Source organism: Ruicaihuangia caeni (assembly GCF_040536845.1).
Lineage (GTDB): Bacteria > Actinomycetota > Actinomycetes > Actinomycetales > Microbacteriaceae > Ruicaihuangia > Ruicaihuangia caeni.
The window spans coordinates 860633-974494 of sequence record NZ_CP159582.1; the positions used below are offsets into that span (position 1 = coordinate 860633).

The 113862-nt window shown below is 68.4% G+C and carries 105 protein-coding genes, 1 tRNA gene, 1 pseudogene and 1 riboswitch (2 of these 108 only partly in view); of the genes and pseudogenes, 49 read left to right on the forward strand and 58 right to left on the reverse strand.

The window, feature by feature from the left end; genetic code table 11:
- The 6 genes and pseudogenes from ABV606_RS03910 to ABV606_RS03935 all read right to left on the reverse strand — a co-directional run.
- Positions 1–1075 carry the 5' portion of an LCP family protein gene (locus ABV606_RS03910; RefSeq protein ID WP_353988433.1) on the reverse strand. Its footprint begins 305 nt before the window's first position, so the window shows 1075 of its 1380 coding nt (coding positions 1–1075); it begins with the start codon at positions 1073–1075; the stop codon falls past the left edge of the window.
- Between the two features lie 109 nt (positions 1076–1184).
- Positions 1185–1649: pseudogene (gene purE / locus ABV606_RS03915) on the reverse strand (5-(carboxyamino)imidazole ribonucleotide mutase); the annotation flags it as partial.
- A 160-nt stretch (positions 1650–1809) separates the two neighbouring features.
- Positions 1810–3042, reverse strand: coding sequence for a 5-(carboxyamino)imidazole ribonucleotide synthase (locus ABV606_RS03920; RefSeq protein WP_353988434.1), 1233 nt, complete (start codon positions 3040–3042; stop codon positions 1810–1812).
- Positions 3043–3264: 222 nt separating this feature from the next.
- A complete protein-coding gene (locus ABV606_RS03925) occupies positions 3265–4560 on the reverse strand; it encodes a UDP-glucose dehydrogenase family protein (RefSeq protein WP_353988435.1) in 1296 nt (431 codons plus the stop codon).
- 124 nt (positions 4561–4684) lie between these two features.
- Positions 4685–5227, reverse strand: a complete 543-nt coding sequence (locus ABV606_RS03930; RefSeq protein WP_353988436.1) for a PH domain-containing protein — start codon at positions 5225–5227, stop codon at positions 4685–4687.
- Between the two features lie 4 nt (positions 5228–5231).
- Entirely contained in the window at positions 5232–6095 is an 864-nt protein-coding gene (locus ABV606_RS03935; protein ID WP_353988437.1) for a biotin--[acetyl-CoA-carboxylase] ligase, read from the reverse strand.
- 96 nt (positions 6096–6191) lie between these two features.
- On the opposite strand from ABV606_RS03935, the gene ABV606_RS03940 reads away from it, so the two are divergent.
- The 8 genes from ABV606_RS03940 to ABV606_RS03975 all read left to right on the forward strand — a co-directional run bounded on the left by ABV606_RS03940 (position 6192) and on the right by ABV606_RS03975 (position 14298).
- Positions 6192–7040 (forward strand): polyprenol monophosphomannose synthase, encoded by an 849-nt coding sequence (locus ABV606_RS03940; protein ID WP_353988438.1) that lies wholly within the window; start codon positions 6192–6194, stop codon positions 7038–7040.
- A gap of 262 nt (positions 7041–7302) precedes the next feature.
- A complete protein-coding gene (locus ABV606_RS03945; protein ID WP_353988439.1) occupies positions 7303–8151 on the forward strand; it encodes an ABC transporter ATP-binding protein in 849 nt (282 codons plus the stop codon).
- Positions 8148–8981: an ABC transporter permease gene (locus ABV606_RS03950; protein WP_353988440.1), complete on the forward strand. Its 834-nt coding sequence runs from the start codon at positions 8148–8150 to the stop codon at positions 8979–8981. The genes ABV606_RS03945 and ABV606_RS03950 overlap by 4 nt, the downstream gene beginning before the upstream one ends.
- The gene (locus ABV606_RS03955) at positions 8978–10354 is read left to right on the forward strand and encodes an amidohydrolase family protein (RefSeq protein WP_353988441.1); all 1377 of its coding nucleotides are present in this window, start codon (positions 8978–8980) and stop codon (positions 10352–10354) included. The genes ABV606_RS03950 and ABV606_RS03955 overlap by 4 nt, the downstream gene beginning before the upstream one ends.
- Positions 10355–10493: 139 nt before the next feature.
- The gene (locus tag ABV606_RS03960; protein WP_353988442.1) at positions 10494–11663 is read left to right on the forward strand and encodes a hypothetical protein; all 1170 of its coding nucleotides are present in this window, start codon (positions 10494–10496) and stop codon (positions 11661–11663) included.
- The gene (locus ABV606_RS03965; RefSeq protein WP_353988443.1) at positions 11660–12319 is read left to right on the forward strand and encodes a hypothetical protein; all 660 of its coding nucleotides are present in this window, start codon (positions 11660–11662) and stop codon (positions 12317–12319) included. Before ABV606_RS03960 ends, ABV606_RS03965 begins: the two co-directional genes overlap by 4 nt.
- A 4-nt stretch (positions 12320–12323) precedes the next feature.
- A complete protein-coding gene (locus ABV606_RS03970) occupies positions 12324–13316 on the forward strand; it encodes an LLM class flavin-dependent oxidoreductase (RefSeq protein WP_353988444.1) in 993 nt (330 codons plus the stop codon).
- Positions 13317–13341: 25 nt separating this feature from the next.
- A complete protein-coding gene (locus ABV606_RS03975) occupies positions 13342–14298 on the forward strand; it encodes an LLM class flavin-dependent oxidoreductase (RefSeq protein ID WP_281489161.1) in 957 nt (318 codons plus the stop codon).
- 145 nt (positions 14299–14443) lie between these two features.
- Here the strand turns inward: ABV606_RS03975 and ABV606_RS03980 are convergent, their stop codons facing one another.
- A complete protein-coding gene (locus ABV606_RS03980) occupies positions 14444–15313 on the reverse strand; it encodes an LLM class flavin-dependent oxidoreductase (protein WP_353988445.1) in 870 nt (289 codons plus the stop codon).
- A 358-nt stretch (positions 15314–15671) separates the two neighbouring features.
- Here ABV606_RS03980 and ABV606_RS03985 point away from each other — a divergent pair, with 358 nt between their 5' ends.
- Together ABV606_RS03985 and ABV606_RS03990 are read left to right on the forward strand one after the other, a co-directional pair.
- A complete protein-coding gene (locus tag ABV606_RS03985; RefSeq protein ID WP_353988773.1) occupies positions 15672–17243 on the forward strand; it encodes an acyl-CoA carboxylase subunit beta in 1572 nt (523 codons plus the stop codon).
- Complete coding sequence (locus ABV606_RS03990) at positions 17240–17524, forward strand: acyl-CoA carboxylase subunit epsilon (RefSeq protein WP_353988446.1); 285 nt, start codon at positions 17240–17242, stop codon at positions 17522–17524. Before ABV606_RS03985 ends, ABV606_RS03990 begins: the two co-directional genes overlap by 4 nt.
- A 491-nt stretch (positions 17525–18015) precedes the next feature.
- On the opposite strand, the gene ABV606_RS03995 is transcribed toward ABV606_RS03990, so the two are convergent.
- The 4 genes from ABV606_RS03995 to ABV606_RS04010 all read right to left on the reverse strand — a co-directional run bounded on the left by ABV606_RS03995 (position 18016) and on the right by ABV606_RS04010 (position 22630).
- Positions 18016–19056, reverse strand: coding sequence for a hypothetical protein (locus tag ABV606_RS03995; RefSeq protein WP_353988447.1), 1041 nt, complete (start codon positions 19054–19056; stop codon positions 18016–18018).
- Positions 19053–20567: a sensor histidine kinase gene (locus ABV606_RS04000; RefSeq protein WP_353988448.1), complete on the reverse strand. Its 1515-nt coding sequence runs from the start codon at positions 20565–20567 to the stop codon at positions 19053–19055. Before ABV606_RS04000 ends, ABV606_RS03995 begins: the two co-directional genes overlap by 4 nt.
- 21 nt (positions 20568–20588) lie before the next feature.
- Positions 20589–21281 (reverse strand): response regulator transcription factor, encoded by a 693-nt coding sequence (locus ABV606_RS04005; RefSeq protein ID WP_353988449.1) that lies wholly within the window; start codon positions 21279–21281, stop codon positions 20589–20591.
- 95 nt (positions 21282–21376) lie between these two features.
- A complete protein-coding gene (locus tag ABV606_RS04010; protein ID WP_353988450.1) occupies positions 21377–22630 on the reverse strand; it encodes a class I SAM-dependent RNA methyltransferase in 1254 nt (417 codons plus the stop codon).
- A gap of 102 nt (positions 22631–22732) precedes the next feature.
- Between ABV606_RS04010 and ABV606_RS04015 the strand changes: the two genes are divergently transcribed.
- Together ABV606_RS04015 and ABV606_RS04020 are read left to right on the forward strand one after the other, a co-directional pair.
- Complete coding sequence (locus tag ABV606_RS04015; RefSeq protein ID WP_353988451.1) at positions 22733–23431, forward strand: Maf family protein; 699 nt, start codon at positions 22733–22735, stop codon at positions 23429–23431.
- A 151-nt stretch (positions 23432–23582) separates the two neighbouring features.
- Entirely contained in the window at positions 23583–25331 is a 1749-nt protein-coding gene (locus ABV606_RS04020) for an acetyl/propionyl/methylcrotonyl-CoA carboxylase subunit alpha (protein ID WP_353988452.1), read from the forward strand.
- A gap of 94 nt (positions 25332–25425) precedes the next feature.
- Here the strand turns inward: ABV606_RS04020 and ABV606_RS04025 are convergent, their stop codons facing one another.
- On the reverse strand, positions 25426–26892 hold the full coding sequence (locus ABV606_RS04025; RefSeq protein ID WP_281489143.1) for an NAD(P)H-quinone dehydrogenase: 1467 nt from the start codon (positions 26890–26892) through the stop codon (positions 25426–25428).
- Between the two features lie 94 nt (positions 26893–26986).
- Between ABV606_RS04025 and ABV606_RS04030 the strand changes: the two genes are divergently transcribed.
- Both ABV606_RS04030 and ABV606_RS04035 read left to right on the forward strand, forming a co-directional pair.
- Positions 26987–27811, forward strand: a complete 825-nt coding sequence (locus ABV606_RS04030) for a purine-nucleoside phosphorylase (RefSeq protein ID WP_353988453.1) — start codon at positions 26987–26989, stop codon at positions 27809–27811.
- Positions 27808–29586 carry a phospho-sugar mutase gene (locus ABV606_RS04035; RefSeq protein WP_435415390.1) on the forward strand — a complete coding sequence of 593 codons (1779 nt, stop codon included), beginning with the start codon at positions 27808–27810 and terminating at the stop codon, positions 29584–29586. Before ABV606_RS04030 ends, ABV606_RS04035 begins: the two co-directional genes overlap by 4 nt.
- Here the strand turns inward: ABV606_RS04035 and ABV606_RS04040 are convergent.
- The 3 genes from ABV606_RS04040 to ABV606_RS04050 form a co-directional block, all read right to left on the reverse strand.
- On the reverse strand, positions 29583–29900 hold the full coding sequence (locus ABV606_RS04040) for an antibiotic biosynthesis monooxygenase family protein (RefSeq protein WP_353988454.1): 318 nt from the start codon (positions 29898–29900) through the stop codon (positions 29583–29585). The genes ABV606_RS04035 and ABV606_RS04040 overlap by 4 nt on opposite strands.
- Positions 29901–29993: 93 nt before the next feature.
- Positions 29994–30434: a PTS sugar transporter subunit IIA gene (locus ABV606_RS04045; RefSeq protein WP_353988455.1), complete on the reverse strand. Its 441-nt coding sequence runs from the start codon at positions 30432–30434 to the stop codon at positions 29994–29996.
- 3 nt (positions 30435–30437) lie between these two features.
- Positions 30438–31697, reverse strand: a complete 1260-nt coding sequence (locus tag ABV606_RS04050) for an adenosine deaminase (RefSeq protein ID WP_353988456.1) — start codon at positions 31695–31697, stop codon at positions 30438–30440.
- A gap of 42 nt (positions 31698–31739) precedes the next feature.
- Between ABV606_RS04050 and ABV606_RS04055 the strand changes: the two genes are divergently transcribed.
- Positions 31740–32687, forward strand: coding sequence for a nucleoside hydrolase (locus tag ABV606_RS04055; protein ID WP_353988457.1), 948 nt, complete (start codon positions 31740–31742; stop codon positions 32685–32687).
- A gap of 7 nt (positions 32688–32694) precedes the next feature.
- On the opposite strand, the gene ABV606_RS04060 is transcribed toward ABV606_RS04055, so the two are convergent.
- The 9 genes from ABV606_RS04060 to ABV606_RS04100 form a co-directional block, all read right to left on the reverse strand.
- Positions 32695–33642 (reverse strand): carbohydrate kinase family protein, encoded by a 948-nt coding sequence (locus tag ABV606_RS04060; RefSeq protein ID WP_353988458.1) that lies wholly within the window; start codon positions 33640–33642, stop codon positions 32695–32697.
- A complete protein-coding gene (locus ABV606_RS04065) occupies positions 33639–34562 on the reverse strand; it encodes a pseudouridine-5'-phosphate glycosidase (protein ID WP_353988459.1) in 924 nt (307 codons plus the stop codon). Before ABV606_RS04065 ends, ABV606_RS04060 begins: the two co-directional genes overlap by 4 nt.
- A 56-nt stretch (positions 34563–34618) precedes the next feature.
- A complete protein-coding gene (locus tag ABV606_RS04070; RefSeq protein ID WP_353988460.1) occupies positions 34619–35920 on the reverse strand; it encodes a thymidine phosphorylase in 1302 nt (433 codons plus the stop codon).
- Entirely contained in the window at positions 35917–36363 is a 447-nt protein-coding gene (locus ABV606_RS04075; RefSeq protein ID WP_353988461.1) for a cytidine deaminase, read from the reverse strand. The genes ABV606_RS04070 and ABV606_RS04075 overlap by 4 nt, the downstream gene beginning before the upstream one ends.
- A gap of 51 nt (positions 36364–36414) precedes the next feature.
- Complete coding sequence (locus ABV606_RS04080) at positions 36415–37713, reverse strand: ABC transporter permease (RefSeq protein ID WP_353988462.1); 1299 nt, start codon at positions 37711–37713, stop codon at positions 36415–36417.
- The gene (locus tag ABV606_RS04085; protein WP_353988463.1) at positions 37710–38996 is read right to left on the reverse strand and encodes an ABC transporter permease; all 1287 of its coding nucleotides are present in this window, start codon (positions 38994–38996) and stop codon (positions 37710–37712) included. Before ABV606_RS04085 ends, ABV606_RS04080 begins: the two co-directional genes overlap by 4 nt.
- Positions 38993–40513, reverse strand: a complete 1521-nt coding sequence (locus ABV606_RS04090) for an ABC transporter ATP-binding protein (RefSeq protein WP_353988464.1) — start codon at positions 40511–40513, stop codon at positions 38993–38995. Before ABV606_RS04090 ends, ABV606_RS04085 begins: the two co-directional genes overlap by 4 nt.
- Positions 40514–40672: 159 nt before the next feature.
- On the reverse strand, positions 40673–41779 hold the full coding sequence (locus tag ABV606_RS04095; RefSeq protein ID WP_435415394.1) for a BMP family lipoprotein: 1107 nt from the start codon (positions 41777–41779) through the stop codon (positions 40673–40675).
- A gap of 252 nt (positions 41780–42031) precedes the next feature.
- Positions 42032–43153, reverse strand: coding sequence for a mannose-1-phosphate guanylyltransferase (locus ABV606_RS04100; RefSeq protein WP_353988466.1), 1122 nt, complete (start codon positions 43151–43153; stop codon positions 42032–42034).
- Between the two features lie 109 nt (positions 43154–43262).
- Here ABV606_RS04100 and ABV606_RS04105 point away from each other — a divergent pair, with 109 nt between their 5' ends.
- The 5 genes from ABV606_RS04105 (at position 43263) to ABV606_RS04125 (ending at position 48020) form a co-directional block, all read left to right on the forward strand.
- Positions 43263–44402, forward strand: coding sequence for a glycosyltransferase family 4 protein (locus ABV606_RS04105; protein ID WP_353988467.1), 1140 nt, complete (start codon positions 43263–43265; stop codon positions 44400–44402).
- A gap of 194 nt (positions 44403–44596) precedes the next feature.
- On the forward strand, positions 44597–45016 hold the full coding sequence (gene sdhC, locus ABV606_RS04110; protein ID WP_422785389.1) for a succinate dehydrogenase, cytochrome b556 subunit: 420 nt from the start codon (positions 44597–44599) through the stop codon (positions 45014–45016).
- Positions 45017–45031: 15 nt separating this feature from the next.
- The gene (locus ABV606_RS04115; protein WP_281489127.1) at positions 45032–45475 is read left to right on the forward strand and encodes a succinate dehydrogenase hydrophobic membrane anchor subunit; all 444 of its coding nucleotides are present in this window, start codon (positions 45032–45034) and stop codon (positions 45473–45475) included.
- Positions 45475–47274, forward strand: a complete 1800-nt coding sequence (gene sdhA, locus ABV606_RS04120; RefSeq protein ID WP_353988468.1) for a succinate dehydrogenase flavoprotein subunit — start codon at positions 45475–45477, stop codon at positions 47272–47274. The genes ABV606_RS04115 and sdhA overlap by 1 nt, the downstream gene beginning before the upstream one ends.
- Entirely contained in the window at positions 47274–48020 is a 747-nt protein-coding gene (locus ABV606_RS04125; RefSeq protein WP_281489125.1) for a succinate dehydrogenase iron-sulfur subunit, read from the forward strand. Before sdhA ends, ABV606_RS04125 begins: the two co-directional genes overlap by 1 nt.
- Before the next feature lie 101 nt (positions 48021–48121).
- On the opposite strand, the gene ptsP is transcribed toward ABV606_RS04125, so the two are convergent.
- The gene (gene ptsP, locus ABV606_RS04130; protein WP_353988469.1) at positions 48122–49771 is read right to left on the reverse strand and encodes a phosphoenolpyruvate--protein phosphotransferase; all 1650 of its coding nucleotides are present in this window, start codon (positions 49769–49771) and stop codon (positions 48122–48124) included.
- 118 nt (positions 49772–49889) lie between these two features.
- Between ptsP and ABV606_RS04135 the strand changes: the two genes are divergently transcribed.
- Positions 49890–50960, forward strand: coding sequence for a YihY/virulence factor BrkB family protein (locus tag ABV606_RS04135; RefSeq protein ID WP_353988470.1), 1071 nt, complete (start codon positions 49890–49892; stop codon positions 50958–50960).
- A 10-nt stretch (positions 50961–50970) separates the two neighbouring features.
- Positions 50971–51930, forward strand: a complete 960-nt coding sequence (locus ABV606_RS04140) for an exodeoxyribonuclease III (protein WP_353988471.1) — start codon at positions 50971–50973, stop codon at positions 51928–51930.
- Between the two features lie 36 nt (positions 51931–51966).
- Here the strand turns inward: ABV606_RS04140 and ABV606_RS04145 are convergent, their stop codons facing one another.
- Positions 51967–53595: a RecQ family ATP-dependent DNA helicase gene (locus ABV606_RS04145; protein WP_353988472.1), complete on the reverse strand. Its 1629-nt coding sequence runs from the start codon at positions 53593–53595 to the stop codon at positions 51967–51969.
- 292 nt (positions 53596–53887) lie between these two features.
- Between ABV606_RS04145 and trpS the strand changes: the two genes are divergently transcribed.
- The 6 genes from trpS (at position 53888) to ABV606_RS04175 (ending at position 60423) form a co-directional block, all read left to right on the forward strand.
- On the forward strand, positions 53888–54898 hold the full coding sequence (gene trpS, locus ABV606_RS04150) for a tryptophan--tRNA ligase (protein WP_353988473.1): 1011 nt from the start codon (positions 53888–53890) through the stop codon (positions 54896–54898).
- A 201-nt stretch (positions 54899–55099) separates the two neighbouring features.
- Positions 55100–55215, forward strand: a riboswitch (FMN riboswitch).
- A 64-nt stretch (positions 55216–55279) separates the two neighbouring features.
- Complete coding sequence (gene ribD, locus ABV606_RS04155; protein WP_353988474.1) at positions 55280–56359, forward strand: bifunctional diaminohydroxyphosphoribosylaminopyrimidine deaminase/5-amino-6-(5-phosphoribosylamino)uracil reductase RibD; 1080 nt, start codon at positions 55280–55282, stop codon at positions 56357–56359.
- Positions 56360–56363: 4 nt separating this feature from the next.
- Positions 56364–57002 (forward strand): riboflavin synthase, encoded by a 639-nt coding sequence (locus tag ABV606_RS04160; RefSeq protein ID WP_281489118.1) that lies wholly within the window; start codon positions 56364–56366, stop codon positions 57000–57002.
- Complete coding sequence (ribA, locus tag ABV606_RS04165; RefSeq protein ID WP_281489117.1) at positions 56999–58270, forward strand: GTP cyclohydrolase II; 1272 nt, start codon at positions 56999–57001, stop codon at positions 58268–58270. Before ABV606_RS04160 ends, ribA begins: the two co-directional genes overlap by 4 nt.
- 88 nt (positions 58271–58358) lie before the next feature.
- Positions 58359–58835 carry a 6,7-dimethyl-8-ribityllumazine synthase gene (ribH, locus tag ABV606_RS04170; RefSeq protein WP_281489116.1) on the forward strand — a complete coding sequence of 159 codons (477 nt, stop codon included), beginning with the start codon at positions 58359–58361 and terminating at the stop codon, positions 58833–58835.
- A gap of 199 nt (positions 58836–59034) precedes the next feature.
- Positions 59035–60423, forward strand: a complete 1389-nt coding sequence (locus ABV606_RS04175; protein WP_353988475.1) for an MFS transporter — start codon at positions 59035–59037, stop codon at positions 60421–60423.
- 7 nt (positions 60424–60430) lie between these two features.
- On the opposite strand, the gene ABV606_RS04180 is transcribed toward ABV606_RS04175, so the two are convergent.
- From ABV606_RS04180 to ABV606_RS04190, 3 genes are all read right to left on the reverse strand, one after another.
- Positions 60431–61249, reverse strand: coding sequence for an ABC transporter permease (locus ABV606_RS04180; protein WP_353988775.1), 819 nt, complete (start codon positions 61247–61249; stop codon positions 60431–60433).
- A gap of 62 nt (positions 61250–61311) precedes the next feature.
- Entirely contained in the window at positions 61312–62229 is a 918-nt protein-coding gene (locus tag ABV606_RS04185) for an ABC transporter permease (protein ID WP_353988476.1), read from the reverse strand.
- A 7-nt stretch (positions 62230–62236) separates the two neighbouring features.
- Positions 62237–63163: an ABC transporter ATP-binding protein gene (locus ABV606_RS04190; protein ID WP_353988477.1), complete on the reverse strand. Its 927-nt coding sequence runs from the start codon at positions 63161–63163 to the stop codon at positions 62237–62239.
- Positions 63164–63327: 164 nt separating this feature from the next.
- Here ABV606_RS04190 and ABV606_RS04195 point away from each other — a divergent pair, with 164 nt between their 5' ends.
- Together ABV606_RS04195 and ABV606_RS04200 are read left to right on the forward strand one after the other, a co-directional pair.
- Complete coding sequence (locus ABV606_RS04195; protein WP_353988478.1) at positions 63328–64701, forward strand: aspartate aminotransferase family protein; 1374 nt, start codon at positions 63328–63330, stop codon at positions 64699–64701.
- Positions 64702–64747: 46 nt separating this feature from the next.
- Positions 64748–66682, forward strand: coding sequence for an ABC transporter ATP-binding protein (locus tag ABV606_RS04200; protein WP_422785388.1), 1935 nt, complete (start codon positions 64748–64750; stop codon positions 66680–66682).
- Positions 66683–66935: 253 nt separating this feature from the next.
- On the opposite strand, the gene lhgO is transcribed toward ABV606_RS04200, so the two are convergent.
- The 10 genes from lhgO to ABV606_RS04250 all read right to left on the reverse strand — a co-directional run bounded on the left by lhgO (position 66936) and on the right by ABV606_RS04250 (position 77832).
- The gene (gene lhgO / locus ABV606_RS04205; protein ID WP_353988479.1) at positions 66936–68165 is read right to left on the reverse strand and encodes an L-2-hydroxyglutarate oxidase; all 1230 of its coding nucleotides are present in this window, start codon (positions 68163–68165) and stop codon (positions 66936–66938) included.
- Positions 68166–68328: 163 nt separating this feature from the next.
- Complete coding sequence (locus ABV606_RS04210; RefSeq protein WP_353988480.1) at positions 68329–69342, reverse strand: Lrp/AsnC family transcriptional regulator; 1014 nt, start codon at positions 69340–69342, stop codon at positions 68329–68331.
- Between the two features lie 118 nt (positions 69343–69460).
- Entirely contained in the window at positions 69461–70510 is a 1050-nt protein-coding gene (locus ABV606_RS04215; protein WP_353988481.1) for an ABC transporter ATP-binding protein, read from the reverse strand.
- Positions 70510–71310: an ABC transporter permease gene (locus ABV606_RS04220; RefSeq protein WP_353988482.1), complete on the reverse strand. Its 801-nt coding sequence runs from the start codon at positions 71308–71310 to the stop codon at positions 70510–70512. Before ABV606_RS04220 ends, ABV606_RS04215 begins: the two co-directional genes overlap by 1 nt.
- A gap of 3 nt (positions 71311–71313) precedes the next feature.
- On the reverse strand, positions 71314–72138 hold the full coding sequence (locus ABV606_RS04225) for an ABC transporter permease (protein WP_353988483.1): 825 nt from the start codon (positions 72136–72138) through the stop codon (positions 71314–71316).
- A gap of 62 nt (positions 72139–72200) precedes the next feature.
- A complete protein-coding gene (locus ABV606_RS04230; protein ID WP_353988484.1) occupies positions 72201–73274 on the reverse strand; it encodes an ABC transporter substrate-binding protein in 1074 nt (357 codons plus the stop codon).
- Between the two features lie 60 nt (positions 73275–73334).
- Positions 73335–73805 carry a DUF3830 family protein gene (locus tag ABV606_RS04235; protein WP_281489103.1) on the reverse strand — a complete coding sequence of 157 codons (471 nt, stop codon included), beginning with the start codon at positions 73803–73805 and terminating at the stop codon, positions 73335–73337.
- 103 nt (positions 73806–73908) lie between these two features.
- Positions 73909–74670, reverse strand: a complete 762-nt coding sequence (locus tag ABV606_RS04240; protein ID WP_353988485.1) for a gamma-glutamyl-gamma-aminobutyrate hydrolase family protein — start codon at positions 74668–74670, stop codon at positions 73909–73911.
- Positions 74667–76166, reverse strand: a complete 1500-nt coding sequence (locus ABV606_RS04245) for an aldehyde dehydrogenase (RefSeq protein ID WP_353988486.1) — start codon at positions 76164–76166, stop codon at positions 74667–74669. The genes ABV606_RS04240 and ABV606_RS04245 overlap by 4 nt, the downstream gene beginning before the upstream one ends.
- Before the next feature lie 220 nt (positions 76167–76386).
- Positions 76387–77832, reverse strand: coding sequence for a PucR family transcriptional regulator (locus tag ABV606_RS04250; protein WP_353988487.1), 1446 nt, complete (start codon positions 77830–77832; stop codon positions 76387–76389).
- 118 nt (positions 77833–77950) lie between these two features.
- On the opposite strand from ABV606_RS04250, the gene ABV606_RS04255 reads away from it, so the two are divergent.
- The 12 genes from ABV606_RS04255 to ABV606_RS04310 all read left to right on the forward strand — a co-directional run bounded on the left by ABV606_RS04255 (position 77951) and on the right by ABV606_RS04310 (position 89268).
- The gene (locus tag ABV606_RS04255; RefSeq protein WP_353988488.1) at positions 77951–79048 is read left to right on the forward strand and encodes a Zn-dependent alcohol dehydrogenase; all 1098 of its coding nucleotides are present in this window, start codon (positions 77951–77953) and stop codon (positions 79046–79048) included.
- A gap of 107 nt (positions 79049–79155) precedes the next feature.
- Positions 79156–80601: an APC family permease gene (locus ABV606_RS04260; protein ID WP_353988489.1), complete on the forward strand. Its 1446-nt coding sequence runs from the start codon at positions 79156–79158 to the stop codon at positions 80599–80601.
- Between the two features lie 121 nt (positions 80602–80722).
- The gene (locus tag ABV606_RS04265; RefSeq protein ID WP_281489097.1) at positions 80723–81487 is read left to right on the forward strand and encodes an IclR family transcriptional regulator; all 765 of its coding nucleotides are present in this window, start codon (positions 80723–80725) and stop codon (positions 81485–81487) included.
- Between the two features lie 211 nt (positions 81488–81698).
- Entirely contained in the window at positions 81699–82472 is a 774-nt protein-coding gene (gene pcaH / locus ABV606_RS04270; RefSeq protein ID WP_281489096.1) for a protocatechuate 3,4-dioxygenase subunit beta, read from the forward strand.
- Positions 82469–83056, forward strand: coding sequence for a protocatechuate 3,4-dioxygenase subunit alpha (gene pcaG / locus ABV606_RS04275; protein WP_281489095.1), 588 nt, complete (start codon positions 82469–82471; stop codon positions 83054–83056). The genes pcaH and pcaG overlap by 4 nt, the downstream gene beginning before the upstream one ends.
- An 18-nt stretch (positions 83057–83074) precedes the next feature.
- On the forward strand, positions 83075–84415 hold the full coding sequence (locus ABV606_RS04280; RefSeq protein WP_353988776.1) for a lyase family protein: 1341 nt from the start codon (positions 83075–83077) through the stop codon (positions 84413–84415).
- A complete protein-coding gene (locus ABV606_RS04285) occupies positions 84412–85197 on the forward strand; it encodes an alpha/beta fold hydrolase (protein ID WP_353988490.1) in 786 nt (261 codons plus the stop codon). Before ABV606_RS04280 ends, ABV606_RS04285 begins: the two co-directional genes overlap by 4 nt.
- Complete coding sequence (gene pcaC / locus ABV606_RS04290) at positions 85194–85646, forward strand: 4-carboxymuconolactone decarboxylase (protein ID WP_435415407.1); 453 nt, start codon at positions 85194–85196, stop codon at positions 85644–85646. Before ABV606_RS04285 ends, pcaC begins: the two co-directional genes overlap by 4 nt.
- A 199-nt stretch (positions 85647–85845) precedes the next feature.
- Positions 85846–86565 carry a 3-oxoacid CoA-transferase subunit A gene (locus ABV606_RS04295; protein ID WP_353988491.1) on the forward strand — a complete coding sequence of 240 codons (720 nt, stop codon included), beginning with the start codon at positions 85846–85848 and terminating at the stop codon, positions 86563–86565.
- The gene (locus ABV606_RS04300) at positions 86562–87194 is read left to right on the forward strand and encodes a 3-oxoacid CoA-transferase subunit B (protein WP_353988492.1); all 633 of its coding nucleotides are present in this window, start codon (positions 86562–86564) and stop codon (positions 87192–87194) included. Before ABV606_RS04295 ends, ABV606_RS04300 begins: the two co-directional genes overlap by 4 nt.
- Positions 87195–87196: 2 nt before the next feature.
- Positions 87197–88369: a thiolase family protein gene (locus ABV606_RS04305; protein ID WP_353988493.1), complete on the forward strand. Its 1173-nt coding sequence runs from the start codon at positions 87197–87199 to the stop codon at positions 88367–88369.
- A 20-nt stretch (positions 88370–88389) separates the two neighbouring features.
- The gene (locus ABV606_RS04310) at positions 88390–89268 is read left to right on the forward strand and encodes an IclR family transcriptional regulator domain-containing protein (RefSeq protein ID WP_281489090.1); all 879 of its coding nucleotides are present in this window, start codon (positions 88390–88392) and stop codon (positions 89266–89268) included.
- An 11-nt stretch (positions 89269–89279) separates the two neighbouring features.
- On the opposite strand, the gene ABV606_RS04315 is transcribed toward ABV606_RS04310, so the two are convergent.
- The 8 genes from ABV606_RS04315 to ABV606_RS04350 are packed head-to-tail and all read right to left on the reverse strand — an operon-like array spanning position 89280 to position 97146.
- Entirely contained in the window at positions 89280–89861 is a 582-nt protein-coding gene (locus ABV606_RS04315; protein ID WP_353988494.1) for an isochorismatase family protein, read from the reverse strand.
- Positions 89862–89890: 29 nt separating this feature from the next.
- On the reverse strand, positions 89891–91771 hold the full coding sequence (dacB, locus tag ABV606_RS04320) for a D-alanyl-D-alanine carboxypeptidase/D-alanyl-D-alanine endopeptidase (protein ID WP_353988495.1): 1881 nt from the start codon (positions 91769–91771) through the stop codon (positions 89891–89893).
- A gap of 60 nt (positions 91772–91831) precedes the next feature.
- On the reverse strand, positions 91832–92677 hold the full coding sequence (locus ABV606_RS04325) for an EamA family transporter (protein ID WP_353988496.1): 846 nt from the start codon (positions 92675–92677) through the stop codon (positions 91832–91834).
- Positions 92674–93558 (reverse strand): energy-coupling factor ABC transporter ATP-binding protein, encoded by an 885-nt coding sequence (locus ABV606_RS04330; protein WP_281489086.1) that lies wholly within the window; start codon positions 93556–93558, stop codon positions 92674–92676. The genes ABV606_RS04325 and ABV606_RS04330 overlap by 4 nt, the downstream gene beginning before the upstream one ends.
- Positions 93555–94406, reverse strand: a complete 852-nt coding sequence (locus ABV606_RS04335) for an energy-coupling factor ABC transporter ATP-binding protein (protein WP_281489085.1) — start codon at positions 94404–94406, stop codon at positions 93555–93557. Before ABV606_RS04335 ends, ABV606_RS04330 begins: the two co-directional genes overlap by 4 nt.
- Positions 94403–95182 carry an energy-coupling factor transporter transmembrane component T family protein gene (locus ABV606_RS04340; RefSeq protein ID WP_281489084.1) on the reverse strand — a complete coding sequence of 260 codons (780 nt, stop codon included), beginning with the start codon at positions 95180–95182 and terminating at the stop codon, positions 94403–94405. Before ABV606_RS04340 ends, ABV606_RS04335 begins: the two co-directional genes overlap by 4 nt.
- Positions 95183–95188: 6 nt before the next feature.
- Entirely contained in the window at positions 95189–96016 is an 828-nt protein-coding gene (locus tag ABV606_RS04345; RefSeq protein WP_281489083.1) for an ECF transporter S component, read from the reverse strand.
- A 23-nt stretch (positions 96017–96039) separates the two neighbouring features.
- Positions 96040–97146 (reverse strand): nucleoside hydrolase, encoded by a 1107-nt coding sequence (locus tag ABV606_RS04350; protein ID WP_435415413.1) that lies wholly within the window; start codon positions 97144–97146, stop codon positions 96040–96042.
- 282 nt (positions 97147–97428) lie between these two features.
- Here ABV606_RS04350 and ABV606_RS04355 point away from each other — a divergent pair, with 282 nt between their 5' ends.
- Positions 97429–98349 carry an LLM class F420-dependent oxidoreductase gene (locus ABV606_RS04355; RefSeq protein ID WP_281489080.1) on the forward strand — a complete coding sequence of 307 codons (921 nt, stop codon included), beginning with the start codon at positions 97429–97431 and terminating at the stop codon, positions 98347–98349.
- Positions 98350–98359: 10 nt separating this feature from the next.
- Here the strand turns inward: ABV606_RS04355 and ABV606_RS04360 are convergent, their stop codons facing one another.
- Positions 98360–99352: a helix-turn-helix transcriptional regulator gene (locus tag ABV606_RS04360; RefSeq protein WP_353988498.1), complete on the reverse strand. Its 993-nt coding sequence runs from the start codon at positions 99350–99352 to the stop codon at positions 98360–98362.
- Positions 99353–99519: 167 nt separating this feature from the next.
- On the opposite strand from ABV606_RS04360, the gene ABV606_RS04365 reads away from it, so the two are divergent.
- Positions 99520–99930, forward strand: a complete 411-nt coding sequence (locus ABV606_RS04365) for a hypothetical protein (protein ID WP_353988499.1) — start codon at positions 99520–99522, stop codon at positions 99928–99930.
- A gap of 75 nt (positions 99931–100005) precedes the next feature.
- Here the strand turns inward: ABV606_RS04365 and ABV606_RS04370 are convergent, their stop codons facing one another.
- A complete protein-coding gene (locus ABV606_RS04370; protein ID WP_353988500.1) occupies positions 100006–100596 on the reverse strand; it encodes a PRC and DUF2382 domain-containing protein in 591 nt (196 codons plus the stop codon).
- A gap of 233 nt (positions 100597–100829) precedes the next feature.
- On the opposite strand from ABV606_RS04370, the gene ABV606_RS04375 reads away from it, so the two are divergent.
- Positions 100830–101264, forward strand: coding sequence for a VOC family protein (locus tag ABV606_RS04375; RefSeq protein WP_353988501.1), 435 nt, complete (start codon positions 100830–100832; stop codon positions 101262–101264).
- Positions 101265–101293: 29 nt separating this feature from the next.
- Here ABV606_RS04375 and ABV606_RS04380 read toward each other — a convergent pair whose 3' ends face one another.
- The 3 genes from ABV606_RS04380 to ABV606_RS04390 form a co-directional block, all read right to left on the reverse strand.
- Positions 101294–102256, reverse strand: coding sequence for an NAD(P)-dependent alcohol dehydrogenase (locus tag ABV606_RS04380; protein WP_353988502.1), 963 nt, complete (start codon positions 102254–102256; stop codon positions 101294–101296).
- On the reverse strand, positions 102253–102480 hold the full coding sequence (locus tag ABV606_RS04385; RefSeq protein ID WP_353988503.1) for a helix-turn-helix transcriptional regulator: 228 nt from the start codon (positions 102478–102480) through the stop codon (positions 102253–102255). Before ABV606_RS04385 ends, ABV606_RS04380 begins: the two co-directional genes overlap by 4 nt.
- Positions 102481–102574: 94 nt before the next feature.
- Positions 102575–103018, reverse strand: a complete 444-nt coding sequence (locus tag ABV606_RS04390; RefSeq protein ID WP_353988504.1) for a hypothetical protein — start codon at positions 103016–103018, stop codon at positions 102575–102577.
- 215 nt (positions 103019–103233) lie between these two features.
- Between ABV606_RS04390 and ABV606_RS04395 the strand changes: the two genes are divergently transcribed.
- From ABV606_RS04395 to ABV606_RS04410, 4 genes are read left to right on the forward strand one after another with little or no spacing between them, the layout of a single operon-like run.
- Complete coding sequence (locus ABV606_RS04395; protein ID WP_353988505.1) at positions 103234–104415, forward strand: ABC transporter substrate-binding protein; 1182 nt, start codon at positions 103234–103236, stop codon at positions 104413–104415.
- Complete coding sequence (locus ABV606_RS04400) at positions 104412–105641, forward strand: ABC transporter ATP-binding protein (RefSeq protein WP_353988506.1); 1230 nt, start codon at positions 104412–104414, stop codon at positions 105639–105641. Before ABV606_RS04395 ends, ABV606_RS04400 begins: the two co-directional genes overlap by 4 nt.
- 4 nt (positions 105642–105645) lie before the next feature.
- Positions 105646–106506 carry an ABC transporter permease gene (locus ABV606_RS04405; RefSeq protein WP_353988507.1) on the forward strand — a complete coding sequence of 287 codons (861 nt, stop codon included), beginning with the start codon at positions 105646–105648 and terminating at the stop codon, positions 106504–106506.
- A 14-nt stretch (positions 106507–106520) separates the two neighbouring features.
- Positions 106521–107375, forward strand: coding sequence for an ABC transporter permease (locus ABV606_RS04410; RefSeq protein ID WP_281489070.1), 855 nt, complete (start codon positions 106521–106523; stop codon positions 107373–107375).
- Between the two features lie 46 nt (positions 107376–107421).
- Here the strand turns inward: ABV606_RS04410 and ABV606_RS04415 are convergent, their stop codons facing one another.
- The 6 genes from ABV606_RS04415 to ABV606_RS04440 form a co-directional block, all read right to left on the reverse strand.
- Positions 107422–108501 carry a hypothetical protein gene (locus ABV606_RS04415; RefSeq protein WP_353988508.1) on the reverse strand — a complete coding sequence of 360 codons (1080 nt, stop codon included), beginning with the start codon at positions 108499–108501 and terminating at the stop codon, positions 107422–107424.
- Positions 108502–108638: 137 nt separating this feature from the next.
- On the reverse strand, positions 108639–110093 hold the full coding sequence (locus ABV606_RS04420; protein ID WP_353988509.1) for a P-loop ATPase, Sll1717 family: 1455 nt from the start codon (positions 110091–110093) through the stop codon (positions 108639–108641).
- 254 nt (positions 110094–110347) lie between these two features.
- Positions 110348–110420 (reverse strand) — tRNA-Thr (locus ABV606_RS04425).
- A 90-nt stretch (positions 110421–110510) separates the two neighbouring features.
- The gene (locus ABV606_RS04430; protein WP_353988510.1) at positions 110511–111128 is read right to left on the reverse strand and encodes a TetR/AcrR family transcriptional regulator; all 618 of its coding nucleotides are present in this window, start codon (positions 111126–111128) and stop codon (positions 110511–110513) included.
- Positions 111129–111197: 69 nt separating this feature from the next.
- The gene (locus ABV606_RS04435) at positions 111198–112718 is read right to left on the reverse strand and encodes an alpha/beta hydrolase (RefSeq protein ID WP_353988511.1); all 1521 of its coding nucleotides are present in this window, start codon (positions 112716–112718) and stop codon (positions 111198–111200) included.
- A protein-coding gene (locus ABV606_RS04440) for a DNA polymerase III subunit delta' (protein WP_353988512.1) crosses the window boundary here: on the reverse strand, positions 112715–113862 show its 3' portion. Its footprint extends 40 nt past the window's final position; the window shows 1148 of its 1188 coding nt (coding positions 41–1188); its start codon lies off the right edge, out of view; it ends in the stop codon at positions 112715–112717. The genes ABV606_RS04435 and ABV606_RS04440 overlap by 4 nt, the downstream gene beginning before the upstream one ends.

Genomic DNA, 113862 nt, shown 5'->3' on the forward strand with positions numbered 1-113862 from the left:
TGTAACGGCTGCGCGCGTACCAGAGCGCGGTGGCACCGTCCATGTGCTGCCGCCCGGCCTCGATCACGCCGATAGGAGGCTGCCCGTTCACGCCCAACTGCAGCGGAGTGGCGACGTCGATGGTGACCCCGCCGAGCGCGTCGACCAATTGCGCGAAACCCTGCATGTCGATGAGCACGGCGTACTGCACCGTGAGCCCGGTGACCCCTTCGACCGCGTCGCGCATGGCTTCGACCCCGGCCGTGCTTCCGCGTTCAGCAGCGTCGGGGTACAGGTCGGGGTGCTCCTCGCCGTACATGTACAGGTAGCTGATGAGGCAGTCGTCGCCGCAGTCGTACCCCGTCGGGAACGGGCCCCACAGGGGTGAATCGTCGGAGAACGGTGCGTTGTAGAGGTTGCGTGGGATGCCGATCAGGGTGCTCGCACCGGTCTCGGCGTCGACGCTCACGAGTGAGATGCTGTCGGGCCGCAGCCCAAGCCGGTCGGGTCCAGCGTCACCGCCGAGCAGCATGATGTTGTAGCGGCCGTCGACGGGCTCGGCGATGTGACCGTCACCGAAGAGGCTGGCGATCGCGTCACGGCCGACGCCGGTGAGGTACCCGAGGTACGCCGCACCGCCCACAGTGGCCAGCAGTGAGAGCACAGTGAAGCCGGCGATCAGCGGTCGGGCACCCGGTGCGGCGCGCACGATGCGCGCGAGCCTGAGCGCGTCGACCGTCAGCACCAGCCAGAGCACTGCGTAGGCGAGCGCGAGCAACTGCACGGCCCAGAGCACGATGATGTTCGTCGCCATCGTGAGCAGGAATGCGCGAGCGGCGAACCACAGCACCAGCGCAATGACGAGGAGGGTCCACAGCAGGAGCGTGGCGCCCAGGCCGAAGCGCCCGAGCCGACGGTTGCCGGCGAGCACCTGCGCCGAGCCGGGGATCACGAGGTTGAGGACGACCAGCCACCACGCGCGTCCGGTCATGATGCGGGGCGAACCGGTATCGGGCTGACGAAGCGGCGTGCCGAAGGTCGCGGCACCGTCGAACGGCGTCGCTGCCGGTGGGGCGTGCGTGGTGTGCGGGGTCACTGTCCGCGGGTCACTGGTCCTGTGCGCGCTCGGTGGCGGTGGTGGGCTGAGCGGTGGTGACAGGCTGAGCAGTGGTGACAGCCTGAGCAGAGGCGGCCGGCGAGCCGGTCAGCGTCTGCTGCAGCGCCGCGTTCTTCTCGGCCACCAAGTGCTCGAGCTCGGCGGCGTAGTTCGCCAGGCGCTGCTGCAGGGCGGCATCCGTCGTTCCCAGCATGCGAGCCGCGAGCAGTCCGGCGTTGCGCGCGCCGCCGATCGAAACGGTCGCGACCGGGATGCCTGCCGGCATCTGCACGATCGAGAGCAGCGAGTCGAGGCCGTCGAGCTTCGCGAGCGGCACGGGCACTCCGATGACCGGCAGCGTCGTGACCGAGGCGACCATTCCAGGGAGATGAGCCGCTCCCCCGGCGCCCGCGATGATGACACGGATGCCGCGGTCGGCTGCTCGAGCGCCGAACTCGATCATCTTGCGGGGCGTGCGGTGCGCCGAGACGACCTCGACCTCGTGGGCGATGCCGAACTCAGCGAGCACTGCCGAGGCCTGCTGCATCACCGGCCAGTCGGAGTCGGAGCCCATGATGATCGCGACCAGCGGGCCGCCGACGTTTGGCTCGCCCGCGGGAGTGTGGTGCGGTCCAGGCTGCACGGGAAGGTGCTCCGGCTCGTGCGAGAGGTGGTGCTGGGCCTGCTGCGATTGCGGCTGCGACGGTTGCGACACGTGGTCCATGGTAGGCACCTCAGGCGAAGTGAGCGGCGGCGGCGCGCGCCCGCTGGAGCACGTCGTCGAGGCGATCGCCCGTGACCGTGACGTGCCCGACTTTGCGCCCGGGTCGCGGGTCTTTGCCGTAGTTATGGATCTTCGCGGTCGGCTCGGCTGCGAGCGCCGCGCCGTACCGGCTGTCGAGCGGGCCGTCTTGCGGGCCGCCGAGGATGTTCACCATGACGCTCCACGGAGCGAACGGCGAGGTGTCTCCGAGCGGCAGGTCGAGCACCGCACGCAGGTGCTGCTCGAACTGGCTCGTGGTGGAGCCGTCGATGGAGAAGTGCCCCGAGTTGTGCGGGCGCATCGCCAGTTCGTTCACCAGCAGGCGCCCGTCGCTCGCCTCGAAGATCTCGACCGCGAGCACCCCCGTGACACCGAGGCCCTCGGCGATCGCGCGGCCGAGCTGCTCGGCGCGTTCGACGAGGTCGGCCGATGCGGGTGACGCGAGGTGGCGGCCGTGCCGTGCCGCGGCGGTCCCATTCGCCTCGACCGTGGAGGCGCCGGCATCTGTGTGCTCATCGGCGGCGGGTGCGGATGCCGGGGCCGGGGCGATGACCTCGACGCACACGCCGTCGCGCTGCAGGGTCTCGACCACCGGCCACGCGGCGATGTCGCCGCTCGGGCGGCGGGCCACGAGCTGCGCGAGCTCGCGGCTGAAATCGACGAGCTCCTCGGCGAGCAGTGCCCCGCCTCGAGCATCTTCGGCGAGGGCGGTGAACCAGTCGGTCGCCTCGTGAGCCGCGCGCACGACGCGCACGCCCTTGCCGTCGTACCCGCCACGCGCGGTCTTCACGACGGCTGCGCCGCCGTGCGCGTCGATGAACTGCTGCAACTCGTCTTCAGTCTCGACCGCGGCCCACGCGGGAACCGGCAGCCCCAGTTCGGTGAGCCGCGCGCGCATGTCGATCTTGTCCTGCGCGTACTGCAGGGCGTCGGGACCCGGGTGCACCTCGACGCCGCGCTCCACGAGGGCGCGCAGCACCGGCTGCGGCACGTGCTCGTGATCGAAGGTGACCACGTCGACCGTCTCGGCGAAGGCGAGCACGGTGTCGAGGTCGCGGTAGTCGCCGACCTCCGATGCTGCGAGCGCCGCCGACATGCCCTCAGTCTCGGCGAGCACGCGGATGTCGAGGCCGAGGTTGATGGCCGCGGGGATCATCATGCGCGCGAGCTGCCCGCCACCGATCACGCCGACTTTCAAGGTCATGTCGCTCCCGCTGGATTGTGGGGTTGTGGTCTCGGGCGGCGTTCGCTCGGATCGCGGCCCGATCCATTCTGCCCTAGGCACGCTTCACTTCATGCCCACTGGCGACGCCGCCAACAGCATCCGCGCCAATTGCTCGTGAGCGCGCCACTTCCTCGTGGCGCGCACTCGAGGGACTGGCGCGGACACCGGAGAGAAGTGGAAGTCGGAGGATGCGCGCACTGCCTAGGGGCGCCCGAGGGCGCGATAGTGCCATCCGGCGGCCCGCCAGACCGCGGGGTCGAGGCAATTGCGGCCGTCGATGATCACTCTCGCCGCGACCAGCGGTGCAAGGCCGTGCGGGTCGAGCGTCTTGTACTGCGCCCACTCGGTGACCACGACGATCGCGTCTGCGTCGCGGGCGGCGGTCGCGGCATCCGGCGCATAGTCGAGCCCGGGGCACTTCGATCGGGCAGTCTCGATCGCCTTGGGGTCGGTGGCGACGACGTGCGCGCCCTCGTCGAGCAGGTGCATGGCGACGTCGAGCGCGGGAGAGTCGCGCACGTCATCGGAGTCGGGCTTGAAGGCGAGGCCGAAGACCGCGATGTTCTTGCCCTCGAGCGACCCTCCGACCGACTCGCGCGTCAGGTCGACCATCCGGCTGCGGCGCCTGAGGTTGATGGCGTCGACCTCGCTCAAGAAGCTGAGCGCCTGGTCGACGCCGAGCTCTTCGGCGCGGGCCATGAAGCCGCGGATGTCTTTGGGCAGGCATCCCCCTCCGAACCCGAGCCCCGCGTTCAGGAAGCGGCGGCCGATGCGGGGGTCGTGACCGATCGCATCCGCGAGTTGAGTCACGTCGGCGCCAGTCGCCTCGGCGATCTCTGCCATGGCGTTGATGAATGAGATCTTGGTGGCGAGAAATGCGTTCGCGGCGACCTTGACGAGTTCAGCGGTGGCGTAGTCGGTGACGATGCGGGGGGTGCCGCCCTTGATCGCGCCCGCATAGACCTCGTCGAGCACTGTGACCGCCGCTTCATCACCGGGGGCGATGCCGTACACGAGGCGATCGGGGCTCAGCGTGTCGTTGATGGCGAACCCTTCGCGCAGGAACTCGGGGTTCCACGCGAGCCTTGCGCCAGTCGTTGCGACGCGTTCGGCGAGACGCGCGGCGGTGCCGACGGGAACGGTCGATTTGCCCACGACCAGGTCACCGGCGCTGAGGTGCGGAAGCAGGCCGTCGATCGCGGCTTCGACATAGCGGAGGTCTGCCGCGTTGCTATCGGGTTGCTGGGGCGTCCCGACCGCGATGAAGTGCAGGTCGGCATCCCGCACCGCGCCCATATCGACGCTGAAGCGCAAGCGGTCCCGGGCTTCGACGAGCAGCTCGCTCAGCCCTGGCTCGAAGAAGGGCGCGATTCCTCGGGCGAGGGTCTCGACCCGCGCCGGATCGACGTCGATGCCGACGACGTCGTGGCCCAGTTTCGCCATGCTGGCGGCGTGGACGGCCCCCAGGTATCCACAGCCGATGACCGAGATCCGCACGTCTGCACACTAGCGGCGGCGAAGCGCCCGCGTCACCCCTTTTCGCCGAAGCGACACGCAGGCGACGCAGAGCGTTCACGATAGGGCGTCGCGGTTGCCGGCTTGCGCAGCGCGGCCCGACGACCTATCGACTGCCCCAGACGGTCGTCTCGTCATGGGGCCGAGCCTGCTCGCGCTGACGGATCCCGGCCATCATCGTCTGCCCTTGCTCCATCAGATCGTGCAGCGCGGCCTGCACGAGGTCGGCGTCGGGCACATCGCGCAACACGGTCGCATGCTCGAGCCCTGTGTTGATCAGCACGTCTCCGGTGCGGAACAGCGTCTGCAGGCCGTTCTTCCTCACGGTCACGTCATAGCCGCGGCTGTGAAGGAGTTCTTGGCGCACTCGTACCAGGAACCCGCTGCGCAGCACGATCCTGCGCGTCGTGATGGTGTAGTACCTGGCGAGCCACGCGAAGTACGGCAGCACCCAGAGCAGGACGGCCAGCAGGGCCGCGCCGGCCAGCACGATCCACGGCGACCACGGCTCCGGGAACTTCCCGATGAAGTATCCGGTTGCGGCGCAGATCGCGATCAGTGCGATGGTCGGCCAGAACATCGCCCGCGCGTGCGGCCTGAGCCGGGCGATGACGACCTCCGGCTCTCGGGTCACGGGCTGCTGCGACATGCCCTCATTCATACCGCAGGTGCGTGATGTCACCGGCGGCGACAGCGTGCTCGACACCGTCCTCGGCGCGCACCAGCAGCCGACCCGAGTGGTCGATGCCCTCGGCCGTGCCCCGCAGGCGCTGGTCACCGGGAAGGTGCACGAGCACTGGCTCGCCGACCGTCGTGCAGGCTTCGGTGACCTCGGCGCGCAGGCCGGCGGCATCCGCGTCGCCACCGTGGGCGCAGTACCGCCGGTACAGCTCCTCGAATCGCTCGAGGAAGGCGAGGAGCGCGATGTCGCAGAGTTCCGCAGTGCTGGGTCCGAACGCACTGGGGGCTGCGTCGCTGGATGCCGCAGAGCTGACGCGGCCCGCACCGCTGCCCGTTGCGCGGCCCAGGTGAAGCGCGAGCGATGTCGAGACAGGCGTGGGCAACGATTCCGCGGGAATGGCGACATTCAGGCCGGCACCGACGACGACGGCATCGCGGTCGAGCTCCGAAAGGATGCCGCTCGCCTTCAGCCCGGCGATCTGCACGTCGTTCGGCCACTTCAGCCCGACGCGAGCTGCCGATCCGTGCGCTTGCAGCGTCGCCTCGACCGCTTCGGCCATCGCGAGACCGGCCAACAGCGGCAGCCAGCCGATGTGATCGAGGGCGACCGGCCGGCCTGCACCGTCGCGCGGGCGGAGCAGCACTGAGACCGCGAGCGTCTGTCCCGCGGGCGAGATCCAGCTGCGGCCGAGGCGGCCGCGGCCCGCGGTCTGGTGATCGGTGACCACGATGCTGAAGTCGGGCGCTTCCGAACCGCGCAGCTCGTCGTTCGTCGAGGGTGACGAGTCGACGACGCGCAGCTGCGGGAATCGCTGCCTCGACCGGGAGAACTGCATGCGCCCAGGCTAACGCGGTGCGAGTCCATCGCGGCGGCGCCTTGCGACGGACTCCCTGCACGGGCGGAATAGCGCGAGGGCTGGCACAATGTGCCGGTGGCTTCAGTCGGCGCGCGCCTGCTCGTGATCACGCCGACGTACAACGAGGCGGACAGCCTCGAGCGCGTGATCGCCCTGCTGCTGCAACAGCAGCCGGACGCCGATGTGCTGGTCGTCGACGACTCCAGCCCCGATGGAACCGGCGCGCTCGCCGATGCGCTGGCCGAGCACGATCCGCGAGTGCACGTGCTGCACCGATCGAGCAAGACAGGGCTCGGCGGCGCCTACCTGGACGGCTTCGCGTGGGCCCTCGACCGCGGCTACGACGTGATCGTGCAGATGGATGCCGACGGCTCGCATCCGGCATCCGCTCTGCCTGCGATGCTCGAGCGGTTAGGGCCTGTCGCCGCGACCGAGGCGAGCGAGACAGGTTCGACCGGAGGAGCGGGCCTCGACGATGCGCTACCCGCAGCCGGGCACCACACCGCAGCCCCCGCTCAGGCGGTCGACACGCCGGGGCTCGTCATCGGATCGCGTTGGGTGGCCGGCGGCACGATCGCTCATTGGCCGAGGCACCGCGAGTGGCTGAGCCGTGCCGGCAACAGCTATGCGCGGGCGATGCTCGGCCTGCCGGTGCGCGACACCACGGCGGGTTACCGTGTCTGGCGCGCTGATGCCCTGCGCCGCCTGCCCCTCGATCGTGTCGTGTCGCGCGGCTACTGCTTCCAGGTCGACCTGGCACGCAGGGCGCAGGACGCCGGCATCGGCATCGACGAGGTGCCCATCACGTTCATCGAGCGCACGCAGGGCCGGTCGAAGATGAGCTCGGCGATCGTCGTCGAAGCGATGCTCCGCGTCACGTGGTGGGGGCTTCTGAAGCGCTTCCGCCGAACCACACGAGCGTAGGGACTCCGGCGCGATCGCGCCACGACATCGCGTCATCCAGCGAAGCAGAACGTCATACGACGGCACACGCGGTCACATGGCGAAACCTGGCGCGGCAGCGCCGCCCGTCGCGTCTACCGTTGCCGCCACGACACCGTTCCGAAGTCGGCCAGAGCGCACCGCGCAACACTCGCCGCCGCGACGCCCCGCCCTGACGGGGCGTCGCGGCGGGTGGAGCGCAACGGCATTTCAGGGCGACGAACGACGCAGAGGGGGAAGCAGCATGCCGGTCATCGACACGCAGCGCGAGGAGCGCATCGCGCCGACGTCGGCCGCGCACGCCTCGGCCGACCACAGCGTGCAGCCGGGCCGTCCGGCACATGTGCAGCCGTTCGAAGAGCCCACCGCAGAGGGCATTCGCTTCCGAAAGGCAGCGAAGACGTATCGAGGCGGCACGGAAGCGCTGTCGTCCACGAGCTTCGCCGTCGCACCGGGCGAGTTCGTCTCCCTCGTGGGGCCCTCGGGCTGCGGAAAGTCAACGTTGCTCCGGCTCGCCTCAGGGCTCGACACCGTGTCGAGCGGGAGCGTCGAGGTCAACGGCGAAGTCGGCTACATCTTCCAAGACGCGAGCCTGCTGCCCTGGCGCACGGTGCAGCGCAATGTCGAACTGCTGGCCGAACTCGAAGGCATCGACCGCGCGACCCGGCGGGCGCTCGCCGCCGACGCGATCGCGTTGACCGGGCTCGCCGGGTTCGAACAGCACCGGCCCCTCGCTCTCTCGGGCGGCATGCGGATGCGGGTATCGATCGCGCGGGCCCTCACGCTCCGCCCGGGGGTGTTCCTGTTCGACGAACCGTTCGGCGCACTCGATGAGATCAGCCGTGAACGGCTCAACGACGAGCTCCTCGGCATCTTCGCGCGTGAACGCTTCGCCGGGCTCTTCGTCACGCACTCGATCGCGGAGGCCGTGTACTTGAGCACGCGTGTGCTCGTCATGTCGGCCAGACCCGGCAGGATCGTCGCCGAGCTCGAGGTTCCGTTCGACCACGACCGTTCGCCCGCCCTGCGCTTCGACGCCGCCTTCTCCCGGGTCGCCTCCGAGGTCTCCGAAGCCTTGCGAGCGCACTCATGAGCGCGCCGCTGAGCCGCGGGAGGCGAACCGCCGACGCTCCCGCGAAGCGCGTTCGGCGCATCGCGGCGCCGTTCATCGTCTTCGCAGCGGTCGTGACGCTCTGGTGGCTGTTCAGCACGTATGGGCTCGAACAGCACAAGCGCTTCCTGCTGCCACCGCCGGGGCAGGTGGTCGCGGTCGGGCTGCTCGACCCCCGGAACCGCGGTGAGATCATCGACGGGCTGCTCGCGACCGCGCAGGTCGCGCTCGTCGGCCTCGTGCTGTCGATAGTGATCGGCACCGTGCTCGCGCTGGTGATGAGTCAGGCGGTCTGGGTGGAGCAGTCGATCTACCCCTGGGCGGTCGTGCTCCAGACCATTCCCGTGCTCGCGCTCGTGCCCCTCATCGGGTTCTGGTTCGGTTACGGGTTCGGCAGCCGAGTGCTCGTCTGCGTGCTCATCGCGCTGTTCCCGATCATCACCAGCACGCTCTTCGGCCTGCAATCGGCCGAACGCAATCACCGCGACCTGTTCAGGCTTCGCCGCGCCGGGCGCTGGCACACCGTCACGAAGCTGCTGCTCCCCGGGGCGCTCCCCGCGATGACGACGGGCTGGCGCACCTCGGCCGGCATGTCGGTCACTGGCGCGATCGTCGGCGACTTCTTCTTCAGGCAGGGGCAGGCCGGCATCGGCCGTCTGCTCGACGGCTACACGCAGCGGCTCATGCCTGAACAGCTCTTCGCCGGCGTCTTCATCACCTCTGCCTTCGGGCTGCTGGTGTTCTGGGGCTTCGGTCTCATCACCCGGCTGCTGATCGGCTCATGGCACGAGTCGGCGAGGACGTCGCAATGAGCGCACCCGGCCGCGCGCTCCTGCTGGGGGCGCGCACGATCGATGGCGAAGCGATCGACATCGGCGTCGTCGACGGGGTCATCGACGAGGTGGGCGCGCCGGGCTCGTTGTCGCACTCGCGCACGGCGATCGACGATGCTGCCGAGCGGCTCGACGGCACCGAACTGCACGATCTGAGCGGCTTCATCGTGCTGCCCTCCTTCGTCGAACCGCACACCCACCTCGATAAGACGCTCACCATCGATCGGGCTCCGAACCCCACCGGAGATCTCGATGGTGCGATCGCCGCCTGGCTGCGAGAGCGTCCGCTGCTCACCGAAGACGACGTCTACCGTCGAGCGGAGTCGACGCTGCGGCGAGCGCTCGCGAGCGGGGTCACAGTGCTGCGCACTCACGTCGATACGGCAGCCGACACCGGCCTCGCGGCAGTGCGTGCGTTGCTCGCCCTGCGCGAGCAGTTCAGCGGGCTCGTCGAACTGCAGGTCATCGCGGGCCATGCCCTTCCGACGAGCGGGTCGGATGCCGTCGCCCACACGCGCGCGCTGCATGGCGCGATCGAACTCGGCGTCGACGGCGTCGGCGGCGCTCCCAGTCTCGACGTCGACCCGCCCGCCGCGCTGGCGCGCGTTGCGGCCCTTGCCCGTGACGCAGGGCTCCCGCTCGATCTGCACATCGACGAGACGACCGACCCGGGTGTGTTCCTCCTGCCGCTCGTGACCGAGCTCGCCGAGCGCTTCGACCACCCGATCACCGTCGGCCACATCGTGAGCCTCGCATCACAAACGCCTGCGGTGCAGCGAGACGTCGCACGCCGACTGGCCGCAAGCGGCGTCGGGGTGGTGACCCTTCCGCAGTCGAACCTCTACCTTCAGGGCCGCGCGGCCGTGTCGGGCACCGCGAGGCACCCGCGCGGGATCACGGCGCTCGACTCGCTGGGCGACGCCGCGGTGACGGTCGCGGCGGGCGCCGACAACATCGCAGATCCGTTCAACCCGGTTGGAAGAGCCGACCCGCTCGAGACCGCGTCACTGCTCGTCACCGCGGGCCACCGCCCATTGCACACGGCGCTGAGCGCGATCACCGACGCCGCCCGCGCGGTGGTCGGGGCGCCGCCCGTCAATCTCGTCCCGGGGTCCGACGCCGATCTCGTCGCAGTACGTGCCACCTCGCTCGCCGACCTCATCGGCCGGGCTCCGGCCGAGCGCATCGTGTTCCGGCGGGGCCGCGTCGTGTCGCGCACGGCCGTCACCGAATGGCAGGCGCCCCTCGACCCGTCCGGCGGCACGCGCCGCCTGGCAGGCGAGCACGGTGGGCACCGCCGGAACCGGCGACCCGTGACCGCCACCGACCGAATGCCGACAGCCGGCCGCTGACCGCCGCACCCCGCCCACGACAGACCGAGCACAGCAGCCTGCTGCGGTCGAACGAGCGGCGCGGCGGTCGCCGGCATCCCGCGCAGCCGTGCTCCACGACCGACGACCTGAACGACCTCTCTGATTGACAAGGACTCCCATGAAGAAACGAACCACCGCGGCGGCTGTGCTGACCGCAGCCGCGCTCACCGCCTCACTCGCCGCGTGCGCCACCCAGACCGACAGCGGAGCCTCGGCGCCCGAGCAGAACGCGGTCATCGAGGGCAGCGCCGCCGCGCGCTACACCACACCGCTCGCCGACGTCTGCCCATCGACCATCAGCATCCAGTGGAACTGGTGGCCACAGGCGGACCACGGCTGGACGTACCAGCTCATCGGCGAGGCCGGTGAAGTGGACGCAGAGAAGTACACGTACACGGGGCCGCTCGGCAGCACGGGCGTCGACCTCGAGATCCGGGCCGGCGGACCGGCGACCGGCGGTCAGCTGCCGCTCGCCCAGCTCTACTCCGACGACTCGATCACGTTCGGCATCACCACCACCGACGACTCGATCGGCGCGTCACAAGATTTCCCGACGGTGTCGGTATTCACCTACGCGGTGAAGACGCCGCTCGTCTTCTTCTGGGGTGACGACGAGTGGGACTTCAAGAACCTCACCGAGGTGAAGGAGTCGGGCGAGACGGTGCTCGCATGGGAGGGCGCGCCCTACCTCGACGTGCTGACCAGTCTCGATCTGCTCGACCCTGCGCAGATCGACGCCTCCTACAAGGGAGACCCCGCCCGATTCGTGCTCGAAGAGGGCAAGGTGCTGCAGCAGGGCCTGCTCACCAGCGAGGTCTACAAGTACGAGCACGACGTTCCCGCGTGGGGAAAGCCCGTGAAGTACGTGAGCGTCGGCGATGAGTACGACGCCTACACGAGCCAGGTCAGCATCCGCGCCGACCAGCTCGAGGCCCAACGACCCTGCCTCGAGAAGCTCGTACCGCTGTTCCAACAGGCTGCGGTCGACTACGCCCACGACCCGGCGCCCACCAACCAGGTGCTGCTGGATGTCGTCGACCAGCTCGACGGCTCCGGCTGGGAGCTGACCCCGGGCATCGTCGATTGGTCGTCGACCATCGCTGTCGAAGAGGGCATCGTGGCGAACAGCCCAGACGGCGTGTTCGGCAGCTTCGACCTCGACCGCTTGAACGAGTACATCAAGGTCGTCGCACCGCTCCTCAGCGAACGCGGACAGAAGGTCGCGCCAGGACTCACCGCGGAGGACTTCGTCACCAATGAGTTCCTCGACCCGGAGATCGCCCTGTGAGCGCCCCGGCAGGAACCGTGCACGCGGGCGCGCCGCGCGCCGAGGTGAACGAGCCGGCCACGACCGCGCGCAGTGGCCGCTATATCGACGCCTGGGTCGATGTGGTGCCCCCGGCATCCGCCTCCGGCACGCTGAAGCAGGCGTACGACTGGCAGGCGGCGAAGCTCGGCGAGCCCACGGAGTACACGCAGCTCGGCAGCCTCATCCCCGAGCTCGTGCTCGAGCGGCTGCAGCTGTACAAGGTGGTCGACGCCGCTCGCGGCGAGCTCGATGAGCTCGAGTGGCGTGTGATCGCGTTCGTCACGTCACGGCTGAACGAGACGCCGCACTGCTCATCGGGGCTGGAGGTCAAGCTCGGCGAGCTCGGGCTCGGCCACGAGGCTCGTGAGCGTCTCGTCGCCCAGCACGCCGACCCCGACACGGGCGACGCGCGCCTCGACGCGCTCATCGCATACACGTCGAAGCTGACGCTCGCACCGGGGAGCATCCGCGAGCGCGACATCGAGCGCCTGCGCACTGCCGGCCTGAGCGATCGCGACATCGTGGCGGCGAACAACCTCTCGGCGTACTTCTCGTACACCAACCGCGTTGCGACCGGTCTCGGGCTGCGCACCGTCATTCCCACGGCTCACGCGCATGATGCGGTTCCCGAGTGACGTGATGGCGCCCAGTACAGCGGATGCTGCTTCATCCGGTCGCACCTCACCCCGCCGGGGCGTCTGGGTCTTCCCCAGCGCCCCGGCGCCCGCGCTCGTCGACGCCATCGTTGCGGCCGAAGCGCTCGGCGTCGACGAGTTCTGGATCGGCGACGAGGGACCCGCTCGCGACCCGTTCGCGGTGCTCGCCGCCGCAGCGCGGCTGACGTCGCGCATCCGCCTCGGCATCGCGGTCACGAACCCGTACCTGCGGCATCCCATGACCACCGCGATCGAGGCGATGACCATCGATGAGCTCTCGAACGGGCGGATGCTGCTGGGCCTCGGCCCTGGCGGACATGTCGCGCTCGGTCCGGCCGGCGTCGAACGGTCGCGTCCGCTCGCCGCCGTGCGAGAGGCGCTCCGCCTCATCCGGGCGGTGTCGCGGGGCGAGTCGACTGAGGGGTACGACCCTCCGCCAGGAGCCTTCACACGGCCTGGACTGCAGGTGCACATCGGCTCGCGCAGTCGACGGTTTCAGGAGCTGGCCTCACGCGAGGCCGATGGGGTGTTTCTCGGCGGCATACCCCGCTCAGCGCTCGGTCAGACGATCGCGTGGGCGCACTCGGTGCGGACGATACCGCTCGGTGTCTACAGCACCGGCGTCTTCGGTGAAGCGGATGCCGAGGCGCTCCGCCCGCGAATGATCATGCCGCTCGCGGACTCCCCCGACCACACCCTCGACGCGCTCGGGCTTGAGCGCGTCGCTGTGCGCGCAGCCGCCGAAGCCCTCCTCGAGGGCGACGCGACCGCGGCGCAGCGGCTCATGACCGACGAGATCTTCGACGACCTCATCATCTCGGGCACCCCTGACCGCATCGGCGGCGAACTGGCCGCTCGCGTCGAGCGCTTCGCGCCCTCGACCATCGGTCTCACCTTCACCACCGCCGACCCGCTCAGGGTCGTGGAGCACAGCGCCTCAGCATTCGAGGTCATGAACCGTCGGCTGCACCGCTGAAGCGGCGAACCGGAAGGGAAACCGCATGACGATCGGCGTCATCCTCCACGTCGACAACCCCGCGCTCGACGACGCGGTGCAGATCGCACTCGCGGCCGAAGACGCGGGCGCGACCTGGATCGGCCTGCCCGACGCATTCTGGTGGCGAGACACCTGGATGATGGCCCTCGAAGTCGCCCGGGCCACCCGGCGCATCGCGGTCGGGCCGCTAGTGACGAACCCCTTCATGCGCCACCGGTTCCACACGATCTCAGCGCTGGCGACGCTTCACGAAGCAAGCGATGGCCGGGCCATGCTCGGGCTCGGGGCCGGCGGGAGCGAGATCACGGATGCCGCAGGCATCAGTCGCGGCGGCGCGGGCCCCGCGATCGCCGACCTCGTGCGCGGCATGCGTGCGGCGGCATCCGGCGCGCCCCTTCACGAGCCGAGCAAGCGGCATCTCTCAGTGCCGTTCACCTCTGCGCCACGGGTGATCGTCGCCGGGCGTGGACGGGGCGTGCTGCGCGCCGCCGGAGCGGTGGCCGATGCCGCTCTGCTCTGGGCGTTGCCGGCGCGTGAACTATCAGCGGCCGTCGGCACGGTTCGGGATGCCGCTCGTGCACGTGATGCCGAGCCAGCTGTCATATGGGCCCCGCTCGTCGACCACACGGGTGATGCGCGCGAACAGACCGCGTATGCCGTGGTGAACAGCAGCCAGGAGTCGCACCGCGCGTGGGGGCTCGACGCCGACGCGGTGGCGGAATTGCGCAGCATTGCGGTCGCGGAGGGCAATCGTGTCGCGAGCCGGCTCGTGCCCGGATCGATCGCCAAGGAAATCGTCGTACCGGGCGACGATCCCAATCGCGCTGCACAGCTCGCGGCAGGAATCGGTGCCAACGAGATCGCGGTGCGCGCGGATTCCGCCGACGGGGTCGGGGCGCGGGTCGATTGGGCTCGCCGTGCGCTGCTCGCCGCCGCTGCTGACGTCACGTCTGCGCGCTGAGTCCGCCGAGACGGCACTCGGCCTCCCCGAACGCCGCCGCCGAGGAAGTCGGCGCGCTCAACGGCGCTCCGCTGCAACGCCTCGGCTGACAAGAACGCCCCGTCACCGTCGCACCATTCGGTGCACGGTGACGGGGCTTCGTGGTTCACGCCGCGTCGCGTGCGAGCAGCTCGCCGAGCGCGGGCAGCACCTCATTCACGAGAGCGCGCGTGGTGCGCAGCGACGACTCGTCGTCGTTGCCGGGAATGAGGGAGACGTCGTCGACGCCGATCCGCGCGTAGGCGCGGAGCTGATCGGCGATGTACTGCGCCGGTCCAACGATCTTGCTGCCGGAGAGATGCGCGGCGTGCTGCGGGAGCTCGGCGAGCTCGACTGCGATGCGAAGCCCGAACACCCCGCCGCCCCGCGCCTTCCAGCCCTCGACCGTCGGGGCCAGCTCGGCAGGCGTCGCCGCGCGCGCTTGGAACGGGAGGCCTCGGGCGAGCGCCTTGCGCTGGGTGCCTGCAGCACCGGCGAGCCAGAGTTGCGGGTGCACGCCGTCGAGCGGGCGAGGCGAGAGCCTATGCCCCGGCGCGAGCCGAAGATGTTCCGAGGAGTACTCGTCACCGGCGAACGCGGCGATGAGCCCGTCGAGCAGCTCACCGAAGATCGCCCCGCGCCGGTCGAAGTCGACGCCTCGGTACTCGAACTCGTGACGCCAGAATCCCGGTGCCACCGCGAGCACGTGGTTGCCACCGGTGAGGTTGTCGAGCGTCGACGACTGCTTCGCCAGCCATTGCACATCACGCAGCGGCAGCACGCTGGCGCCCAGGCCGACACGAACGCCGGGGTATCGCCCGGCGAGGAACGCGAGCCAGGTGAGAGGCTCCATGCCGCCGGACCAGCGTGGGAACTGCTCCATCTCGAGCAGGCCCTCTCCGAGCCAGAACGTGTCGATGCCGCCTTCGACGGCGGCGTCCGCGACCGCGAAGGAACCGTCGCGGGTGTGACCGAAGGGCGAGATCCCGATGCGCATGGGTGAGTCTCCTGATCGACGTGCTGAGAGGCGCCGGGCGTGAGCCGGTGCCCGTGCGGCGAGGTGCTGATCGACGCGCGGCAAGCCTAGACAGCGGGTGGCGCGCGGCATCCGTTCGTGTCGGAAAGCGACGTCCTGTTGCGGCATGTGACGTGGCCACCGCTTCGGCGCCGACGAATCGGCGACGCCGATCTTGTGCCCTCTCGACAACAGGGTCGGCGTATTCCTCGTAGGTAGAGTGAACTGCGTGACCGCCGACACCGCCACACCAGCAGCCGACTCAGCATCGACCGACTCAGCAGCGACCGCCTCAGCAGCCCAGCCTGCGGAGCCCGCTGGAGGCCCCGCCGCCCCCGATCTGACGACGACCGCGGGCAAGATCGCCGACCTCAAGCGGCGCTACCACGAGGCTGTCACCGCCAGCGGCGAGGCGGCCACCGCCAAGCAGCACGCGAAGGGCAAGAAGACCGCCCGGGAGCGCATCGAGCAACTGCTCGACCACGGTTCGTTCGTCGAGCTCGATGAGTTCGTGCGGCACCGCACCCACGCCTTCGGCATGGAGAGCAAGCGCCCCTACGGCGACGCGGTGGTCACCGGGCTCGGCACCATCCACGGACGTCAGGTCGCCGTGTACTCGCAGGACTTCACGATCTTCGGCGGTTCGCTCGGTGAGGTCGCGGGCGAGAAGATCATCAAGGTCATGGACCTCGCCCTGAAGACGGGGGTGCCGATCATCGGCATTCTCGACTCGGGTGGCGCCCGCATCCAGGAGGGCGTGGTCGCCCTGGGCAAGTACGGCGAGATCTTCCGGCGCAACACCCAGGCATCCGGTGTGATCCCCCAGATCTCGATCGTCTGCGGCCCGGCCGCCGGCGGCGCGGTGTACTCGCCCGCGCTCACCGACTTCGTGATCATGGTCGACAAGACCAGCCAGATGTTCGTCACCGGCCCCGACGTGATCAAGACCGTCACCGGCGAGGACGTCGGCATGGAGGAGCTCGGCGGGGCGCTCACCCACAACAAGACCTCCGGCGTCTCGCACTACCTCGCCAGCGACGAGGACGACGCCCTCGACTACGCGCGCACCCTCATCAGCTACCTGCCCGACAACAACATGGCGGACGCGCCCGTGTATCACTCCGAGGCCGAGCTCGAGATCACGGATTCCGACCGCAAGCTCAACGCGGTCATCCCCGACTCGCCGAACCAGCCCTACGACGTCATCTCGATCATCGAGCACGTGATCGACGAGGGTTCGTTCCTCGAGGTGCAGCCGCTCTTCGCCCCGAACATCGTGATCGGCTTCGGCCGCGTCGAGGGCCGCACCGTCGGCATCATCGCGAACCAGCCGAGCTCGATGGCCGGCACGCTGAACATCGACGCCGGCGAGAAGGCATCCCGCTTCGTGCGCTTCTGCGACGCGTTCTCGATCCCGATCCTCACGCTCGTCGACGTGCCGGGCTACCTGCCGGGCACCGACCAGGAGTGGACGGGCGTCATCCGGCGTGGAGCGAAGCTGCTCTATGCCTACGCGGAAGCGACCGTTCCTCTGGTGACCGTGATCACCCGCAAGGCCTACGGCGGCGCGTACATCGTCATGGGATCGAAGCAGCTGGGCGCCGACATCAACCTGGCCTGGCCGACCGCCGAGATCGCGGTGATGGGCGGACAGGGCGCGGTGAACATCCTGTACCGCAACGAGATCCGCGAGGCGGAGGCGAACGGCGACGACGTCGCTGCAGTGCGCACACGGCTGGCGAACGAATACACCTACAACGTCGCGAGCCCGTTCCTCGCTGCCGAGCGAGGCGAGCTCGACGGAGTGATCGAACCCGCTGCCACCCGCGTGGCGGTCATCAAGGCACTTCGTGCGCTGAAGACCAAGCGCGCGGCGCTGCCCGCGAAGAAGCACGGAAACATCCCGCTGTGACGACTGCGGAGCGTGCTGAGGCCGGGGCCGGCAACGGGGCGAGCGCGGCGGATGCCGGCATCGCCCCGCCTGCGCCCGAGCTCGACCTGCGCCTCGTCGGCGGATCGCCCAAGCCCGAGGAACTCGCCGCCGCGCACGCTGTGCTCGAGCAGGCCGTTCGCGAGCTTCACGCCCATCACGAGGACGCGGACGCCGGCAGCAGCGCCTGGCAGCGCAGTCAGCGCTCGATGCGCACGCCGATCACGCCGGGCCCCGGGCGCTGGCAGGCCTTCGGTCGCTGACCCGGTCGGCTGGCATGGGTCGCTGCTGTCGAGCCGCAACCCGACTGCCACGGCTTCAACCGCAATGCGCGGCATGCGATGCGGAGCATGCTCGACACCACGCGGAGCGGAAATGAAAGGAGGGGCCGTGTGATCAGCACGGCCCCTCACTAAACCCCGAGCCAGAGTCATAACCCGAATATCACCCTGACTCGCCCCCAAGCCATTAGCACGCTTACCCTAGTCAGCTAATGGCCTGTCGGCGCCCGGAGGCGCCTGGCACTATCTATTGTGGGGCACCTCGAGCATAGGCTGCAGTCGTCATTTCGGGGGACGACCGGGGGACAATTGCGGCCAATTCGCAACAAACTCCCGCGTAATCTCGCGGTTCTTCGCAGATCACTGGCCCAATAACGGGGTACAGCCGACGACCAAATCGAGGACATCGGCGTCTCGAAATCGGTCCAACCAGCGGCACAAGCGGGACGAACTGGACTTTCCGATGCCTGTACTCAGGTCGTGAGAACCGGCCGAGGGATCTCCAGCCAGAGCGCCACCTCGTCCTCATGGTCGAGGCCCAGCGCGAGCGCTGAACCGTCATCGGAGACCTTGATCCCGACGACGGTGACGGCGACGTCAGCGGCATCCGGCACGGAGCGCACGATGATCCGGTCGGCATCCGTCTTGCTCAGCGCGTCGGCGAGAGTCGACAGCACCCGGTCGAGTTCGGCGGCCGGCATGCCATCGAGCCCGCCCTCGTCGAGCAGCGTGACGGTCGCGCCGCGCTGGCGGGCCGCCATCACCTCGCGCCTCACAGCGTCGTTGAGCAGCAGCCGCCCGCGGATCTCATCTCGGATCGCGGCCTCGAGGTGGCGGCACTCAGCGCGCTCGCTCTCGCTGAGCTCCCCACCCGCCTCGGCGATTCGCTGCAGCATCGGCAACGCGGTGCGGCTCGTCTGCGCGAGACGGAATTGCCGCTCGTACAGGTGCGCCTCCTGCGCCGCCTGCCATTCGGCCGCTTCTCGCTCGGCGAGCGCGAACTTCGACGCGTCTTGAGCCGCACGGCTGAGGCCGCTGCTGAGGATGTGCGACACCGCGACCCAGACGACACTGCCGACCACTCCGATCGCGCCGAGCGCTCCAGGCCCGGCCCAGAGCACTGTCTGCACGACGAGCGTGGAGATCCCAACCCACGCGTAGCTGTGCCGACGGCGCGTCGACGTGATCGTCATCAGGGTGCCCACGGCAGCGACGTACCAGGTCGCGTACCCGTTCCCTCCCTGTCGCTGCGGGTCGAGCTGCGAGGTGACGAGCAGGGGCAGCGCGATCACCACGGCGACGTTGAGGGCGGCGAGCCAGTGCGGCATCCGCATGCGCCCGGTCCGCACCAGACTCAGCGCCGTGGCGACCGAGTACAGCCCCATCGCGACGAAGATCGGAAGCGCACTGGCGGCGTAGCCCCGGGTGAGCGAGTGGAACGCGAGCACGAGGTGATACGCCGAGAACAGCGCGCCGGTGCCGACGATCAAGACGCGGGGCACTCCGAGCTTCATTGGCGCTCCTCTCCCCCGACGGTCACGTCCAACTGCGGCACCTCCGGCTGGGTGGCGGCGTCGCCGCCCCACACGAGCCTGATGACCGTGCCACGTCCGGGCGTGCTCAGCACCTCCGCTGCGCCGCCGACCTTCGCGAGGCGTTCGATGATCGAGACGCGCACTCCCAGACGCTCGCGGGGCACCGCTTCGAAACGGAACCCGGTGCCGTCGTCACCCACCTCGACCACGACGCCGCCCGGGTCGATCGCGCTGATCGACATCCAGCGGTGCACGGCCTTGCCGGGCCGAAGCCCTTTCCCAGCGTGCTGGATCGAGTTGACGAGGGCCTGCAGCGCGGCCGACCGCACGGCCTCCACGACCACGGCGGGAACAGCGCTGTCGCCGAGCCCGGTTGCGACCACTCGTACCGGCTCGGCGAGCGCGGCCGCCGCTTCAGAGAGCTCGCACGCGAGCGTGGTGAGCTGCACCGGCGCTTCGACGCCCGGAGCATTCTCGGCGGCATCCGCGAGGTGTCCAATGGCCGCGCGCGCCATGCCGGCGGCGAGCGCCTTCGCCGAGGGCGTCTCCGCACTCGCGGCTGAGAGCAGTGTCGTGAGCACACTGTCGTGCACGATGGCGTCGACCTCGACGCGTTCGAGTTCGGTGGCGTGCTGACGCACGGCTGCGCCGTACTGCTGCAGCGCGGTGCCCTGCGCGACGTCGACAGAGTCCGCCGCCTGCCGCAGCATCGTGACGATGATCATGACCGCGCCCCCGAGGATGATGGCGTAGATCACGTCGAGCACGGCGAGCAGCGGGTCACGCGCACCGCCGACTGGCAGCATCCGGAAGACTCCGTAGAGCACCGGAACCGCCACGAGGTAGACCCCGGCGACGCGACGCGAGAATCCGATGGCGGCGGTCGCGGTCGCGACCGTGAGCAGGAAGTACAGCCAGTGGTTGTCCTCCCCGTCGGGGAAGGGCTGATCGACCATGGTCATGCGCGCCAGCATGGTCAGCACGTAGGCGATGGCTACTGCGGCGTGACCGATGCGCACGAAACGGCGCACCATCGACGCGACGAACGCGACGACGAGCATCGCGAAGAGCGCGATCGCGAGCGCACCGAAGGGCGAGCTCCACTGCCCGTCCATCTGCGCGAGCATCGCCGGGACCGTCTGAGCGCCGAAGACCAGACCAAACACCGCGACGCTGCGTGAGATCACCGACTCGACTGCGCGCCGGCTGATCGGCGATCGCACCTGCCGCGGGTCGCTCCCCTTGGGTGCGGCTTGGCGCGCGCCGTGCATGCCGCCCGCGCCGGGATCGCTCATGCCGTCGACAGGCGAAGCAGGAGTTTGAAGCGCGGCGCGCCCCTGCTTCCCCGCGCGCCGGCCCGAGTCGGCTCGGGCCACGGTCGGGTTGCCGGTGCTCGCCTCATGCCCGGTCACGGGACCGCGCCCGGCGGCATCCCGGTCGCTCACGGCCCGGTGCTTGCGCGCACCACGGCGACGGGGCGGCCACGCCAACGCGCCTCCCACGTCGCTCGACTACCTCGCGCCGTCGGCGTCGAGGTCGAGCCCGGGCAGGATGCCGTCTTCCACTGCGCGGCGCAGGAGATCGACCTTGGTGGGTGCCGGTCGGCCGACCTGCACGTACTTCTCTCGGATGCGGTCGAGGTACTCACGGGCGGTCGAGTACCCGATGCCCAGCCTTTCGGCCGCCAGCTTCAACGGCAGTCCGGAGGCGTAGAGATGAAGGATCTCGCGCTCGCGGCGACCGAGCTGCGCTTTCGCGAAGTCGCGATCGGCGTCGATCGCGCTCGCCCACTCGAGGTTGTTCAGCACTTCGCCGCGCGCAACAGTCTCCGCTGCAGCGAGCACCGTCTTCGTGGAGGACGACTTGGGAATGACTCCTGCCGCGCCCGCGGCAAGCGCCTCTCGAACGCTCGCGACCCGGTCAGCGATGCTGTGCACGAGCACGGCTGAACCGGTCGCCTGCACGTTCTTCACGTTCTCGGTCACGGTCGATCCGTCGCCGAGCGACAGATCGAGCACGACGACGTCGCATTCCCGACCGTCGAGCTGTTCCGAGAGCTGCCGCACATTGGGCGCCTCGACCAGGAACTCGAAACCGGCCTCGATGAACGCCGCTTTCAGGCCGAGCCTCACCGACTCGTGATCATCGACCACCGAGACGCGCACCGTGCGGGTCGCCTGGGGTGAACTTGCGTGGAGAGTCACAGTCCTCCTGACGAGTGTTCGAAACGGTCATCACGCGGGCGCGTGCGCGTGCGCCGTGCCAGCCCCCGGCATCCGCGGAACAGTCTATTCCGCAGTCACTCGCGAACCAGCGAGGCGACGGCCTCGACGTGGTGCGTGTTGGGGAAGAGATCGAAGCTCCGAAGCGAGGCCAACCGGTACCCCCGCTCTCGAAGCGCACCCGCATCGCGCGCGAACGCCACGGGGTCGCAGGCCACGTAGACCAGCTGTGCGGGGCGCAGTGAGGCGAGCGCGTCCACGACATCGAGCCCCGCTCCAGCACGCGGAGGGTCGAGCACCACCGTCGCCGATTCGAGACGTGCGCGCTCGGGGGCCGAGCCCGCGGCCAATTGCCTCAGGAACGCCTCCACTCGCGAGGTGACTGCCCGGGCACCCACCCATTCGGCAAGGTTCTCTGCCGCGTAGTCGGTGGCGATGGCGTCGGACTCGACGCTGGTGATGCGCAGCCCCGAGCCGAACCTGTCGCCGAGCGCTGCGGCGAGCAGGCCGACACCGCCGTAGAGATCGAGATTCGCGGATGCCGGGTCGAACTGTGCTGGGTCGACCGCCTGCTGCACCGCGGCGGTCAGCGTGGATGCGGCGTGGCGGTGCACCTGCCAGAATCCGGAGTCAGCCAGGGCGAACTCACGCTCCCCCACGCGCTCGGTGATGGTCGAGCGGGCCTGCTTGCCGATGATCAACCGCGCCGAGCCGACGCTGGGCGCAAGCACATCGACGTGAGGCTCGCCGGCGAAGCGCTCGCCGAGCGGCGCGGCAGCCTGCACCTCGGGGGTCGCGAGCGGCAGGTCGTTCACTGGGATCACCCGATGCGAACGCGCTGCGTACGGCCCCAGGCGCCCCTGCTCGTCGACATTGAGCCGCACCCGGGTGCGCCACCCCGTGCCGTCCGGCTCGCCGGGCAGGCCCTCGATCGTGAGCCGATCTGCACCGAGCGCGTCAGCGAGCGTGTCGGCGTCGATTCCGCCCGTGCGGTCGAGCGCTTCCATGAGCACTTGCGCCTTGAGCTCCCGCTGGTGAGCGAGCTCAATATGGCCGAACTCCGCGCCGCCCGCTCGCTCTGCCGGGTCGCGATCGACGGATGCCGCACCCCACACGTGCTCGCGCCGATGCTCACTCGCCTCGATCACCCGGACGGTGTCGGCGCGCCAGAAGCGCTTCTTGCGGTCATCGCTCACCCGCGCCACGACGCGTTCCCCGGGGATCGCGTCGTTCACGAAGATCACGCGTCCTTCGTGCCTCGCGACCGAGATGCCGCCGTGCGCGATCTTGCCGACCTCGACTTCGAGTTCACGACCGATATCGTCGCCCATGCCTGCTCCTCGCCCGCTCGATGCCCGCCAGCACTACGCTGGCACGGCGCCCTCGAGTTTAGGTGGGCGGCTTGGGCAGACAGAGTGAGTGCAGGAGTCGTCGTGGGAGCACCGGTTCGTCTCTATCTCGCCTCGACTTCACCCGCTCGGCTCGCGACGCTCCGCGCTGCGGGCATCGAGCCGGCCGGATTGATCAGTCCCGGGGTCGATGAAGACGCTGTGGTCGATCGGCTCCGAGTCGAGCGGGCAGCCTCTGGCGGTTCGCTCACGCCCCACGACATGGTGCTCGAGCTCGCCAGGGCGAAGGCCGAAGCGGTGCAGGGACAACTCGTCGAAGGCGAGCCGATCGACGGCTTCGTGCTCGGCGGCGACAGCGCGTTCGAGTTCGACGGCGAGGTCTACGGCAAGCCGCATGAACCGGCCGTTGCCCGCGAACGCTGGCTCGCGATGCGCGGGCGAAGCGGCGTCCTGCACTCCGGGCACTGGATCCTCGACCACAGAAGCGCCAGCCTTGGCCCGGATGCGGGTGGCTCAGCCGTCGAGTGCGCGGGCGCCGGTGTGGTCGACTCCGCCGAGGTGCACTTCTCGGCATCCGTCGGCGATCACGAGATCGACGCATACATCGCGACCGGTGAGCCGCTCGAGGTGGCCGGCGCGTTCACGATCGACAGTCGAGGCGCCGCGTTCATCGACCGGGTGTCGGGATCGCCGAGCGCCGTGGTGGGCCTGTCGGTGCCGGCAGTGCGCTCGTTGTTGCGGGATGCGTTCGGCGTCTCGTGGCATGAGCTCTGGAACCGCTGAGCGTCGATCGCCGTGGTCGCTGGCATCGCTTCGACTCGCCGCGTCCGACCGCCGCAGGGCCGCGGCTTGTAGGGCTCGACCAAACAAGGCTGCTGGTTCTTGGTGCTGTCAGCCAAAAACACCCTGCCGATCGGCTTTAGGCTTGGACACCGTGGCACGCATCAGCAAGGTACTCATCGCCAACCGAGGCGAAATCGCCGTCCGTGTCATCCGCGCAGCGCGGGACGCGGGAATCGCGTCGGTCGCGGTCTACGCAGACCAGGACCGTGACGCGGTGCACGCGAAGCTCGCGGATGAGGCGTACGCGCTCGACGGCACGACCAGCGCCGAGACATACCTCGTCATCGAGAAGCTGCTGTCGGTCGCGCGACGCTCCGGCGCCGACGCCGTGCACCCGGGATACGGCTTCCTGGCCGAGAACTCCGACTTCGCTCGCGCGGTGATCGGCGCAGGGCTCATCTGGATCGGGCCCTCCCCCGAGGCGATCGAGCGTCTGGGCGACAAGGTCTCGGCGCGCCACGTGGCGGAGAAAGTCGGGGCTCCGCTCGCACCGGGGACCCTCAACCCGGTGAAGGATGCCGGCGAAGTGCTCGACTTCGTCGACGAATACGGCCTTCCGGTCGCGATCAAGGCGGCGTTCGGTGGTGGCGGTCGCGGGCTGAAGGTGGCCCGTGAGCGCGAAGAGGTGGCAGAGCTCTTCGAGTCGGCGACGCGCGAGGCCGTCGCCGCGTTCGGCCGAGGCGAATGCTTCGTGGAGAAGTACCTCGACAAGCCGCGTCACGTCGAGACTCAGTGCCTCGCCGACGCGCACGGCAATGTGGTCGTCGTGTCGACGCGTGATTGCTCGCTGCAGCGTCGTCACCAGAAGCTCGTCGAAGAGGCGCCCGCGCCATTCCTGACCGACGAGCAGGTCGCCGCGATGTACGACGCCTCGAAGGCGATCATGCGCGAGGTCGGCTACGTGGGCGCCGGCACCTGCGAGTTCCTCGTCGGCCAGGACGGGACCGTCTCGTTCCTCGAAGTCAACACTCGCCTGCAGGTCGAGCACCCGGTCTCGGAGGAGATCACGGGCATCGACCTCGTACGCGAGCAGTTCCGAATCGCCGAGGGCGGCGTGCTCGACTACGGCGACCCGATCGCGCGCGGCCACTCGTTCGAGTTCCGCATCAACGGTGAGGACCCGGGCATGAACTTCATGCCCGCCCCGGGCCCGGTGCACGTGTTCAAGGCACCTGGCGGCCCCGGGGTGCGGGTCGACTCCGGTGTAGTCGCCGGCGACGTCATCAGCGGCGCGTTCGACTCGCTGCTGGCGAAGCTCATCGTCACGGGCGCGACGCGCGAAGAGGCGCTCGAACGCTCCCGTCGCGCTCTCGACGAGTTCGAGGTGGCCGGCCTTCCCACAGTGCTTCCGTTCCACCGCGCGATCGTGCGCGACCCCGCGTTCGTCGATGCCCCCTTCTCGGTGTACACCCGATGGATCGAGTCGGAGTGGCAGAACGACCTCGAGCCATGGAGCGGCCAGGACGAGGAGACCGCCACGGTGACGCGACGTCACGCGGTTGTGGTCGAGGTCGGCGGCAAGCGCGTCGAGGTCACCATGCCGGCGCGGCTGCTTCCGCAACACGGGATGCCCGTGCAGCAGGCGCCCAAGCGCAAGACCTCCGCTTCGGTCGACACCGCGACCGGCGACTCCGTAAAGGCGCCGATGCAGGCCACCGTCGTCAAGCTCGCCGTGAGCGAGGGCGACCGCGTGGTGAAGGGCGATCTCGTGCTCGTGCTCGAAGCGATGAAGATGGAGCAGCCGATCACGGCGCACAAGGACGGCGTGATCAGCGGCGTCAACGCGCTGGTCGGCGCGACCGTCTCATCGGGTCACCAGTTGCTGAAGATCGTCGACTGACCGGGTCGCCTTCGCTGCGATCACCCCGCGGGTTGCTGCGGGTCACTGGGCAGCGACAGCGACACCTGTCAGTGCGCACTCAGTCGCCGCGCGCTCAGTCGCCTGGGTCGAGCTCCGGCGCTGTCGACTGCACGACGACGTGCATCGCGCGCGCGGCATCCGTGATGCTGCCGGAGATGGACGGGTACACGGCGAATGCGCGGGCGATCTGATCGACCGTGAGCCCGTGCTCCACCGCCATCGCGATCGGCAGGATGAGCTCTGAAGCGCGGGGCGCGACCACGACACCGCCGATGACGGTGCCCGATCCGGTGCGTGCGAACAGCTTCACGAAGCCGTCCTTGACGCTCTGCATCTTCGCTCGCGCGTTCGACTTCAACGGCAGCTTGTAGACCACGCCCTGCACGAGGCCGTCGTTGATCTGCTGCTCGGCCCAGCCGACCGTGGCGATCTCGGGCTGGGTGAAGATGTTCGAGGCGACATTGCGCAGCTCGATCGGGTTCACCGCTTCGCCCATCGCGTGGAAGATCGCGGTGCGACCCTGCATCGAAGCCACCGACGCGAGCGGCAGGAAGTTGCTGCAGTCGCCGGCCGCGTACACGGAGGGAAGCGAGGTGCGGGCGACCCGGTTCACGAAGATGTGCCCCGACTTGGTCAGCTGCACGCCGGCCTCTTCCAAGCCGATGCCCGAGGTGTTCGGAACAGAGCCCACCGCCATCAAGCAGTGGCTGCCCTCGACCTTGCGCCCATCGCTCAGCGTCGCGACGACGCCATCGGCGGTGGCCTCGACGGATGCCGCGCGGCTCTTCGACAGCACCTGCATGCCGTTGCGCTTGAACACCTGCTCGATCACGTGCGCAGCGTCGGCGTCCTCCCCCGGAAGCACCTGGTCACGGCTCGAGATCAGCGTCACCTGGGCGCCCAGTGCCCGGTAGGCCGAGGCGAACTCCGCACCGGTGACGCCCGACCCGACGACGATCAGGTGCTCGGGCACCGCCTTCAGGTTGTACAGCTGCGTCCAGGTGAGGATGCGCTCGCCATCCGGCCTCGCGGTGTCGAGCACGCGAGGGCTCGCTCCGACGCTGATCACGACCGTGTCGGCCTCGACCGAGTCGAAGTCGGTGCCGTTGCTGCTGTCGGTGGAGACCACGAGGCGGTTCGGCCCGTCGAGGCGCCCATCGCCCTGCACGAGGTGCACACCCGCGCGCTCGAGCGAGGAGCGCATGTCTTCCGACTGCTGACGCGCCAGGCGCAACAGGCGCTGGTTGACGGCGCGCAGGTTCACAGCGACCTCGGCGCGAGTCGGGGTGCCGGCATCCGTGCGTGCGAAGAATTGCACGCCCACATCGCCTGACGACGCGATCGACGTCGCGGCTTCCGCGGTGGCGATGAGGCTCTTCGACGGCACCACGTCGGTCAGCACCGCAGAGCCGCCGATGCCCACGCGCTCGACCAGCGTGACCTCGGCTCCGAGTTGGGCGGCGGTCAGTGCCGCCTCGTACCCGCCGGGACCGCCGCCGAGCACGGCGACGCGCTGCTTGCGCTCGAAGAGGTTGGCCATGAGTCCAAGTCTGGCAGGTCGCGCGCAGCGGTGCTGCGTGCCCGGGCAGCACTTGCCTCGCGACGGCGCGTGCGGCCCCGACTAGTGTGTCTTCATGGCACAGCACCCCCTCGATGACCCGGCCGTCAACCCGTTCGAGATCGCTACCAAGGCAGCCGAGCAGCTCGCCGAACGCACCGGCGTCGACCAGCACGACGTCGCGCTGACGCTCGGCAGCGGGTGGGCGAAGGCCGCCGAGCTGATCGGCGAGACGGTCGCGGAGTTCCCGGCCAGTGAGATCGTCGGATTCGGCGAGCCGGCGGTGGAAGGCCACATCGGCAGCATCCGCTCGATCCGCGCCGAGAACGGCACCCGCGCGCTCGTGCTGGGAGCCCGCACCCACTACTACGAGGGGCACGGGGTGCGCCGAGTCGTGCATGGAGTGCGCACCGCCGCCGCCGCTGGTGCGAGCACCATGATCCTCACCAACGGTGCCGGCGGCATCAAGTCGACATGGCGGCCCGGGCAGCCGGTGCTCATCAGCGATCACCTCAACCTCACCGCCGACTCGCCGATCGAGGGCGCCACCTTCGTCGATCTCACCGATCTCTACTCGAAGCGCCTCCGCGACGTCGCGCGTTCGATCGACCCTGAACTCGATGAGGGCGTGTACGTGCAGTTCCGCGGCCCGCACTACGAGACCCCCGCCGAAGTGCAGATGGCGAAGACCCTCGGCGGTCACATCGTCGGCATGTCGACCGCCCTGGAGGCGATCGCGGCTCGTCAGTCGGGCATGGAAGTGCTGGGCATGTCGCTCATCACGAACCTGGCCGCGGGTATTCAGACGACGCCGCTCAGCCACGCCGAGGTCATCCAGGCGGGGCGCGAGGCCGAGCCGGTGATCAGCGGGCTGCTCGCGAAGATCGTGGGTGCGCTGTGACGCCCGACGATCGCGCACGACACGAGAACGGAGACGCCGGGCCGGCGCCGTTCGATGCCGACGCACTGCTCACCGCCGCTCGCACCTGGCTCGCGCAGGACCCCGACCCGGCTACGCGCGCCGAACTCGAACAGCTGATCACCGACACGGATGCCGGCGATGCCGCCGCCCGGGCCGAGCTCGCCGACCGCTTCGCCTCGCGCCTCGCCTTCGGCACCGCGGGCCTGCGGGGCGAGCTCGGCGCCGGCCCGAACCGCATGAACCGGGTGCTCGTCGCCCAAGCCGCTGCGGGACTCGCGGCGTATCTCACCTCGCGGGAGCCCGCGCCCACCGTGGTGATCGGCTATGACGGCCGGATGAACTCGGATGTCTTCGCGCGCGACACCGCCGAGATCATGGCCGGGGCGGGCGTGCGAACGCTGCTCATGCCGCGCTTGCTCCCGACCCCGGTGCTGGCCTTCGCCGTGCGCCACCTGGGCACGAGCGCCGGCGTCATGGTGACGGCCAGCCACAACCCGCCTCGCGACAACGGGTACAAGGTGTACCTGGGCGGCGCGGACGGCGGCTCGCAGATCAACACCCCCGCCGACTCGGACATCGCCGCGCAGATCGAGCGCGTCGCCGAGCATCCGATCGCCGACCTGCCTCGCTCTGAGCGGTACGACCTCGTCGACGACACCGTGATCGACGCATACGTCGAACAGACGGCCGCGCTCGCCGGTACGCCGCCGCACGGCCTCCGCTTCGTCTACACCGCGATGCACGGCGTCGGATGGGAGACCTCTCAGCGCGTCTTCGAGCGCGCGGGCTTCGACGCCCCCGTGGTCGTGCGCGAGCAACTGCTGCCAGACCCGGCCTTCCCCACCGTCGCGTTCCCGAACCCTGAAGAGCCCGGTGCGCTCGACCTCGCGTACGAAGCGGCGCGCGATTCGGGGGCGGATCTCATCGTCGCCCACGATCCGGATGCCGACCGGCTCGCGATCGCGATTCCCCTGATGCCGGGCACTGCGCCGGAGGGCTCGACGGATGTCGCTGACGCTGCAGACCCGGCCCGAGGCTGGCGACGGCTGACTGGGAACGAGGTCGGTGCGTTGCTCGGCTGGCGCGCGGCAGAGCGGCTGCAGCATCTCGACCGTCCCGGCACGCTCGCGGCATCACTGGTGTCATCGCCGGCACTCGCCGCGGTCGCGCGGAAGTACCGCCTCGACTACGCCGACACTCTCACCGGCTTCAAGTGGGTCTCTCGAGTCGGCGGGCTGGCGTTCGGCTACGAGGAGGCGTTGGGCTACCTCGTCGATCCGAAGAAGGTGCGCGACAAAGACGGCATCTCAGCAGCGGTCGATTTTCTGGCGATGGCGAGCGAACTGAAGGCGGCGGGATCGAGCGTGGCCGAACGGCTGCGCGAGTTCGATGCTCGTATCGGCGCGTTCGCCTCCACCCAGGTCTCGCTGCGATTCGAGAAGCGCAGCGAACTGCCCGCCATCATGCGCTCCCTGCGGGAACGGCCGCCCGCACACGTCGGCGAGCTGCGCGTCGAGCGCATCGATGACTTCAGCGGCGGATTCGGCCCGTTCCCGCCGAGCGACATCCTCCGGGTGTGGATCGAAGGCGGCTCGCGCGTCATCGTGCGTCCGAGCGGAACCGAACCGAAGATCAAGGTGTACATCGACGCCGCGGGCTCAGACGGCACCGCCGAGGAGCGTCGGGCCACCGCGGATGGCATCGTCGCGCGACTCGAGGCAGGCGTGCGGCAACTGTTGCAGGGCGAACGCTAGCCGCGCTGCTCGTAGTGCCGCACGTGCAGGTCGCGTTCGATGAGATATCGATCGTCTTCGGGGTAGAAGACGGCCAGCGTCGGCTCTGAACCCGCGAATCGCTTCACCGCTTCCATCGATTCCCATCGGGAGACGGTTGTGACCTCCGTGCGACCGTCGCCGAGATCCCGAGTGAGCAACCAGGCGTCGAGATTGCCGGGAGTGGTGCGGTAGGCGTCGATGCCCGTCCCGGTGATGTACTGCACGTAGTCGTCACGGTCCTCGGTCCGCACTGCACCGGTCCAGATCCGCACGATCGAGGTGATGGCCGCCATGGGTCAAGCATGCTCCGCCATGATTCGGGCGCACACCAGGGCCGGGTCATGCTGCAACGAGCCGCCCGACCAGCTTGGAAGCCCCGGATCGGATCAGCTGCGGAGCAAGGCCCGCACGTCGGCCGGGCGCTCCGCGGCAGCGATGCTCGCGATCACCGATTCGTCGTTGAACACATTCGCGAGTTCGGCGACGGCGCTGATGTGCCGCTCGGGGCTCCGCACCGCCAGGCCGAGCACGACGCGCACCGGATCGTTGTACGGGTGCCCGAACGAGACCGGCTCCTCGAGCGTCACCACGCTGAGTCCCTCGGTGAGCACGTCCCGGCCTGGCCGGGCGTGCGCGAGCGCGAGACCTGGAGCGATCACGATGTACGCGCCGTGGTCCTCGACGGTTCGCACCATGCGCTGCGTATAGGTCGCTCGGGTCACCCCTGCGCGCTGGAGAGCGTCGCCGGCGCGGGTCACCGCGGCCCGCCAATCGCGCACGCGTGCCCCGATGACGATCGCGCGTTCGGGGAGTGCTGGTAGCGGCATCCGTCAGCTGTCCTGCACCGACGTACCGCCGAACAGTTCTTCGCCCAGCACGCTGTCGTAGGCCTCGATGATGCGGCCGGCGAGCGCGACTCGGTCTTCGATCGGCAAGAACGCCGCGGCGACGGCGTTCAGCTGGAACTGCTCGAGGTCTTCGAGGCCGTACCCGAACGTCTCGGCGAGAAGGCCCAGTTCGCGCGTCAGCGTGGTGGCGCTCATGAGGCGGTTGTCGACGTTCACGGTCACCCGGAATCCGAGCTGGTACAGCAGGTCGAAGGGGTGCTCGGCGAGCGATTCGCCCCACGCCTGGATGGCGCCGGTCTGCAGGTTGGACGATGGGCTCAGCTCGAGCGCGATCTCGCGGTCCTTGACCCACCGCGCAACCGGTCCCAGCGAGACGTAGGTGGCTTCGTCGTCCTGGCCCTCGAAGTCGATGTCCTCCGCGAGGCGCACGCCATGGCCGAGCCGCAGTGCACGGCCGTCGAACAGCGCGCCCTCGATGCTCGCGAGACCGTCGGCCTCTCCCGCATGCACGGTGACCGGGAAGTGGTTGGCCGCGAGCAGGTCGAAGGCGTCGCGCGCCTTGCTCGGCGGAAAGCCCGCTTCGGCGCCGGCGAAGTCGAAGCCGACCGCGCCAGTGTGGCGGTGACGCAGCGCGAGCTCCGCGATCTCGAGCCCCCGGTCAGCGTGCCGCATCGCGGTCACCAGCTGGCCAATACGGATCTCGTGACCGGATGCCGCGGCATCCGCCATGCCGAGCTCCAGGCCCGACTGCACCGCCTCGACCGCCTCGTCGAGGGTGAGCCCACCGGCGAGGTGCTGCTCCGGCGCCCAGCGCACCTCGGCGTAGATGACGCCGTCGGCGACCAGGTCTTCGACGAACTCGCGGGCGATGCGCTCGAGCGCAGGAGCCGTCTGCATCACGGCGACGGTGAGATCGAACGTCTTCAGGTACTCGACGAGCGACCCCGAGTCGGCGCGCTCGGCGAACCAGCGCCGAAGCGACTCAGCGTCGTCGGCGGGCAGGGCAACGCCCGCTTCGCCGGCCAGTTCGATGATGGTCTGGGGCCGCAGGCCACCGTCGAGGTGATCGTGCAGCGACACCTTGGGCAGCAGTGCGATGTCGATGCCGTCGACCAGGAAGACCGCTGCCGCCGACTCGCCACTCTCTGCAGCGCCTGATCGGTGCAGCGCATCGGCCTCGGCGTGAGTGCCGCCGTCTGGTTCGGCGGACATGTGCGTCTGGTCGTCGGCGCGGGCGATCATGTCTCAAATCTAGCCGGGGCCCCTGGCCGCTAGTCTCGGAATGTGCCCAAGAAGATCATTCTCGACTGCGACCCCGGCCACGACGATGCGATCGCCATGCTCTTGGCCCATGGCAGTCCAGAGATCGAGCTCCTCGCCGTCACCACAGTGATGGGCAACCAGACCCTCGAGAAGGTGACGCGCAACGCGCTCTCGGTCGCACGCGTCGCAGGGATCACCGGTGTTCCCTTCGCTGCGGGGGCACAGCGCCCGCTGGTGCGCGAGGTCGAGACAGCGCCTTCGATCCACGGCGAGTCAGGGCTTGACGGCCCGGTGCTGCCCGATCCGGTGCTCGAGCTCGATTCGCGGCACGCCGTCGACCTCATCATCGACACGATCATGTCGCACGAGCCCGGCACGGTGACGCTAGTGCCGACCGGGGCGCTCACGAACATCGCGATGGCGGCGCGCAAGGAGCCGCGCATCGTCCCGCGAGTGCGCGAGGTGGTGCTCATGGGCGGCGGCGTGCACGTCGGCAACTGGAGCGCGGTCGCCGAGTTCAATATCGTCATCGACCCCGAGGCCGCCCACATCGTGTTCAACGAGGAATGGCCGCTCGTGATGGTCGGACTCGACCTCACGCACGAAGCCCTCGCCACCACCGAGGTGGCCGAGCGCATCGCGGCCGTGAACACGGCCCCGGCGCGCTTCGTCGGCGAGCTGCTCGAGTTCTTCGGCGAAACCTACAAGCGCGAGCAGGGCTTCGAGTACCCGCCCGTGCACGACCCGTGCGCAGTGGCGTATGTGATCGACCCGACGGTGATGAAGGTGACCAAGGTACCGCTCGACGTCGAGCTCACGGGCGCACTCACGCTCGGCATGACGGTCGCCGACTTCCGGGCGCCCGCCCCGGCGGAATGCACGACGCATGTCGCGACCGATCTCGACCACGGCAAGTTCTGGGGTCTCGTCGTCGACGCGCTCAAGCGGATCGGCGACCCCGAGCAGTAGACCGGGCTCAGGGTCGCGCGCCGGTGCGCGCGAGAGCCCGCGCGGCGAGCCGCCCGCCGGCGAGGGCTGCCGAGACGGCATCCGCTGTCCGCAGCCAGTCATCGAGGAATGCTGCCGTGAACGCGTCTCCCGCACCGATCGGGTCGCCGTCGTCGACAGGCCGCACCGGCACGTGTGTGGCGTCGAGGCCAGGAGCGCACACCACGACGCCCTCTCGGCCCATGGTCATGGCGACGACGTCGAATCGAGGTCCGAGCGCGCGCACGACCTCCAGCGGGTCGTCGAGTCCGGTGAGCACCCGGCCCTCATCGAGGTTCGGCAGCAGCACGGACGCCCCGGCGACCGCGTCGAGAAAGCGCTCCACGCCGAAGTCGGTCAGCGAACCGGCTGAACTCGCGTCGACCGATACCGTGATCCCGGCGTCGCGGCAGCGGGCGATGAACGCCTGGTAATCGACGACCGCGTCGGCATCGTTGAAGACGCTGTAGGCAGTGAAGTGCACCAACGCGGGAAGCGGCCGATCTCCCGTCGGGTCTTCGCCCCACAGCCATTCGCCGACCTCAGCCGTGGTGAGCACGGCGTTCGCGCCGCGCTCGGTGAGCATGGTTCGCCGACCCTCCCCCTCGAGCAGCACGACGATGGTGCCGGTGGGCAGTCTTGGGTCTTCGACCAGTTCGGCCTCCACGCCGATCTCGCCCAGGAGCGCGGCATGATGCGCGCTGTCGCCGCGCCCGACGCGGCCGTAGAACCGCACAGGAGCACCGATGCTGCCCAGCCACGCGGCGACATTCGCCGCTGACCCGCCGGCTCGCCGTTCGATGCTCGCCGGGGTGTCGGTGTCAGGCCGGATGGCCGCGAGGGGCCGCACGACGATGTCATCGATCACATCGCCGAAGACCGCGATCGAGGCGCGTCGCGAGTCGGCGACAGCAGCGCCGGAGCCGGCGTCGGTCACGCCCCCGACCCAGCCGCCCAGGCGGTCGCGATCTCGCCGGCCAGCGCCACATTGTTCCGCGCGATGTCCAGGTTGACCTCCAGGCTCACACCACCGGAGGCCTCCACGATCGTGTTGAGCAGGAACGGCGTCACGGCCTTCCCGTGCACCCCCTGGTCGTCCGCAGCGGCCAGGGCTTCGGCAAGCACCCGGTCATGCGTGGCCGGGTCCCACTGCTGGCCCTCGGGAAGCGGGTTGGCGACCAGGATGCCGGCACGCTCTCCCAATGCATCCTGCTGCCGCATCACTGCCGCGATCTCGTCGGCCGACTCGACCCGCCAATCGAGTGCGTGCCCTGAAGTGCGCAGCCAGAAGCTCGGGAACTCATCGGTGCGGTAGCCGAGCACGGGCACGCTGAACGTCTCGAGACGTTCGAGCGTCGCGGCGATGTCGAGCACCGACTTGACCCCGGCGGAGACGATCGTGACCGGGGTACGGGCCATCACCGAGAGGTCGGCTGATTCGTCGAAGGTGCTGGACGCTCCGCGGTGCACTCCGCCGAGACCACCGGTGGCGAACACTCTCACGCCGGCCTTGTCAGCCAGGAAGGCGGTGGCGGCCACCGTGGTGGCGCCGCTCGCGCCCTTGGCCGCGAGCACGGCCAGGTCGCGCACCGACGCCTTGAACATGGCCTCGTCTTCGGCGATGCGACGCACCCCCTGGTCGTCGAGCCCGACGTTCGGCACACCGTCGATGACGGCGATCGTCGCGGGCGTCACACCGGCATCGCGGAGGATCGCCTCGAACTCCTGAGCCGCTTCGAAGTTGCGAGGGCGCGGGAGGCCATGGCTGATGATGGTGGACTCGAGAGCGACAACCGGCTTGCCTGCGGCGAGCGCAGAGCTCACCTCGTCGGAGATGCGAATGGATAGCGAGGACATGACCCCAGCTTGCCGCACTCTGCGGGTCCGACGCACCCATGTGCGTCGTCCGAGATTCAGCCGATGCGGTCGGCGATGAGCGGCCCGCCGTCTTCGACGGCATCGCCCTCGTCGCCGATGGCCCAGGCACTGTCGAGCACCTCGAGCGCGCGCGCGAACCGGGCCGGCTCGTCGGCGCTCAGGGTGAACAGCGGGTCGCCCTCGCGCACCCGGTCGCCTGGTTTGGCGTGCAGGTCGATACCCGCCGCGTGCTGCACGGGGTCGTCCTTGCGCGCTCGTCCGGCACCCAGACGCCAGGCCGCGACGCCGAATGCGAGAGCCTCCTGCTTGGTGAGCACCCCGGAACGCGGTGCCGTGACCACGTATGTCTCGCGCGGGGCGGGCAGCGCGGCATCCGGGTCACCGCCCTGCGCCGTGATCATGGCCCGCCAGGTGTCCATGGCCCGGCCGTCGCGCAGCGCCTCTTCGACATCGGCCTCCGGCTGCCCGGCGAGCGAGAGCATCTCACGGGCAAGCGCGACGGTGAGCTCGACTACATCGGCGGGTCCGCCGCCGGCCAGCACCTCGACCGACTCGCGCACCTCGTTCGCGTTGCCGATGGCGAGGCCGAGCGGCACGTTCATATTCGTCAGGAGCGCCGCAGTGGCCACGCCCGCGTCCTGCCCGAGCTGCACCATCGTCTCGGCGAGCTCGCGGCTGCGCGCCTGATCCTTCAGGAACGCGCCTGACCCGAACTTCACATCGAGCACGAGCGCTCCGGTCCCCTCGGCGATCTTCTTCGACATGATCGACGACGCGATCAGCGGAATGGACTCCACAGTGCCGGTGATGTCGCGTAGGGCGTAGAGCTTCTTGTCGGCCGGCGCCAGGCCGGACCCCGCGGCGCAGATGACGGAGCCGACCGACTCCAATTGCGCGAAGAACTCGTCATTGCTGAGGTCGGCGCGCCACCCGGGGATGCTCTCGAGCTTGTCGAGGGTGCCGCCGGTGTGGCCCAGCCCGCGGCCGGAGAGTTGCGGCACAGCGACGCCGAACGAGGCGACGAGCGGCGCCAGCGGAAGGGTGATCTTGTCGCCGACGCCGCCGGTGGAGTGCTTGTCGGCGGTGGGCTTCTCGAGCGAGTCGAATCGCATGCGCTCACCGCTTGCGATCATCGCGAGGGTGAGGTCGCGGATCTCGCGTCGCGACATGCCGTTGAGGAAGATCGCCATCGCCAGCGCGCTCATCTGCTCGTCGGCCACGAAGCCTCGCGTGAAGGCGTCGATCAGCCAGTCGACCTGGGCGGTGGTGAGCTCGCCGCCGTCGCGCTTGGCGCGGATGAGGTCGACCGTGTCGAATGCCTCGAGCGCCCCGCTCATGCCCGGTACTCCTCGAGGGTGCGGGGCCCGAACGCATCCGGCAGGACCTCGTCGATGGTCTTGATGCCCGACACCGTCTCGAGGAGCATTCCCTCAGCCGAGTGCTCGTACAGCAGCTGGCGGCAGCGACCGCACGGCATGAGTGTGTTGCCGTGACCGTCGACGCAGGTGAATGCGACGAGCTTGCCGCCACCGGTCATGTGCAGCGCGCTGACCAGCGAGCACTCCGCGCAGAGCCCGACACCGTACGACGCGTTCTCGACGTTGCACCCCGCGATGATGCGGCCGTCGTCGACGAGCGCGGCGACCCCGACCGGGAATTGCGAGTACGGCGCGTAGGCCTTGGACATGGCGTCGTTCGCCGCGTCACGGAGAGCGGTCCAGTCGATCGCGCGCGCGGCCGACTTGGTCTCCGCGCTATCGGAGTCGCGTTCTGCAGTCATGGCCGATCCTCTCGTTCTCGGCGGGCTCCGCTGCGGTCTGCGGATGCCGCGCTACGACTTGATGTACGGTTTGCCGTCTGCGGCGGGGGCTCTTGAGACACCGACGAGCCCGGCGACCGCGAACACCGTGACGACGTACGGCAGCATGAGCATGAACTCGCTCGGCACGGGCGAGCCGATCACGCCGAGCACGTTCTTCAGGTTCGTCGCGAATCCGAAGAGCAGCGCCGCGAAGGTGGCCTTCACCGGGTGCCACTTGCCGAAGATGACGGCGGCGAGGGCGATGAAGCCCATGCCGGCGGTCATCTCCTTCTGGAACGCGCCGACCGAGCCGAGCGTGAAGTACGCGCCGCCGAAGCCTGCGATCGCGCCGCCGAGCGAGACGTTCCAGAAGCGGGTCGCGGCCACGTTGATGCCCACCGTGTCGGCTGCCGTCGGGTGCTCGCCGACCGAGCGGAGGCGGAGGCCCCAGCGTGTCTTGAAGAGGGCGAACGCGATCACCGCGACGGCCACGTACATGACGTAGACGATGATCGTCTGGCTGAACAGCACGGGCCCGATGATCGGGATGCCGCTGAGCACCGGGATGTCGATGCGGGCGAAGCGCTCCGGCGAGTTCAGCGTGGCCGCATCCGCCTGGAGCACCTTCGAGTACAGGAAGCTCGTGAGCCCGATGACGAGCACGTTGAGCACCACGCCGACGATGATCTGGTCGACGAAGTACTTGACCGCGAAGGCTCCCAGCACGAACGAGACGAGGAGCCCGGCGACCGCCGCCCCGAGCAGGCCCAGGTAGGGATTGTTCGTGACACTGGCGATCAGCGCCGAGGTGAAGGCGCCGGAGAGCAATTGCCCTTCGATGGCGATGTTGACCACGCCTCCGCGCTCTGAGATGACACCCGCCATCGCCCCGAAGATGAGCGGCACGCTCAGCGACACCGTGCCGATCAGGAGTCCGGGCACCGGAACCGTCTCGCCGGCAGCCGCCCACGCCAGGAATCCCACCATGAACAGCACCGCGAACACGATGACCGCCCAGAGCGGCGTCTTGCGGCGCTGGCGCACCAGGATCGCGCTCCACAGGGCGATCGCGAAGAGCGCGACGGTGATGACCACGCCCGTGAGGAACGACGGAACGACGACGTCGGGGATCTGGATGAAGTCGCGGCCGGTGGAGAGCCGGAAGCCGGTCTCCGCTTCGGCGCGCGGGTTCAGCACGAAGAGCACCAGGGCGAGGAGCGCGAACACGCCGAAGGCGATCGGCGCCTTCCAACTCACGACCGCGGCACGGGCGACGGCGACCGCTCCGTTCGAGGTCTCGGCTGCTGGAGCCTGCGTCGCGGCGCTCATGCGGCCGCTCCCTTCTCAGCGCGACGATCGGAAGCGCGCACTCGGCGGCGAGGCGCGGTACCCGGCGTCGGCAGCCTGAAGATCGCGCGCACCAGGGGCGGCGCCGCGATGAAGAGCACGATCAGCGATTGCACGACGAGCACGATGTCGACGGGAACCTGGGCCGCGGCCTGCATGGTGAAGCCGCCCGCCTTGAAGGCTCCGAAGAGCAGCCCCGCGGCGAAGATGCCCCACGGACGGGAGCGGCCCAGCAGCGCGACGGTGATCGCGTCGAACCCGATGCCGGCGTCGATGCCCGAGCTGAAGCCGCTCGTCACCGTGCCGAGCACCTGGTTCACCCCAGCGAGCCCGCACAGGGCGCCCGAGATGGTCATCGTCCAGATGTAGACCGATGACACGCTCATACCGGCGGTGCGTGCAGCGTTCGGGTTGATGCCCACCGCGCGGAACTGGAACCCCATGCTGGAGCGATTGAGCAGCCACCACACGTACACGGTCGCCGCGATGGCGGTGAGGAAGCCCCAGTGCACGTTGTGCCCGGGGAACAGCGGGGGGAAGATCGCCGTCGGCTCCATCGGGGGCGTCTTCGGCGTGTTGCCGCCGGGCGCCTGCAGCAGCCCGGGCGTGCGCAGCATGTACATGAGGAAGTACAGCGCGACGAAGTTCAGCATGATCGTCACGATCACCTCGTGCGCGCCGGTCTTCGCCTTGAGCAGCCCGACGATGCCTCCCCAGATGCCACCGGCGATGAGGCCGGCCGCGACGGCGACGATCACGTGGATCACCGGCGGCAGGTTGAACGAGAATCCAACCCAGCCTGCGGCCGCGGCCGCCATAATCATCTGCCCGCGCCCGCCGATGTTGAACAGGCCCGCCCGGAACCCGAGTCCGACCCCGAGGCCGGCTGCGATCAGCGGGGTGGCGAACACGAGCGTGTCGGTGAGCGAGGTGAGCGCCGAGCCGACATCGTCGCGTGCGAAGTTGTAGATCGAACCGCGGAACAGGGCGAGGTAGGCCTTGGACACCGCGTTCCAGATGGCGCCGAGCATGTCGCCGGGACGGGCGAAGAAGTACCCGGCCGCCTGCTGCACGCGAGCATCGGTGACGGCGATCAGGATGCCGCCAGCGATCAACGCGAGCAGCACAGCCAGCACCGAGATCATCGCGCTGCCACCGACGATGTCGCGCATCGCCTGCTGCCAGCGCGACGACTGCTCGACCGTGCGGTCGCGCTGCTCCGGCGCGGGCTCGGGCTGGGTCACGACTTCGGTCTGCTCGCTCATGCGGCCTCCCCCGCTCCCGCGGGCGTCTCGCCCGCCATCATGAGACCGAGCACCTCTCGGGGCGTGTCGCCCGGCACGATGCCCACGATCTTGCCGCGGTACATCACCGCGATACGGTCGGCCAGCGCCGACACCTCGTCGAGCTCAGTGGAGACGACGATCACGGGGATGCCGGCATCCCGCGTCTGAATGATGCGCGAGTGCACGAACTCGATCGAGCCGACATCGAGACCGCGGGTCGGCTGCGCCGCGACCAGCAGACGGAGGTCGCGGCTCAATTCGCGCGCGAGCACGACCTTCTGCTGGTTGCCGCCCGAGAGCCGCCCGGCGAGCGAGTCGATGCCCTGAGCTCGGATGTCGAATTCCTTCGTCTTCTCGCGCGCGAAATCGTCACGGAAGCCGAGTTGAAGGTTGCCGAACCGCACGAACGGTTCCCCGGTGGAGCGGTTGAGCATCAGGTTCTCGGCGATCGTGAACTCCGCCACGAGGCCGTCTTCAGTGCGGTCCTCCGGAACGAAGCCGACACCGGCGTCGAGGATCTTGCGCACGCCGCGCTTGACGATCTCGCGCCCGTTGAGCGTGATCGATCCCTTGACGTGCGGCTGGAGGCCCAGCAGCGCCTCTGTGAGTTCGGTCTGCCCGTTGCCCTGCACTCCCGCGATGGCGAGCACCTCGCCGGCCCGTACTTCGAATGAGACGTCATCGACGTGCACCTGGCCGGTGGCGTCGGCGACGCTCAGGCCGTCGACGACGAGCACCGGTTCACCGAGGCGCGGTGGCTCCTTGTCGACCGAGAGATCGACCGCGCGCCCGACCATCATCGACGCGAGCTCGGTAGTGCTGGCTTCGGGCGATGCCTCGCCGACGACTTTGCCCAGCCGGATGACGGTGATGCGATCGGCGACCTCGCGGACCTCACGCAGCTTGTGGGTGATGAAGACGATGGAGGTGCCGGAATCCCGGAGTTGGCGCATGATCGCCATCAGCTCGTCGGTCTCCTGCGGCGTGAGCACCGCGGTGGGCTCGTCGAACACGAGCACCTTCGCGTCGCGCGACAGTGCTTTGATGATCTCGACGCGCTGCTGCACGCCGACGGGCAGCGTCTCGACGAGCGCATCGGGATCGACGTGGAACCCGAAGCGGGCGGAGATCTCGCGCACCTGCTTACGCGCGGCATCGAGGTCGAGCACACCGCCGGTCTTCGTCGCCTCGTGCCCGAGCATGACGTTCTCGGCCACGGTGAAGACGGGGATGAGCATGAAGTGCTGGTGCACCATTCCGATGCCCGCCGCCATGGCGTCGCCCGGACCGCTGAAGTGCTGCACCTCACCGTCGAGGAGCACCTCGCCCTCGTCCGCCTGGTACAGGCCATAGAGCACGTTCATCAACGTCGACTTGCCCGCGCCGTTCTCACCGAGCAGGCAGTGGATCTCACCTGGCTCGACTGTGAGCGAGATGTGGTCGTTGGCGACCAAGGCACCGAATCGCTTCGTGATGCCGCGAAGTTCGAGCTTCATGGTTCCCGATTCTAGGAGGGAGCAGAAGCGCGGTGCGGGTGTTCACGAGGAGTCGTGGCGCCGCGTCGCGCCGGCCGGAACGCGTGCACGCGCACCGAGAATGAGGGAAGGGGGAGGCCATGCGGATGCCGGCCTCCCCCTCCCGCCCGAGGGCGAGTGTTACTGCTTCGGCGACGAGGGCGAGGTGACCTCGACCGAGCCGTCGATGATGCCCTTGCGCACCTGGTCGAGCTCGTCCGCGAGCGCCGAGTCGACCTTGGACTCGAAGTCGTGGAACGGCGCGATGCCGACACCGTCGTTGTCGAGCGTGCCGACGAACGGCGTGCTGTCGAACTCGCCCTTCGAGGCCTGGATCACGACGTCGTGCACACCGACCTTCATGCCCTTGAGGATCGAGGTGAGGAACAGGTCCTTGCCCTCGGGGTAGGTCTCGTACAGGTCGGCGTCGACGCCGATCATCACGATGTCCTTGCCCGAGTCGCGGATCGCCTCGACCGCGGAGGTGAAGATCGGCCCGCCGACCGGGAGGATCACGTCGGCGTTCTGGTCGATGAGGCTCTGTGCGAGCGACTTCGACTCGATGCCGGCTTCGAAGCCACCGGTGAACGAGCCGTTCTGTGCTGCGACGTCCCAGCCGAGCGCGCGGACCGAGGTGCCCTTCTGGGCGTTGTAGTACTCGACGCCCTGCACGAAGCCGTCCATGAAGATGGTCACGGGCGGGATCGCGATGCCGCCGTAGGTGCCGACGACACCCGTCTTCGAGTAGCTCGCGGCAGCGTAGCCGGCGAGGAAGGCCGCCTGGGCGGTGTCGAAGACGATGGGCTTGATGTTGTCGGAGTCGGGCTTGCCGTCGCCGTTCAGGTCAGCGAAGTCGTCGATGATGGTGAAGTCCACGTCGGGGTTCGCCTCTGCGCCGGCCACCGTGGCCTCGGCGAGCAGGAAGCCGACCGTGACGATCAGGTTGCAGCCCTGGTCGACGAGGTTGCTGATGTTGGAGGCGTAGTCGGTCTCTGCGTTCGACTGCACGGTGTTCGGGGTCGAGCCGATCTCCTGCGCCGCCTCGGTCAGGCCCTCGTAGCCGAGCTGGTTGAACGACTTGTCATCGAACCCACCGGTGTCGGAGACCATGCAGGGGATGAAGTCGGGGTTCGAGGTCTCGCCGTTGCCGTTGCCGTTGCCGTCCGTCTCGGGGGGAGCGGCACAGCCGGTGAGCACGAGCACGCTCGTGCCGATGGCGGCCGCGCCTCCGATTGCGAAACGCCGCATTGAGTTTCTCAAGGTGTCCTCCTGGAAGGGATGCCCGGAACGGTCCGGAGCAGAATTAGGCCTACGTTACCGAATCCCCGGCAGACACTGAAGGAAATTCGCGGTCGTAGCCTAAGCGTTACTCGAGCGCGTTCGCGCGCAAGGAAACAGCGTCGAGCCGGGAATGAGGGCGAGTCGGTTGCGCGGCGCACCTCACGCGGCCCGACGAACGCGACTCGGCGGCCGACGACGCCTCTCCCGCGGAGCCCGATCTCAAAGCACGTCGTTGCGACCCGAGAGCTTGAGCGCGTCGACGACCGCCTTCACGCGCTGGGCGTTCTCGCTCGTGGTGACGAGGAGCGCATCCGGGGTATCGACGACGACGATGTCGCTGACACCGATCAGCGAGATGAGACGACCCGTCTGACTCACGACGACCCCGCTCGAGGCGTCTGAGAGCACTCGCGCGTTCTCTCCGAGGATCGCCAGGTCGGAGGAGCGGCCACCGGAGTGCAGCTTCGCGAGGGAGGCGAAATCGCCGACGTCATCCCAGCCGAAGTGCGCGGGGATCACCGCGAGCTTGCCCTCAGCAGCGCTCGGCTCGGCGACGCTGTAGTCGATCGCGATCTTCTTGAGCCGCGGCCACACACGGTCGACGGTCGCTCCGCGCCGAGAGGTGTCCCACGCCGCCGCGAGCTCGAGCAGGTTGTCGAGCAACTCCGGCTCGGTCGCGCCGAGCCGTTCGAGCAGCAGGCTCGCGCGCGAGATGAACATGCCGGCGTTCCAGAAGTACCCGCCGTCGGCGAGGTAACCGCGAGCCGTCGCGATGTCGGGCTTCTCGACGAAGTGCTCCACCAGGCGCGCACTGGGCGCGCCGGGAAGGTCGAGCGGCGCGCCGCACCGGATGTATCCGAAGCCCACGGCCGGCTCGGTCGGCGCGATGCCGATCGTGGCGATGTACCCGGCATCCGCCGCAGCGACCGCTTCCACGACCGCCCGCTCGAACGCTCGGGTGTCGCGGATGACGTGGTCCGCCGCGAAGGAGCCGATGATGACGCCCGGTTCGCGTCGTTCGAGAATCGCGGCGGCGAGACCGATCGCCACGCTCGAGTCGCGCGGGTCGGCCTCGAGCACGACATTGTGATCGGCGAGCTCGGGGATGCGCTCCTCCACCGCCGCGCGGTGGGCCCGGCCGGTGACCACCATGATCCGCTGCTCGCCCGATATAGGAGCCAACCGATCCCAGGTGTCGCGCAGCAGGCTCTGTCCGGAGCCGGTGAGGTCGTGGAGGAACTTCGGTGCATCGGCACGGGAGAGCGGCCAGAGCCTCGAGCCGATCCCTCCGGCGGGGATGACGCTGTAGAAGCGGTCGATACCGGGCGCGCTCGATTGCATGGCCTCCACCCTATTCGCGTGCTTCTGACACCTCCCGTCTACCACGGCAGCCAACAACGGACGTCCGCCGGCCACGGCGGCGCAACCTCGCGCCCGTACCGTCGCGGTTGTGCGCGTAGCGGTGATCACCGAGAGCTTCCTCCCGAGCCTGAACGGCGTCACGACGAGCGTGCGCCACGTGCTCGAGCAACTCGCCGCGCGAGGCCACGAAGCCATCGTCATCACACCGTCGGCCGAGAGCCCGCGCAGGTACGCCGGGTTCGCTGTGCATGAAGTACCGGCGATCGGCTATCGGAGCTTTCAGGTCGGGATGCCGGTTCCGCAGGTTCAGCAACTGCTCGCCCGCTTCGCGCCCGACGTCATCCACGCCGCCTCACCGTTCCTGCTCGGCACAGCGGCGCTGGCAGCGGGACGACGGCTCGGAATCGCGACGGTTGCGATCTACCAGACGGACGTGGCCCGCTATGCCCGCCGCAATCGACTGCGAGCCCTGGAGACGGCCGCGTGGAACGTCGTTCGCCGGGTGCACGAGGGGGCTGACCTCACCCTCGCTCCCTCGACGGCGGCGCTCGCCGACCTGCGGCGGCTCGGACTCACACGGTTGGCGCTCTGGGGAAGGGGCGTGGACGTGCAAGGCTTTCACCCCAACCTCAGGAGCACGCCGGCGACGCAGAGGCTTCGAGCCGACATCGCACCCACCGGGCAGGTCGTGGTGGGCTACGTCGGACGAATCGCTCCGGAGAAGCAGGTCGAGCGGCTCGCAGCGTTGCGGGGGCTCCCCGGCATCAGCATCGCGATCGCGGGTGACGGGCCGGCGCGCCAGACCGCGCAGAACTCGCTTCGCCGCATGCCGGTCAGCTGGCTCGGGTCGCTCAGCGGCCCAGCGCTCTCAACCGCGTACGCGGCACTCGATGTGTTCGTGCATACCGGAGCCGAGGAAACGTTCGGCCAGACATTGCAGGAGGCGCAAGCCTCGGGATTGCCGGTGGTCGCCCCGAGAGCCGGTGGCCCTATCGACCTGGTCGACCACGGCGTCGACGGCTTTCTCTACGATCCTGAGAACGATGGCCAGATGCGCGAATACGTCCGCGCACTCGCAGCAGACCCTGCGTTGCGGGCGCGGATGGGCGAGGCGGGCCGACGGCGGGTGCTGTCGCGCACCTGGGAGTCGGTCTGCGTCGACCTGTTCGCGCGCTACGAGGAGGTCATTGCGGCACGGCGCCAGGCAACCCCGACCATGTCTGCATGAGACCGCATATCGTGCGGGACGACCTCGGCGGGGTTGCCGCCCAGCGGGTCACTTAGGCTGCCCTAACCAGCGCTGCTCCCATAGCGGAATAGACTGGAAATCGTTCGTGAATCGAACGGTCGCGGTCCCTTCGTGCGCGCGGCCAGCAGCTTCCTCAAGGAGGGTCCCTCGTGCCAGAGAAATCGGCCGAAGCCCTGGCAGACGAGTTCGCCAGGCGACGCACGCCCGACATCGACCCGCCTGGCAGGCCCGCCGGCACGCTGTACCGCGGCCATGAGGGCATGTGGTCGTGGGTGCTGCACCGGGTCACCGGCGTGGCCATCTTCTTCTTCCTGCTCGTGCACGTGCTCGACACCGCACTCGTGCGCGTGAGCCCCGAGGCGTACAACGCCGTCATCGGCACGTACCAGACGCCGATCATGGGCCTCGGCGAGGTCGCACTCGTCGCAGCGATCGTGTTCCACGCCCTGAACGGTCTGCGCATCATCCTCGTCGACTTCTGGGCCGGCGGCACGCGCCACCACAAGCTCATGTTCTGGACCGTCATCGTGCTCTGGGCGCTACTCATGCTGGGCTTCACCCCGCGCCACCTGATGAACGTCTTCAGCCACTAAGCGAGGGATTTGGGAATGTCTTCAACCATCGAATCGCCCCGCGCCGCTGCTCCGCGCCGGAAAGGCGCCAATTGGGAGAAGTGGGGCTGGATCTACATGCGCGTCAGCGGCGTGCTGCTGGTCGTGCTCATCTTCGGCCACCTGTTCACGAACCTGATGGTCGGCGATGGCATCAGCGCGATCGACTTCGGCTTCGTCGGCGGCAAGCTCTCGCAACCGTTCTGGCAGTGGTGGGACGTCGCGATGCTGTGGCTCGCGCTCATCCACGGCGCGAACGGCATGCGCACCCTCGTCAACGACTACGTGCGCAGCGAGACCGCGCGCAAGGTGCTCAACGGTGCACTGTTCGCCGTCGCCGCGGTGCTGATCATCCTCGGCACCCTCGTGGTCTTCACCTTCGACCCCTGCCCTGCCGGCGCGAGCGCCGACCTCTTGCCTAGCTTCTGTGGAGCCGCGTAATGCCTGAGTACCAAGACGGATCGATCGTCGACGGAGTGCACTACCACCAATTCGATGTCGTGATCGTGGGCGCGGGTGGCGCCGGGATGCGGGCGGCCATCGAGGCCGGGCCGAAGGCCAAGACCGCGGTCATCTCGAAGCTCTACCCGACTCGCTCGCACACGGGTGCAGCGCAGGGCGGCATGGCCGCGGCGCTCGCGAACGTCGAGGAGGACAGCTGGGAGTGGCACACCTTCGACACCGTCAAGGGCGGCGACTACCTCGTCGACCAGGATGCCGCTGAGATCCTGGCGAAAGAGGCCATCGACGCGGTGCTCGACCTCGAGAACATGGGCCTGCCGTTCAACCGCACGCCCGATGGCAAGATCGACCAGCGCCGGTTCGGCGGTCACACCGCGGAGCACGGCAAGAACCCAGTGCGTCGCGCGTGCTACGCGGCCGACCGCACCGGGCACATGATCCTCCAGACGCTCTACCAGAACTGCGTCAAGCACGGAATCAACTTCTTCAACGAGTTCTACGTGCTCGACCTCGTGATGAGCGAGATCGACGGCGCGAAGCGCGTCGCCGGCGTCGTGGCCTACGACCTCGCCACCGGCGAACTGCACGTGTTCCAGGCGAAGTCGGTCGTGTTCGCCACCGGCGGCTTCGGCAAGATCTTCAAGACCACGTCCAACGCGCACACCCTCACCGGTGACGGCGTCGGCATCGTGTGGCGCAAGGGCCTGCCGCTGGAAGACATGGAGTTCTTCCAGTTCCACCCGACCGGCCTCGCCGGCCTCGGCATCCTGCTCACCGAGGGTGCTCGCGGTGAGGGAGCGATCCTGCGCAATGCGAGCGGTGAGCGCTTCATGGAGCGCTACGCACCGACCATCAAGGACCTCGCACCGCGCGACATCGTCGCCCGCTGCATGGTGCAGGAAGTGGCCGAAGGCCGAGGCGCCGGCCCGAACAAGGACTACGTGTACCTCGACTGCACCCACCTGGGCGCAGAGGTGCTCGAGACGAAGCTCCCTGACATCACCGAGTTCGCGCGCACCTACCTGGGCGTCGACCCCGTGCACGAGCCAGTGCCGGTGATGCCCACGGCGCACTACGCCATGGGAGGCATCCCGACCAACGTCGACGCCGAAGTGCTCGCCGACAACGAGACCGTCGTACCGGGCCTCTACGCGGCCGGCGAGTGCGCCTGCGTGTCGGTCCACGGCTCCAACCGCCTCGGCACCAACTCGCTGCTCGACATCAACGTGTTCGGCAAGCGCGCCGGCAACAACGCGGTGGAGTACGCGAAGAACGCCGACTGGGTGCCCCTTCCCGAGGACCCGGCGGCCGAGGTGCGCGACACGCTCGAGTTCATGCGCAACTCCAACGGCACCGAGCGGGTGGCGACGATCCGCCGCGAGCTGCAGGAGACGATGGACCGGAACGCCCAGGTGTTCCGCACCGACGAGACGCTCGCCGAGGCGACCGAGGTCATTCACAACCTGCGCGAGCGCTACCGCAACGTGTCGGTGCAGGACAAGGGCAAGCGGTTCAACACCGACCTGCTCGAGGCCATCGAGCTCGGCTTCCTGCTCGACCTCGCCGAGGTCGTCGTGTACTCGGCGCGGAACCGCAAGGAGAGCCGCGGCGGACACATGCGCGACGACTACCCCGATCGCGACGACGAGAACTACATGAAGCACACCATGGCGTACCTCACGGGTGACCGGCACTCGTCCGACGCCAGCGATCACATTCGACTGGACTGGAAGCCCGTGGTGATCACGCGGTACCAGCCCATGGAGAGGAAGTACTAATGGCCGACCACGTGGCCGAGGCACCCGTGCCCACCATCGAGTCGTTCACCGTGACGCTGATCATCCGCCGCTTCGACCCCGAGGTCGACGAGGAACCGCGCTGGGTGGACTACGACGTCGAGATGTACGCGACCGATCGCATTCTGGACGCGCTGCACAAGATCAAGTGGGAGGTCGACGGATCGCTCACGTTCCGCCGCAGCTGCGCGCACGGCATCTGCGGTTCGGACGCCATGCGCATCAACGGCCGCAACCGTCTGGCGTGCAAGACGCTGATCAAGGACCTCGACATCTCGCAGCCCATCTACGTCGAGGCGATCAAGGGCCTTCCGCTCGAGAAGGACCTCGTCGTCGACATGGAGCCCTTCTTCGAGTCGTACCGGCAGATCCAGCCCTTCCTGCAGGCGTCGTCGAAGCCCGAGAAGGAGCGCATCCAGTCGGTCGCCGAGCGTGAGCGTTTCGACGACACCACGAAGTGCATCCTGTGCGCGGCGTGCACCTCGAGCTGCCCCGTGTTCTGGACCGACGGCCAGTACTTCGGCCCGGCGGCCATCGTGAACGCGCACCGCTTCATCTTCGACTCGCGCGACGAAGCGGCCAATGTGCGCCTCGACATCCTGAACGACAAGGAGGGCGTCTGGCGCTGCCGCACGACCTTCAACTGCACCGAGGCCTGCCCCCGCGGCATCCAGGTGACCCAGGCGATCGCCGAGGTCAAGCAGGCGATGATCCGCGGCAAGGTCTAGCTCGCGACTCTGGCGCGAGTGCCCTCGCGTCGCACGAGAACCCCGCACGGTTTCGACCGGGCGGGGTTCTCTCGTTTGCGCGGGCTGACGGCTCTCGCGGTTCAGGCAGGAGCGGATGCCGCGGCCCGCGCGTCCGCGGCACTGCGCGCACCGAGGGCGCGCTCGGCCCTGCCGCGGGCCTCGCCGAGCGTCACCGTGGCCAGCTCGGCGCGCACGTCGGCGAGCGCGGCGGGCGTCATCGACAGCGTCGTGACGCCGAGGCCCACGAGCACCACGGCCAGCCGCGGGTCGGCTGCGGCCTCGCCGCAGACGCCGACCGGTGTGCCGGCGGCGTTCCCGGCATCCCCCAGCAGCTTGATCATGCGAAGCACCGCGGGGTGCCACGGGTCTTGGAACGAGGCGACACTGCCCAGCAGCCTGTCTGCGGCGAGGGTGTACTGCGTGAGGTCGTTCGTGCCGATGCTCACGAAGTCGCAGGCGGCGACGACCTGCTCGGCGAGGACGGCGAGGCTCGGCACCTCGGCCATGACGCCCACAGTGCGCAGCCCGAGAGACTTGGCGAGTTCGACGAAGTACTCGGTCTCCTCGACGTCGGAGACCATCGGCGCCATCACCCAGAGTTCAGTACCCGGCGCCTGCTCAGCCGCCTGTTGCAGCGCGGTGAGCTGGTCGCGCAGCACCGTTTCGCGCTGGCGGAGCACGCGGATGCCTCGCAGTCCGAGCGCCGGATTCTCCTCGTGCGCATCGCTGAGGAAGGCGAGCGGCTTGTCAGCGCCCGCGTCGAGCACCCGCACGACAACCTTCTTGCCCTCGAACGCCTGCAGGAGCCGCGAGTACGCTTCACGCTGCCGTTCGACGGATGGAGCCTCCGCCTCGCCCAGAAAGAGGAACTCGGTGCGGAAGAGCCCGACTCCCTCGGCACCCAGGTCGACGGCGTGCTTCGCCTCATCGGGGTTGCCGAGGTTGGCGAGCAAGGGCACCGAAGTGCCGTCGGCGAGTGCACCGGGAGTGAGCGGCGCCGCCGCCCGGGATGCCCGCTCGGCGATGGCGCGCTCGGCCTCGGCGCGCTGCTCATCGCTCGGTGCCACGATCACCGTGCCGGCCGCGGCATCGACGAGCACCATGGTGCTGTCGACCAGTTCGGCCGCTCCTCCGACCCCCACGATGGCCGGAATGGACTTCGCCCGCGCGAGGATCGCCGTGTGGCTCGTCGGTCCACCCTCGCTCGTGACGAGCGCGAGCACCTTCTCGAGATCGAGCATTGCGGTATCAGCCGGCGCGAGGTCGGCGGCGACGAGCACGAACGGAGTATCGCTCTCGGGAACCCCCGGGGCCGGCACTCCGCGGAGCCGAGCTTGGGCGCGCTGGGAGACATCGCCGAGGTCGGCAGCGCGTTCAGCCATGTAGCCGCCCATGGCGGTCAGCGTCGCCCGGAACGTCGCGATGGCGTCGAACACCGCCCGCTCGCCGGTGCTGCCGGCATCGATGCGCGTGCGCACCTCGTCGAGCAGCATCGGATCCTCGGCCATGAGTGCTGTGGCCTCGAGCACCTCTTGTGCTTCCCCGCCTGCGGCTGCTGCCCGAGAGCGCAACTCGGCGGCCACCGCTGCCAGCGCCTCGGTGACCCGGCCGAGCTCCTCGGCGGCGTCGGCGGTGCGCTGGGTGTCGTCGGGATCGGGCAGCGGGTCCGGCATCCGCAGGACCGGCCCGATTGCGATCCCGAGACCGACGCCGACACCGCGAAGCTCCATGGCCGCACCTTCCGTTCCCGCGCACGTCGTTCCGTGCGCTGCAGGGTGCGCCACAGCCTACCCCCGGGCGGGGGTGCATTCGGGTGGCCGAGCGGAGCTCGCTCAGTAGCCTGAGAACATGGGGGACGAGCGGGGACTGCTGCAGAAGGCGAAGAAACGGCTCGAGCTCCTCATGCAGAAGCGGCCGGTGCGGGCCTGGCAGCGGTACTCGACTTCACGCGGACCGCTGCTCGCCGCAGGGCTCACCTTTCGCGGACTCTTCGCGGTGTTCGCCGCGGTGTGGGTGGCCTTCTCGATCATCGGCCTCGTGCTGGTCGGCAATGACGAATTGCTCGACGCGCTGATCGAATCGGTGAACGGCTTCATCCCCGGTCTCATCGACTCGGGCAGTGGAGGTGTGATCGATCCGAACACCCTGCAGGTGGGGGTCACCCTCAGCTGGACCGGAGCGATCGCGCTGGGCGGGCTCGTCTTCACCGCGGTCGGCTGGCTCGGCGCCGCCCGGGGAGCCGTGCGCATCATCTTCGACTACCCACCGGCAGAAGTGAACTTCGCGCTGCTCAAGCTGCGCGATCTGGGGTTCGGGATCGCGCTCGGCGCCCTCGTGCTCGTCTCGGCGGCGCTCTCTGTGGTGAGCATGCAGTTGTTCGGCGGCCTCGCGGAACTCGTGGGCCTCGACCGGGACTCGGCCGTCGTCACGCTCGTTCTGCGCGCGGCCGGTCTAGTGCTCATGGCGGCGATCGACGTGTTCGCCCTGTGCGTGCTCTTCCGCTTCGTCAGCGTGCTCCGGATTCCGTTCAAAGCCCTGATCGGCGGTGCCCTGATCGGCGCGATCGGCCTGGGTGCGCTCAAGCTCGCGGCAGGATTGCTGCTCGCGCGAACCGGGAACAATCCGCTCCTCGCCTCCTTCGCGGTGCTCCTCGGGCTGTTGCTGTGGATCAACCTCGCCTGCCAGGTGGTGCTCATCGCGGCAGCGTGGATCGCCGAGACGCTCGAGGATCGGGGCGTCATCGCCGACCCCGCGGTCGCCCAAGCAGAGCGAGAGCGCCAACGACGGGAGCGGGAGAAGATCGCCCGGCAGGCGCGCCGACTGGTGCCGCGCTGGCTGCGTTGGGCCGTGCGCGAGCCCAAGGCGGCACCGTCCCAGAGGCCGGGGCGGTCGCCCTCGGATGTCGCGGGTGATCCCTAGACTCGAGCGCATGAGCGAGTCCCAGAGCGCCGCCGTCTCCAGCGGAGCAGTGTCCAGCGGAGCAGAGTCGAGCCGAGTCGAGTCGAGCACGGAAACGTCCGACGCACGGTCGTCCAAGGGCACGGCGGGCAAGCCTCTCCGGATCGCCACGGTCAACGTCAACGGCATCCGAGCCGCCTTCCGCAAGGGCATGGGCGAATGGCTGGAAGGCCGGGGCATCGACATCCTGGCGCTTCAGGAGGTGCGCGCCTCCACCGAAGACCTCGAGTCACTGCTCGGCTCCGAGTGGGACATCCTGCACGACCCTGCCACGGCCAAGGGCCGGGCGGGCGTGGCGCTCGCGAGCCGCGGCAAGGCGTCGATCCACCGTGTCGAACTCGGGGCACCGGACTTCGACAGCGCGGGGCGCTGGCTCGAGGCCGACTACGAGGTCAACGACACGGTGATCACCGTGGTGAGCACGTACGTGCACTCAGGCGAAGACGGCACCCCGAAACAGGATGAGAAGTACAAGTTCCTCGACGCGATGACGGCCCGGATGCCGGAGCTCGAGCGTCACTCTCCGTTGTCGGTGGTGCTGGGCGACCTCAACGTCGGGCACACGAAGCTCGACATCAAGAACTGGCGCGGAAATGTCAAGCGCGCCGGCTTCCTGCCGAAGGAGCGCGCGTACTTCGACCGGTTCATGGGCGAGCGCGACGCCCAAGTCGAATGCGCCGACGGTTCGACCGGTACCGGCCTCGGCTGGGTGGATGTCGGCCGCCGCTGGGCTGGCGAGGTCGACGGTCCGTACACCTGGTGGAGCTGGCGCGGCAAGGCGTTCGACAACGACACGGGCTGGCGCATCGACTACCAATTGGCGACTCCGGCGCTCGCCGAGAGGGTCGTCGACTACGCGGTCGACCGCGCGGCCGCATACGACCAGCGGTGGTCCGACCACACCCCGGTCGTGGTCGACTACGCGGTGTAGCGATCTCCAGAAGCCGGGCGGCGTCAGGACCGACAGTCACTCGACCACGGTGAGCAGGTCGCCCTCCTCGATCGCTGCGAGCGAGAGCACTCTGTAGCCCTCGGTCTCGAAGAAGACGGTGATGCGGTCGTCCTCGACACTCATCACCGTTCCGCTCCCCCATTGGGTGTGGCGCACGTTCGTCGCGGGTGAGAATCGCGCGGCTCGGTCGGCCTCACCGGAGGCACGGTCGGCAGCATCCGCCGCGGCTTCCGCTGCGACTCCTGATTCGCAGTTGTCGCACTTGCCGCAGAGCTCCGGGCTCTCCTCACCGAAGTATGCGAGCAGCGCATGTCGTCGGCACGCCCGCGTCTCGGCGTAGCTCCGCATCATCGCGATGCGCGACTGCTCGATCCGTTCACCCGCCTCAGCGACCTCGACCGCGCGCTCGGCTGCGTCGTCACGGTCGACGCCTGCGCGAGCCCGGATCCCGGCTCTGCTCGATGTGACCACGCCCGCCTGATCGAGCAGGTTGACCAACCGCCCCACTGTGCGAGGCGAAGTGTCGGTCGAGGCCGCGATCTCCCGTATCCGCATCGGCTGCTGGGCGCGCTCGAGGGCCTCGAACACATCGCGGAGCGCCTCGGCAGCGGGGACGCCCGAAGCGAAGAACGTGCGCAGCCCGAGGTCTTCGCTCCGGTAGTGGAGCGTGATCGTGGCGGGCTCGCCGTCCCGGCCGGCTCGCCCGATCTCCTGGTAGTAGCTCTCGAGCGAATCGGGAACAGCGGCGTGCACGACGAAGCGAACATTGGGCTTGTCGATCCCCATGCCGAACGCGTTGGTCGCGACGACCACATCCAAGTCGTCCTCTTGAAAGGCGTGATGAACCTCCCTGCGGCGGCCCGCGCTCAAGCCCGCGTGATACGCGGCGGCTCGAAGCCCGCCTTCTGCGAGCACCTCCGCGTACCGCTCGGTGTCCCTCCGCGTTGCCACGTACAGCAGCCCCGGCGTCGGCAGCTGAGCGACCTGCTCGGCGACCGCTGCCCGCTTCTCGGCATCTGTCTGGGCCCTCACCACGTCCAATCGAAGGTTCGGCCGATCGAACCCGTGGGTGAGGATGCGCGGATCCCGCATACGGAGGCGTTCGACGATCTCATCACGCACCGGTGGGGAGCCGGTGGCCGTCAGCGCGAGCAGCGTGGGGCGGCCGAGCGCGTTCGCGGCCTCGCCGATGCGCAGGTAGTCGGGCCTGAAATCGTGACCCCACGAGGAGATGCAATGCGCCTCGTCCACGACGAGCAGTCGCACCCCTGCCCGGGCAAGCCGTTGCACCATCGCTTCGTTGGCGAACTGCTCGGGAGCGACGAAGAGATACCGAGCCGCGCCTCGTTCCACGGCATCCAGCGCCTCCTCGTTCTGGTGCTCGCTCTGGTTGGAGTTGACCGCCACGGCCTGCGGGGCGCGAGGATGCGAAGCCAGAGCGTCGAGTTGGTCCTTCTGAAGAGCGATGAGCGGCGACACCACGACGGTCGGCCCCGGGATCAGTGCACCAGCGACATTGAACACTGCCGACTTGCCGTAGCCCGTTGGCATCACGAGGAGGGTGTCTTGGCCCTGCAGCACGCTCTCGATCGCCTTCGTCTGCCCAGGCCGCAAGGAGGACCAGCCGAAGACCTCGCGCGCCACCGATGCAGCATCAGACGCGGCCGAGTCGCTGACCCCAGAGCCACTTCCCATCGCACTCCCTCTCGCCGGTCCTGCGACCAAGAGTGACCGGCCGGCGCGCCTGCTCCCAGTGATTGCCACCATCTCCTCAGCGCGTTTGCCCAGCGCGTTTCCTCAGTGCATCTCCTCAGCGCACTTCCTCAGCGCGTTTCCTCAGCACATTTCCCCAGCGCCCACGACCGAGAGGCCGAGGCTCGGACGGCTCTCGAAGCGCGTGACCGGAGGCATCCGGAACTGCTGAGAGAATCGAGGGATGACGAAAGCGCGCCTCTTCTCGGGAATGCAGCCCTCCGCCGACAGCCTGCACGCAGGCAACTACATCGGTGCGCTGCTGCAGTGGCGTGAGATGCAGCGCGACTACGACGCCGTGTTCTGCGTGGTCGACATGCACGCGATCACCGTGCCGCAGGACCCGGCCAGCCTCCGCGAGCAGACCCGACGGACGGCCGCCCAGTACATCGCGGCCGGTATTGACCCCGAGTCGTCGACGCTCTACGTGCAATCCCACGTGCCCGCGCATGCGCAACTCGCCTGGGTGCTCAACACCATCACCGGCTTCGGCGAGGCCAGCCGGATGACGCAGTTCAAAGACAAGTCTCTCCGGTACGGCGCCGACGCGACGACCCTGGGCCTGTTCGCCTACCCGACGCTCATGGCGGCCGACATCCTGCTCTACAACGCCGATGCCGTGCCGGTCGGGGAAGACCAGAAGCAGCACGTCGAGCTCACGCGCGATCTCGCGAACCGCTTCAACACCCGGTTCGGTGAGACGTTCGTGGTTCCTGAGCCGGTGATCCTCTCTGACACCGCCCGCATCTACGACCTGCAGAACCCGACCTCGAAGATGTCGAAGTCGGCGGAGTCCGATAACGGTGTGCTCTGGTTGCTGGATGACCCGAAGCGCACCGCGAAGAAGATCAAGTCTGCTGCGACCGACTCGGAGCGCGAGATCCGCTTCGACCGCGGCGAGAAGCCGGGGGTGTCGAACCTGCTGACGATCCTCTCGGCGTTCACGGGTGAGGCCGTGACCGCCCTCGAGCAGCGGTTCGCGGGGCGTGGCTATGGCGACCTCAAGGGCGAAGTGGCGGATGCCGTCGTCGCCGAGTTCGCGCCCATCCGCGAGCGCGCGCTCGAACTGCTCGCCGACCCTGCAGAGCTCGATCGGCTGCTCGCAGGCAACGCCGAGCGCGCGACTGCCATGGCGGAGCAGACCCTCGCCGAGGTGTACGAGCGCGTCGGCTTCCTGCCTCGCGTCCGCGGCTGAGCTCCGCCGGAATCGGTGCGCGGCGGCGCGCGTCCCTGGTCGAGCGCGCCTCGACGCGAGTCGCCGTCGGTGGCCGCCGGCTGCCGCCCAGGTGCAGCGCTGCCCGGCCGGTGTTCGCCGCGAAACGGTCAACACGAAACGTTCCAGCACGAAGCGGGAATATTCGACGAAGAAGCGCGTTGGCTATGCTGAGCGAAGCAAATGTGCTCCGGGGTCGGTGAGAGTCCGAACCGGCGGTGATAGTCCGCGAGCCCTTCGGGGTTGATCTGGTGGAACTCCAGAACCGACGGTGAAAGTCCGGATGGGAGGAAGCACAGCGTGCCGCACTGCGCGCACGCCGCAACCGCGCAGCAGACCCCGGATCGAGCGAAAGAGACCGGGATGATCAGCAGCAGGGCCCTCGATGAGGCCATGCGCCACGCACTGAGCCTTGCCGCGCACGGTCCGACGACCGGCGGCAATCCGCAGGTGGGCTGCGTGCTGCTCGATGAGAGCGGCGTCATGGTCGCGGAGGGCTGGCACCGCGGCGCTGGCACCCCGCATGCCGAGACGGATGCGCTCTCCCGTGTTGCCGATGCCGCGGGCCTCACCGCGGTCGTCACCCTCGAGCCCTGCAACCACACAGGGCGCACCGGTCCATGCGCCCAAGCGCTCATCGACGCCGGTGTTCGCCGGGTCGTCTTCGCGCTCAGCGACCCTGGACAGGACTCCGCCGGCGGAGCCGACCGCCTGCGCGCGGCCGGCGTCGAGGTCATCGCCGGCGTGCTCGAGGCGGAAGCCTCCGAGTTCCTCACTCCGTGGCTCGTCGCCGCAGCCCGCCGCCGCCCCTGGGTGACCGCGAAGTGGGCGTCGACCCTCGATGGCCGCATCGCCGCCGCCGATGGCACCAGTCGCTGGATCACGGGCACCGCCGCCCGGCAGCACGTGCACGAGCAGCGCGCCGGCAACGACGCCATCATGGTGGGAACCGGCACGGTGCTCGCCGACGATCCCGCCCTGACGGCTCGCGGCGATGCCGGTGAGCTGCTCGAACGGCAGCCGCTGCCGGTGGTGCTCGGCGAGCGCGAGGTGCCAGCAGACGCACGACTCCGGCAGCATCCGCTCGGCTTCATCCAGTTCGCCACGCGCGATCTCGCTTCGGCGCTCGATGACCTGTGGCTGCGCGACGTCGGCCGGGTCTACGTCGAAGGGGGCCCGACGCTGATCAGCGCCGCGATCTCGGCCGGTCTCGTCGACGAGTTCCACATCTACCTCTCGCCGATGCTGCTGGGCGGCCCTCGCCACGCGGTCGGCGATCTGGGCATCACCACCATGACCGACGCACTGCGCCTGCATCCCCGCGACTTCAGGCGTCTCGGCGACGACATCGTGGTCATGGCGCGCACAGTCCCCGGCCCGACCGGCCCCTCCTACCACCGCGGCGACGACGTCGCCCACGGCATCGCACCCGAAAGGCACTGACCGAATGTTCACCGGCATCATCGAAGAGATCGGCCAGATCACCGAGTGGCGGCATGTCGCCGATGCGGCGCGCGTGACCGTGCGCGGGCCGATCGCCGTCAGCGATGCGAAGCACGGCGACTCGATCGCTGTCAGCGGCGTCTGCCTCACCGTGGTCGACCGCGGCGACGACTGGTTCACAGCCGACGTCATGGCGCAGACGCTCGCGATGAGCACCCTCGCGGATGCTGCCGCCGGGCGCCGCGTGAACCTCGAACGCGCCGCGCAGGTCGGCGACCGCCTCGGAGGGCACATCGTGCAGGGGCACATCGACGGCACGGCAGAGCTCATCGAAGTGCGACCTGGCGAGCAGTGGCGCGTGCTGCGCTTCAGCCTCTCCCCTGACACGGCGCCTCTCGTCACCGACAAGGGGTCGATCGCCGTGGACGGCGTCTCGCTCACGGTGAGCGCCGTGGGCCGCGACTGGTTCGAGGTGTCGCTCATCCCGGAGACGCTCAGCGCGACGACGCTCGGCGACCGTGTGGTCGGCGATCGCGTGAACATCGAGACCGACATCCTCGCCCGGCATGTGCGCCGACTGCAGGAGTTCGCCGCGCCGGCCGCTGAGACCGCGGCATCCGGCGCAGAAAGGAAGGCATCATGAGCCTCGCCGACATTCCCGAGGCGCTCGACGCCCTGCGGGCCGGCCGTCCGATCATCGTGGCCGACGACGAGAGCCGCGAGAACGAGGGCGATGTCATCATCGCGGCAGAGCTCGCCACCCAGGAATGGATGGCGTGGATGGTGCGACACACCTCCGGCTTCATCTGCGCGCCCATGACCAACTCGATCGCCGATCGGCTCGGGCTGCCGCCGATGGTGGCCGACAACACGGATCCGCGCGGCACCGCGTACACCGTCTCGGTCGACGCTGCCGATCGCATCTCGACCGGCATCAGCGCGGCCGACCGCGCCCACACGTTGCGAGTGCTCAGCGATCCCGACAGCGTTCCGGCAGACCTCACCCGGCCGGGGCACATCCTCCCCCTGCGTGCCGTCGAAGGCGGCGTGCGAGCCCGCGAGGGCCACACCGAAGCAACGGTCGACCTGCTGACGCTCGCCGGGATGACGCCGGTCGGCGCCATCGGCGAGATCGTGGCCGAAGACGGCGAGATGATGCGGCTGCCCGCCCTCATCGAGCTGGGCGAGCGCGAGAACGTTCCGGTCGTGACGATCTCGCAGTTGATCGACTACCTCGACGCCGGTTCGGAGCCCATCGTTGGCGCGCCCGAGAGCACGCCCGGTCCCGAGTCGCGACGCGTGCTCTTCGAGGTCGAGACCACCGTGCCGACCCTGCACGGCGACTTCCGGATGCGCGCCTACCGTGACCGCCGAACCGGTGCCGACCACGTCGCGCTCATCGCCGGCGAGCTCCGCGACGACGTGCTGGTGCGTGTGCACTCGGAGTGCCTGACCGGCGAGGCGTTCGGCTCGCTCAAGTGCGAGTGCGGGCCGCAGCTCGACGCCGCGATGGAGACGGTCAAGCGAGAAGGCGGCGTGGTGATCTACCTGCGCGGTCACGAGGGCCGTGGCATCGGCCTCATCAACAAGCTGCGCGCCTACCGTCTGCAGGAGGGCGGCCTCGACACGCTCGACGCGAACCTGGCTCTCGGGCTCCCGGCCGACGCCCGCGACTACGGCGCCGCGGCTGCGATCCTTCGCGACCTGGGCCTGCACTCTGTGCGGCTGATCACGAACAACCCGGAGAAGGTGCGCCAGCTCTCGGCTCGAGGCATCAACGTGAGTGAGCCGGTGCCGCTGGTGGTGGGCGTGGTCGACGCGAACCAGGGCTACCTCGCCACGAAGCGCGACCGCATGGGTCACACGCTCCCGGGCGACGCGCAGTTGAGCAGCCCCGTCTCGCCCATGTGACCGCAGCCCGCGACCGCGCGGGCGCGTAGGAGTACTGCAGTTCACTGCCGGCATCCGTGCCGGCCGTTCGACCAGAAAGGAGCCGCTCATGAGCGGAGAAGGAGCCCCCACCATTGAGACGGATGCCGCGGGCCTGCGCGTCGTGATCGTGGCCGGACAGTGGCACACCCGCATCAGCGACGGTCTGCTCGAGGGAGCGCGCCGCACATTGCGTGCAGCTGGAGCCCAGTTCACTGAGGTGCGCGTGCCTGGCGCCTTCGAACTGCCCGTCGTCGCACGGGCAGCCCTCGAATCGGGCGCGGATGCGGTGGTCGCACTCGGTGTGATCATCCGCGGCGGCACCCCGCACTTCGAGTACGTGTCGTCGGCGGCGACCGATGGGCTCACTCGCGTCGCGCTCGACACCGGCAAACCGGTCGGATTCGGCGTGCTCACTCTCGATGATGAGCAGCAGGGGCTCGACCGGGCGGGATTGCCCGGTTCGAAGGAGGACAAGGGCGCCGAGGCGGCGAGCGCTGCCATCGCGACTGCGGCGACGTTGCGGGAGTTGCGCGCGAACCGCTGACGCCTTCGGCTCCACGACAAGGCTTGGGTCGGCGGCAGGGGTCCTATTCCCTTGCCGCCGACTCGAACGCTGGCCGGCAGCGCGGAGCCTGACACTCAAGCTCGCTGACGACGAACGTCGATGGCACGCGGCACGAGATGCGCGCAGCATTGGCAGTGACCGGCGGCCTGGAGCAGGCGCCGAATCGGAGGGCCAGACGATGTCGAATTCCGCTGCCAACCCGCTGAACCCGGCAGGGCCGCCCGAGCGCGCGCTCGCCGGGCCGGCGAACCCTGTGTCGCGGGTGGTGCTGGCAAGCCTGATCGGCACGACGATCGAGTTCTACGACTTCTACGTCTACGCGACCGCGGCCGTGCTGGTCTTCCCCTACTTGTTCTTTCCGACCGGCGATGCCACGACGGCGCTGCTGGCTTCCTTCGCGGTGTTCGGTGCCGCCATGATCGCAAGACCCCTCGGTGCTGTCTTCTTCGGGCACCTCGGCGACAAGCGCGGGCGCAAGACCACGCTCGTGGCCGCGTTGCTCACGATGGGCATCGCGACGTTCATCATCGGCCTGCTGCCGACGTACGCCCTCGTCGGGTGGTTCGCACCCCTGCTGCTGGTCGTCATGCGTCTCGCGCAGGGGTTCGCGATCGGCGGCGAGTGGAGCGGTGCCGCGCTGGTCGCCACTGAGAACGCACCGCCCGGGAAGCGAGCCTGGTACGGCACCTTCCCGCAACTGGGGGCACCGCTCGGGTTCATCATCGCCAACGGCATCTTCCTCATCATCGCGGCGCTACTTCCGTCGGATGACCCCTCCGTGCCGTCGGACGCCTTCCTCGCCTGGGGCTGGCGCATCCCCTTCCTGTTCTCGGTGGTCATGGTGGCCGTCGGCCTCTGGGTGCGGCTGCGACTCGTCGAGAGCAGTGCGTTCGAGCGCGCCGTCAAGACCGGTCGCGTCGAACGCCTGCCCCTGGCCGCGGTGTTCAGGAGCCACTGGCGCGAACTCATTCTCGGCACCTTCTACATGCTCGCCACGTACGTGCTCTTCTACCTGATGACCACGTTCTCACTGAGCTACGGTCGCGCACCGGTTTCGCCGGCCGACCCAACTGTGCAGCCGGGGCTCGGCTACAGCTACAACACCTTCGTGCTCATGATGATCGTCGGCGTCGTGTTCTTCGCGATCTTCACGCTGATCTCCGGCCCCTTGGCCGACCGGCTCGGGCGGCGGCGCATGCTCATCTGGGTCACGCTCGCGATCATCGTGTTCGGCCTCGTGTGGGTGCCGCTGCTGAGCGCCGACGGTGTCGGCGTCATGGCGTGGCTCATCATCGGGTTCACCCTGATGGGGCTCACCTTCGGGCCTATGGGCGCACTACTGCCGGAGCTCTTCCCCACGAACGTGCGGTACACGGGCTCAGGCATCTCGTACAACGTGTCGTCGATCCTCGGTGCGGCGGTCGCGCCGTTCATCGCGGTGTGGTTGTGGGCGGTCGGCGACGGGAGTCCCTTCTGGGTCGGCATCTACCTCGTCGCGATGTCGGTGCTCACACTCGTCGCGCTGCTCATCGGCCGCGAGACGAAGGACGTCGACATCGAGCGCTGAGCGATCTTCAGCGCAGGAACAGCGCGCGTAAGCGCCGCGTGGTGAACGTGAGCCCGACGAGCACCATGACGACGTAGTACAGCACGTGCCACCACAGGTGCGGACCGACCGCGCCAGTGGTGAGGCCGCGCACCAGCTCCACCCCGTGCCACAGGGGCATCGCCTGGATGAGCCACTGGATCGCGACCGGGTACACCGAGAGGGGGTAGAACGTGGCCGAGAACAAGAACATCGGCAGCATGATGAAGTTGATCCAGTCCATCTGCTGGAACGTCTTCATGTAGCTCGTGATCGCCATGCCGAAGCTCGCGAAGGCGAACGCGATGAGCACGACCGCGGGCAGCGCGAGCAACGCCCAGAGCGAGAGGTTCAGCCCGAACGCCTGCATGACGAGCATGAACCCGCCTGCATAGAGCAGCCCGCGGGCGAGCGCGAGCATGATCTCGCCGAGCGCGACATCGAGCGGCCCGAGCGACGTCGCGAGCATGCCCTGGTAGAGCTTGCCGTAATTCATCTTGAAGAAGACGTTCCACGTCGAGTCGTACACGGCGCCATTCATCGCGGCGACGGCCAGCAGCGCGGGCGCGATGAACGCCGCGTAGGGCACCTCGGCACCGGTCGACGTCGTCACGGTGCCGACGAGCGACCCGAGGCCGATTCCCATCGCGAGCAGGTAGAGGATCGGTTCGAAGAGGCCGGAGAGCACGATGAGCCAGTTGGTCTTCGCGACCACCAGCCAGCCTCGGTGCATCACGGCGCGAGCGTTCCCCGCGTAGAGCGACGGCAGCAGGATGCCGCGCTGCACGCGCGGGCGCACCGCATCCATGTCGATGCTCTCGCCCATCGCGCCGTGCTCGGCACGGCTTGGCGCCGGCCACGATCGCTCGGTCATCGCGTCAACCTTCTGGTCGTGATGCGCCGTGCCAGGGCAACCCCGGCCGCCAGGAGCACGAGCAGATACGCCACATGGGCAACCGTGAGCCACAGGGATTCCTGGTAGCCGTACGATGCGACGCGCGCCAGCTCGGTGCCGTGCCACAGCGGCGAGATCCACCCCAGCCAGTGCAGGCCCACCGGCAGCGTCTCGAGGGGGAAGAAGGTGCCCGAGAAGAGCGTCATGGGCAGCACGACGAAGCGCATGACGTAGTTCATCTGTCCCTTGTCCTGCTCGATGGTCGCCGAGTAGGCCATGACCAGCACACCGAACGAGAGCCCCGTGAGCGTCGCGATGACGATCGCCAGGAATCCCAAGCCGGAGGGCACCGCTCCGAACAGCAGCATGAAGAGGTAGTAGAGCGTCGACTGGGCGAGCAGGCGCCCCGAGACGGCGATCACGATCCCGTCGGCGATCTGCCTGGGCTGCAGCGGAGCGGCGTGCATCCCGATGAAGAACGGGTTCCACTTGAACCCGGCGATCACGGGATAGGTGAGCTCATCGACCGCAGTGGTCACCGCCGAGCTGCACAACAGAGCGGGCGCGACGAATACCAGGTACCCGACCGCGCCGACCGCGCCGGCATCCGCGGATCCGGCGCCGATGTTCTGGTCGACGAGCGTCGCGAGTCCCACGCCCAGCGCATAGAGATACAACAACGGCGTGCCGATGCCCGTCATGAGCATCGTCTGCAGGTACGCGCGCATGGTGCGGAACCAGTGCTCGGCGACGTACCAGGAGCCGTACCTACGAGGGAGCGCCCCTGGGCTCAGCGCGGCCTGGCTGGGCGACGATTGTCCACTGGCCGGGACGTTGCGGCCGTCGGCTCGGGCGCCGGATGCTGAAGTGCTCGTCGCGTCGTCTGAACTCATCGGGGCGTCAATCGATCAGGCTCCGGCCGGTCAGGCGCAGGAACACGTCTTCGAGGCTCGAGCGCCGCACCAGCGAGGTCATCGGTTCGAAGCCCAGCTCAGTCACGCGAGCGAGCGCGGCCTCGCCGCTGTGGGCGTACACGAGCACCCGGTCGGGCAGCACCTCGATGCGATCACCGACCCCCTGGAGGCCCTCGGCCGCCTCGGCGTTGCGCGCCGAGCCGAAGCGCACCTCGAGCACCTCGCGCGATGAGTGCTCGCGGATGAGCGAGGCAGGGGTTCCCTCAGCCATGATGCGACCCTTGTCGACCACGATGAGGCGATCGCAGAGCTGCTCGGCCTCGTCCATGTAATGAGTGGTGAGCACGAGCGTGGTGCCCTGCTCCTTCAGTCGGAAGAGACGGTCCCAGAGCACGTGGCGCGCCTGCGGGTCGAGGCCGGTGGTCGGCTCGTCGAGCAGCATGATGCGCGGGTTGTTGACGAGAGCGCGCGCGATCGTGAGCCTTCGCTTCATACCGCCCGAGAGGTCGTCGACTCGCGACTTCGCCTTGTCTTCGAGCTGGGCGAAGGCCAGCAACTCGTCGGCCTTGGGGCGCAAGTATGAATACGGAAGTCCGAAATATCGGCCGTAGACGATGAGGTTGTCGCGCACTCGGAGCTCGGCGTCGAGATTGTCGGCCTGGGGCACGACGCCCAGTTGTGAACGGATCTCTGGGCCATGAGTGTTCGGATCAAGGCCCAGGATGCCGAGTTCGCCGCCCGTGCGGGTCGAGACGGCACCCACCATGCGCATGGTCGTCGACTTGCCTGCGCCGTTCGGTCCGAGCAGGCCGAACGACTCGCCAGGCGCCACCTCGAAGCTGAGCCCGTCGACCGCTGCGAAGTCCTTGTACTTCTTCACGAGGTCGACGGCGGTGATGACAGGCGCTGGCACGAGTGCCAAGCGTAGTGCGCGGGCCGCTGATTGCCGACAGTCCGCTCGCTTGCTACGGTGATCAGCGTCTACGGACTGCTCCCGGCGCCAGGCCGACCGGTGAGTGCTTCTGAACTGTGGGACACCGATGCCAGGCCGGTCGGTGACATTCCTACGGAGGAAGTATGAGCACCCCTATCGACCGTGACCGCATCGCCGAGCTGACTGCTCGTGAGTCCGCACGCCTGAACGAGCGAACCACCGCGTCGCGAGACATGTTCGAGCGCGCCGGCCGGCACCTTTCGGGCGGCGTCGCATCGTCGTACCAGTTGCGCGACCCGTGGCCGATCTACATCGCGCGGGGTTCCGGGCCGAAGGTCTGGGACGTCGACGGCAACGAGATGTGGGACTTCCACAACGGCTTCGGCTCCATGGTGCAAGGCCATGCGCACCCCGCGATCGGGGCGGCAATTGCAGCGCGCTACCCGCAGGGCACCCATTTCGGATGCCCCACGGAAGACGACGTCGTCGTCGCCGACGAACTGGCCCGCCGCTTCGGGCTGCCCAAGTGGCGCTACACGAACTCCGGCTCCGAGGCGACCATGGACGCCATTCGCATCGCACGCGCCTTCACCGGCCGCGACACGGTCATGAAGATCTTCGGCTCGTACCACGGCCACCACGACACGGTCATGGTCTCGATCGGCGTCGAGTACGACAAGATCGGTGACCGCGAGAACCTCGCGTCGCTGCCGTACGGCGCCGGCATCCCGCAATCCGTCGTCGACATGACCGTCGCCGTGCCGTTCAACGACGCGGGCGCCATGGAACGCCGCATCGAGCGCTTGACCGCCGAGGGCCGGAAGCCCGCGTGCGTGATCATGGAAGCCGCGATGATGAATCTCGGCGTCGTGCTGCCGGAGCCCGGCTACCTCGAGGCCGTGCGAGACATCACGCGCCGTCACGGCATCGTGCTCATCTTCGACGAGGTCAAGACGGGGCTCACGGTGGCGCCCGGCGGTGCAACCGACAAGTTCGGGGTGACGCCTGACATGGTCACCCTCGCCAAAGCGCTGGGCGGTGGCCTGCCCTCCGGGGCGATCGGCGGCAGCGAAGAGGTCATGGCGGTCGTCGAAGACGGTTCGGTCTATCAAGTCGGCACGTTCAACGGCAATCCACTGTCGATGGCTGCGGCACGAGCCTCGCTCGAACAGGTGCTCACGCCTGACGCGTACGCGCACCTCGACCACCTCAACGACCGCATCGTGACGGGATGCCAGGGCGTCGTAGACAAGTACGACCTGCCCGGATACGCCGTTGGAATCGGGTCGAAGGGGTGCGTCACGTTCTCGACCAGCAAGGTGGTCGACTACGAGACCTTCAAGGAGAACCAGGATGCGGCGCTCGCCGACCTCGCGTGGCTCTTCAATCTCAACCGCGGCATCTTCATGACCCCCGGACGCGAAGAGGAGTGGACGCTGTCGGTGACCCACACCGACGAGGCGATCGACGCGTACATCGCCGTGTTCGACGAGCTCGCTCGCGAACTCCGAGCCTGACCGCAGAGGAGGCCTCTCGGCACGCGCCAAGCGACGCGACATTAGGCTGAGCGCCGTGTCAGCCCCAGCATCCCGGCGTCGCCCGTTCTCGAGACCGTCGAGTTCGGATGCCGACGGCCCCCGCGCCCGGTTCAGCCAGCTCATGCCCTATCTGCTCGAGCACAAGGGCGTACTGGCGTGGGTGATCGTGCTGAGCGTGTTCGGCGCCGCGGCATCGCTCGCACAGCCGGTGCTCGTGAGCCAGGTGATCGCGCTCGTCGAGTCGGGGCAGACGCTCGGTTCGCTCGTCTGGGTGCTCGTCGCGCTGGTCGTGGCGTCGGCGCTGCTGAGCGGCTACCAGCACTACCTCCTGCAACGCACCGGAACTTCGGTCGTGCTCTCGGCCAGGCAGCGGCTCGTCAGACGGATGCTGCGACTGCCGATCACCGAGTTCGACACGCGCCGCACCGGCGACCTCGTCTCGCGTGTCGGAAGCGACACCACGCTGCTCTACGCCGTGCTGACGCAGGGACTCATCGATGCGATCGGCGGCGCGCTCGTCTTCGTGGGAGCGATCATCGCAATGCTCATCATCGATCCGCTGCTGCTCGGGCTCACCGCCCTGGTGATCGCGGCCTCGATCGTGACGGTGGGCCTGCTCGCCGGCCGCATCCGGAGGGCGAGCCAGGAGCAGCAGGCGAAGGTCGGAGACCTCGCGGCTGCCGTCGAACGGGCGATCGGAGCGATCCGCACGGTGCGAGCGTCGGGGGCCACCGAGCGCGAGGCGACCGCGATCGTTGACGAGGCGAAGGGCGCGTGGCGGGCCGGCATCCGGGTCGCGCGCGTATCGGCGCTCGTCGTTCCCGTGGCCGGCATCGCCATGCAGGTCTCGTTCATCACGGTGCTCGGCGTCGGCGGTTTCCGCGTTGCGAACGGCTCGATCACGATCGCCGCGCTCGTCGCGTTCATCATGTTCCTGTTCATGATGATCATGCCGCTCGGCAGCGCATTCGGAGCGGTGACCTCGGTGAACCAGGCGCTCGGCGCGCTCGGCCGCATCGAGGAGATCATCGGTCTCCCGGGCGAGACCGAGCTCGATGCCGAGGTGCGGCCCGCCCCGCCGCTCGACACGCGCGATGCGATCACCTTCGAAGACGTCTCCTTCCGCTACCCCGAGGCGGCGCACAAGACCGAGGCCGAGAAGCTGCTCGCCGAGGCAGGTCAGCTCGGGCCGGCGGAGGGCGATCCAAGCGGCCTCGACGCGCGTGACGCGGGTGGTGAGCCCGACATCGCCCGATCGGATGCTGCCGCCTCCGGTGACCGCACTGTGCTGCGCGGCGTGAGCTTCAGCGTGCCGCGCGGCCAGCGCGTCGCCCTGGTCGGCCCATCGGGGGCCGGCAAGTCGACGATCCTATCCCTCATCGAGCGGTTCTACGACCCCACCGCCGGCGTGGTGCGCATGGGCGGGGTCGACATCCGCGCGATGGACCGTGCCGCGCTGAGGTCGCAGATCGGATACGTCGAGCAGGACGCGCCGGTGCTGGCCGGCAGCATCCGCGACAACCTGCTGTTGGGTGCACCCGACGCGACCGACGAGCAGTGCATCGATGTGCTGCGCGCCGTGAACCTGCTCGGCGTCATCGAGCGGACGACTGAAGGCCTCGACGCACAGGTCGGCGAAGACGGCGTCATGCTCTCGGGCGGTGAGCGTCAGCGCCTCGCGATCGCCCGCACGCTCCTCGCGGCGCCGCCGATCCTGCTGCTCGACGAGTCGACCTCGTCGCTCGACGGGCTCAACGAGCAGCTGCTGCGCGAAGCGATCGACGCCGTCGCCGAGAACCGCACGCTGATCGTGATCGCCCACCGGCTGTCGACCGTCGTCGACAGCGACCGCATCATCGTGCTCGAACGAGGCCGCGTGGTGGGCACCGGAACTCACTCAGAGCTGGTGGCGTCTACCCCGCTCTACCGCGAGCTGGCGAAGCGGCAACTGCTCGTCTGAGTCCCGCCCGCCGGTCGCGCTTCCTGTCCTGACGCGACCCCGCGCGCTCCTCCGCCCGGCGTCGCCTCCCGCCCCGCGTCGCCCCTCGCCCCGCGCACCCGTCCCCCGCGTCGCCTCTCGCCCTGCGTCACCCCTCCCCCCTTCCGCCGAGATGCCAGAATCTGCACCCGCAGAGCCCGCAACGCAGCAGATTCTGCGATCTCGGCGGAGGGGCGGGCGTGGCGCGGGCCGGGGCAGGCCGGGGGCGTCCAGGTCAGGAGGGGGACGCGCCGTCCGCCGGCACCGCTGCGGCGATGTGCTCACCGATGGGGAAGGCCGCGGTGGCAGCGGGAGACGGCGCGTTGAGCACGTGGGTCATCCGCGGAGTGCGCTCGATGAGGAAGTCGTGCAGCAACGTGCCATCTCGGCGAACAGCCTGGGCTCGGATGCCGGCACGGTGCGGCAGCAGGTCGCGAGTGCTCAACGAGGGCGCGTACTTGCGAACCTCCGAGAGATAGCCCGACTTGAACAGCGAGTTGCGCACCTCCCGCACCGCAGTGCGGAGGTTGGCCGAGCCCACCCTCCAGAGCCCCGGGAACCCTGCGTAGGCGGCGACGTCTCGAGCGTTGATCGAGAACTTCGGGTAGCCCTCTCGCGCCATCCCGAGCACCGCGGATGGCCCGACCGTGATCTCGCCATCGATGGTCGGGCTGATGTGCACGCCGAGGAAGGGCAACTCGGGATCCGGCACCGGGTAGATGAGCGTCTTCACGAAGCCGGCGCGCGCTGGGCCCAGCCGGTAGTACTCACCGCGGAACGGCACGATCTGCACGTCGAGTTCAAGCCCGGCGAGCCTCGCTAGGCGGTCCGACTGCAACCCGGCGCAGACGACGAGGTGCCGAGCATGTACTCGCGCCGAAGGCGTCTCGACCACCACGTCATCGTCACGCTCACGGATGCCGGTGACCCGAGCGCCGAGCACCAACTGCACGCCGCGCCGCGCCAGTTCCTCCGCCAACGCGGCGCTCACCCTGCGGTAGTCGACGATTGCCGTGGTCGGGATGAAGAGCGCCTCGAGACCGTCGATCTCGGGTTCACGACGGCGAAGCTCAGCGCGGCTGATCCGCTCATGGTCGAGGCCATGGATCGCGGCTCGCTCGGTCAGCGCGGCGAGTCGCTCGACCTCGACCTCCGAGGTGGCGACGAGCAGCTTGCCGCATCGCTCGACGGGAATGCCGCGCTCGCGGCAGAAGTCCATGGTCGCCTTGGCACCTGACATCGAGAAGCGGGCCTTCAAAGAGCCCGGGGCGTAGTAGATGCCCGAGTGGATGACGCCCGAGTTGTGCCCGGTCTGGTGCGCGGCGATCGTCTGCTCCTTCTCGAGCACCATGATGGAGGCTCCCGGATGCCGATCCGCGAGCGCGTTCGCTGTGGCGAGCCCCACGATGCCGCCGCCGACGACGCAGAAGTCGACGCTCGTCTCCGTGCCGCCCCATTGGCTCATCGGCGCCTCCTGCTTGCCGCGGCGCGCACCTCGCGCGCGCGTCCGCACCGTTACGGTAGCGCCGCAGGGGCGCCCAGCGAAGGGCTCGCCGGCACCAGGCTGCTCTCCGGCCGGCGCGGGGAGCGCGGGCGGAGACGCGTCGGCGCCCGACCAGCGAACCTGATCAACCGGCCGCCAACCGCTCCGGCTGATCGAGCACGATGAGCGGGCCGCGCCGTACCGCGGTGAGCACGACGCGTGACTCCGCGATCTCGGCCGTCGGGAACCGCCCGATCACGCCGGTCTGGAACGCATACAACTCTTCCTCATCGGCGAACAGTGTGTCGATGAGCAGCGAATTGCGGCCGGTGGAAGCGGCGCAGAAGCGAACGTTGTGATGCGAGCCAAGAGCGCGGCCCAGTTCGTCGATCAGCCCGGCCGGCGTCTGGATCCACATCATGGCCTCGAGCTGGAAGCCGAAGAGCTCCGCAGGCACCTCGGTACGCACGTGGAGCACGCCCTGGCGGAAGAGCGCCTCCATCTTCCGGCGCGTGGTCTGCAGGCTCAGGCCTGAGTCGGCGGCGAGGGCTGCGAGGGAGGCTCGGCCGTCGCGCTCGAGAAGCTCGACGAGTTGCCGGTCGGCGGCATCCAGGCTCACGGGAGCACTCTTCGGCGTCGTCTCAGACGATGTCATGCCACTCGTGAGGAGCGCGACCTGCTCGTCGGAGAGACCTCCCGCGTTCCAGTCGTAGCCGGAGCGGTGCATCTTGGTGACCGTGCCGACTCCGAACGATTGCACTCCCTTGATGGAGGGCAGGTCGTGGAACAGCAAGCGGTTATGTGCATCAGCATCGGCCGGCAGCAGCAGGGCCGCGATCTCTCCCGACCCCTCGAGGATCGACACCGATGATGCGTCGTCGCGATGGGCGAGCACCGCGGCAGCGTCATGCACGCAGTGGAAGTCGGTGCGGAGGCGCAGGAGCACCCCTCGCGCGTGCGCAACGCGGCTGACATCCATGTACGTAGAGACGCGCACGGTGCCGTCTTCGAGCAACCGCTGGCCGCGACGCGACACCGTGCGCTCTGGGATGTCGAGCACGCGTGCGATCGCCCCCCACGTCGCGCGGCCGTTCACCTGCAACGCGGCAGCGACGGCGCGGTCGATCTGGTCGAACCCGTTCGGCACTTCCCCCACCATGAATCTCAACGTAGCGGCGCAGGCTCGCGTGCGGCGCGCTGTACGCGGCGCGCTGGAGCTTGGAGTGAAGGCCATTTCTGGCCTTCACCGAGATGCAGCGCGCTGGAGCTGGAAGCGCTCACAACACCAGCGCATCCCTCGACGACCAGCTCAACTCAGCCCGCTCCCCTGCCTGCAGCTCCGAGTCGCCACCGGCGACCACTCGCAGCGTCTGGCCGTGGAAGTCGACGAGGTACTGCACCTCGCTGCCGCGGAACACGCGCGAGACGACCTGCGCTGAGACACGGGCGTCGTCCTCCGCCTGCGGCGTTCCGATGCGCATGCGCTCCTGGCGAAGCACCATGGTGGCCGCGCCGGTCTTGTCGCTGCGCACCGGCACCGACTCGCCGCCGGCGAGCGTCGCCACTGGCGATCCGGATGCCGCAGACACCGTGACGTCGAGCAGGTTGGCCGCGCCGAGGAAGTCGGCCGCGTAGGCGCTGCTCGGTGAGCGGTAGAGCTCTTCAGGGGCACCCGACTGCTCGACCACGCCATCGCGCATGAGCACGACTTGATCCGACATGCTCATCGCTTCGTCTTGGTCATGCGTGACGAACACTGTCGTGAGGCCCAGGGTGCGCTGCAGCTCGATGAGCTCGACCTGCATCTCCTCGCGGAGACGTGCGTCGAGGTTCGAGAGCGGCTCGTCTAGCAGCAGCACGCGGGGCTGACCCACGATGGCGCGGGCGAGCGCGACACGCTGCTGCTGACCACCCGAGAGCTGCCGCGGCATCCGCTCGGCGTACTGGCCCATGCGCACCTGCTCGAGCGCCTGACGGGCCAGCTCGCGCTGCTTCTTGGCGTTGCCGTACCGCTCGCCGCGCATGCGCAGCGGGAAGCGCACGTTCTCGAGCACGCTCATGTGCGGGAAGAGCGCGTAGCTCTGGAACATCATGCTCAGGTCGCGCTTCTCGGGCGCGAGCGCGGTGACGTCCTCCCCGCCGACGGCGATGCCGCCGCCGCTCACGGTCTCGAGGCCGGCGATGCAGCGCAGCAGCGTGCTCTTGCCGCAGCCGCTCGCTCCGAGCAGCGAGACGAAGGAGCCCGAGGGTACGGAGATGTCGATGCCCTTGAGCACCTCGACGTCGCCGAAGGACTTGTGCACGTTCTTGATGATGAGATCGGCCATCAGCTGAATGCCTTTCCGAGACCGACGACCTTCTCGATCACGATGATCGCGATCGCCGTCAGGGCCATTGAGAGTGTCGAGACAGCGGCGACGGCCGGGTCGGCGCTGAACTCGAGCTTGCTATAGATCGCCATGGGCAGGGTTTCGAGTGTCGGCGTGCGCACGAACAGCGCGATTACGGCGTCGTCGAACGACACGATGAACGCCAGGAACGCGCCCGCAACGATGCCCGGCCGGCACATGGGCAGAAGAATGTGCCAGTAGCGGCGCCACCACGAAGCTCCCATCACCCGCGCGGCCTCCTCGGTGAAGCGGTCGCTGCGGGCGATCACCCCGATCACCGTGCGAAGCACATACGGGATCGTGATCACGATGTGGGCGATGGTGAGGATCGTCTGCGATGGCCCGCCGAGGTAGCTCGATGAGAACTGCAGCATGCCGATGGCGAAGATGATGCTCGGGATGATGAGCGGCGACATCGCCAGCGACTGGATGAACGCCGAACCCGGGAACCGGTGCCGTGTCACTGCGAGGGCGGTCATGGTGCCGATCGCCGCGGCGACGAGCGCCGTGACGAGCGCCACCTGGATGCTCGTGAGGAACGGACTGATCCAGGTGTCGTCGCTCAGCACCTTCGCGAACCAGTCGAACGTCCACCCCTCGGGCGGGAACGCCAGGAAGCGAGTGGTGTTGAAGGCGGCGCCGACGACCACGAGCAGCGGGGCGAACATGTAGACGGTGACGAGCACGAGCAGCACCGTGCCGCCGATTCGGGCCCATCTGGGGATTGCGTGAACCATGACTTACCTGTTCCTCGCCGCCAGCTTGCTGGTGATGCCGATCGTCGCGAGCACGACGATGAGCATCAGCACCGACTGCGCCGCAGCGAACGGCCAGTTCAGGTTGGTGGTGGCGTCGGTGTAGATGATCGACGCGACAACGGGGATCTGCGCCCCACCGATCAGGTTCGGCGTGATGAACGAGCTGATCGACATGGCGAACACGAGCGTGCCGCCGGCGATCAGGCCCGGCACGGAGAGCGGCAGGATGACGTTCCCGAACGTGCGCGCGAACGAGGCGCCCATGGTGCGCGAAGCCTCTTCGAGGCGGCGATCCACGCCGTTCAGCACGCCGAGGATCGACAGCACGGCGAACGGGATGAGCACCTGCACCATCGCGATGTTGATGCCGAGTTCGGTGCCGAGCAGTCCCTGGTTCGTGCGGCTCAACTGCAGGAACCCGGGGATGTCGGCGAGCGGGCCCGCAGGACCCAGCAGGATGACCCAGCCGAACGAGCGCACGACGACGCTGGTCATGAGCGGCAGCACGATGGCGATCATCATGAACGCCTGCACTCGTGCTGAGACGCGCGTCATCACATAGGCCAGTGGCAGGGAGATGACCAGCACCACGACGGTCTGGATGACGGCGAGCCTGATCGAGCGCCATGCCGCGCCCAGGTGGAAGGAGGACTCGAAGAACCTAGTGAAGTTCTCGAGAGTCCACCCCCCGCCCGTGGTGGTGACGCTCGACAGCAGCACCGTGCCGACTGGCAGCACGAAGCCGATGAGGAGCAGCACCACCACGGGCAGGACGAGGAGCCAGGGCTCCACTCTGAGGTGTCTCATTCGACGGATCTCACTCTTCGGACGCGATCAGCGATCGCATCGGGTGGGTCGGTTCCTACGCGTTACTGCGCGATGCGCGAGTTCCACGCGTCGGTCCAGGACTGACGCTGCTCGTTGACCACGGCGCTGTCGTAGCGCACGAGCTTGCCGAAGTCCTCACCGTGCACCACGCGGCTGCCGGTCTCCTCAGAGAGCTCGGCCTTGGTGTTCACGGGCGAGTAGAACATCGACTCGGCGAACTTGGCCTGCACCTCGGGGCGCAATGAGAAGTCGACGAGTTGAGTCGCGAGGTCGGCGTTGTCGCGGCCCGCGACGACGTTGGCAGTGATGAAGGATGCCGGGGCACCCTCGCTCGGAAGCGCGAACTCGACCGGCAGGTCGGCCTTGCGCAGCGTCTCGGCGTAGTCCTGCGCATAGGGGGCGATCCACACGTCGCGAGCCGAGAAGGCCTGCTGCATGTCGGCCGAGGTCTTGATCACGAACGCGGCACCGCTGTCGACGAGTGCGCCGAGCGAGTCGAGACCGGGCTGGATGTCGTCGAGGTCGCCGCCCTCGTGCTGGTTCACCGCGAGCAGGGTGAGCAGGCCGTAGGTGTTCGAGAGGTCGGTCAGCGCGACGTGCTGGGCATAGTCGGGGTTGTTGATGTCATCCCACGACGTCGGCGCCTGGTCGATCTTGTCGGTGCGGTAGACGAGCCCGATCGGGGTCACCTGCATGACCGGCCCCTCACCCCGCTCGAGACCTTCGGCTGCGATCGGGTAGAGGTCGTCGAGGTTGCTGAGGTCGGCGGGGTCGATCGACTCGATGAGCCCGTCGGCGGCTGCTGCGACTTCCTGACCGCCCGAGAAGTGCACGACGTCGAGCTGCGGGTTGGCCTTCTGCGCGGTGAGCTGCGCCATGGCGTCGGCGCTGTACAGCGTGACGAGAGTGATCTCGGCGTTGTACTCCTCTTCGAACGGTTCGACGACGGCCTCGATGTACGCGGCCTCCCAGTCACCGCCGAACGAGGTAACGACGAGCTCGGTCGGGGCGCCCTTGGCGTCACCGGAGTCTCCGGAGTCGGCCTGCGCGCTGCAGGCGGTGAGCGTCAGCCCCGCTGCGGCGATGATTGCCAGTGACTTGGCGAACTTCTTCATTGTGTTGCCCTGTGTCTTTCTCTTGGGTGGGTGCTGTGCCGTGATGGTCGAGCGCTGTGACTACTCGACCCGGCCGATGGTGAGCTTCTTGATGCCGGTCAGACGGATCTGGTAGGACGCCTCGGCGAACTCCTTGAGCCCCTCGCTGATGGTCGCGAAGATGCTCACAGGGGTCCAGCCGAGGGGGCCGAGCGTGCGTGCGCCGGGTGCGTAGAAGACGCCGATCTCCCAGAACTCGAACGGCAGGCCGCCCATCTGGTAGGGGCGCTGGTAGTACCACATGAGGTCTCCGGTGCCGGGGATGACCTGCTGGTTCTCGGCCGGAACCGCTTCAGGGTCGAAGTTCTGCGCCTCTTCAGGCAGGCCGACCATGACTTCGGGCCCGGCGTAGATCGCGTGCATCGCGTCCATGGTCTGCGGCTTCGCGAGCGCGTTCCACAGCGTCTCGCAGGTGACCGGCGCGAGGTGGTCGTGCAGATCTGCGATGGCACGGGGGCCGTTCTCGTACTCGAGGAAGAACTGGCGGGTCATTGCGGGTGTCTCTCTTTCTTGGTGCTTCGGTGGTGCTGTCTCGTGCTCGCGCTCAGGCGTGCACGGTCTTGGTCGAGCTCGCGGGATGCTGCGAGCTCTCGTTCTAGGCGCGTTGGCGCACTCGCGCGACGAAGTCGCCGAAGAGGCGTTGCCGCGCATCGTGCTCGCTGTCGTCGCGCATCTTCTCGGGGTGCCATTGCACGGCGAGGAAGTCCCAGCCGTCGGTCGCTTCGACGGCTTCGATCACGCCGTCCTCGGCGTGCGCCACGGCGCGGATGCCATCGGGCAGCTCTGCGGCGGCCTGGTGGTGGATGCTGTTGACGATCGCCTGCTCGCCTAGGGATGAGGCGAGCGTGCTGTCGGCAGCGATGCGCACCGGATGCCGGTACCCGACGAGTTCGTCGCCCGATTGCCCCTTCGGGTGCGGATCGGTCACGTCGATGTCGTCGATCAGGGTGCCGCCGAGGGCGACGACCGAGATCTGCAGTCCCCTGCAGATACCGAACACGGGCAGTCCAGCGCGTCGGGCCTCGAGCACGAGAGCGCGCTCGGTGGCATCGCGGCCCCGGTCGTACTGCTCGGTCGCTCCCAACTCAGTGGTCGACGGCTTGCCGCCGTAGAGCTCTGGGTGAACATCGCCGCCGCCTGAAAGCACGAGACCGTCGAGCATGCCGACGACGCGAGCGGCGCCATGCTCGTCGAGCTCGGGCAGCAGCACGACATCGGCTCCGGCATCCGTGATCGACTGCACGTACTCGGCACCGAGCGTGTACAGGTCGGTCCGCTCGGAGAAGTACGTCGGAAGCTCGCGTCGCCAGACCGTCATGCCGATGAGCGGCTTCGGAGCCGCGGCCGGCGTGCTCACGGCTCGACCTCCATCCAGATGGTCTTGAGGTCGGTGAACTTGTCGATGGCGTGGGCGCTCTTGTCGCGCCCGAACCCGGAGCCCTTGACTCCGCCGAAGGGCACCGTCATGTCGCCCTCTTCGAAGCAGTTGACCCACACGATGCCGGCCTGCATGCGGCGCGAGACCCGAGTGGCGGCACTGAGGTCGCGCGTCCACACGGACGCGGCCAACCCGTACTGAGTGCCATTCGCGACGCGGATGGCCTCTTCTTCGCTGTCGACGGTGATGACCGACAGCACCGGACCGAACACTTCTTCCTGTTCGATCGTCATGCCGGGCTTCACGCCGCCGAGCACCGTCGGGGCGACATACGAACCGTTGGGGTGACCGTCGACGCTGTGGCGGCCGGTCGAGCCCTCGAGCAGCTCCGCGCCCTCTTCGACCGCAGTGCGCACATAGCCGAGCACGCGCTGCAGGTGCTGCTCGCTCACGAGAGCGCCGCTCGGCGCATCGTGGAGCAGCGGGTCGGCGGGTGCCATCTCACGGGCCTGGAGTCGAGCGAAGTGCAGCACTTCGTCGGCGATGTCGCGGTGCACGACGACGCGACTCGAGGCGCTGCACATCTGGCCCTGGTTGTAGAAGGAGCCCGCTGCGCTCGCTCGGGCGGCCTTCTCGATGTCGGCGCCGGGCAGGATCACGCTCGCGGACTTGCCGCCGAGCTCAGGCCAGACGCGCTTGCCGTTCGATTCGCCCGAGTAGCGCAGGAACGCACGCCCGACTGCCGGCGAGCCGGTGAACGTGACGACGTCGACATCCATGTGGCGGCCGAGAGCCTGTCCCACCACATCTCCTCGGCCGGGGACCACGTTCAGCACGCCTGCGGGGAGCCCCGCCTCGAGGCCGAGTTCAGCGAGCTTCAGCGCCGAGAAGGGCGTCTGCTCCGCGGGCTTCAGCACGACGCTGTTCCCTGCGACGAGGGAGGGGCCGAGCTTCCAGGCGGTCATGGTGAGCGGGAAGTTCCACGGCACTACTGCCGCCACGACGCCCGCCGGCTCACGTGTGATGAGTGCGAGCACATCGTCACCGGCAGCGGGCGACTCGTCGGGCCGCTTGTCGGCGATCTCGCCGTACCAGCGCAGGCAGTTGGCGACAGCCCGCAGTTCCACGTTCTTGGCCTCGCGAACAGGCTTGCCCATCTCGAGCGAGATCGTGAGGGCGAGATCTTCGGCGTGCTCCTGAACGAGCTCTGCCCACCGACGCAGAACAGCCCCTCGTGCAGCAGGCCGCATGCCCGACCAGCGACGGTCGTTGAACGCGGCTCGTGCGGAGGCGACGGCACGGTCGACATCGTGCGCGTCGCCGTGGGACACGCGCTTCAGGAGGGAGCCGTCACGAGGGCTGATGACGTCGAACGCGTCATCCGCGAGAGGGTCGACCCAATCGCCACCCACCAGGTGACGCGCGGGCAGCCTGACAGAAGCGGCTTTCTCGATCCAATCGATCTCGGAAGGCACGTCTCTCACCTCGTTCTCTGAAGCGGCCATCGCTTCAAGTCAGGCCATACTGGCACACATTCGCCAAATGACGCGAGTTGAGCATTCGTTTCGGTCATCTGTAGGCCTCAAGGCCGCGCATTTTCGCCGCACGAGGCGCGCGCTCGGGGCGTAAACAGGAAGGCGCGCAGGGGTGGATGCGGCCTCCGCCGCCGAACCGAAGGCGGCTTCGATGATCGAGCTACACGCGCTCTGACGCGCGAAGAGACAGCCAGGCGGCTGCCCGGTCGTCGGGATCCGAGAGCGAGAGACCGGTGAGCGCCTCGATGGCGCGCACGCGGGCCGCGAGCGTCTGCCGGTGCACGCCGAGGCGCACCGCCGCGGCACCCCACGCGCCGTTCAGCGCGAGGAAGGCGCGGAGCGTCTCGACGAGCGGAGCCGGATCGGCGCGAAGCGGTTCGAGCACGTCGGCGAGCGCCCCGACCGAGTCTCCGCCGAGCCGGTCGAGCACGAAGCGCACGGTCGGCAGCGACTGGTAGCGCACGACGGACCTGTTCTCCGCCACGGCGGTCTCATGCGCACGCTGCGCCTCGGCGCTGCTGCGGGCGAGTGCATCGACCGGCGCCGACGAGCCGAGACCGAGGCGCAGCGGCATCCCGGCGCCCGATTCGAAGTTCTCGACCAGCGAGGCGAGCGCCTCAGCATGCTCGTCGCGCACGAAGCCCATGATCCCGCCGTGACGCTCGGTCACGATGTGCACGCTGCCGAGGTCGTCGAGCCAGCGCTGCATGAGGCGCTCGAGGTCCACGGCCTTCGACCGGGCGCTGATCATGAAGCCGGTGAGCGCGCTCTCGTGCACGTCCCACCGGCGAAGCAGCTCGGCCGCGGTGGCCCCTCCCGAAAGCAGCGCCTCGATCATCACGTCGCGACCGAGCCGCTCCGTCGCGGTCTGGTCATGCCTGCGCAGCAGCAGGTCGAGCAACGCGGCGCACTGAGCGGCGAGCGCTCTGCCGCGGCTCGTCGACGATTGGCGCGAGGCCACGACCAGGTACCCGCTGAGATCCTCGCCTGACCCGATGTGGTGCACCTGCAACCCGGGGTGGCGCACCCGCACCTGGCGGCCGAAGGCGACTGCTCTCGCGTCGTCGACGTGCAACCGGCCCGCTCCGGCGCTTGCGATGAACTCTCCGTGCGGATCGAGCAGCACGGCCCAGCCATCGATGCGATGCGCGAGTTCGGCGACGACTGCGGGCACCCCGCCGCGTCGCGCCACTTGCGTGAGCACTCGCGTACCCGTGGTGACCAGTCGGTCTTCGGCCGCTTCGTCGACCGCGAGCAGCGCGATCGCTTCCGGGAGCAGCGACACCTGCGCGCGGCCCGCACCCACGATCGCGGTGAAGGGCGACTGCTCGAGCGCTTCGCGCAATACTCTCGATCGGTCGTGGGTGACCAGTACGGCCGATCGGAGCGCTGACACGCGGCTGTCGGCGGAAGCATCCCTGGAGTCGAGCAGATCTCGGATGCCGGCGCGGTCTGCGACGACCAGCGTCGCGTAGTCAGGGTGCCCGACCAGCACGAAGTCTTCGAGCGCGATCGCGCCGTCGACGGTGATCGACGGGTCGAGTCTGCGGGCTCCGACGACGTCGCCGTCCAGCGCGCCCGCCACCTCGTCGAGGGTCTTCGCCATCCCCTCAGTGTACAAAGTGATGACGCGTCGCCCGCTCGATCATCATTTCTCACAGTGACTGCCGCTTCTGGAGATGCCTACCATGCGGTTGCTCGAAGCACAGATCCAAAGGAGCATCATGAAAGCCATCGTCTTCCGCGACTCATCGACGCCGCTGGAGCACACCGACGTCGAGCTCGCGGCACCGAAGGCCGGCGAGGTCCGCGTCAAGATCGCTGCGGCCGGCGTCTGCCACTCCGACCTGCACGTCAAGCGCGACGAGTGGGAGGCTCCCGCACCGATGGTCATGGGCCATGAGGGCTCCGGCATCGTCACCGAGCTCGGCGAGGGCGTGACCTCGCTCGCCATCGGCGACCACGTCGTGCTGTCGTGGGTGCCGCCGTGCGGCGAGTGCCGGTACTGCCGCTCGGGCCACGAGGCGCGCTGTCAGAAAGTCGCGACCGTCGTCGCCCCGAAGGGCGTGCTGTTCGACGGCACGTCGCGGCTGTCGCGCGACGGTGAGAGCCTGCACCACTACCTCGGCGTCTCGTCGTTCGCCGAAGAGGTCGTCGTGCCGGCATCCGGAGCCATCAAGGTGCGCGACGACGCGCCGCTCGACGTCATCGCCGTCGTCGGCTGCGCGGTCGCCACGGGCGTGGGTGCAGTGCTCAACACCGCGGCCGTCGAGCCCGGCGCAACCGTCGCCGTCATCGGCTGCGGCGGCGTAGGGCTCAACGTCGTGCAGGGCGCGAAGCTCGCCGGCGCCGAGCGCATCATCGCCATCGACGTGCTCCCCGAGAAGACCGCCATGGCGGTGCAGTTCGGAGCGACTGACCAGATCGACGCCTCGAAGGGCGATCCGGTCGAGGCACTCTTCGAACTCGTGCCCGACGGCGTCGACTACGCCTTCGATGCGATCGGTCGCACCATCACCACCGAGCAGTCGATCCGGATGCTGGGGCTCGGCGGCGCGGCCGTCATCGTGGGGCTGCCTCCGACCGGCGCCAAGGCGTCGTTCGAGCCCCTGGTGCTCGCCGAAGCCGACCAGCGAATCCTCGGTTCGAACTACGGCTCGGTGCGCCCCTCGATCGACATCCCCGCTCTGGTCGACCGCTACATGGACGGCCAGCTGAAGCTCGACCCGCTCATCTCAGGTCGCCGCCCGCTCGCAGAAGCCGCAGAGGCGTTCGACGACCTCGAGCACGGCGGCGCACTGCGCACCCTGCTCATCCCGTGACCCGACCCCGCGCCGCGCTCCGCCCGAGGCAGCGCCCGGCCCGGACCGCTCCAAAGAATCACCACATCAACACCTTCGATCACCACTCATAGGAGAGTCGACACACCATGACAACCACGACCAACGCGCCGTCCTCCGGTGCCCAGAAACCCGTCGACGCGGGCCTTCGTCGCGGAGTGATGAGCGGGCCCGAGCTCGCAGCACAGGCGATCGCCAACATCGCTCCCAGCGCCGTCGTCGCCTTCACCGCCGCCGCGATCTTCCTCGGCGCGGGCAACGGAACGATGCTCTCGTTCATCCTCGCGACGCTCGTCATCCTGTCGGTCGGCTACTGCGTGGCAGTGTTCGCCCGCCGCAACGCGTCGGCCGGATCGCTCTACACGTACGTGTCGAAGGGCCTCGGCCCGCTCGCCGCGTATCTCGCCGGCGTCGCCCTGCTGATCGGATGCTGGGGCATCGCGGCCGGGTCGCTCGGCGGTGCGGTGTCATACATGAACCAGTTCCTCCTGCTGCTCGGCGTTCCGGCCGAGGGGGTCGGCTGGCAGATCGCGCTCGCGATCGTGCTCGGCGGGCTCGCGACGCTGTTCACCATCCGCGGCATCCGCCTCTCGGCGCGCGTCTCGCTGGTGCTCGAACTGGTGTCGATCGCGATCATCCTGATCCTGCTCGTGCTCGCGCTCGTGTGGGCCGGCCCGAACGCCTGGGACCCGTCGCAGTTCAGCTTCCAGGACGCGCCTTTCCAAGGTGTGGCCGCCGGTATGGTGCTCGGCATCCTCGGCTTCGTCGGCTTCTCGTCGGCTGATGCGCTCGGCCGCGAGGCGAAGAACCCCTACACCGCGATTCCCCGCGCCATCATGTGGAGCGCCGTGGCCGTGGGCGTCATCTATGTCTTCGCCGCCTACACCCAGATCGCCGTGCTCGGCGACGACCTGGCGACCAGCGCGAGCCCGCTCGAAGACATCGCGACCCTGATCGGCATGCCGGCGTGGTTCGCCCCGATCCTCACCTTCGGTGTGGGCGCCTCGTTCTTCGCCGTCGTGGTGGCTCCGCTGAACGTCGTGGGTCGCATCATCTACGTGATGGGCAAGGAGGGCGTGGTCGCCGAGCGTTTCGGTCGCACGCACGAATCGCACCTGACGCCTCACCGAGTGCTGCTCGTGGCAGGCCCTGCGGCGATCCTGCTCGACATCATCATGCTGTCGATGAACGTGCACCCGATGGACATCGTGGTGTGGGTCGACACCTACGGCACCTACGGCTACATGGTGGCCTACGCGCTCGTGGCGATCGCCTGCGTCGTCTACACGCGCCGGGAGAAGATGCGCAACGGCCTGGTGTGGCTCTGCGCGACCGTCGCGGTGGTCGCCATGGCCTACGTGTTCTTCGCGAACGTGTGGCCGGTGCCGGCGTGGCCGCTCAACGTGATCCCCTACCTGTTCCTCGCGACCATGATCGCGGCGCTCGGCTGGTACCTCTACCTGGCGAAGAACCGCCCTGAGGTCATCAAGAACATCGGCAACACCGAGACCGACGCGCTCGAGGGCGTGGGCTGACGCCCGCGTAGTCACGCGCAGCAAGGGGCCCGGCATCCGCAGTGATGCCGGGCCCCTTGCAACCGCCGGGAACCGGTGCGCGCTGAGAGGCACTCCAAGGTCGAGCGGTTAACGTGGGGGCATGGCTGGGGGCACGAGCACACCGGGTGAGTCGGTACTGAGCCGCTCGATGCGCTTGCTCTCCGCTTTCGACGCCGACGACCCATATTTGACGCTGGCCGAACTCTCCGCGCGAGGAGGGCTGCCGCTCTCGACGACTCACCGCCTCGCTCGCGAGTTGACGAACCTCGGGCTGCTCGATCACGGCCGAGATGGCCGTTACCGCATCGGCGTGAGGCTGTGGGAGATCGGCGGCCTTGCTCCGATCAGCCTCGAGCTGCGCGAGCAGGCGATGCCGCTGCTCATGCGCCTCTACGACGCGACCGGCGAGAACGCGCATCTGGCCGTGCTCGACGGCCACGAAGCGCTGTATTTGATCCGCATCATGGGCCCGCACGCCGTACCGACCCTGAGCCGCATGGGCGGGCGGCACCCGCTGCACACCACCGGGGTTGGCAAGGCGCTCCTGATGACGCGCGACGAGCACTGGCTCGACCGCTTCCTGGCCCAGCCGCTCGAGCGCGACACAACCCACTCGATCACGGACCCGGCCGAGCTGCGTGCCGAACTGAACCGCGCGCGGGTACGCGGCTACGCCACGACGCGCGAGGAGATGACGCTGGGCAACGTCTCGATCGCGGCACCACTGCCGGCGGTGCCGGGGCTGCCTCCCGCAGCCATCGGAGTCGTCACCCACCTCGATCGCGCCGACGAGAACCGGCTGGCCCCGCTCGTGATCAAGGCCGCGACCGCGGTCTCTGAAGTCTTCGCCTCTGCGCGCTCCTGATTCGGAGCTCGCGCCGCGCCTGCCGCGCCGTGTCGCTCGTGTCGCGCGCGACACTACGCAATTCACCAGCCGGAGCCACCCCCAGTGGTGATTCCCGTAGTCCGGCGAAGCGCTGGGCCAGCCACACTTCCACCCAGTGAGAACTGACGCTGTCGCTCGGCGCTCCCTCTGTCACGCTGACTCTCGTCCCACCGACAGACCAGGAGACACCATGACCCTCGCCAGCCAGGCTGAGATCTCCAAGGAGATCGAAGCCGCGCAAGCCGAGTATCAGGCAGGGCTCGCGGCCGGGCAGCCGGAGCAGACGCAGCCCCGCCTCGACTACGCGCCGTACCGCTCGAGTGTGCTTCGGCACCCCACCAAGAACCCCAAGCTCGTCGACCCCGAGACCATCGAGCTGTGGTCGCCCGCCTACGGCGAGCGCGACGTGTCGCCGCTCGAGGCCGACCTGACCATCCAGCACTCCGGCGAACCACAGGGCGAGCGCATGGTCGTCACCGGCCGGGTGCTCGACGGCGATGGCCGGCCCGTGCGCAACCAACTCGTCGAGATCTGGCAGGCGAACGCCGGTGGTCGCTACATCCATCAGCGCGACCAGCATCCGGCGCCCCTCGACCCGAACTTCACGGGAGCGGGCCGTTGCATCACCAATGACAACGGCGAGTACCGGTTCACCACCATCAAGCCGGGCGCCTACCCGTGGCGCAACCACATCAACGCGTGGCGGCCGGCGCACATCCACTTCTCGCTGTTCGGCAATGCGTTCACCCAGCGCATCGTCACGCAGATGTACTTCCCCGGCGACCCGCTGTTCCCGCTCGACCCGATCTACCAGTCGATCGCGGATCAGAAGGCACGCGACCGCCTGGTGGCCACCTACGACCACGATCTGACGACGCCGGAATGGTCGCTCGGATATCGTTGGGACATCGTCTTGACAGGGCCGCAACGTACCTGGACCGAGCCAGAAGGAGACGAACTGTGAGCAAGCTCGTCGGCACGCCGGGTCAGACCGTCGGACCGTTCTTCCACTACGGCATGCCCTTCCTGGGCGGCCCCCAGATCGCCGAGCCGCACTCCCCTGGGGCCATCGTGCTCACCGGCCGGGTGCTCGACGGCGAGGGGCAGCCGATTCCCGACGCGATGGTCGAGATCTGGCAGCGGGATGCCGATGGCAGCATCCCCCGCGCGCGCAGCGTGCTCCGCCGCGAGAACCAGATGTTCTCGAACCCGGTGCACCGCGAGAGCCACGGGTTCACCGGCTTCGGGCGCGCTGCGACCGACGACCACGGCGTGTACCGGTTCTGGACGGTCAACCCGGGCGCTGGCGACGACGGCAGTGCGCCGTTCTTCGCGGCCATCGTCTTCGCGCGCGGACTGCTGAACAAGCTGCACACTCGCATCTACCTGCCCGAGAACGCAGACGCCCTTGGCGCCGACCCGTTGCTCTCGGTCCTGACGGATGACGAGCGCGCCACCATGGTGGCGACCCGCGACGAACGCGGCTGGCTGCACCACGACATCAGGCTGCAGGGCGACGGCGAAACGGTCTTCCTTGCGTTCAACTGAGTGCGCCGCCCGTTGACGATGCATCCGATCGACGACGCCGACTACGGCCTGCTCGCCCCGGTGTGGGCGGGCACGGCCGTAGTCGGCGTGACGAGCGATAGGTCAGTGCTCGCGGCGATGATCGAGGTCGAGGTCGCGCTCGCGCACGTGCAGGCCCCGGTCGAGATCGCCGAGCGCATCGAGACGGCACTGCGCGACTCCCAGATCGACGTCGCCGAACTCGCTGTCGCAGCGCGGGGCGGCGGCAATCCGGTGATTCCGCTGCTGAAGCTGCTCCGCCCGCTCCTCGACGACGACGCCGCTCGCTGGCTGCACCGCGGGGCGACCAGCCAAGACGTGCTCGACACGGCACTCATGCTCATCGCCGGCGGCGCTCTTCGCATCGTGCTGCAAGAGACGGATGCGGCGATCGCCGCGCTCGCGCGACTCGTCGATCAGCACCGGCGCACCGTGATGGCAGCACGCACGCTCACCCAGCACGCGACGCCGACCACGTTCGGTCTGAAAGCCGCGATCTGGCTCGAGGGCCTCGTCATCAGCCGCGATCGACTTCGCGAAGTCGCTGCAGCACTGCCCGCACAGCTTGGCGGCGCTTCCGGCACCCTGGCGTCGTTCACCGAGCTGGCGCAGCAGACTCAGGGCGCACCCGAGCCGGTTGACGTGGTGACGGCATTCGCCGAGCGTCTCGAGCTCGCGGCGCCGCGCCTGCCCTGGCATGTGATGCGGCATCCCGTCACCTCGCTCGGCGATGCGCTGGTCTCGCTCTGCGACGCCTTCGGCACCATCGCCACCAACGTCGCGACCCTCGGCCGCACCGAGATCGGTGAGCTCGCCGAAGGCAGCGGCGGCGGATCGTCCGCCATGCCCCACAAGCAGAATCCGGTGCTCAGCACGCTGATCCGCTCGGCCGCACTGCGTGCGCCGGGCCTCGCCGCCGAGCTGCATCGCGCCGCCGTCACGGTGGACGAGCGGCCCGACGGCGCCTGGCACAGCGAATGGCAGGCCCTTCGCGAACTGCTCCGACTCGCCGGCGGCACCGCCGAGAGCGGCCGAGCGCTGCTGGAGCACCTGCAGGTTCACCCCGAGCGCATGCGAGCCAACCTCGACGCGACGGCCGGCCTCATCGTGAGCGAGCGCGTCATGCTCCGCCTCGCCCCTCGCATCGGCGCCAAGCGCGTGCAGCACCTCATCGATGAGGCGGCGACCACGGGCACGCCGCTTCGAGAAGCACTGACCGCCGCGCTCCCCGACCTCGACGCCTCCGAGCTCGAGGAGCTGACGGATGCCGCGCGCTACACAGGCGCGGCAGACGATTTGATCGAGCGCTCGCTCACCCGGGCGCTGAAGGGAGCTGAATGACCACCCCGGCCATCACCGGCGTCAGCCTGCGCGGCAGCAAGGGCCGCTACGACGAACCGCTGCTGCTCGGACCGAGCCTCGGCACTGCCGCAGCCACGGTCTGGGGGCCTGCCGCGCCCGCCCTCGACTCGCGATACCGGCTGCTCGGCTGGGACCTGCCCGGCCACGGCGAATCCGCGCCCACGACCCAGCCATTCTCGGTCGCGGAACTCGCCCAGGGAGTGATCGCGATGGCCGATGCTGCAGGCATCGACCGCTTCCTCTACGCGGGCATCTCGCTCGGTGGCGCCGTCGGGCTGCAACTCGCCCTCGACTTCCCTGAGCGCGTGAAGGGCCTGGCGGTCGTGTGCGCGTCGCCGAGGTTCGGCGTCGAAGAGGCATGGCGCGAGCGGGCGCGTCAAGTCAGGGCGAGCGGAACCTCCAGCCTCGTTGTGGGGTCGGCGCAGCGCTGGTTCGCCCCAGACACCGTCGCCCAGCAGCCCGAGATCACGAGCGCTCTGCTGCACGGTCTGGCTTCGGCGGACGATGAGAGCTACGCGCTGTGCTGCGAGGCGCTCGCGGTGTGGGACGTTCGCGACCGGCTCGGCGAGATCAGCGCACCCACCATCGCGATCGCGGGAGTCCACGACCAGGTGAGCCCGCCGAGCGATGCCGAGGAGATGGCCGGCGCGGTAGCCCGGGGAGAGGCGCACAGCATCCCCGACGCGTCGCACCTTGCCCCGGCCGAGCGCCCCACCGAGGTGGCACAGCGACTCGACACGTTCTTCGGAGGCATCCAGTGACCGACGCCGTGAACGCGCGCCCGAGTGGCGACGCGACCAACCCGAACGCCCACCTGCACACGCTGAGCGACCAAGAGCGCTACGAACAGGGCATGAAGGTGCGGCGCGAGGTGCTCGGCGATGCCCATGTCGACCGGGCGACCGACGCGATCACCGACATCACGCGGGACTTCCAGAGCTTCATCACGCGCACCGCGTGGGGAGAGGTCTGGTCGCGCCCGGGGCTGGACCGCCGGATGCGAAGCGCCTGCAGTCTGACAGCGCTGATCGCCAACTCGCACCTCGAAGAGCTCGCCATGCACGTGCGCTCTGCGATCACGAACGGGCTCACCCGCGATGAGCTCGTCGAGATCTTCTTGCAGTCGGCGATCTACTGCAGCATCCCGAACGCCAACAACGCCTTCAAGGTGCTGCAGACGACGCTCGCCGAACTCGACGCGCAGGCGTAGCACTCCGCAGCCACCCCGACGAAAAGGGGCGGCGCCGCCGTGAGGGTGGCGCCGCCCCTTTTTCGCGTCGTGAAACTCCCCCTCACTGCCCTCAGGTCGATCTGGTAGTATCGCTATGTGAACGCATGTTCGCTATGCGAACACTGCGAACTCTCTTCGGCGCGACACGGCGCCGACCCTGACCATGAAGGACGTACGGATGCTGTCGAAGATCAGTCCATCCGTCAGCGAAGCGCTTGCCGGCATCGCTGACGGCGCCACCATCATGATCGGCGGGTTCGGGCTCGCCGGGCAGCCGGTCGAGCTCATCGACGCGCTGCTCGAGCAGGGCGCGACCGACCTCACCGTCGTGAGCAACAACGCCGGCAACGGCGACCACGGACTCGCGGCACTGCTCGCGGCCGGTCGCGTGCGCAAGGTGATCTGCTCCTTCCCGCGCCAGAGCGACTCGCATGTCTTCGATGGGCTGTACCGCGCCGGCAAGATCGAGCTCGAACTCGTGCCGCAGGGCAACCTCGCCGAGCGCATCCGCGCCGCGGGCGCCGGCATCGGAGGGTTCTTCACGCCCACCGGCTTCGGCACGACGCTCGCAGAGGGCAAGGAGACCCGCACGATCGACGGGCGCGACTACGTGCTCGAGCACCCGATCCACGCCGACTACGCCCTCATCAGCGCCTACCGGGCAGACCAGCTCGGCAACCTCACCTACCGCAAGACCAGCCGCAACTTCGGTCCGGTGATGGCCTCTGCCGCCCGAGTCACGGTGGCACAGGTCGACCGCATCGTGCCGGTCGGCAGCCTCGACCCCGAGAGCATCATCACGCCTGGGATCTTCGTGACCCATGTGGTCGAAACCGGCGATCGCCCGTGGATCGCCAGCGGCCAGTTCGAGACTGAAGCCGAGGAGGCAGAAGCATGACCAGACTCTCCCGCCCCGACCTCGCGAAGCGCATCGCCGCCGACATCCCGGTGGGCGCGTACGTGAACCTGGGAATCGGCGCCCCCACGCTGGTGGCCGACTACCTGCCCGAAGACCGCAACATCACGCTCCACACGGAGAACGGCATGCTGGGCATGGGCCCTGCGGCAGAGGGCGACCAGATCGACCCCGATCTGATCAACGCGGGCAAGATCCCCGTCACCGAGCTCCCGGGCGCTGCGTACTTCCACCACGCCGACTCCTTCGGCATGATGCGCGGCGGGCACCTCGATGTGTGCGTGCTCGGTGCGTTCCAGGTCTCGGTAAAGGGCGACCTCGCCAACTGGAACACCGGCGCCCCCGACGCCATCCCGGCGGTCGGCGGCGCGATGGACCTCGCCATCGGCGCGAAGAGCGTGTGGGTGATGATGGATCTGCTGACCAAGCAGGGCGAGTCCAAGCTCGTCGAACAGTGCAGCTACCCGCTCACCGGTGTGGGCTGCGTCTCGCGGGTCTACACCGACCTCGCGGTGTTCGAGGTGGGCGCGGAGGGCGCCACCGTCCTGGAATCGTTCGGCGAGGGCATGGACGAGCTCCGCCGACTCACCGGCATCGACCTGAAGGGCTGATCATGACCGCAAGCTATGTCTACGACGCGGTGCGCACGCCGTTCGGGCGCATCGGCAAGTCGCTCGCCGGTGTGCGCCCCGATGACCTCGCGGCGCACACTCTCGAGGCGCTCGTCGCTCGGCATCCCGAGCTCGATCTCGAACGCATCGACGAGGTGATCCTCGGCGATGCCAACCAGGCAGGTGAGGACAACCGCAACGTGGCGCGCATGGCGTCGATCCTCGCGGGCTTCCCGACCAGCGTTCCTGGCGTCACCGTGAACCGCTTGTGCGGGTCGAGCATCGAGTCGGTCATGCAGGCGAGCCGGGCCATCGAGACCGGCGACGCGAACATCGTGGTCGCGGGCGGTGTCGAGTCGATGAGCCGAGCCCCTTGGGTGATGCTCAAGCCGAACCGGCCCTACCCCGCGGGCAACGAGACGATGCACTCGACCACGCTCGGCTGGCGAATGGTGAACCCCCGGATGCCGAAGGACTGGACGGTATCGCTGGGTGAGAGCACCGAGATCCTCGCCGAGCGGTACAGCATCTCGCGCGAAGCACAGGACGCCTTCGCGGTGCGCAGTCACCAGTTGGCGGCATCCGCATGGGATGCCGGCGTCTACGACGACGAGGTCGTGCTCGTGCCGGGCACCGACCTCACTCGGGACGAGGGCATCCGCGCCGACACGACGCTCGAGGTGCTCGCCGGATTGAAGCCGGCCTTCCGCAAGGTGAACGGCACGGTCACCGCCGGCAACGCCTCGACGCTCAATGACGGCGCCTCGGCGCTGATCATCGGCGCCGAGGGCGCGATCGACGCGGAGCCTCTCGCCCGGATCACGGGCCGAGGCGCGTCGGGCGTAGACCCGAACGTGTTCGGCATCGGTCCGGTGGAGGCCGCGAACCGGGCGCTGGCGCGTGCCGGAAAGACCTGGGACGACGTCGATGTGGTCGAGCTCAACGAGGCATTCGCGGCGCAGAGCCTCGCCTGCCTGCAGCTCTGGCCCGATCTCGACCCCGAGAAGGTCAACATCCACGGTGGCGCCATCGCCATGGGGCACCCGCTGGGCGCCTCCGGCGGTCGCATCATCGGTCACGTCGCGCACGAACTGAAGCGCCGCGGCGGTGGCGTGGGCGTCGCCGCGCTGTGCATCGGCGTCGGGCAGGGCCTCGCCGTCGTGCTGGAACGCTGAGCCGACGCGAAGCGCAGACCATGGTCGAGAGCACTCGCGGGGGGTCGCCGGTCACCGGCGGCCCCCTCGGTTCGCCGGAACCGCCGCCGGCCGCCGCGCATTCCGCGGCCGGCACGGAGCCCGCGCCAACCGCGACAGGCCAGTCGAGCGGCGAGTTCGTGCAGTCGCTCGCACGCGGGCTCGCGGTGATACGAGCGTTCGACGCCGAGCACCCCCGACGGTCGCTCTCCGACATCGCGCGCGCCACTGGGCTGACGAGGGCCACCGCGCGCCGGTTCCTGCTCACCCTCGAAGAACTCGGCTATGTGCGCAGCGACGGCCGCGACTACTCGCTCACCCCTCGGGTGCTCGAACTCGGCTTCAGCTACCTGTCGTCGCTGACCCTTCCAGAGGTCGCGCAGCCGCACCTCGAGCGGTTGTCGCGCACGCTCGACGAATCGACCTCGGCCAGTGTGCTCGACGGCAGCGAGATCGTGTACATCGCCCGCGTGCCCACCCGGCGCATCATGTCGGTCTCGATCACCATCGGCACGCGCTTCCCCGCATTCACCACCTCGATGGGCCGCGTGCTGCTCGCGGGCCTCGCCCCGTCCGAGCTCGACCGGATGCTGGCGCTCTGGCAGCCGAGCGGATTCACGGCCGCGACCATCACCGAGCCGGCCGCCCTCCGCTCTGAGATCGCCCGAGTTCGCGAGCAGGGCTGGGCGATGGTCGACCAGGAGCTCGACTTCGGGCTGCGCTCCTTCGCAGCCCCGATCCACCAAGACGGCAGAGTCGTGGCCGCGATCAACGTGTCGACCGCAGCGGGGCGCCGTTCAGCCGAAGAGTCGCTTCGCGACATCGTGCCCCCGTTGCTCGAGGCTGCACGTTCGATCGAGGCGGATCTAGCCCATTATTGAAGTAGCGGCGACTAGCCTTCAGCGCGCGCGTCGTACGCGACTTGACCGCCCGCCGAGCGCACCTCCGCGAGAGCCTCGGCGCTCGCCTCCTCGTCGACACCGGCCGTGTACCGCTCGAGCACGCGTACCTTTCGGTCCGCCGCCAGCGCGTCGAGAGCGGAAGCGCGCACGCAGTGATCGGTGGCGATGCCGACCACGTCGATCTCGGTGACGCGGTGCTCATCGAGCGCCTCGCGAAGCGAAGCCCCGGCATCCGTTCTGCCCTGGAAGATCGAGTAGTCAGGCTTTCCCTGGCCCTTGCGGATGTGCACATCGATGGCTTCCACATCGAGCGCGGGGTGGTACTCGGCCCCCGGCGTTCCCGCGACGCAGTGCGGCGGCCAGGTGTCGACATAGTCAGGGGTCTCCGAGAAGTGACCGCCGTTGTCGTTGTCGGCGTCGTGCCAATCGCGGGAAGCGAAGACCACGTCGTAGTCGGATGCTGCGAGCAGTTCGGTGATGCGGCGTGCCACCTCTGCGCCACCGGTCACGCCAAGGGCCCCGCCCTCGGTGAAGTCGTTCTGCACGTCGATGATGAACAGCGCTTTGGTCATGACAGCAGGCTAGTCGCGCGGCGCTGGAGCTACTGGTTGCTCAGATTCGCGCCGCAGCGGTAGACGGCGGTGGCCAGGGTATCGAGTGCGGTGGTGGTCACCACGTCGTCGTCGCCGACCGCATAGAACGCGAATGCGAGCTGTGTGCCGTCGGCCGCGTTCACCACGCCGGCGAGCGAGCGGCCGGTCCAGATCCAGCCGGTCTTCGCGGCGATCGCCCCGCGCGCCACGGCGTTGTCGCCGGTGTAGCGGGAGGCGAGCGACCCTGTCTTCCCGGCGACCGGGAGCCCGTCGTAGAGCACACGCAGGTTCCGCTCGCCGTGCAGCGCCTTCGCGAGCAGTTGCGACACGTAGACGGGCGTGGCGCGGTTGTGCTCGCTGAGCCCGGAGCCGTCGCGGATGGTCATGCCGGTGGTGGGGATGCCGTAGTTCGACAGCGCACGCGAGTACGTCTCCTGCAGCGACCCGAACGTTCCGGCGAGCCCGAGGCGCTTGGAGGTGACGCGCGCCAGCATCTCGGCGATGGTGTTGTCGCTCACGAGCAGCATCTGGCGAACGAGGGTCGCGACCGGCTGCGACTGCACCTCTGCCAGCACCGCGGCGTTGGCTGGCGCGGCACCGAGCTTCACCGAGTCGACTCTGACGCCCTCGGCCTGGAGCGCGCTCGTGAACCACTCCCCCGCCCGGGCGACGGGGTCGTCGCTGCGCCGGCTCGTGCCGCGCGTCGGGTCGTCTCGGTCGCCGTCCACTTGCAGCGCGGTGACTTCAGACATGTAGCCCTGCGTCTGCTCCGAGCGGTCCCAACTCGACTCCCAGCTGTCGTTCGGATCCCACAGCGTCGAGTCGAGCACGAGCGTGACCTCGTCGACCTCGTCCGTCAGCTTCGCGCGCACCTGCGCGGCCAGGTCGCCGAGCTTCGGAGCGCCAGGGTAGAAGCTCTCCGAGCCGGAGCCGAGACGGCTGAGCGTCGCGTCTCCACCGCCGACGAGCACGATCGTGTCGGGGTCATCCCCTTGCACCACCCGGGTGGTGAGCCGGTGGTCGGGTCCGAGCACGTCGAGCGCCGCGGCCGCGGTGAGCACTTTGAGCACGCTCGCGGGTCGCTCCGGGGCGGCAGCGTTCCGGTCGAAGAGCACTTCGCCGGTATTGGCATCGAGCACCGAGGCGTAGAGTGCCCCGAGCGCGGCGGTCTGCGTCTGCGGAGTGATCGAGCACGTGCGCAATGCGCTCGGCGTGGTCAGCGGGTCGGGCAGCGGGCGGGGCGGCTCCTCGGTCTCGGTCGGCACGACGACGGGCGGGGGCTCGGGCGCGGCCTGGGTCGAACCCGATGCACCGACCGCGACGCCGGCGACCACCGAGCCCGCTCCCAGCAGCGCGAATGCCGTGGCGAGCGCTGCGGTGAGCCAGGCGCGCGGATGCCGGCGGAACAGACCGCTGAGCCCGCCCCCCGGCGCGGTCGCCGGAGCGAGCTGATCGCCCGCGGCTGCTGCGGCCGCGTAGCCAGCCGCCGATTCGCTCGCCAGCCCGGCGGGCGCACCGATGAGCACCGTCGGCACGTCGTCGTGGGCAGACCCCGGGGCGCGGCGCTCGTCGCCGCCGGGCGCGACTTCGGATGCGGCCGGCTCGCGGCCGGCGTCACCGTCGAAGTCGGGCAGTTCGCTCCGGTCGATCGCAGCGGTCGGCTCGTCGACGACGGAGTAGGCAGCGGTCGGCTCGTCGACGACGGAGTACGCGGCGGTGGGCTCGTCGTGGACCCCGCTGCCCTGGTCGCCGGCATCCGCCCCTTCTTCCGGCACCATCGGCATGGCTTCGGTCGCCGGCTCTGCGGCGCGGGCGCGGTCGTCGTGCTCCTGGGCCCGCTCGGCGTCGCGACGCTCGCGGCGGCTCAGCGGGGGCTGCTCGTCGGTCACCCGTCCATGGTAGGCGTGCGCTCGTGGCAGCCGTTCACCACGGCGACGTCGGCGCCGCCGTCAACTGGTTGCAGCGATCGTCGCGACACCGGCCAGTACGAACACCACGCCGGCGATTTGCACCGGTTTCAGGCGCTCACGGTGGAACCACCAGCCGAGCAGCGCCGTCACCGCGGGGAACAGCGACGCGCACACAGCCACCACAGTGAGCAGGCCCGCCTGGCTGGCGACTGCGAATGAGAGGTTGGCGGCATACCCGAGCAACCCGATCGCGAGAGCGCCGACCAGCAGCCATCCCCTCGCGCGCGGACGGTGCCGCAGCACGGCGAGCGCGACCGAGTAGACGATGAGTGCGACTCCGCCGTTGGTGATCAAGGTCACCGGCACGTCGTGCGCACTGCCGAGAGCGATGGTGAGGTTCGAGACACCGAACCCGAGCGCCGCGAGCAGCGCGAGCAGCACCGGTTTGACTCCGTGGCCAGCGCCGCGGTTGCGCACCTCTGGTCCACTCGCCAGCACGGTGCCGATCACGGCGACGATGAGGCCGACCACCAGCAGTCCGCCGATCGGGTCGCCGGCAGCGAGCCCCGCTCCGACAGGCACGAGCACCCCGAGGGCGGCGATCGGTGCCACGACCCCCATGGTGCCGATCGCGAGCGCGCGGTAGAGCGACGCGACCGCGACGGCCACCGCGACCCCGCCGACCACGCCCCACATGAGCGCGGGCTGCCACTCGGCGCCGGGCGGCTGCATGACGATTTGGGGCAGCACCGACACCGTCGCGGTGAGTTGCGAGAAGAACAGCACCGTGAGCAGCGGCAGATGACGAGCGAGAGTCCCGCCGAGGAAGTCGGTGACGCCGAGCAGCAGAGAGGCCAGCAGCGCCAGCAGTACGAAACCAGTCACGAGTGCGCACCGCGGCGCGCGAACGCCCCGACGAACTCCTCCGCCGACAACGGCTGATCATCCCAGCCGAGAGCGCGCGCGAGCCGGGTGAGCTGCGGCGGTTCGACGGCCGCCGCGTCCAGCTCGGCATCCCGCACGAACACGTCTCGGGGATGACCGTCGACGAGCACCTGACCGCCGGCCATCACGATGACCCGATCGAAGTGCTCGGCGCAGAACTCCATGTCGTGCGTGATCGCGATGACGGTGCGGCCGGCATCCGTCAGGGCGGCGACGACCTGAGCGATCATGTCGACACCGGCGGCATCCTGCCCCGTGGTCGGCTCATCGAGCACCACGACGGGAGTGCCCATCGCGACCACACCGGCGAGCGCCACTCGTTTGCGCTCACTGAGCGAGAGGTGGTGAGGATGCAGGTCGGCCACGCCGCTCAGACCGACGGCTTCGATGGCCGTCTCGGCGCGCCTGGCGACCTGTGCACTGTCGAGCCCCAGATTGCGCGGCCCGAATTCGACGTCGGCGCGCACCGTGCGCGCGAAGAGCTGTTCGTCCGGGTTCTGGAACACGTAGCCGACGCGCGTCGCGAGCTCGGCGATGGTGTGCTCCGACGTGATCCAATCGCCCACCTGCACCCTGCCCGACGTGGGGCGGAAGATGCCGTTCAACTGACGCACGAGGGTCGTCTTGCCCGCACCGTTCTGGCCGACGATCGCCACGCGCTCTCCCGGCCGGATGCTGAGGCTCACACCCTTCACGGCTTCGACGCCGCTGGGATAGCTGAAGCGCACATCCTCGATGAGCACCTCCATGCCCACGATGACCGGATCAGCCCCCGCGGTGTTCGCGACGGGAGCCACACCCTCGGCATCCGCCCGGCTCATCGCACGCTCCTCTCCCGGTCGAAGACTCGCTCGGCCTGCTCGAACGACACCGGCAGGGGCACTTCGGGGGGCAGCAGGCCGCGTTCGCGCGCCAAGCGCCCGGCGGTCACGTACCTCGTCGTGCCGACGGCCCACTGCGCCAGCCGGTCGTCGGCGAGCACGTCATCGGGCGCTCCCGAGAGCACGATCGACCGGTCAGCGACGACGTGCAGCCGGTCAGCATGCTGCTGCAGCAGTTCGAGCTTGTGCTCGAAGATGACGATCGTGATCCCGGTCTCCCGCAGCGCCGAGAGCACGTCGAACACCATTCGGGTGCCCGCGGGGTCGAGTTGCGCGGTGGGTTCGTCCATCACGATCACCGGAGTGCGCAGCACGATCATCGATGCGATCGCCACGAGTTGCTGCTGGCCGCCAGAGAGCGCGTACGGCGAACGGTCGAGCAGATGCTCGATGCGAAGCAGGGCGGCCACCTCGTCGACACGGCGCTGCATCTCGTCGCGGGGTGTTCCGAAGTTCTCCAGCCCGAAGGCGATCTCCTCGCGCACGGTGTACTTGGCACCGGAGATCTGATTGAACGGGTTCTGGATCACCAGACCCACGACCGAGACGGCGTCGACCAGCGACCCCGTCGACAGGTCGCGACCATCGACTCGCACGGTGCCGCTGAGTTCACCGCCGTCGGCGTGCGGGATGAACCCGGCGATGATCTTGGCCAGCGTGGTCTTTCCAGCACCGGAAGCGCCGACGATGCCGGCGATGGAGCCGCGTTCGACCTCGAGGTCGACGTGCTCGAGGGTGAGAGCCTCGGCATCCGGATAGGCGTACGAGACGTCGGTCAGTGAGATCACAGCACTCCGAACACGATGGGGACGACGATCGCGGCGACGGCGAGCACGAGCATGAGCCAGCGCGAGACGCGTTGCGCGGTGGAGTCGGGCACCGGTATCAGCGCCGTTCGCCGCGCAGCCGACCCGAATCCGCGGGCCTCCATGGCCGTCGACCGCTCCTCGACGTCGGTGAACATGCCCAGCACGAGCGGGCCGAGCAGGGGCATCATCACTTTGACCCGCGCGAGCGGGCTGCCCTTGACCGCGAGTCCGCGCGCCTGCTGCGCGAGGAGGATGCCGTCGGCGCGGTCGCGGAACGCGGGGATCAGTTGCAGCGTCGAACTGATGATGTAGCTGAACTTCGGCGACATTCCCCGCTCGGTCAACGCGCCCATCAGATCGCCCGGGTGCGTCGTGAGCACGAACAGCACGGACGTCAGCACGAGGCACACGATGCGCGACCCGATTCCGAGGGCGAAGAGCAGACCCTCGGTCGTGAGCGCGAGCACTCCCCACTCGGCGAGCACCGTCTTGCCGCCGGGAAAGGTCAGCCCCTGCACGAGCACCAGCACCACGATGATCGGCAGGAGCAGCTTGAGACTCAGGCTGAGCAGCCTGCCGCCGCAGTGCGCGACCACGGCGGCAGGCACGACGACGCCGACCACGATGAGCCCGGCCACCCACCACAGCGGCACCGCGAACACGATCACGACGATCGTGAGCATCGCCACGAGCTTGGTGACGGGGTTGAGGCGATGCACCGGCGAGCGCCGGTCGAGGTACAAGGTCGACGTCATGTTCGATCAGCGCTCGACAGCGACCTCGCCCGTGGGCTTCGGCGATGTCTTGCCGAAGACGCGGTATTCACGGACGAATGGGAATCGCTGGCGGAAGCGGCCGGGCATCGCAGCGAGGATCAGCACCACCACGGTGAAGGTGATCGCCTTGTCGAGCGGGTCTGAGAGCAGCCCCTGCAATGTCGTGGCTCCGAGCAGGGTCTGGCCCATCGCCTGGAACGCCCCTACGATCGCCCCGGTGCCACCGCCGGTCGCGCCGCCGAAGACGAACGCCGAGATGGGCGCCGAGATGATCGCGGCGACGATGCCGGTGACGGCTCCCGCGATAGGCGCGAGATAGAAGCGGCGGAACATGCCCCACCGCGCCGCGTAGCCGGCGAGCACACCGATGACCACCTGAACGACCGCGAATGGAAGGGCGATCGGGCTGAGCGTCAGTCCCCAGATCACGTTCGTCAGGATGCCGGTGACCACTCCGGCCGCTGGCCCGGCGAGCGCCGAGACGAGCACCGTGCCGATCGAGTCGAGATAGAGGGGAAGCCCGATCACGGCGACGATCTGACCGACCACGATGTTGAGCGCGATCGCGACCGGCACCATGGCGATCGTCGCCGTCGGCAGCCGATGGATCGACCCGATGGCGAGCAGCAGGGCGCCGATGAGGTAGCCACCCATCGCGATGAGCGAGGCCCGGCTGGTGCTGCTCTCGGCCACCTCGGCCGGCTGGCCGATCACGAGGTACAGGTAGGTCGCGACGATGATCACCGCGCCGACCGCCACGAGGACGGTATTGCGCACGCGGCGTGAACTGGATTGCGCGATGGACGTTGACATGATGCCTCCTTGCATCCGGCCTGCTATCGGGGTGTTGCGGTCTGGGCGATCTGGGCGTCGCTGGCTCCCCCGACAGCTCTCGCGAGCGAGCCGACCCGCTCGATCGTGCGGCGGAAGAACTCGGCAGGGTCGGTGTCGACAACGATGTCGGCGTTCGCCGCGCGACCCCACATGCCCCGCCAGTCGGCGATCGTCTGCCCGCGAGTGAGCGTGCCCGCCAGTTCGACATCGACGGTCGCGGCGCGAGTGGTGGCGATCGTCGGGTCGAGAGCGACCGCGGCAGCGAAGGGGTCGTGCATGTGGGCGAGGTAGCCCTGATCGTGCGTGTTGTGGAACTCGAAGTAGAAGCGCACAGCATCCGAGAGGTGACGGATGACGGGGTTCGAGGCCGTGGAGCGAGTACCGGGGACGTCGTCTGCGCTGAGCTGCTCGACTGGTTCGCTGCCAGCGGCGCGCGCGAGCTCGGCGAGATGCGCGGGGAACATCTCGATGCGCTCGGTGACATCGAGCGCGCAGACGATGGGGCGCCGGTCGGTGGGCACCACCGAGAACGCGTCGAACACGATCTTCGCCGAGTCGGGGTCGACGGCGATGTTCCACTCGGTGGTCGGGGTGGTGTTGCCGGCGTAGTTGAACGCTCCGCCCATGATCACGAGCCGCTTGAGGAGCTTCGGGAGCTCGGGTTCGAGCTTGACCGCGAGCGCCAGGTTCGTGAGAGGCCCCGTGACGAGGCCGGTGATCTCACCTGGGCGCTCTCGTACGAGGTCGATCCATACCTCAGCCGCGTGCCTCGGTGAGACGGAACGGGAGGGCGCGGGCAGCACCGCGTGGCCGATGCCCTGCGGTCCGTGCGTCTCCTCGGTGGTCATGAGCGGCTGGATGATGGGCACCTCAGCGCCCAGAGCCACCTCGACATCGGCGTGACCGCAGAGCTCGAGCCAGGCGAGGTTGTTGATCGCGACCTGTCGCGCCGGCACATTGCCCGCTGTGCAGGTGATGGCGAGCAACTCGGCCTCGGGGCTGGCCATGAGGTACAACAGCGCGAGCGAGTCGTCGATGCCGGTATCGACGTCTGCGATCAGTGGAACGGTCTGCTTGTGGTTCACCGGGTCTCCGTGTCTGTTCGACATGTCGCGCGACCCCGTAGCGGTTCGCGGCGACAAGGCCAACTGGGTCGGGCTCGGTCTCGGCCACCTCGCATCGGTTCGCCGACGGCGGCGACGCACGATGGCGGCTTCGACCTATCCAGACAACGGCGCTCCCTTGCACGGCCAGAGCGCGGCGTCGCAGCTCTGATGTGGCATCACTGTACTGAGCAGCGACGCCCGTGTCCATCACGCTGCGTGCTCGTGTCGCGGCGTGTCGCGTCTCGCTCCTCCCTCTGCTCCGGAGCGCCTGTCAGAGTGGTGGTCATGGACCTCAGGATCTTCACCGAACCTCAGCAGGGCGCCTCATACGACGAGCAGGCGGCGATGGCGAGGCGCGCGGAACAGCTCGGCTTCGATGCGTTCTTCCGCTCAGACCACTACCTGCGCATGGGTGAAGGCGATCCCATGCCCGGTCCGACCGACTCGTGGGTGACCCTCGCCGGTCTCGCACGCGAGACGTCGAAGATCCGCCTCGGTACCCTGGTCAGCTCGGCGACGTTCCGGCATCCGGGTCTCCTCGCGATCCAAGTGGCGCAGGTCGATGCGATGTCGAATGGCCGGGTGGAATTCGGCCTCGGCACGGGCTGGTTCGCGGCCGAGCACGAGGCCTACGGCGTGCCCTTCCCCAAGAAGCGGTTCGGGATGCTGGAGGAGCAGCTCGAGGTGATCACCGGCCTGTGGCAGACACCGGTGGGCGAGCGCTTCGACTTCGAGGGGCACCACTACCGGCTGACCGACTCGCCGGCGCTGCCCAAGCCCGTGCAGTCGCGGATGCCGCTCATCATCGGCGGCGGCGGCAAGGAGCGCACGCCGCGCCTCGCGGCCCGCTTCGCGACCGAGTACAACCAATCGTTCCCTGAGAAGCCGGCGATCGCACCGCAGCTCGACCGGGTGCGGGCGGCGTGCGAGGAAGCAGGCCGCGACCCCGAGGAACTCGTCTACTCAGTCGCTCTCGTCGCCTGTGTCGGCTCGGACGAAGCCGAGTTCGAGCGCAGGGCGGCCGCGATCGGGCGTGAGCCTGCCGAGCTCCGGCGTCACGGGCTCGCGGGCTCGCCGCAGGAGATGCTCGACGGCATCGCCCAGGTGGCCGAGCTGGGGATCTCGCGCGTCTACCTGCAGTGCCTCGACATCCGCGACCTCGACCAACTGGACCTCATCGCCGAAGAGGTCATGGCGAAGCTCTGACGCTCGGCGCTCAGCGCTCAGCAGCGCGCAGATAGGCCACGACCGCGGCTACCCGGCGGTGCGTGGCGGGCTCCGGGTCGAGTCCCAGCTTGCTGAAGATCGCCGTGCTGTGCTTCTCGACGGCCGACACGGAGATGTGCAGCGACTTCGCGATCGCCCGGTTGCTCTGCCCGTCGGCCATGAGCGCGAGCACGTCGCGCTCACGAGGGGTCAGCTCGGCGATCAGCGTGGGGGATGCCTCGGCAGCGAGCCCGCGTGGCTCGCCGGGAGTGCGACGACCGCCGAGAATCAGCCCGACCGGCACGAGCGGCGCGGCCACGAGGAACAGAGCGGTCGAGAGCGCCGAGAACTGCGGCGGAACGAGCGCGCCTGCGACCATGATCGCGGCCATGAGCACCAACGCCACGAGCGGCAGTGAGAGGCGGGCACGCAGTTCCCGTCCCCCGCGCGTGGCTCGCGTGATGCCAACGGAGACCGCGAGGGGTGGGAGCGCGAAGCCGAGCACGCTCAGATGAACCAGGCCTTCGGGCAACGCCGCGGCGATCGGTCCAATCGCCTCAGGCGCGTCCGAGCCTGCGAGCACCGGAGGCGTCGCCCCTGCGAACCCAGTGATGAGCGGCACTGCCGCCGCCACCGCCATGACGACGAACGCCCACCTCGGCGCAGGGCCGGACGGGTATCCCGCGGCGAGCACGACGAACACCGCGAATCCTGCGACGAACAGCACCTGCGAGGCCACATGCCAGACAGGGGCGGAGTGCTCTGCTTGCTGTGCGAGCGCGGACGCGGCGAAGGCGCTCAAGTGCAGAGCGCCGGCTGCGACGAGAGACCGGCACGTGAAGCGGAGGGCTCCCCACACGGGGCCCAGCATCCCCGCCACGACGAAGAGCGCGGGCACCACGAGCGCGGTCTCGGCGCCGAGCGCCGCCGGTGCCGCCCACGGGATCATCGAGAGCCCGCCGACGCCGATGACGATGCTGACCAGGTCGAGGCGAGACGTCATGCGTTCAGTATCACGACCCTGAACTCGCAGCGAGAAGCATCGGCGAGGAATTTGCGGTCAACCCCACCATCTGCTGCGGGCAGCCTCATCACGTCTGGCAGCGGTCCGCTCCTAGCTTGAGTCGCAACCCGGGCGGCACAACGAGCCGCTCACAGAGGAGGTATCCCATGTCCGCATTGACCTCGACACCGTCGATGACCCCGCTCACGCGCTCGCCGCTGGGAGCACGCGTGCGCACGGGCCAAGTGCTGCTCACGCTGTTCTTCACAATGTCGGCACTCATCGCGGTGAGCACGGTCTTCGCCGACGACCCGTTCGAAGCGCCCGCGCTGGTTCTGATCGCCTCGTTCGGGTTGCTCGCCGCGATACTGGGCATCGCAGCGGTATGGGGAGCGGTCACCTCGCGCCTGGTGCAGCTCTCGATGTGGGCGATGCCACTGTTCTTCGTCTCCCACGTGGCTACGCTCGGCACTTGGCTGCCGGATGCGCCATTCGCCGTGCTCTCCGCCGTCGGGGCGCTTCTCATCATGGGTGCCGGAAGGGGTCCGGCGAAGACCAACGACGACGCGCCAGCGTGACGCAACGCAGAGCGCGAGCGCTGGCGCATATGGCGCGCGGCGCGGCAGCTGGCGAAGCCGCTCTTGGGTGCGGCTCTACATGGAGCGATCGTTCCCGCCCGCGATGTCAGGGTCTGCATCGACGTTGGCGTCGACGACCGGGTCTCGCTCGACTCGCACTTCCTCCCGTTGCACTGGAACACTCACCGACTGCTCCTCAGTCACGACGTATCGGCGCAGTCGGAGGCGGCCGGAGCGCATCGACTCACTGCCAGCATCCGGCTGCTCGGCAGTTCGAGGCGTCGAGTCGTCTGTGGCCATCGCCGCGTCAGAGGGAGCTGCGTCGCGATCATGCACCGCGCCGACCTCTCCGGTGCCCTCCATCCCGTAGTAGCGGTACAGCTCGTCCTCGTCGGACGGTTCGAGATGGGCATCCGCGTCGACGCGGGGCGCGTCCTTGACGCGGTCTTTCTCGTAGGCGACTCGAAGGTCGTCACCGTCCCAGTCGGCGCGGTCGAGCGGCACGAGCGACTCCTTCATGCCGAAGAGCCCGGTTCGCACGCTCACCCAACTGGGGCGGCCGTCATGATCGTCGACGTAGACCTGCCCGACCGAGCCGATCTTCGACCCGGTGGGGTCGACGACGTCGGCGCCGATCAAGCTTCCGAGGTTCTCTCTGTTGATCATTTCTGGTTCCTCTCGGATTCTCCCAGTGCGGCTTCTCGGGTGGAGCCGTCTTGGGGGCGGGCACTTCCCGCCTTCAATGCCGATGCGGCTGCTCAAGAGCATGCTCTCGGCGACTCGGCTGCACAGGGGTGCGGGGGCTTTCCCAGCCAACTCGCGGAGTGCGGCCCGGAAGTCAGTCGAACGGTGTTGACGAGCGGTGGCGGCCGCGACATCACCGTCGCTAGCGTGACGGTATGAACGACGACGTGGACAGGGATTCACCGCCAGGGCGCGTGCGCCAACTTCGACTTGTCGTGCACGCGGAGGACTTCGAGCAGGCGCTGGCGTTCTACCGCGACGCTCTCGGGATGCCGGAGCAGGAAGCGTACGAGGGCGCCGCCGGCGCGAGAGTGGTCATCCTCGACGCCGGGCGCGCGACCCTCGAGCTTTCGAACTCGGCGCAGGTGCGCATGATCGACGAGGTCGAAGCCGAAGGTCGCCCGAGCGCTCATCTCCGTGTCGCCCTTGAGGTCGACGACTCGGCGACCGTCACAGCGCAGCTCGTGGAGGCCGGCGCCGACTTGGTCGCTGCGCCCCGTGAGACGCCGTGGCGTTCACTCAACTCACGTCTCGACGCACCCGCCGGGGTCCAGCTCACGATCTTTCAGGAACTCGGACCGGGCGATTGATCGACCATGGCGACAGCAGGTGAGGGCTCTCAGCCGATGCTGAGCACGGTCTTGCCGGTGCCGTGGCCGCGACCGATGTGCCGGATCGCGTCCGCAGCGTGCTCGAGCGGGAACACCTGGTCGAGTGCGGGCCGCACCGCATCCTTCTCGATGTAGTCGGTGAGCTCGAGCAAATCAGCCGTGTTCTCGATCGAGATGACACCCACGATGCGGTGGCGGCTGAACGCCGTCACCAGCGGGGCGACGAGCATGCGGCTGAGACCGCCGAGCGGGCCGACTTCGGCGCCAACGATCGCGATCGCCCCGCCCGGCACGAGTGCAGCGCGCAGCGCGGCGAGCGGCCTTGCGCCCCCCATGTCGAGAATCGCATCGTACGGCCCAGCGGCGAGGGGGTCTTCGACGGTGTAGTCGATGACGGCATCCGCCCCAATGGAGCGCGCCAGCTCGAGTTTCGGGCCGCTCGCAGCTCCGGTCACCCTCGCGCCCATCGCCTTTGCGAGCTGAACCGCGAAGGTGCCGACCCCTCCCGCTGCACCGAGCACCAGCACATGCTGACCGGCCTGCAGTCGCACAGCATCGCGCAGTGACTGCAGCGCTGTGGGCCCGGAGATCGGCACGGCCGCGGCCTCCTCGAAGCTGAGCGAGGCCGGTTTCGGCGCGATCTTCTCCGGTTTGGCCAATACGAACTCTGCGAACGACCCGTTTGCGGTGCCGAACACCTCGTCGCCCGCGCCGAACGCATCGACGCCCTCGCCTACTGCGGTGACGACTCCTGCGAAGGCCATGCCCCGTACGGGCCAGCGGGGTCGGCGAAGCCCGGCGGCGAGCCGCACGAGGCCTGGCTTGCCGGCCATCAGGTGCCACACCCCGGGGTCGACGCCGGCCGCTCTCACCTCCACGAGCACCTGGCCGGCCGAGACTCGGGGGCGGTCGATATCGGCCAGGCGCAGCACATCGGCCTCGCCATACCGGTCTTGCACGATGGCTCTCATTGATTGCTCTCCTCTTCGAGCGCTGACTCTGCGGGGTATTGGAATACGTCGTCGAGCCCGGCATTGAACGCGCGAGCGATTCGGAACGCTGTCTCGAGCGACGGCGAGTAGCGCCCCTGCTCGATCGCGATGAGTGTCTGCCGCGTCACGCCGATGCGCTCGGCGAGCTCGACCTGGGTCATCTCGCCGGCTTCGAACCGGAGTCGGCGGATCTGGTTCGTCACTCGGGTGGCCTTGGCCGGCGACTTGGCAGCACTCGCGGATGCCGCCTTCGATCCGTCCCTTGGGGCGCGTTTCACCATGCGTTCAGCCCGCCCTTCACCACGTCGCCGAGAAACCGCGCCGATACGCGATGATCTTCGCGATCGATCCGAGCACTGCCGACAGGAAGAACCCGAGGTAGATGGCGTTCGCGATCCAGAACACATCGAGCCGGAGCATGGCGAGCACGAGGCCGGCGAGCGCGCCCGCCACCACGAACGCCTGGCCGGTATGGTCGGCCCACCGGCTGATCTGACGGTCGCGCTCGTCTCTGGTGTTGTTGTCGAGATCGGTGAACACGCGGAACAGCGCATGCAGCACGAACGAGGCGAGGATCGATCCGCCGATGGTCCAGAGCATGGGCCAAGCGAACTCGGCCTCGGTGAGCGGGCGCCCCTCCAACCCGCCGAGCAACAAGGCGAGATAGACCGGATACCCGACCGCTGCCAGCACGAGCATGATCCACGCGCTGCGCTCTTCCGGTGCCGAATTGAAGGCCATCGCCAACTCCCCATGTCAAAGAAACCAGACATTGACAATGTAAAGGCATTGCGACTTCGTGTCAAGGAAACTTGACATACTGACTCGCCCGATTCGGGGCGGGCGCCACCCCTGGGGCCTTGCCGCGACACGCACTCCCCCGTGTGGGGGTCTTTGACCCCGGCGGCATCGCCCCCCTATGGTGAGCGGCAACACTATGGCAGTGGGGAGATGAGATGTCTTCATTCGGTGCTCGGCGCCAACTCGATCTCAGCGGGCTCGGGGGGATGACGAGACGGCAGGTCATGCAGCTGGCGGCGGTCGCCGGCGGCAGCCTGCTACTCGCGGGATGCACGACGAAGCCGACAGGCGTCGCGCCGAGCAATGGAAGCTCCTCGAGCGACCAGATCATCTGGTCGAACTGGCCGCTCTCGGTCGACACCGAGGATGACGGCACGATCCCGAGCCTGGTCGAGTTCGAGGAGCGCACCGGCATCCGGGTCGAGTACCTGGCGGAGATCAACAGCAACGACGAGTGGTTCGCGAAGGTGCAACCGCTCATGCAGGGCGGCCAAGGCATCCCAGCCAGTGTCATCAGCCCCACTGACTGGATGGGCGGCCGCTTCATCTCGCTCGATTGGGCGCAGAAGCTCGACAAGTCGAAGCTCGCGAATGCGAAGAATCTGTTGCCGGCGTTCGAGAGCCCCGCGTTCGACCCCACGCGCGATTACTCACTCGCGTGGCAGGGGTGGCTGGTGGGCATCGCGGTGAACACCGATGTCACCGGCAAGGACGTGCGAACGGTGCAGGAACTGCTCACCGACCCTGCCCTCAAGGGCAAGGTGTCGCTGCTCACCGAGCTTCGCGAGACGACCGGCACCTTGATGCTCGCGAACGGCGCCGACCCGGGCGCCTTCAACGACGACGACTTCCAGCAGGCGATCGAAGACATCGAGTCGGCGCGCCAGAGCGGCCAACTGCGCCGCTTCACCGGCAATGACTACGCGGCCGACCTCTCGCAGGGCAACATCGGCGCATGCCTCGCTTGGGCGGGTGACGTCGTTCAGCTTGCGAAGGACAATCCGGCGATCAAGTTCTTCATCCCCGACTCGGGCGGGGTACTGATGGAAGACGTCCTGATGGTTCCCACGGGCGCCCCCGACACCGAGGCAGCCCACAAGCTGATCGACTTCTACTACGAGCCCGAGGTCGCCGCGCAGGTGGCCGCATATGTGAACGCAGTGTGCCCGGTGGCCGGCGCTCAGGATGCGATGGCCTCCATCGATCCGGAATTGGCCGACAACCCGCTCATCTTCCCGGATGCCGAGGAGATGAAGAAGATGTTCACCTACAAGCCGATGGACCTCGACGAGAACCAGGCCCGCCAGTCAGCCTTCGACAAGGCGCTCGGACTTTGACCGCCACGGAACAAGTGGGGGTCGTCAGTTCTGAGGTGGGAGCGATCGAAGGCGATCTCGAGCTTCGCGGACTCGTCAAGCGGTACTCCGGCACCACAGTGGTCGACAGCCTCGATCTCACCATCCCGAGCGGCCAGCTCTTCGCGCTGTTGGGACCGTCCGGATGCGGCAAGACGACGACGCTGCGGATGGTTGCCGGTCTCGAGCAGCCCGACGAAGGCAGCATCCTGCTCTCCGGCAACGACATCACCCAGTTGCGCGGGTTCCGGCGGCCGGTCAATACCGTGTTCCAGTCGTACGCGCTCTTCCCGCACCTGACCATCTTCGAGAACGTGGCGTTCGGCCTTCGCGAGCGCAGGGCGAGCGACATCAAGCGTAAGGTCGAGCGCATCCTCGAGACCGTTGAGCTCTCGGCCTTGGCGCAGCGCAAGCCCGCGCAACTCTCGGGCGGGCAGCAGCAGCGCGTCGCGCTGGCGCGTGCCATCGTCAATGAGCCGCAGGTGCTGCTGCTCGACGAACCGCTCGGGGCCCTCGACATGAAACTGCGCCGCCAGATGCAGTACGAGGTGAAGCAGATCCAGAGCGACCTCGGCCTCACGTTCCTGCATGTCACGCATGACCAGGAGGAGGCCATGACGATGGCCGACAAGATCGCGGTCATGAATGGCGGCCGGATCGAGCAGATGGGCGCACCGGAAGAGCTCTACGAATCACCCCGCACGGCCTTCGTCGCGAACTTCCTCGGCAATTCCAACCTGCTGCCCGGAATCGTGCTCGGCCATGAGAGCGAGCTCGCCATGATCGATGTCGCGGGCCAGCGGGTGCGCGTCCCATCGGCACGAGTGCACGCCACCGACCAGAGCGTATTCGTGGGCGTTCGTCCCGAGAAGATCAGGATCGCCCGCGATCACGACGTCGCCGCAGCCGGCGAGAACGAGCTTGCGGGCATCGTGCTCGATTCGTCGTACACGGGCATCGGCACCGAGTACGTGGTCGAGGTCGCCGGCAGCAACGAGACCGTGAAGGCCTTCGTTCAGAACGACTCCGTGCGTGAGCGCTTGGCTCCGGGAACATCAGTACGCCTGATCTGGCAACTCGGGTTCACCTTCGCGCTCGATGGCAGCCAAGACCCTCACGCGGGTGAGGGCACCGCCGTCGGGGCCGATACCCAGCACGTCGCAGCGGTCGGCGCGCGGGGACGCGCTGCACGCCGCAAGCGGAGGTGACGCCGTGACGAGCGCCACGACTGCAGGTCGCCGCAGGTGGGCGCCATACCTGCTGCTCGCCCCCATGGTGGTGTGGCTGCTCGCCTTCTTCTTGTCACCGCTCGTGACGCTCGTGATGGGCTCGCTGCAGTCGGGCTCGTTCCAAGAGGGATTCGTCTTCACCTTCGAGGTGGCCAACTACGTTCACGTCGTGACCACGTACTGGCCGTGGTTCCTGCGCTCCGTCGCGTTCGCCGCGATTGCGACGGTGTGCGCGCTGCTGATCGCCTACCCGCTCGCCTACATGATCGTGTTCAAGAGCGGACGATGGAAGTACCTGCTGCTCGTGCTCGTGGTTGCTCCGCTGTTCGCGAGCTTCCTGGTGCGCACGCTTGCGTGGACCACCATCCTCGCCGACCAGGGCGTCGTCGTCGGTGCGTTGCGGACGGTCGGTCTGCTCGGGCCCGATCAGTGGCTCCTGGCCACACCGGTGTCGGTCATCGCCGGGCTGACCTACAACTTCCTGCCGTTCATGGCGCTGCCGATCTTCGTGAGCCTCGACCGCATCGACCGTCGACTCATCGAGGCGGCGGGCGACCTGTACGCGAGTGGGTTCCGCGCTTTCCGCCGGGTCACGCTGCCGCTTTCACTGCCGGGGATCGCCGCGGGAACGCTGCTCGTGTTCATTCCCGCTGCGGGCGACTTCGTGAACGCCCAGTTGCTCGGCAGCGTCGATACGCAGATGATCGGCAACGTCATCGATAGTCAGTACCTGCGGGCGCTCGACTACCCGACCGCATCCGCCATCTCGGTCACGCTCATCGTGCTCATCATCGGACTGGTCACGCTGTCGCTGCGCCGCGCGCGCACCGACGAGCTGTTCTAGGAAGCAGAGTCGACATGGATGCTTCGAACGCCCGCACCGCTCGGCCGCTGCACTACTCGGCCGCCCGCGAACGCGCAGCCGCTTTCTTCGGTCGTCACGCGATCCGAGTGATCGGCGCACTCGCGGTCGTGTACCTGCTGCTGCCGATCGCGGTGGTGGTACTCATGTCGCTCAACGACCCGGCGGGGCGGTACAACTTCACATTCAACGCGTTCACGCTCGACAACTGGGCGAACATGTGCGGACCATACGGCCTCTGCGAATCCGTGCTCCTGAGCCTCCAGATCGCGCTCGCGGCCGCCGCGGCCGCCACCGTCATCGGCGTGCTGGCCGCCTACGCGCTCACCCGCTTCGATTTCGCGGGCCGTGCGACCGCCAACGTGCTCGTGCTGCTGCCGATGACCATGCCGGAAGTGGTGCTGGGCGCATCACTGCTGACGCTGTACGTGAATGCGGGCATCCCGCTCGGTCCAGTCGCCATCCTGCTCGCCCACATCATGTTCTGCATCAGTTTCGTGATCATCGTCGTGAAGGCGCGGCTCGCGATGCTCGACTCCCGCCTGCTCGAAGCGGCGACCGATCTCTACGCGAACCCCTGGCGGGCGTTCCGCCGTGTGACGCTGCCGCTGGCGGCTCCCGGCATCCTCGCCGGTGCGGTGCTGGCCTTCGCGCTGTCGTTCGACGACTTCATCATCACGAACTTCAACTCGGGCAGCGCGATGACGTTCCCGATGTACGTCTGGGGCGCTGCCAAGCGCGGTGTGCCGCCGCAGGTCAACGTCGTGGCGACGTTGATCTTCCTCGTGGTCATGTCGCTCGCAGTCACCATGTCGATCGTCACGACGGTGCGCGCCCGCCGGGCCCGGTGAGCGCCGGGGCCCTCAGGTCTTCCTGAGACCCCCGCGAAGGCGTCGGCTACGAGGATCGAGCGATGATCGCTTCGGCAGCCGCCACCGCATCGATGGTCGAGCCGACCCCGTAAGCATCGACTCCGAGCGTGAAGAGCACAGAGCAGCGCGGCGCGTCAGTGGCGCAGCTCCGCAGCGCGATATCGCCCTGGCTCGCACCTTCGAGCGTGACGCGCTCGAAGGCCCGGGCGTTGTCGGGCTCGGTGGCCATCTCTGCGACGACCGGAGCGAGGCCCGCGCCCACGGTCACCGAGACGTCGTTCGCCCCCGCTTGCCAGCACTCGTACAGCCCGACGCGCGCTTGCGGCGACTCGGCGTCGTACCGGTGCTCGTTCCACACGACTTCGGGCAGTCCGAGAGCAGACGCGATCGCCACAGGGTCCACAGCGCTGTCGCACGTGCTGCCGTCGGATACGGCGCCGATCGAGGGCCACTCCGTCCGCTCGGCCGGCGCGTCCGCGATCGCTTCGAGAGTCGACGCGACAACGGGGCGGGTCTTCGGAAGCAGATCGTCGGCGGTCATCTCGCCGTAGCGCGACCAGCCCTGCAGCCAGTACGGGAATGTCAGGGTCACGACGACCTTGACCTCGTCGACGGTGGCCTCAGTCCAGCAGCCGCCGTCTGCGCAGTCCTCCCACACCGGGTGGCCGTCGATCTCGTCAACGCCGAGACGGGTGCCGCTGTTCGGAGCGTCGTCCTGCGTCTGCCCATCGGACCCGGGCAGAAGCTCGATGATCAGGTATGCGAGCCGGCTCTCCGGTGACGGGGCGTCGGACGCATTGAACGGCGGCTCGCCTACGCGCCATGAACAGGTCAGACCCCCGGCCGCCTCGTTGACCAGGTCACGCAGGTCGGTCGTCACCCGGGTCGCCGGTACAGGCGTCGGAGCGACGCCATCGCTGCCGGTGAGCGCATCGACGACGTCAGCCATGTCGACGAGGTCGTCGCACGTCAGGAGCGGCTCCGCGCTCGCTGTCGGGACGGGCGAGCCGCTCCCTGGCAGGGCCTGGTCGGATTTCGCCGTGCAGGCGGCGAGGGCGACACCCATCGCGAAGGCAGCCAGCACAGCGATGCTTCGGCGCATCATGGCAGTCAGCCTAGGGGCTGTACAGGAAAACGGCTCATGTTTCGCGAGGCACCGGGAAGCGAGCCTGTCGGCAACCCCTGCGAACGTTAGGAAACCTCCCTTCGAGATCGTTCACTCGGGGCCGGTCCCGCGCCGGGCTAAGCGCGACTCTTGTTCCAAGCAGCGATGAGCGCGTTATGAAGAAGAAAAATCCGCCTCGGGTGAAATGCGACAGGAGTGGCCTTCCTGTACTTGAAATCGGTGCGTTCTATGCTCGAACCGTTGCGCGTCCGTAGTCCGATCGCGCCGATCTCGAACATCTGCCGGAGGAGCAGCTTCAACTCCGCATCGGACAACTCGCCGTCCAAGTCAGCTTGGAGGTCATGCATCGTGAACTCCGCCGCCTGCACACTCTTCACAGCCTCAAAGAACGCGGTTGTCTTTCTTTGCCGACCCACGCGGTCTGGGAGGATCCCGGCAAGATTGTTGGCGATCTCGCCGACGAAGTATTGTTCGGCATAGTTCTGGACGGTGAGGACAGCCTCCGCCTCCGTCACCGCCGTCGAACCGGGGTGCACTTCTTGCAGATGAGTGAGGAGAGCCACCAGGTCTCTCGGAAGGAGTCGGGTGTACGCCAGGAAATAGTCGGGTATCCGCGAGTACGGACCTTGACCGATGTCGGTGCCGAGATAGGTGCTGGTGAACTTTCCAATCTCCGGTCTCGACACACGCACTTTGGTATCCACCAACGTCCATAGCTTGCTCTCGGCGCTGACACCCGAGGGGCTCCAGTCCAAGTAGACGGCGTGAGACTTGAGTTTGTTCGAGTCAGTGCTCTCGAGCGACTCGAACGCTTCAGTTCGGATTGCGGCAACGACGGTGATCGGTAGGTTCAGTTTGGCCATGAATCGATTTGTCGACTCAATGGCATGGACTAGACCAGCCAGGGAAGCCCAATCGTCGTTCGTTTCAAGGAAGAACGAGTCGAGTCCATCAACAGAAATGATGTGCCGGTTGGTCGTCTGCACGCGTTCGAGGGCATTCCGCAAGACGGCCGTAACTTCCAAGGGCCCCACGGGTCGGTTCTCCACATCGAGGCCCAGGAAGCCGAGGTTCAGCTTGAATGAGGCTCCACTGCTCGACCACCTGGAAACACTTAGCTTCCAGTCATCAATGAGCAAGCCAGCCTTTGTGAGTTCCTTTCGCAATGACAGGAACTCTTCCGAGGCGTCAAGGCCATTATCCGAGGAAATCGACTGGAACACTCGGAGGAGCAGCAGGAATTCCCACGCAGACTGGGTACGAGATGGCCCAACACTCTGACCAGTGTGTATCTGCGTTACATCGGCAACAGGGAATCCCCGGAGGTCCCAAACTCCGAAAAAACGGTCGTGCCGACCCGCCCACTTGAGTCTGAGGTGCTCGAAGACGGCAGACTTTCCCGCGCCCTTCGGGCCGAGAATGTACCAAGCAAGCCCTGACGCCATCTTGTACACCGCTTGGTTGTAGTCCAGATAGCCTTCCAGCAGCAGTTCGGGATCCTGAGTTGCTTCATCGCTGGCATCAAGACGCCCGAAGTGCAGAGTACGTATCGGCGGAGGCTTCACGACCATGTCGACAGGCTACGCGACATAGGCAAGCAGGCGCGGCAGACGCGGAACGATGCCCCGGCAACGGTCGATCGTGCGCCGGTCTACCGAGCGGACGGGAACGACGCTGCCAAGGCGAAGCGTCCCGTATCGATTCACCCGCCAAGGCCGGGCCGAGAGGCCACATGGAAGCGGTTTCCAACCCAGATCAACCGCGCAAACAAGATCAATGACGGCATTGAGTACTTCCCGGCTGCCATCGAGCCGTGTGGCGAGTGAGCCGCCTGTGGGAATCGAACCCACGACCTTCTCATTACGAGTGAGACGCTCTGCCGACTGAGCTAAGGCGGCGTGGCACCGCGTGAGCGGTGGCACAGCACACAAGTCTAGCGGACGTCACGGCATCCTCTGTTCGTCCGCCGCAGTCGCCGGGCGATTGCCTCAGTGCGCGAGCGTGCCCAGCAGCGCGAACGCACGGCGGAGCTCGTCTGCAAGTGTTCGGCTCGACATGCGGTCCGCCCACCTCAGCCACGAGTGCCGCATCGCGCCGACGGCGACGAACGCGATGAGCGCCGCGCGCTCCTCGCGCTCGTCCTCGGCCTCCGCCGAATCCGTCACCTCGAGCCGCTCCGCCACGAGCTCGGCGAACGCTGCCTCAAAGCGGCGCATATTGGCCATGTTCATGGCCACGATCTCGGGATGCCGACGACTCACCTCTCGGCGAAGCTCAAGGAGTTCGCGGTCGGCCGCCACCTGCTCGGCGGCTGCGGCAAGGAGCTCGCCGATCGCCTCGAACAGGTCAGACTGCTTCGCCGAGATGAAGGCATCGGTGGCCTCACGCTGGCGCAGGCTCGGGAGCTCGGAGGTGAGCGCGTCGTCTTTGGTGGCGAAGTAGTTGAAGAACGTGCGCGGCGAGACATCCGCCGCTCGACTGATGTCATCCACTGTCACTGCGCCGAGGCCGCGCTCCGCCGCAAGCGACAGCGCTGCGTGCTGGATCGCACGACGGGTCGCGGCGCGCTTGCGCTCGCGGAGACCGGGCTGAACAGGGGCTGTCATCACCTAATTATTGCAGACGCCGCAAACTTGCAGTCGGCAGCCGCGTGAGCCAGGCGGACCGCGGCACGCTCAGCACTGGGGGTCGCTCGCCGGCACCGTTCCGTCGATGAAGTAGTCGTCGACCACTCGGTTGACGCAGTCGTTGGAACCATAGGCAGTGTGCCCCTCGCCGTTGTGCGTCACGAGGTGACCGTTCTGCAATTGGCGCGCCATGTTCTGCGCCCACACATACGGCGTGGCAGGGTCGTTCGTCGTGCCCACAACGAGGATGTCGCTCGAGCCCTCTGCAGCGATCGCCACGCGTTCGCGCACCGAGTCGAACGGCCAGCTGGCGCACGTCACGCCATACGACATCTGCGGGCCGAAGATCGGTGCCTCCTGCTTGAGGAAGGCTGCTTCGGCACGCAGCTCGTCGTTGTCGGGATCGCCGTCGTCGTAGTCGAGGCAGTTGATCGCGAGGAACGCCTCGGTCTGGTTCGTGCTGTATTCGCCGTCTTCGGTGCGGTCGTTGTAGTAGTCGGCGAGGAAGAACGCCGTCTCGGCATTCCCGCTGAACACCTCGGTGAACAGCTGGTTGAGCAGGGGCCAGTTGCCCTCGTTGTACAGGGGCAGGATGATTGCCGTGAACATCGTGCTGCTGCCCAGCATGCGACCATCGCTGTGACGTAGCGGGCTCGCGTCGAGCTGGTCGAGAAGCTGTCGGATCTGCTGCATCGAACTATCGACCGAGCCACTGAACGGGCATTCGCGGTCGCCGAGGCAGCTGGCGAGATACGCGCGCATGGCGTTCTCGAAGCCCTTCGCTTGCGTGACCGTGACGTCGAGGGAACTGGTCGCCGGGTCGAGCGCGCCGTCGAAGACCAGTCGCCCCGTGTTCTCGGGGAAGAGGTCGGCGTAGGTCGCGCCAAGGAAGGTGCCGTACGAGTAGCCGAGATAGTTCAACTTCTCGTCGCCGAGCACCGCTCGCAGCATGTCGAGATCGCGTGCAGCGCTCTCTGTGTCGACGAACTCGAGCAGCGGGCCCGTGTGCTCGAGACAGGCTTCACCGAAGTCGGCGGCCGAGGCCCGGAGCTCGTCGATCCAGGCATCGCTTCCCGGTGCTCCGGGCGCGATGTCGTACAGGTACGCGTCGAGCTGGCGCGGGTCATCGTGGCACGACACCGCCGACGAGCGGCCCACACCCCTCGGGTCGAAGCCGACGATGTCGTAGCTGCCCTGCAGTCGGTCGGTGGTGGCGAAATCGACGCTATCGAGCACGAAGTCACGGCCCGACGCCCCGGGCCCGCCGGGATTGACGAGCACTGAGCCGAGACTGCTGCTGCCGGTCGCCGGCTGGCTCGCCAACGCCAACTCGATCGTCTCGCCGTCAGGATCGGACCAGTCCATGGGTGCGATCGCGGTAGCGCAGAAGATGCCATCTGCGCACTTCTTCCAATCCAGTTCCTGGTGGTAGAAGCGTTCGAGCGCCTTGTCGACGGGCTCGAGGGTCGGCGTCGAGACCATCGGCGGTGCGAACAGGCTGCACCCCGATAGCATCAGCGCGGCGGCTCCCACCGCCGCCATGGCTCCACTGCTGACGACCCGTCTCACGGTGCGGCGATTCCTCTCCCGGATGCTGGGTGCGCCTGTGATGGCAGCACCGCGGTCAACATTGCTTCGAGCGCGAGCAGCGCCGCGACGTTCCCCTCGATCCGGCGCCGAGCCAACGCGATCGCATCGAGCACGCCGAGGCTGTGCGCCGCGTCGGTCTGCTCGGCAGCGGCGACGAGCCGGTCTCGGATCGCCTCGTTCACGAGACGAGTGTCGACGCCCAATTGCAGCAGCAGCACATCGCGGAACAGCGACTGCAGATCGACGAGGATGCGATCGATGCCGTCACGGAGGCTTCGAGTCGCCCGGCGCTTCTGGTCTTCTTCGAGCGCCCGGAGCTGGCTGCGCAGTGCGGTCGGCACCGCCCCACCGGGCTCGATGCCCAGTGATCGGAGGAGCTGGTCGCGTTCTTCGGCGTCGCGCTCCTCGGTAATCGCAGTGCCGTCTTCCTTGGCGAGCTCGAGCAATCGCGCCGCAGCGAGCACCGCGTCTGACACGGAGCGGATGCCGAGCGCCAACTCGATCGTCTCGGAGCGTCGTTGCCGGGCGTCATCGCTGGTGGCGAGACGGCGCGCCATTCCGATGTGGCTCTGGGCTTCGCGAGCGGAGCGCAACGCCCGCTCGGCGTCGACGCCGTCGCGGTGCTCGAGCAGCCGCGCGACCTCCTCCACGCTCGGAGTCGTGAGGCGCACCACGCGCACCCGCGAACGGATGGTCGGCAGCAGATCTGCCTCGCTGGGCGCGCAGAGGATCCACACGGTACGGGGCGGCGGTTCTTCGAGCGCTTTCAGCAGCACGTTCGACGTGCGCTCGGTCATGCGATCGGCATCCTCGACGATCATCACGCGATAGCGCGCGACGCTGGGCGAGAACTGGCTCGAGGTGAGGATGCGCCGCACATCGTCGATCTTGATGATGACGTTCTCGGTCTTCAGCACCGTGAGATCGGGATGACTGCCCGCCTCCACCTGTTGCCGAACCGCATCGCGCCCCGCCTCGTCGGCGTCGATCGAGAGGAGTTCGGTCGCGAAGGCGTACGCGAGGTTGGAGCGGCCAGAGCCAGGCGGCCCGGTGATCAGCCAGGCGTGAGTCATTCCGTGCTCGCCGGCCGATGCCGCGGCGGAGGCCTGGCGGATGGTCGCGA

What these genes read in the sequence shown, in the direction of transcription:
- ABV606_RS03920 (WP_353988434.1), bottom strand. Translation starts at nt 3,042, where the DNA reads ATGACCTTGAAAGTCGGCGTGATCGGTGGCGGGCAGCTCGCGCGCATG.
- ABV606_RS03930 (WP_353988436.1), bottom strand. Translation starts at nt 5,227, where the DNA reads ATGTCGCAGCAGCCCGTGACCCGAGAGCCGGAGGTCGTCATCGCCCGG.
- ABV606_RS03935 (WP_353988437.1), bottom strand. Translation starts at nt 6,095, where the DNA reads ATGCAGTTCTCCCGGTCGAGGCAGCGATTCCCGCAGCTGCGCGTCGTC.
- ABV606_RS03945 (WP_353988439.1), top strand. Translation starts at nt 7,303, where the DNA reads ATGCCGGTCATCGACACGCAGCGCGAGGAGCGCATCGCGCCGACGTCG.
- ABV606_RS03950 (WP_353988440.1), top strand. Translation starts at nt 8,148, where the DNA reads ATGAGCGCGCCGCTGAGCCGCGGGAGGCGAACCGCCGACGCTCCCGCG.
- ABV606_RS03955 (WP_353988441.1), top strand. Translation starts at nt 8,978, where the DNA reads ATGAGCGCACCCGGCCGCGCGCTCCTGCTGGGGGCGCGCACGATCGAT.
- ABV606_RS03960 (WP_353988442.1), top strand. Translation starts at nt 10,494, where the DNA reads ATGAAGAAACGAACCACCGCGGCGGCTGTGCTGACCGCAGCCGCGCTC.
- ABV606_RS03970 (WP_353988444.1), top strand. Translation starts at nt 12,324, where the DNA reads ATGGCGCCCAGTACAGCGGATGCTGCTTCATCCGGTCGCACCTCACCC.
- ABV606_RS03975 (WP_281489161.1), top strand. Translation starts at nt 13,342, where the DNA reads ATGACGATCGGCGTCATCCTCCACGTCGACAACCCCGCGCTCGACGAC.
- ABV606_RS03980 (WP_353988445.1), bottom strand. Translation starts at nt 15,313, where the DNA reads ATGCGCATCGGGATCTCGCCCTTCGGTCACACCCGCGACGGTTCCTTC.
- ABV606_RS03995 (WP_353988447.1), bottom strand. Translation starts at nt 19,056, where the DNA reads ATGAAGCTCGGAGTGCCCCGCGTCTTGATCGTCGGCACCGGCGCGCTG.
- ABV606_RS04010 (WP_353988450.1), bottom strand. Translation starts at nt 22,630, where the DNA reads ATGGGCGACGATATCGGTCGTGAACTCGAAGTCGAGGTCGGCAAGATC.
- ABV606_RS04025 (WP_281489143.1), bottom strand. Translation starts at nt 26,892, where the DNA reads ATGGCCAACCTCTTCGAGCGCAAGCAGCGCGTCGCCGTGCTCGGCGGC.
- ABV606_RS04030 (WP_353988453.1), top strand. Translation starts at nt 26,987, where the DNA reads ATGGCACAGCACCCCCTCGATGACCCGGCCGTCAACCCGTTCGAGATC.
- ABV606_RS04040 (WP_353988454.1), bottom strand. Translation starts at nt 29,900, where the DNA reads ATGGCGGCCATCACCTCGATCGTGCGGATCTGGACCGGTGCAGTGCGG.
- ABV606_RS04045 (WP_353988455.1), bottom strand. Translation starts at nt 30,434, where the DNA reads ATGCCGCTACCAGCACTCCCCGAACGCGCGATCGTCATCGGGGCACGC.
- ABV606_RS04050 (WP_353988456.1), bottom strand. Translation starts at nt 31,697, where the DNA reads ATGATCGCCCGCGCCGACGACCAGACGCACATGTCCGCCGAACCAGAC.
- ABV606_RS04065 (WP_353988459.1), bottom strand. Translation starts at nt 34,562, where the DNA reads ATGTCCTCGCTATCCATTCGCATCTCCGACGAGGTGAGCTCTGCGCTC.
- ABV606_RS04070 (WP_353988460.1), bottom strand. Translation starts at nt 35,920, where the DNA reads ATGAGCGGGGCGCTCGAGGCATTCGACACGGTCGACCTCATCCGCGCC.
- ABV606_RS04075 (WP_353988461.1), bottom strand. Translation starts at nt 36,363, where the DNA reads ATGACTGCAGAACGCGACTCCGATAGCGCGGAGACCAAGTCGGCCGCG.
- ABV606_RS04080 (WP_353988462.1), bottom strand. Translation starts at nt 37,713, where the DNA reads ATGAGCGCCGCGACGCAGGCTCCAGCAGCCGAGACCTCGAACGGAGCG.
- ABV606_RS04085 (WP_353988463.1), bottom strand. Translation starts at nt 38,996, where the DNA reads ATGAGCGAGCAGACCGAAGTCGTGACCCAGCCCGAGCCCGCGCCGGAG.
- ABV606_RS04090 (WP_353988464.1), bottom strand. Translation starts at nt 40,513, where the DNA reads ATGAAGCTCGAACTTCGCGGCATCACGAAGCGATTCGGTGCCTTGGTC.
- ABV606_RS04095 (WP_435415394.1), bottom strand. Translation starts at nt 41,779, where the DNA reads ATGCGGCGTTTCGCAATCGGAGGCGCGGCCGCCATCGGCACGAGCGTG.
- ABV606_RS04100 (WP_353988466.1), bottom strand. Translation starts at nt 43,153, where the DNA reads ATGCAATCGAGCGCGCCCGGTATCGACCGCTTCTACAGCGTCATCCCC.
- ABV606_RS04115 (WP_281489127.1), top strand. Translation starts at nt 45,032, where the DNA reads ATGTCTTCAACCATCGAATCGCCCCGCGCCGCTGCTCCGCGCCGGAAA.
- sdhA (WP_353988468.1), top strand. Translation starts at nt 45,475, where the DNA reads ATGCCTGAGTACCAAGACGGATCGATCGTCGACGGAGTGCACTACCAC.
- ABV606_RS04125 (WP_281489125.1), top strand. Translation starts at nt 47,274, where the DNA reads ATGGCCGACCACGTGGCCGAGGCACCCGTGCCCACCATCGAGTCGTTC.
- ptsP (WP_353988469.1), bottom strand. Translation starts at nt 49,771, where the DNA reads ATGGAGCTTCGCGGTGTCGGCGTCGGTCTCGGGATCGCAATCGGGCCG.
- ABV606_RS04135 (WP_353988470.1), top strand. Translation starts at nt 49,890, where the DNA reads ATGGGGGACGAGCGGGGACTGCTGCAGAAGGCGAAGAAACGGCTCGAG.
- ABV606_RS04140 (WP_353988471.1), top strand. Translation starts at nt 50,971, where the DNA reads ATGAGCGAGTCCCAGAGCGCCGCCGTCTCCAGCGGAGCAGTGTCCAGC.
- trpS (WP_353988473.1), top strand. Translation starts at nt 53,888, where the DNA reads ATGACGAAAGCGCGCCTCTTCTCGGGAATGCAGCCCTCCGCCGACAGC.
- ribD (WP_353988474.1), top strand. Translation starts at nt 55,280, where the DNA reads ATGATCAGCAGCAGGGCCCTCGATGAGGCCATGCGCCACGCACTGAGC.
- ABV606_RS04160 (WP_281489118.1), top strand. Translation starts at nt 56,364, where the DNA reads ATGTTCACCGGCATCATCGAAGAGATCGGCCAGATCACCGAGTGGCGG.
- ribA (WP_281489117.1), top strand. Translation starts at nt 56,999, where the DNA reads ATGAGCCTCGCCGACATTCCCGAGGCGCTCGACGCCCTGCGGGCCGGC.
- ribH (WP_281489116.1), top strand. Translation starts at nt 58,359, where the DNA reads ATGAGCGGAGAAGGAGCCCCCACCATTGAGACGGATGCCGCGGGCCTG.
- ABV606_RS04175 (WP_353988475.1), top strand. Translation starts at nt 59,035, where the DNA reads ATGTCGAATTCCGCTGCCAACCCGCTGAACCCGGCAGGGCCGCCCGAG.
- ABV606_RS04180 (WP_353988775.1), bottom strand. Translation starts at nt 61,249, where the DNA reads ATGGATGCGGTGCGCCCGCGCGTGCAGCGCGGCATCCTGCTGCCGTCG.
- ABV606_RS04185 (WP_353988476.1), bottom strand. Translation starts at nt 62,229, where the DNA reads ATGAGTTCAGACGACGCGACGAGCACTTCAGCATCCGGCGCCCGAGCC.
- ABV606_RS04195 (WP_353988478.1), top strand. Translation starts at nt 63,328, where the DNA reads ATGAGCACCCCTATCGACCGTGACCGCATCGCCGAGCTGACTGCTCGT.
- lhgO (WP_353988479.1), bottom strand. Translation starts at nt 68,165, where the DNA reads ATGAGCCAATGGGGCGGCACGGAGACGAGCGTCGACTTCTGCGTCGTC.
- ABV606_RS04210 (WP_353988480.1), bottom strand. Translation starts at nt 69,342, where the DNA reads ATGGTGGGGGAAGTGCCGAACGGGTTCGACCAGATCGACCGCGCCGTC.
- ABV606_RS04215 (WP_353988481.1), bottom strand. Translation starts at nt 70,510, where the DNA reads ATGGCCGATCTCATCATCAAGAACGTGCACAAGTCCTTCGGCGACGTC.
- ABV606_RS04220 (WP_353988482.1), bottom strand. Translation starts at nt 71,310, where the DNA reads ATGGTTCACGCAATCCCCAGATGGGCCCGAATCGGCGGCACGGTGCTG.
- ABV606_RS04225 (WP_353988483.1), bottom strand. Translation starts at nt 72,138, where the DNA reads ATGAGACACCTCAGAGTGGAGCCCTGGCTCCTCGTCCTGCCCGTGGTG.
- ABV606_RS04230 (WP_353988484.1), bottom strand. Translation starts at nt 73,274, where the DNA reads ATGAAGAAGTTCGCCAAGTCACTGGCAATCATCGCCGCAGCGGGGCTG.
- ABV606_RS04235 (WP_281489103.1), bottom strand. Translation starts at nt 73,805, where the DNA reads ATGACCCGCCAGTTCTTCCTCGAGTACGAGAACGGCCCCCGTGCCATC.
- ABV606_RS04250 (WP_353988487.1), bottom strand. Translation starts at nt 77,832, where the DNA reads ATGGCGAAGACCCTCGACGAGGTGGCGGGCGCGCTGGACGGCGACGTC.
- ABV606_RS04255 (WP_353988488.1), top strand. Translation starts at nt 77,951, where the DNA reads ATGAAAGCCATCGTCTTCCGCGACTCATCGACGCCGCTGGAGCACACC.
- ABV606_RS04260 (WP_353988489.1), top strand. Translation starts at nt 79,156, where the DNA reads ATGACAACCACGACCAACGCGCCGTCCTCCGGTGCCCAGAAACCCGTC.
- ABV606_RS04265 (WP_281489097.1), top strand. Translation starts at nt 80,723, where the DNA reads ATGGCTGGGGGCACGAGCACACCGGGTGAGTCGGTACTGAGCCGCTCG.
- pcaH (WP_281489096.1), top strand. Translation starts at nt 81,699, where the DNA reads ATGACCCTCGCCAGCCAGGCTGAGATCTCCAAGGAGATCGAAGCCGCG.
- ABV606_RS04280 (WP_353988776.1), top strand. Translation starts at nt 83,075, where the DNA reads ATGCATCCGATCGACGACGCCGACTACGGCCTGCTCGCCCCGGTGTGG.
- ABV606_RS04285 (WP_353988490.1), top strand. Translation starts at nt 84,412, where the DNA reads ATGACCACCCCGGCCATCACCGGCGTCAGCCTGCGCGGCAGCAAGGGC.
- ABV606_RS04295 (WP_353988491.1), top strand. Translation starts at nt 85,846, where the DNA reads ATGCTGTCGAAGATCAGTCCATCCGTCAGCGAAGCGCTTGCCGGCATC.
- ABV606_RS04300 (WP_353988492.1), top strand. Translation starts at nt 86,562, where the DNA reads ATGACCAGACTCTCCCGCCCCGACCTCGCGAAGCGCATCGCCGCCGAC.
- ABV606_RS04305 (WP_353988493.1), top strand. Translation starts at nt 87,197, where the DNA reads ATGACCGCAAGCTATGTCTACGACGCGGTGCGCACGCCGTTCGGGCGC.
- ABV606_RS04310 (WP_281489090.1), top strand. Translation starts at nt 88,390, where the DNA reads ATGGTCGAGAGCACTCGCGGGGGGTCGCCGGTCACCGGCGGCCCCCTC.
- ABV606_RS04315 (WP_353988494.1), bottom strand. Translation starts at nt 89,861, where the DNA reads ATGACCAAAGCGCTGTTCATCATCGACGTGCAGAACGACTTCACCGAG.
- ABV606_RS04330 (WP_281489086.1), bottom strand. Translation starts at nt 93,558, where the DNA reads ATGAGCCGGGCGGATGCCGAGGGTGTGGCTCCCGTCGCGAACACCGCG.
- ABV606_RS04340 (WP_281489084.1), bottom strand. Translation starts at nt 95,182, where the DNA reads ATGACGTCGACCTTGTACCTCGACCGGCGCTCGCCGGTGCATCGCCTC.
- ABV606_RS04345 (WP_281489083.1), bottom strand. Translation starts at nt 96,016, where the DNA reads ATGTCAACGTCCATCGCGCAATCCAGTTCACGCCGCGTGCGCAATACC.
- ABV606_RS04350 (WP_435415413.1), bottom strand. Translation starts at nt 97,146, where the DNA reads ATGTCGAACAGACACGGAGACCCGGTGAACCACAAGCAGACCGTTCCA.
- ABV606_RS04355 (WP_281489080.1), top strand. Translation starts at nt 97,429, where the DNA reads ATGGACCTCAGGATCTTCACCGAACCTCAGCAGGGCGCCTCATACGAC.
- ABV606_RS04360 (WP_353988498.1), bottom strand. Translation starts at nt 99,352, where the DNA reads ATGACGTCTCGCCTCGACCTGGTCAGCATCGTCATCGGCGTCGGCGGG.
- ABV606_RS04365 (WP_353988499.1), top strand. Translation starts at nt 99,520, where the DNA reads ATGTCCGCATTGACCTCGACACCGTCGATGACCCCGCTCACGCGCTCG.
- ABV606_RS04370 (WP_353988500.1), bottom strand. Translation starts at nt 100,596, where the DNA reads ATGATCAACAGAGAGAACCTCGGAAGCTTGATCGGCGCCGACGTCGTC.
- ABV606_RS04375 (WP_353988501.1), top strand. Translation starts at nt 100,830, where the DNA reads ATGAACGACGACGTGGACAGGGATTCACCGCCAGGGCGCGTGCGCCAA.
- ABV606_RS04380 (WP_353988502.1), bottom strand. Translation starts at nt 102,256, where the DNA reads ATGAGAGCCATCGTGCAAGACCGGTATGGCGAGGCCGATGTGCTGCGC.
- ABV606_RS04390 (WP_353988504.1), bottom strand. Translation starts at nt 103,018, where the DNA reads ATGGCCTTCAATTCGGCACCGGAAGAGCGCAGCGCGTGGATCATGCTC.
- ABV606_RS04395 (WP_353988505.1), top strand. Translation starts at nt 103,234, where the DNA reads ATGTCTTCATTCGGTGCTCGGCGCCAACTCGATCTCAGCGGGCTCGGG.
- ABV606_RS04410 (WP_281489070.1), top strand. Translation starts at nt 106,521, where the DNA reads ATGGATGCTTCGAACGCCCGCACCGCTCGGCCGCTGCACTACTCGGCC.
- ABV606_RS04415 (WP_353988508.1), bottom strand. Translation starts at nt 108,501, where the DNA reads ATGATGCGCCGAAGCATCGCTGTGCTGGCTGCCTTCGCGATGGGTGTC.
- ABV606_RS04420 (WP_353988509.1), bottom strand. Translation starts at nt 110,093, where the DNA reads ATGGTCGTGAAGCCTCCGCCGATACGTACTCTGCACTTCGGGCGTCTT.
- ABV606_RS04430 (WP_353988510.1), bottom strand. Translation starts at nt 111,128, where the DNA reads ATGACAGCCCCTGTTCAGCCCGGTCTCCGCGAGCGCAAGCGCGCCGCG.